The following is a 115,343-nucleotide window of genomic DNA, read 5'->3' as shown; positions in this document are numbered from 1 at the left end:
GTGCCGGATTTTGACAATCCGGCCTTGTGCCGTCTGCTGCTGTACGCGCTATACGCACTCGAGGGCGGCAAACGCGACCCGGAGCTTGTCAAGGCGGCGTTCGAGTGGCGCATTATGGCCGAGAGCGGCTACGCACCGGATTTAACCTCGTGCGGCGTGTGCGGCGAGGTGATCGAGAACCCGCCGGTGTGCTTTTCCGTTCGGGCGGGCACAGCCGCGGACGCAAAGTGCGCGAAGCGTGTCGGCGGTTATACACAGCTTGTGGACAGTACCCTGCGGGCAATGCTTCATGTGCTGACAGCCGAGCCGAACAAGGTCTATGCGTTCGCGCTCAACGGACCCGCCAGAGAGCAGTTCTGCAATATGGCGGAGGAATATGTCAAGTACCACCTCGGACGCGGGTTCGAAAGTCTGCAGTTTTATCAATCGCTGCAGGTGCCTATAAAATAACTGTGTAAAAGAGTGTAGAAGTGATGAGCCTGCACGATCTATCATCAGATATGCAAACCTATCCCGAGAAAGGAGCAGCGGTATGGATCGCAAAGCAGTTTCCATGTGGAAGGTAACCAAAAACCTGATTCTTACAGACGTCTGTGTGATCGCCTTGTTCTGGCTCATACCGAGCGCAAAGATGCTCGTGCTGTCGCTTGGTGTACTGTGCGCCGTCGGATATATGCTGTGGCTGGGACGGTGCTTCCTGAACGACTGCAAGGCCAATCTGCCGAATGAGGACTATCAGCGCATTGCCGCCGAGTTCGGCTTTATCTGGTGCTGGAACCCCGGTCGGAGAGAACAGTGGCAGTACACCGCCGAGGAAAGCGGCGAGACCGGTGCGGCGCTGCTGCGCATCTGGCGCGGGAATATGGTGCTTGTCATCGTGTCGCTGGCGGTCATGGCGGTGCTGGTTTGGATGGGGTAAACGCAGTTATAAGATAATGCACAGCTATATCGCAGGGTGCGACGACCTCGGCGCACCCTGCGAAAGCGAATAAACAACAAGAAGATTTTACGGGAGTTTGAAATGAACAAATTAGGCGAAAAATCCCTTAAAACACTGGAATACTACGAAATACTGGAAAAACTGGCCGGACAGGCGGCATCGCAGGCGGCAAAGGAGAAATGCCGCGCGCTTCGTCCGCTGGACGACCACGAGCAGGCCGAGCTGTGGCTGCAGCAGACCACGGACGCGAAGGACCTGATGGTTCGTCAGGGCAGTCCTGCCTTTGGCGGCATCCGAGAGGTAGGCGCGATCCTGTCCCGCGCGGACCGCGGCGGCACGCTCAACCCGCGCGAGCTGCTGGCTGTGGCAAGTCTGCTGCAGACCGCGCGCCGTGCCCTGCTGTACGATGCTGAGCACGAAACCAAGACCACGCTCACGCCTGTTTTCGGTCTGCTCTCCGGCAACCGCGACCTGGAGGAATCCATCACCACCGCCATCATCTCCGAGGAGGAGATCGCGGACGGTGCATCTCCCGAGCTGTTGAGCATCCGGCGTGAACTGCGCCGCGTGTCCGGCAAGGTGCGCGAAACGCTCAACCGCATGATCTCGGGTGAGCGCTCCAAGTACCTGCAGGAGAATATCATCACCCAGAGAAACGGCCGCTTCGTTGTGCCGGTCAAGGTGGAACACCGCGGCGATGTGCCCGGTCTGGTGCATGATACCTCGTCCACCGGTGCGACCGTGTTCGTCGAGCCGCAGCAGGTCGTGGAAATCAACAACCAGATTAAGGTGCTCGAAGGCCGAGAGGAAAACGAGATCGAACGCATCCTCGCGGAGCTGTCGTCGCGCGTGTCCATGTACAAGGGCGCCATCGAGCAGGACTACGATGCGCTGACCACGCTGGACTTCATCTTTGCGCGTGCCAAGCTGTCGTTCGACATGAACGCCTGTGCGCCTGTGCTTGTTGAGGACGGCAGCCGCTGCAAGCTGCTTCGCGCGCGTCATCCGCTACTGGATAAGGACAAGGCGGTGCCGATCGACATCGCCATCGGCTATGATTACGACACCCTCGTCATCACCGGCCCGAACACCGGCGGCAAGACGGTTTCGCTCAAAACCCTCGGTCTGCTGTCGCTCATGGCGGCCAGCGGCCTGCATATCCCGGCGAACGAGCAGTCGGAAATCGGCCTGTTTGAGCATGTTTACGCCGATATCGGTGACGAGCAGAGCATCGAGCAGAGCCTGTCCACGTTCTCCGCGCACATGAAGACCATCGTGTCTATTATGGACTGCTGCGGGCAGGGCGACCTCGTGCTGTTCGACGAATTGGGTGCGGGTACCGACCCGGTTGAGGGTGCGGCTCTGGCGGTTGCCGTCATCGGCTATGCCCGCCAGATGGGCGCGTGCGTTGCTGCGACCACGCACTACGCCGAGCTGAAAACCTTTGCGCTGACCACGGACGGTGTAGAAAACGCCTCCTGCGAGTTTGACGTCAAATCCCTGCAGCCGACCTACCGCCTGCTGACCGGCATTCCGGGCAAGTCGAATGCGTTCGCGATTGCGGCTCGTCTGGGTCTGCAGCCGACCATCATCGAGCGGGCGAAGGAGCAGGTCTCCACCGAGGATGCCCGCTTCGAGGACGTTCTGGCGGAACTGGAGCGCGAACGCCGCCGTGTCGAGCAGATGAAGGAAGAAGCACAGCGCATGCGCTCCGCTGCTCAGTCCGAGCGCGACAAGATGCGCGCCGAGCGCGATGCTGCCGAGGACCGTGTGGACAAGATGATGGAGAGCGCCCGCGGACAGGCGGACAACATCCTCAAAAACGCCCGCATGACGGCGGAAACCGTGTTTGACGAGCTGGAAACGCTCAAAAAGAAGGCGCAGAAGAAGAACGCCGACCAGAACCTTGCGGCAGCCAAGGCGGCGCTGCGCGGTGTCATCACCCAGACCGAGAACGAACAGCGCCGCGGCATTCAGAAGCGCGTTGTCGAGGCTGATGAGGTTCGTTCGGTGCAGAAGGGCGACCGCGTGCGCCTGCTCAACGTCGGCGGCGTCATTGCGACCGTGCTCGCTCCGGCGGACAGGGACGGCAGTGTGCAGGTGCAGGCCGGCCCGATGAAGATGACGGTCAAGGAGAACGAGCTGCGCCTCGTGGAGGAGAAGAAGAACGCGCCTAAGCCCAAGCCGCAGCCGCGGCGTGACGCTCCGCGCAGAGAACTTAACATCCGCTCGGCGGAAAGCGAGGTTGATGTGCGCGGCATGAGCGCCGAGGAGGCTCTCTTTGAGGTGGACAACTTCCTGTCGCGCGCCATCATGGCCGGACTGCCGTCTGTCACGGTCATCCACGGCAAGGGAACCGGCGTGCTCCGTACGGCTGTGCAGCAGCATCTGCGGAAAAACAAGCGCGTCAAGAGCGTCCGCAGCGGTGTTTACGGCGAAGGAGAGCAGGGCGTAACAATCGTCGAATTGCGTTGAGGAAATCACGCACAGTTTACGCATAGATTTCTTTTAATGAATTATGTGGTATTGCCCTAAAAATACCTGTTTCAGGAATCAAAAACCGGTGAATAGGGCATAATGCCCTATAAATCAGTACGTTTTTTGAAAAATTCATCTAAAAAGCAAAGGGCACATATGGAAATAATCCTTGACGAAAATGCAAAAAAGCGATAGACTATATACAACGGATTTGAAGAAATAGGAGCGATGCAGATATGTATTCAAAAGAGGTACAGGTTACCAATCAGGTAGGCTTATATGCCCGCCCGGCAACTTTTTTCATTCAGAAGGCAAATGAGTTCAAGTCTACCATCCTGGTAGAGAAGGAAGAGCGCCGCGTAAACGCGAAGAGCCTGCTCGGCATTCTGTCCCTGGGTATCACCAAGGGCACTACCATCAACCTGATCGCTGATGGCCCGGATGAGGAAGAGGCTGTTTCCGCACTGGTTGAGCTTATCACATCCAATTTTACTGACTAAGTTATCGCGTCCTGAGGGAAAAGCGCCGGTTGTTTTGATCGGCGCTTTTATTTTTGCAAATGACGATTGAGGGAAGAAGGGCAGTTCGCATGACAAGAGAACAGCTGAAGGAGCGCGTGCGCAAGCTGCCCATGCAGCCCGGCGTTTACATGCACAAGGATAAGACCGGCAAGGTGATTTACGTCGGCAAGGCCAAGCTGCTGAAGAACCGCGTGTCCAACTACTTCCAGCCGCCCGAACGGCTGAACGCCAAGACACGCCAGCTGGTCAGCCATATCGACGACTTCGATATCATCGTCACGGACAGCGAGTTTGAAGCGCTCGTGCTCGAGAACTCGATGATAAAGAAGTACAAGCCGAAGTACAACATTCTGCTCAAGGACGACAAAGGCTATCCCTATGTGCGGCTGGACACTACGCTGCCCTACCCGGATTTCAAAATTGTCTCCAAGCCTGTACATGACGGAGCGCGGTACTTCGGTCCGTACATGGGCCGCGGCGCCGCAAGACGAGCGATTGATACGATTGGTGAAGCACTGCACCTGAAAAGCTGTGCGCGTTCCTTTCCGCGGGACATCGGCAAGGACCGTCCGTGCCTGAATCTGCACCTTGGCCGCTGCTGCGCGCCGTGCACCGGCAAGGTCAGTCCGGAGGAGTATCACGCGCTGATCGAACAGGCGATCTCGCTGTTCGAGGGCGACGCAAAAAAACTCGAGCGTGAGCTGACCGAGAAGATGAACGAAGCCGCCGAGGAACTGCAGTTCGAGCGTGCCGCCGTCCTGCGTGACCGTCTGCGTGCCATCCAGAAGCTGGGCACCAGGCAGCATGTTGTCGCGGGTGCGTTCGCGGAACTGGATGTTATCGCCTTTGTGCAGGGACAGACCCGCGCGTGTGTCTGCGTGCTACATTACAGCGGCGGCACGCTGCAGGATAAGGAATACACGTTCTTCCACGTCACCGAGAGCGACCCTGCCGAAGTGCTTTCCTCGTTCATCAAGCAGTATTATGCACAGCGCAATGCGGTGGCGAAAACCGTTCTGCTCTCGCATGAAATCGAGGAGCAGGACGCCGTCGGCGAATACCTTTCATCCATCGCAGAGCGCAAGGTGGAGCTGGCTGTGCCGCAGCGCGGCGAACGCCGGGTGCTGACCCGCCTCGCGGAGAAAAACGCCTTCGAGGAGATCGAACGCAGAGAGAAGCAGTCCGAGAGACGGCATAAATCGCTTGAGCTGCTGCAGAATGTCACCGGTATGGCGGCACTGCCGCTCCGGCTGGAAGCCTACGACATTTCCAACTTCGCCGGACAGGATACGGTCGGCTCGATGATCGTGTTTGTCGAGGGTCAGCCGAAAAAGAGCGACTACCGCAAGTTTAAGATCGCGTGTGCCGCCAACGGGCAGGACGACTACGCCTCCATGCGTGAAATGCTCACGCGCCGCGTGCAGCGCTATGTGGACGGCGACGAGAAGTTTGCGCCGCTGCCGAACGCGTTCATGATCGACGGCGGTCTGGGTCATGTGCATGTCTGCAAGGAGGTGCTCGATTCGTTCGGGCTGTCGGTTCCGTGCTTCGGCATGGTCAAGGACGACCGCCACCGTACCCGTGCCCTCGTTGCACCGGACGGCCGTGAGTTCGGCATCTCGGCGACTCCGGCGCTGTTTGCGCTCATCGGCCGCATGCAGGAGGAGGTCCACCGGTTCGCCATCGAGTATAACCGCAAGCTGGGCGGCAAAAAGGTGCGCGGCTCCACACTGGATAAAATCCCGGGCGTGGGCGATAAGCGCAGAACCGACCTGCTCAAGCACTTCGGCAGCATTGAGAATATCCGGCAGGCGTCCGAGCAGGAGCTGGCAAGGATTCTGCCGAGAAATGCCGCGCAGAGCGTTTACGAATTTTTTCATCAGGATTCATAAATATTACGAAACCGCATGATGTATCTGGGTTTCCATAGGGCGGGGTGCTCTCATCCCGCCCTACACGATAGAGTGATGTTATTGTTAAAAAATTTCAGCAGGAGGCTACCATGAGAGTTGTATCCGGAACTGCACGCGGCTGCAAGCTGCAGCCGGTGCCCGGCATGAACACCCGCCCGACCACCGATCGGGTAAAAGAAAACGTATTCAATCTGATACAGGATCATGTGCGCGGTGCCGAGGTGCTCGACCTGTTTGCGGGCACCGGTCAGCTTGGCATTGAGGCGCTTTCGCGCGGCGCTGCTCACTGCGATTTTGTCGAGCACAACAAGGCAGCTTACGGCATCGTGAGCAAAAACGTCGAAAGTGCGCGTGTGAAGGATAAGGCGGCGCTCCACCGCACGGAGGCAGCGGAATTTGTTTCCAAAGCAGGCAGGGAACGGTACGACGTGATCTTTCTGGATCCTCCGTACGGCGGCGTGATCTTAGAAAATGCGCTGAAACAGATAGAAACGTTTGACATTCTCTCTGTAAATGGTATAATAATATGCGAAAGTGCAGTAGAGGACAGATTCTCCCACGGCTTCGCAGTCGTGCGGGAACGCCGCTACGGCGCAACCATGATTACCATTCTGCAGCGGCAGAGTGGCGAAACGGAATGAAATAAATGAAAATTGCGATTTATCCGGGCAGCTTTGACCCTGTCACACTGGGACATCTGGATATCATCCGCCGTGCGTCGGTCATGTTTGACCGGCTGATCGTTGCGGTAATGCACAACCAGAACAAAAAACCCGCTTTTACCGCCGAGGAACGTGTGGAATTCTTAAAGCGGACAACAGCTGACCTGCCAAACGTCGAGGTGGAATCCTTCGGCGGCCTGCTGGCGGACTACGCCAAGCAGAAAAACGCATGCGCCATCGTAAAGGGTCTGCGTGCGGTTTCGGATTTTGAATACGAATTCCAAATGGCACTTGCCAACCGCAAGCTCAACCCTGAGCTGGATACCGTGTTTTTGATGACAAGTGCGGAATATATGTACCTCTCTTCCTCGATCGTGAAGGATATTGCGGTACACGGCGGCGGTGTCGCCGATTTTGTTCCCGAGGGGATTATGCAGGACATTGTGCGCCGAATTAGAAAGGGAGAGTAAAAATGGCAACTTTAGAGGAACTCATTAACCGCATGTATGATATGGTGCAGGACGCAAAGGGCATTCCGCTGGCAGGTGAGAAGTGCATCGTAGAGCGCGACCACATGCTGGATATGCTGGACGAGCTGCGTGAGGCTCTGCCGAACGATCTGCAGCAGGCACAGGAAATTGTTGCAAAGCGCAGTGAGATGCTGGCATCCGGCAAGCGCGAGGCTGAGGCGATCCGCCGTCAGGCTGAGGAGGATGCACGTCAGATGGTCTCCGAGACCGAGATCGTCGTAGCGGCACGCCGCAAGGCCAAGGAAGTACAGGGCAACGCCGAGATTCAGGCTCGTGAGCTGCGCCGCGTGGCAAATGAGTACTGCGAGGATACCCTCAAGCGTACCGAGGAGGCAGTGGCTCTCGGTCTGGAGGAGGTCCGCAAGGCACGCCAGCGCTTCAAGAGCATCGCAAAGTAAAACCGAAATGCAGGCAGTCACCTTCGGGTGGCTGCTTTTTCGTGTTCTTTGCGGTACCGGCACAACGGGAATTTGTCGCTTGCGAAGCGAACGGAACTTGCCTGCCCGGCAGGGGCACAAGAGGGATGGACACCTAAGGTTTCCACCCCTCTTGTGAATCACCCCGTTTCCTCTTAGCGTCTGCCTGCCAGAGAACTGAGACTATGGGGGAACGGCAGAGGATTTTTTCTGCCGTAGGGGAGCACAGTGTGCTCCCATGTCGAGACCTGTTTGCAGTGTCAGATACCGTACTGCTACACATATCGGCAACTCTACGCTGGGTGCGGCATGACAGTGCCGAACAATTCGCTTACGCGTTGTTGCGGACGGCACCTGCGAATTTTATTTGATAACAGCCGTCACCTTGTCTGCACTACCCCCTCACCCACTCCTCACCACCAACGCCGAAAAAGAGAACCTCACACCCACTTTGCGCCACCGGGCTGAAAAATGTCCGGCTGAAATTGCACAAAAATACACACTCTGTGGATAAACTTTGGGATAACTCTCCACTTCACAGTAAAATGCAGGAAAACACCGCGCGCGAACACAATCGAACAACTGTTCGTAAAAATTGCGAAAACTATAAAATTTGCAAGAAAAACGCCCGAATTTTTCGTGCAATAATGCAAAAAATATCTTGCAATCTATTCTCCGTACCGCTATAATAAAATCAAGGTGGAGAGATGTGGGGTAAAGTGTCACAAATTCCACCAAAGCGGAAGGGCAGGTGTGAATGAGTGAAGGGCGAATACAAGCATTCCATAGACGCTAAGGGTCGTCTGGCAATGCCGGCCAAGCTGCGCGAGGAGCTCGGCGAGCACTTCACGGTCACCAAGGGCCTCGATGGCTGTCTGTCCGTCTATCCGGAAGCGGAATGGAAGCGTCTGGAGGACAAGATCCGCACGCTCGGCAACGGCGAAAAGGCAAGACGCGTCAAGCGCTACTACTTCGCCAATGCGTTCGATGCACAGCTCGACGCACAGGGCCGCATCCTCATTCCAGCAAACCTGCGTACCTTTGCGGAGCTGCAGAAGGATGTTACCGTGATCGGTCAGCTCGACCACGCGGAAATCTGGAACAGCGACAAGTGGCGCGCTTACAATGACGAGATCGACGCGGAAGTTGTTGCCGCGGACGTAGAAGATATTGATTTTTAACAAAAGGGCAGGGAACTATGGAATTTCATCATGTATCCATTTTGCTTGAGCCTTGCCTTGAGGCTCTGCAGATCAAGCCGGACGGCGTTTATGTGGACGCCACGACCGGCGGCGCCGGTCACTCGCTCCGCATTGCGGAGCGTTTGCATGATACCGGTCGTTTGATTTGCATTGACAGAGATGACGAAGCACTCGAAAACGCGAAGGACCGCCTCAAGGATGTGTGGCAGCGTGTCACACCGGTCAAGAGCGATTTCCGCGATATCGACAAGGTGCTCGAGGGACAGGGACTGGCAGGTGCGGACGGCATTCTGTTCGACCTCGGCGTTTCCTCTCCACAGCTGGATCATGCCGAGCGCGGCTTTTCCTACATGCAGGATGCGCCGCTCGATATGCGCATGGACCGGCAGCAGAAGCTGACCGCGTATGATGTGGTGAACGGCTGGAGCCGCGAGGAGATCCGCCGCATTCTGTTTGAGTACGGCGAGGAGCGCTACGCACCGCTGATCGCAGCGGCGATCGAGCGCGAACGCGCAGACAAGCCGATCCAGACCACGCTGGAGCTTGTCCGTGTGATCAAGGGCGCCATGCCCGCGAAAGCACTGCGCGAAAAGCAGCATCCGGCGAAGCGCAGCTTTCAGGCGATCCGCATTGCGGTAAACGATGAGCTGGGTGCCGTGCGGGAAGCGATGGAAAAAGCCATCGACTGTCTCAATCCGGGCGGCAGACTGGCGGTCATCACCTTCCACAGCCTGGAGGACCGCATCGTCAAGGCGGCTTTTCAGCAGGCGGCACAGGGCTGCACCTGTCCGAAGGACTTTCCGGTATGCATCTGCGGCAAAAAGCCGAAGGTTCGGCTGACGCCGCGCAAGCCGATCCTGCCGGATGAAAGGGAAATTGAGGAGAATCCGCGCGCCCGAAGCGCGAAGCTCCGGGTTTGTGAAAAAATCTAAACCGAAAAAGCAAATTCAAAAGAAAGGAAAGCGCAAGATGGCTTCTGGCAGGAACAACGCGGCAAGAAAATATGAAGATCAGGTTCCTGCGCAGCGTGAGGTACAGCCGAAACGCCATCTGCAGGTAGCGGCAGCACCGGTCAAGAAAAAGAAGCACCGCCGCAAGCCTGCTGTGATGCAGGGCGTGTATCCGTGCATTTTTCTGGTGGCGATCACGGCGGCGTTTATCCTGTTCTGCCAGATGCAGCTGACCCAGCTTACCGCGGAAGCGAGTGAGCAGAGCGACCTGCTCAGCGAGCTGCAGTCGGAGAATGTTTCTCTGACGACCAAGCAGATGAACAGCATGAACATGGATGAGGTAGAGCAGTACGCCACGGACACGCTCGGAATGGTAAAGCTGGACAATTCGCAGATCGAATATGTGGAGCTGACTAATCCGGATCTTGTCACCGTTGCAGACGACAGCATGACGCTGCGCGGTCTGTGGAACGCACTGGCAGCGCGCTTTTCCGCACTTGTGGAATATATCCGATAAGCAGTTGAATACAATGCGTACAGGGGAGTGAGAGGTGGATAACTTCTGACTCCTTACGCTTTTTCAGGAACAATATGGAGGCTGACTAAATGGCAGTTAAGGGACCCAACCATCAAATGCGCACGCGTATCCGCGGGCTGACCGTGCTGTTTGCACTGATCGGTTTCGGGCTGGTAGGCGTGCGGCTGCTGTATATGCAGGTATTCAATCACGATTTCTATGTGCAGCAGGCGACAGCGCTGCAGACGCGCGACACGTTCATCACGCCCAACCGCGGCAAGATCTACGACGCGAACATGCAGGTTCTGGCTGAATCCGCCGCTGTAGAGCGCATTACGGTCGATCCGAAGGCCGTTGTGGACGAGGGCAAGGTCAAGAAGGGCATCACGGCGGAAAGTCAGCAGCAGACGCTTGCGACCATCCTGTCCGAAACGCTGGATGTGGATTACGATACCGTGATGGAGAAGCTCCGGAAGACGAACTCGCAGTACGAAATTATCGCGCAGAAGGTCGATAAGGACGTATCCAAGGAACTGGATGAGAAGCTCGAAGCGGCAGACTGCACCGGCGTCTACTCCGAGCCGGATACCAAGCGGTACTATCAGCACGGCGCCTTCCTGTCTGCGGTTCTGGGATACGTCGGCAGCGACAACAACGGCGCGTACGGCCTGGAATCCGAGTATAACGACGAGCTTTCCGGCACGGCGGGCCGTCTGGTGCGCGTGCAGAACCAGCAGAACAAGGACATTATGCCGGAGACCCAGCAGTATATCCCTGCGACGGACGGCAACTCGTTGGTGCTGACCATCGACAGCGATATCCAGAACTATCTGGAAAAGCACCTCGAGACCGCACTTGCCGACAATCCGGAGGCGCGAGACGGCGTTTCCGGCATCGTCATGGACGTCAAGACCGGTGAGGTGCTGGCAATGGCGAACCTGCCGGACTTTGATCCGAACGATGCCTACAAGCTGACGAGCGACAAGTATATCAACGAACTCAAGGAAAATGTTGCGAAAATCCTCAAGGAAGAGAACGTAAAGGTCGAAATTCCGGATGCATGGTATGAGAAGGGCGGTCTGGACAATCTGCCGGAGGCGATTCATGACAATTCTGATCTGGTGGATGAGCTGGGCAGAGCCCGCGTCAATATCCTGATGAAAACGTGGCGCAATCCGGTTATCGCGGATAACTACGAGCCGGGCTCCACCTTCAAGCTGATGACGGTCTCCACCGCGTATGATCTGGGTGCTACCCATGCCGAGGACACCTACTACTGCGGCGGCTCCCTGCAGGTGGAGAACTGGGAGATCAAGTGTGCAAACACAAGCGGCCACGGCATGCAGACGCTGACCGAAGCCCTGATGAATTCCTGCAACGTAGCGATGATGCAGATTGCCCAGAGCGTCGGCATGGATCGGTTTTACAACTTTTACAAGGCGTTCGGCCTGACCGAGCCGACCGGCATCGACCTGCCGGGTGAGGGCAAGGGTCAGTTCCACAAGCTGGATGTTGCCAGTGACTGGAACGAAGTCGCACTGGCGACCGCATCGTTCGGTCAGCGCTTCACGGTTACGCCGATTCAGATGCTGAACATGGTCTGTGCGATCGTGGACGACGGCAAGCTGAAAAAGCCGTACGTCGTCAAGGAAGTGCTGAGCGGAGACGGCTCGGTCAAGTCCACGAATGAGACCGAGGTGGTCCGTCAGGTCATTTCCGAGGATACCTCCGCTTATATGCGCGGGGCGATGGAGCAGGTTGTCGCAAACGGCACCGGCAAGAACGCGTATGTGCCCGGCTACCGCGTCGGCGGCAAGACTGCGACCTCCGAGATTCAGCCCGAATACGACAGTGACGGCAAGGTGCTCGATACCGAGGACCGCTACACGGCCTCTTTCATCGGCGTAGCACCGATGGACGACCCGCAGATTGCGGTTCTGGTCTCCATCAACGACCTGCCGGAATCCGCAACGCATACCGGCGGTACGATCGCCGCTCCGGTTGTCGGCCGCATCATGGAGGATGTGCTGCCGTATATCGGCATTACGCCGGTCTACGACGACAGCGAGAGTGACCGCCGTGAGCTGACCGTGCCGAGTGTATCCGGCAAGACGCGCGACGATGCGATTTCCACGCTGTCCGACGCAGGCTTTGACTGCATCATCAAGGGCGACGGCGATACCGTCACCGATCAGGTGCCGAGCGCAGGCATGCGCATTGCGGCCAGCGGCAAGGTTATCGTTTACATGGGCGAGGAAAAGCCGACTGAGGCCGTTGAAGTGCCTAATCTGTCCGGCATGTCGCCGGATGAGTGCCGCGATACGCTGGAGGAGTACGGTCTGTACCTCAAGCAGAAGGGTGTTTCGTCCGCGCAGATCACAGGCGATACCACCGCGACCAAGCAGAGTCCGGAGGCCGGTACCAAGGTAAGCCTCGGTGCGGTTGTCACGGTAGAATTTTCCGATACAACGACGGTCAACGACCGATAGGAGGAAATTATGAAATTACAGGAACTTTTGAAGAATGTAGCAGTGAAAAACAGCACTGCCGCGCAGGATGTTGACATCAAGGAAGTGCGTTACGACTCCCGCGCGGTACAGCCGGGCGACCTGTTTGTAGCCATCCGCGGCTACGCGACCGATGGCCACAAGTACATCGCCAAGGCGATGGAGCAGGGCGCGGCAGCCGTTGTCTGCGAGGAGGCGCCGGAGGGCGTTCCCGCAGTCGTTGTGGAGAATTCCCGTATTGCGCTGGCTGAGATCGCGGCAAACCGCTTCGGTCATCCGGCAGAGAGCATGGTCATGCTCGGCGTGACCGGCACCAACGGCAAGACCACCACGACCTACCTCGTCAAGCACATGCTTGAGGACGCAGGTTACAAGGTGGGTCTGATCGGCACCAACCAGAACCTCATCGGTGATGAAGTGATCGAAACCGAGCGCACCACGCCGGAATCCTACGAGCTGCACGCGCTGTTTGCCCGCATGAGAGACGCAGGCTGCACGCATGTGATCATGGAGGTTTCCTCGCACTCTCTGGTGCTTGACCGCGTGCACGGCATTCCGTTTGCGGTAGGCGCGTTCACCAATCTGACGCAGGATCACCTCGATTTCCACAAGACCATGGAGGAGTACCGCAAGGCAAAGGCGCTGCTGTTCTCCATCAGTAAGAAGGGTGTTATCAATCTGGATGACGCTGCGGCGGAGAAGATGCTCGCGGACGCAAAGTGCCCGTGCATGACCTTCTCCTGCGGCAAGCCGGAGGCCGATCTCGAAGCCACTGACCTGCAGCTGCACGCGGACGGCGTGGAGTTTGCCGCGCAGTATCAGGGTGAAAAGGCAGATGTCAAGCTGCCGATTCCGGGTCATTTCTCGGTCGAGAATGCACTGACCGCACTCGGCATCGTGCTGCAGCTCGGCATGCCGCTTGCGGCTGCGGCGAAGTCCATGGCAACCGCAACCGGTGTTAAGGGCCGCGTTGAGGTCGTGCCGACCGATACGGATTACACCGTGCTCATCGACTACGCACATTCACCGGACGGCGTGGAGAACGTGCTCAAGGCCGTTCGCGGCTTTGCCAAGGGCCGTGTTGTTGCTCTGTTCGGCTGCGGCGGAGACCGTGACCGCACCAAGCGCCCGAAGATGGGTAAAATTGCGGCGGATCTCGCGGACTTCTGCGTTGTAACGAGCGATAATCCGCGCACCGAGGAGCCGAAGGCCATCATCGATGATATTCTCGAGGGCATGAAGGATTCGGATACGCCGATGCAGGTCATCGTGGACCGTCCGGAGGCGATCCACTGGGCACTTGCACATGCGCAGAAGGACGATATCATCGTGCTGATGGGCAAGGGACATGAGACCTATCAGGAAGTAAACCATGTGAAGCACCACATGGATGAACGCGAGATCGTAGCGGAATATTTCGCGTGATAGGGGACTTCAAAAGTCCCCTATCTACGGAGAACGGTTCCTAAGGAAACCGTTCTCCGAAACCCGAATGACGCCGCCCAAGGCGGCTGGGTCGGGGAATAAAAACCGAGATACATGCTCCCGGTTTTTATGAAATTGCAGGCAATTTCTAATTGAATACCATGTGCAAGCACATGGTCGTCTGCGGACGGGAACAAAGACACGGTTTTCCGAAAGGAAAACCTGTCTTAATGTAAGCCGCTGCAAGCAGCGGCGAGATTTGATAATTATTGGGGGAAACGGCATGGAACGATTTACATTAGCGCAGGCGGCGGCATGGACACACGGCGAAGCGAAGGGTGAGGCGGCTCTGACGGCGGTCACGACCGATTCGCGGCAGATTCCGCCGGAGGCGCTGTTCCTGCCGATCAAGGGCGAACGGTTTGACGCGCATGACTTCATCGGCAAGGTCATCGAGAACGGCGCCGCCGCCGTGATGAGTCACCGCGAGAATGAGGAGTATCCGGTGCCGGCGCTGTACGTTGAGAACACCTCGCAGGCGCTGCTTGACCTCGCGGGCGGCTACCGCACGATGTGCGGCGGCAAGGTCGTCGGCGTGACCGGATCGGTCGGCAAGACCACCACCAAGGAGCTGCTGTATGCTGTTCTCTCGCAGGGTTTCCGCGCACAGAAGACAGAAGGCAACCTGAATAATGAGATCGGTCTGCCGCTGACGCTCATGCGTATGACGAAAGATACTGAAGTGCTGGTAGCCGAGATGGGCATGAACCATTTCGGTGAGCTTTCCCGCATGACGGCGGCTGCCAGACCGAATCTGGCGGTTATCACCAACATCGGCACCTCACATATCGAGTTCCTCGGCTCGCGTGAGGGCATCTGCAAGGCCAAGCTGGAGATTCTCGAGGGTCTGCAGGAGGGCGGCACGGCTGTTCTCTGCGGCGATGAGCCGCTTCTGTGGGACAAACGCGGCAGCCTCGGCTGCAAGGTGGTAACATATGGCATCGAAAATTCCGACTGCGACCTCATTGCACACTTGCACAGCGACGGTACATTTGATATAGTAAATAACGGTCTTGCTGCGGCGCACCTGCCGGTCGGAGAGAAATTCACCGCGAAGCTGAGTGTTCCGGGCAAGCATAACGTGCTCAATGCACTGGCGGCGGCAGCCGTCGGTCTGCTGCTCGGTGAAACGCCCGCGCTGATCGTGCAGGGACTTGTCAGCTATCAGGCGAGCGGCATGCGCCAGAACATCTATGAGCAGGATGGCTACCAAATCTATGCGGACTGCTACAACGCAAGTCCGGATGCGATGGAGGCTACGCTGTCCGTGCTTGGCGGCATGGCCGGGGACGGCCGCCGGTTTGCGGTTCTCGGCTCGATGCTCGAGCTTGGCGATTACGCCGAGGAAGGTCATCGCCGTGCCGGTCGTGCGGCGGCGCAGTACGCGGACGCCCTGTACGCCTACGGTCCGGATGCAGCGGCCATGGTAGCCGGTGCCAGAGAGAAGGGCATGGAGCATGCCTATGCGTTCGACGATCAGACCGCACTTGTCGCGGCACTGCGCGAGGACGCGAAAAAGGGAGACGCGCTGCTGTTCAAGGGCAGCCGCGGCATGCGCATGGAACGCGCACTTGCAATGTTTTTAGGGGAGGAAGTTGAAGCATGAAACAGGCTGTGCTTGTTTTCGCGGTCGCACTGGTGATTACGCTGGCTATCGGTCCGGCGGTCATCAATTATCTGCGAAAAATGAAATTCGGTCAGAAGATTCTCGAAATCGGACCGAAATGGCACATGAACAAACAGAATATTCCGACAATGGGCGGCTTTATGTTCATTATCGGTATCGCGGCGGCAGTCATTATCGGCAATATCGTGATGGGTGAGATTTCGGTCTCGTCGCTGGCGGTGCTCGGCCTTGCCGTGGCCTACGGTGCGGTCGGTCTGGTCGATGACTACGCCAAGATCAAGAAAAAGGAAAACGCGGGTCTGACCCCGAAGCAGAAGCTGGTGCTCCAGATTCTGGTTGCCGGCGTGTTTGTGCTCGTGCTGTTCCTGGGGTCGAGCGGTCTGCCGCAGCTGTGGATTCCGTTCACAGGCATTTCGTTCAGCTGGCCGTGGCCGCTGTATATCGTGTTCGCGGCCTTCGTTATCGTCGGCGCGGACAACGCCGTCAATCTGACCGACGGCATCGACGGTCTGGCGGCAAGCGTTACGCTTCCGGTTGCCATCTTCTTCGTGTTCGTCGGCTTCCGCCGCGGAGACATGGGCGTTGTGATCTTCTCGGCGGCACTCGCGGGTGCGCTGCTGGGCTTCCTGCGCTATAACTTCAATCCGGCTAAGGTGTTCATGGGCGATACCGGCTCGCTGTTCCTCGGCGGTGCGGTTGCCGGTCTGGCATTTGCGTGTGAAATGCCGCTCATCCTGCTGCTGGTCGGTCTGATCTACATCATCGAAACGCTGTCCGTTATCCTGCAGGTCACCTACTTCAAGGCGACCCACGGCAAGCGCCTGTTCAAGATGGCGCCGATCCACCACCACTTTGAAATGTGCGGCTGGTGCGAGAAGAAAATCGTGCTGGTATTCACCGGCATCACGGTTGTGCTGTGTCTGCTGGCCTACCATGTGGCGCTCGCACCGCTGTTTTAATTCGTAATTCGGAGGTAACCCTATGGCTTCGACAACTGGAAAGACGAATCCGCAGTACCGGCCGGCATCGCGCCGTCCCATGCCGCGGAATGCGCCGAGCGGCAAAACGGCGCGTCCTTCGCGGGAGCCGGTGCCGAAGGAGCGTTACCATACCGGCACCGCAAAGCCGAAGCGCAGACGCATGCGCAGCATGAAGGCGCACATCTGGGATACCGGTGTGTTCTTCTCGGTGCTGCTGCTGCTGATCACCGGTCTGATCGCGCTGTTCTCGGCAAGCTATACCAACGCGATGTTCTACAAGGGCAGCGCGACATACTTTATCATGCGTCAGGGCATTTTCGCCGCGATCGGTCTTGCGGCGATGATCGTTCTTTCCAAGATTCCGTACCGCATGTACGCGGGCATTCACAACATCATCATGTGGATATCGGTCGCGCTGCTGATTCTGGTTGTGATACCGGGCATCGGTACAACGGTTAATAATGCACAACGCTGGCTGTTCGGCTTTCAGCCGTCTGAGATCGCAAAGCTGACCGTCATCATCTGCTTTTCCTACTGGGTGGCGCGTGACCCGAAGAGCGTGCGCAGCGTCAAGACCATGGTGCAGCCGTACGGTCTGCTGCTGGCGCTGTACATCGGTCTGCTGTACCTGGAGCCACATACCTCGGCGATGATCATCATCTGCGGCATCGGCATTATCATCCTGCTGGCAGGCGGCATGCGCCTGTGGTACTTTGCGCCGATTCTGGGACTGGGTGCAGGCGTAGTTGCGGCATTCTATGTTGCGTTTAAGCATGTACGAGACCGTTTTGAGGTCTGGCTCAATCCGTTTTCGGATATGGCGAACAAAGGTCTGCAAGGCTCGATGAGCCAGATCGCCATCGGCTCGGGCGGCCTGCTCGGCCGCGGACTCGGCAACGGCCTGCAGAAGCAGCTATACCTGCCGGAGCCGCATAATGACTTCATCTTCGCCACCTGGTGCGAGGAGATGGGTCTGATCGGCGCTCTGCTGGTCATTCTGCTGTTCGCGTACCTTATTTACCGCGGATTCCGTGTGGCGCGCTATGCACCGGATAAATTCGGCAGTCTTCTGGCGACCGGCATCACCGCCAAGCTGGCTATCCAGACGCTGATGAACCTGTTCGTTGTCACCGGCATCATGCCGGTAACCGGCGCGGCTCTGCCGTTTTTCAGCTATGGCGGCACAGCGTTGCTGCTGCAGCTCGGCGAGATGGGCATCCTGCTCAATATATCGCGGTATATGCGGATTGACGGAAGAAATCAGGATTAAGTTATGGCAATACCGCATAATTTTCGCAAAGCGCCGCGGCAGCGCGACCGGAGCCTGCGCAAGAAGCCGCTGCCTTAATTGTGCGGTGTTGCCTTATGCAAATCGAGGCTGTTTGCAGCATACAAACAGCCTCGATGACTGTGATATTGCTGTCAGGCAGTACCACATGATCCGGTAAACAGGCTTTGCCGGACCATGTGATCCTACCTTGCATTTGAAAAGTAACAAACAGGAGAGGGGAACTCAGTTTTGAAACTGTACATTACGGGAGGCGGCACGGGCGGTCACGTTACACCGGGTCTTGCCATTGCACGCTATTTTGAAAAAAAGCAGCCGCAGACGACGGTGCGTTTTGCCGGTTCGGCACGCGGCATTGAAAATAAGCTGGTCCCGCGTGAGGGATACCCGCTGGACACCATCGAGATCATCGGCATGTCGCGTTCGATGAGCCCGAAGGGCATTCTGCACAATCTGAAGGCGGCAAAGCTGGCTGTCTCGGCGGTCAGCAAGGCGAAGAAGCTGCTGAAACAGGCCAAGCCGGACTGCGTGATCGGCTGCGGCGGCTATGCGTCGTTTGCGGTGGTACGCGCGGCACAGCAGCTCGGCATTCCGACTGTTCTGCTCGAGGTCAACGCGCTGCCCGGCAAGGTAACGCAGATGCTCGCAAAGGACGCGGACCGCGTGCTTGTCTGCTTTGAGCAGGCAAAGGAGCTGCTCGGCGGCGGAGATAAGATCATTCTGACCGGTGCGCCGGTGCGCGGTGAGATTCTGGCGGCAGATCGCGCAAAGGCACGCGAGAAGTTCGGTCTGACCGATGATGACCAACTGGTCGTCTCCTTTTGGGGCTCGATGGGTGCAAAGTACATGAACGAGCACATGGCTGGTGAGCTGGCGCTCGAATGTAAAAACGGCGTGCCCTATCACCATGTTCACGCAACCGGTGCGGCGGCCTGTGAGTGGCTGCCCAGAATGGCGAAGGAGCAGGGCGCCGACTTTGACGAACACCCGAACATCGAAGTGACCGAGTACATCTACGACATGGCCGACCGCATGGCGGCGGCTGACCTGATCGTGTGCCGCGCAGGTGCGGCCACTCTCGGTGAGCTGTGCATGCTCGGCCGTCCGGCACTGCTGGTGCCGTCTCCGTATGTGGCGGAGAACCACCAGGAGAAGAACGCGCGCGCGCTCGAAAAGGAGGGCGGCTGCCGTGTTCTGCTCGAGAAGGATGCCAATTCGCAGGTGCTGTACGACGAGATTCAGAATCTGCTGAGCGACCGCGACCGTCTGCACCGGATGGGGCACGACGCGACAAAGCTGGCGGCGCACGATGCAAGCGAGAAAATCTATCAGGAGATCCTCTGGGCAATCGAAAACCATGGCAAGAAGTAACAAAGAAGGGATGCTGTGATGAGACGCAGAAGGCGAAAAAAGCACACGCCCGACCAGATGGAGCAGCAGCGCCGCGGCAGGAAAATCTTTCGTGTGCTGGGACGCGTGCTGCTGACCGGTATTGTTCTGGCGGCTGCCGTGGTGGCGATGACCGTGTTCTTCAAGGTTAAGACCATTTCGGTGGAAGGCGCCAAGCAGTATGGCTCGGAGGAGCTGATCGCCGGTATGGATGTTCAAAAGGGCGATAATCTCTATCTGTGGAACAAAAACCGCGTATTGTCCGACCTGATGCACAGCTTCCCGTATCTGGAAAGCGCACAGCTGCGCCGCAAGCTGCCGGATGGACTGGTGCTGACTGTCACCGAATGCACAGCGGCGGCTGCCGTGAGGAATGAGGATAACACGTTCACTTATATCAGTGCGGGCGGCAAGGTGCTCGAGAACAACGCCGCGGACGGCGGTCTGCCGATCGTGCTTGGCGTTACGCTGAATGCACAGATGGGGGATTTCCTTGATACCGGCACGGATGCACACGTTGACGCCATGCTGAACGTGCTGGAGAACATGGATGCTGCCGGTCTGCTCGAAAAGATGAGCTTCCTCAATCTGAACGACCTGACCGATGTGCGCATCGGCTATGACAAGCGGTTCGACATCCGCGCAGGCTCACTGGACGATCTGACGTACCGTCTTCGGTTTGCACAGACCGTTATCAGCGATCGCCTTTCGGCATCGGATATCGGGCGGCTGTACTGGGATGCACAGAACCGTCTGCACTTTGTGCCGGAGACGGCGGAGGATGTAGCACGCTCCGGTACCGATCAGGCAGGTGACAATCCGGTGACCTCGCCGGCGTACACCAATCCGGACGGCGAAGTCGGTACGACCGACAATACGAACGGCGATGACTCGACCGATTCGAGCAGCGACAGCTCGGACAGTTCGGATAACTCGGATTATTCCGATGATTCGGATAACTCGGACGATTCGTCCTATGACGAATCCTACGATGACGGCAGCTACGACGATTCCTACGACGAATCGTATTACGATGACAGCTATTATGACGACAGCTACGATGGCGAAGGCTGAGTTTTTTCTGCCTATACTGGCGAAAATAACCGAAAACACAAGGGAAAACGCGAAAAAATACAGCCTTTTTCCGTATCGCCCGCCGGTTTGCGGGAAAGACACGGAAAAGATTAAGTTTTTTTTGAGGAATTCGCTAATTCCTGTTGCAAAATAGAATAAATCGAGGTAAAATTAAAACAATAGGGGCGAAGTGCCCTCAAACGCGGTAATTGATAATCAAAGAACGATTCTTTATCATAAAACGGAGGACAACGACAATGGGTTTTGAGTTTGAACAGGGCTTGGATAACGTAGTAAACATTAAGGTCATCGGTGTCGGCGGCGGCGGCGGCAACGCTGTAAACCGCATGGTCGAGAACGGTGTACAGGGTGTTGAGTTCGTTTCCATCAACACGGATATGCAGGCTCTGAATTATTCGCAGGCCAGCACGAAGATCCAGATCGGCGAGAAGCTGACCAAGGGTCAGGGCGCAGGCGCAAATCCGGAGATCGGCCGCAAGGCTGCTGAGGAGAGCAAGGATCAGATCGCAGCGGCTCTCGCTAACACCAATATGGTATTTATCACCGCCGGCATGGGCGGCGGCACCGGCACCGGTGCAGCTCCGGTTGTTGCACAGATCGCTCGTGAGCTGGGCATCCTGACGGTCGGCGTTGTTACCCGTCCGTTCGCATTCGAGGGCAAGAAGCGTCTCGAACAGGCGCTGAGCGGCATCGAAGAGCTGAACAAGAATGTAGACTCCCTCGTTATCATCCCGAACGAGCGTCTGAAGTATGTATCCGAGCAGAAGATCACCTTCAAGAACGCATTCGAGATCGCTGACGGCGTTCTGCGTCAGGCAGTTAAGAACATTTCCGAGCTGATCACCGTTCCGGGCTTCATCAACCTGGACTTCGCGGACGTTACCTCCGTCATGAAGGACGCAGGCTTCGCTCACATCGGCACCGGCTCTGCTGCAGGCAAGGACAAGGCTGCAGAGGCTGCACGCGAGGCAATTTCCAGCCCGCTGCTCGAGACCTCGATCGACATGGCTCACGGCGTTATCGTTTCCGTTATCGGCTCTGACGATATCGGCCTCGATGAAGTTGAGACCGCAGCTACCATGGTTCAGCAGGCGGCTCATCCGGATGCACACATCATCTTCGGTGCATTCATCGACGAGAACATGGACGACGAGATCCGCGTTGTTGTAATCGCAACCGGTTTCGACAATGTTCCGAACTCCGCAAAGATGAGCATGGACGGCAATAAGGACAAGGCTTCCGGCTCCACCGGCCTGTTCACCGAGGCTGCTACCGCAGCGGCTGACAAGAAGCCGGCTCGCGCAACCGCTTCCAAGCCGTCGTCCGATGTTGGCTCTGACGATGCTGCATTTGATGTTCTGATGCGCATCTTCGATAAGGACAACCGATAATCTAACTGATAGCTATTCAAAACAGCCCGTAACAGGGCTGTTTTGTCAGGTATGGGAAGGTTAATTTTAAGGCAACACCGCACAATTAAAGCAGCGGCGCTTTGCGGAAATTTTGTATTCTGATTTTGTTGCGATTTCTTGCAATACGGCAAGTATTGCTGCGAAACCGCGCCTCATCAGTACGCAAAATTTATTCGCAAATCGCTCTTGTTCAATTATGCGGTATTGCCTTAAATGAAATCCATATTAAAGGAGAGTGATCACCGTGAGTACGGACCCTGGAAGTAGACAGATGAATATTACTCGCGGTGGCATTTTCGAGGAGTGCCGCTGCTGAAAGGCGGTATAATATGGTTGAATTTTTCAAAACGGTGGACGGCCGCATCACAGAAGTGAGCGAGTTCACCGAGGGCTGCTGGGTCAACATGGTGCATCCCAGCTCGGACGAGCTGGAGCAGATCGCGCAGGCGGCTCAGGTTGAGGAAGAGTTTGTTCGCGCGGCGCTCGACCCGGAGGAAAGCTCGCGTGTCGATACCGAGGACGAGCAGCTTCTCATGATCGTCGATATCCCGATGGTGGAGAAAAGTTCGGTCGAGGACGGCGGACAGATGTTCACCACCATTCCTATGGGCATTGTTGTGGCGCAGAATGCGGTCATCACGGTTTGTCTGGAGGACAGCATCATCCTGCGCTCCATCGCGGAAGGCGCGGTAAAGGGCGTGCATACCTCACTCAAGACGCGCTTTGTGTTCCAGATTCTGCTCCGCATCGCGGGCCGGTTCCTGAAAAACCTGCGTATGATCGAGCGCGACTTTACCCGCATCGAGAAGCGTTTGTACGACTCCCTCAAAAATGAGGAGCTGATCCAGCTGCTCGGCCTGAGTAAATCGCTGGTTTACTTCTCCTCGTCCCTCAAGGGCAACGAGGTTACGATGGAAAAGGTGCTGCGCGGCCGCGTGCTCAAGCTGTATGAGGACGACCGCGACATTCTGGAGGACGCGCTGATCGAGGTCCGTCAGGCCATTGAGATGGCGAATATCTATTCCAACATTATGGCGGGCACGATGGATGCTTATGCTTCTGTCGTTTCCAACAATCTGAATATTATCATGAAGGTTTTGACCATCCTGACCATCATCATGACGATTCCGAATATTGTGTTCGGCTTCTTCGGTATGAATATCGGTGAAGGACGGATACCGGGCGACTGGGTCTGGTGGATGCCGCTGGCCATTACGGTGGTCGGCTGCTTCTTTGCATGGTGGATGCTGAAGAAGAAAAATCTGGACTGATACAAGCTGCGCTTCCGAGAAATACTCGGAGGCGTTCTTTTTTGCCTTCTGTACGCATAGAATAAAGCAAAAGCAGGAGGGACAATGCCATGATCGTTTTTGCGGCAAAGGTGTCGGTGAGGAAAATCGTAGTGGGCGTGCTGGCGGTCGGGCTGGTGCTGGTCGGCGCGGCAGCGCTGCTGCCGAAAACGGCAGAGGCGGATACCGCGGTCAGCGCTGAAGGTGCAGCGCTCAGTGCAAAGCTGAAAACCAACGAGGACAGAGTAGCGCTGCTGACCGCATGCGGATGGTCGGTGGAGAGTGAACCGGTCGGCACACAGGAGGTGCAGATACCCGACACCTTCGACGAGGTATATGAGCAGTACAACGCTATCCAGCAGGCGCAGGGACTGGATCTTACGTCGTATCAGGGCAAGCGCGCTATGCTGTACACCTACGCGCTGACCGCCTATCCTACCGGAGAGCAGGGCGTGACCGCCAACCTTTTGGTACGCAGAAACCGCCTGATCGCAGCGGATATCACATCCGCACAGACGGATGGATTTGTGCATGGCCTGCTGGATATGCCGCAGACCTGACAGCGGCGGGCAATGACTTCCGGAAACTGCATAACTGTGCAATTCAACGAAAAAGTTATCATAGGTTTATGGTATCTATTGGTAACTTTCGGGGGATTGCACTTTTTTTGCATTTAGCTATTGTGCAATTTGCGAAAAAGTGTTATCCTTATAAAAGAAATGTATTGGCGGAGGGGACAAAATGCCACAGATGCGATTGGACAAATTGCTGTCCCACCTGAACTGCGGCAGCCGCAAGGAAGTGCAGGCGCTCATTCGTGCGGGACGCGTCTCGGTGGACGGCACTGTGCAAAAGGATCCGGCGTTCAAGGTCGATCCTGACCGGTCGCAGACGGCGGTGGATGGCACCGTGCAGCGCTACCGCGCACAGCGGTACTACATGCTCAACAAGCCGATGGGCGTTATCACGGCAAGCCGCGATGAGCGCCACGATACCGTGCTCGAGCTGTTTCCGGCTGAACTGCGGCGCGGCCTGTTTGCGGTGGGAAGGCTGGACAAGGACACCGAGGGACTGCTGCTCATCACGGACGACGGCGCACTCAGCCATGCGCTGATGAGTCCGAACCGCCATGTCGAAAAGGAGTACGAGGCGGTCGTGGACGGCGTGCTGGCAGCGGATGCAGTCTTGCGTTTTGAACAGGGCATGACCCTGCGGGACGGCACGGGATGCAAGCCGGCGAAGCTGGAAATCCTCGAGACCGAACCGGAGCTGCGTGTGCGTGTGACGCTTAAAGAGGGCAAATATCATCAGGTCAAGCGCATGATCGCGGCAGTCGGCGGCACGGTAACGGCGCTAAAACGCCTGCGGCTGGGTGGTCTCTGGCTGGATAAAACACTCGCGCCCGGCGAATTTCGGGAACTGACACAGGAAGAATTGGAAAAACTTACCTTGAAAACTTAAAAAACTTAAAAAATCTACAAATTTTTTTGAATTTTTTGTACAAAAATGCGCGGACATGTGATATAATGACTTAAAATGTATAGGGAACTTTTGACGTTCTTGTGAAGAATGTCATAGGCAGAATCACCATTAACGGTGAGAACACCATAAAGAGTAAGCGTTTCGGCGAACGGATGCGGAGTAAAGCGCCGGGGCGCGTGAAAAAGACGGGAAAGGTGATGGAAATGGCTTCGAGATTGTTCCAGTCGATTGTTTTGCAGATGAAGGATACGGTGGATCGTACGATCGGCATTGTTGACGCAAGCGGTGCGGTTGTAGCATGTACCGATCTGCCTCGTATCGGTGAAATGCGGGAGGAAGCAATCACTGAGCTGGGCTTCGCCGGCGAGATCGTTCGTTTCGGCGGTTATACTTATCATACAACGGGTGACCGTGCGTCGCGTCTGGAATACGCCGTATTCGTACAGGGCGAGGACGAGCTGGCGCGCAGCATCTGCTCGCTGGTTGCGGTTTCGATCAACAATATCAAGACGCTGTATGACGAAAAGCACGACAAGGCTACCTTCGTAAAGAATATCATTCTGGATAACATCCTGCCGGGCGATATTTATATCAAGTCCCGCGAGCTGCACTTCGGCAACGATGTGCCGCGCGTGGTATTCCTCGTGCGCCAGCAGGCGCCGGCCGATGTTGCCGCGATCGACGTGGTGAACGGCATGTTCCCGGACAAGCAGAAGGATTTCGTGCTGCATATCTCCGAGACGGACATCGTTGTAGTCAAGGAGGTCAAGGCAGGCAGTGAGATCAAGGATCTGATCAAGCTGGCAGACTCTATCGAGGAGACGCTGCTCAGCGAGCTGTCGGTCAAGTGCCTGATCGGCATCGGCTCGGTATCCTCCCAGATGAAGGATATCGCAAAGTCCTTCAAGGAGGCTACGACCGCAATCGAGGTCGGTGCGGTATTTGACACCGAGAAGAACATCATCAGCTTCGAGAATCTGGGCATTGGCCGTCTGATCTATCAGCTGCCGATCACGCTGTGCGAGATGTTCCTGTCCGAGGTATTCCGCAAGGGTTCGATCGACTCGCTCGATCAGGAGACGCTGTTCACGATTCAGAAGTTCTTCGAGAACAACCTGAACGTATCCGAGACCTCGCGTAAGCTGTTCGTACACCGCAATACGCTGGTGTACCGCCTTGAGAAGATCAAAAAGCTGACCGGTCTGGATCTGCGTGAGTTCGATCACGCGATCGTATTTAAGGTAGCGCTTATGGTTCGAAAATACCTTGCAAGCCGCGAAGAAGGTACCAGATAATCGCTGTCTGTTCATAAAATTTACACAGAAAAAATGTAAATTGTGCAATAATGCCACAGTTTGTCGGCTTGCGCATAAACATGATATCTGTTATAATAGACAAAGGTGTATATGTTTGCACCTTTGTCTTTTTTGTTTGCTGGAAGGCGAAAATGCCCAATCCGGGGCATTCGCACGCCTTCTGCGTTGGCACCGAGGAGGATTGCCTGTGATACGAATGAGTGAAGCCACCGTGGTTTACGAAAACGGGACCCGGGCGGTGAACAAGGCGAGTCTGCGTGTAGACGAGGGAGAATTTGTCTTTCTGGTCGGCGCGTCCGGCTCGGGTAAAACCACGATCATCAAGCTGCTGACCGGTGAGGTTCGGCCGAGCGAAGGCCGCGTTATCGTCAACAACTACGATATCGGCAGAATGAAAAAGCGGCAGATTCCGTATCTGCGCCGTACATTGGGCGTTGTCTATCAGGATTTCCGCCTGATCAACACCAAAACCGTTTACGAGAACGTCGCATTTGCCATGCGCGCCATCGGCGCCAAGGGCAAGGCCATCAAGCAGCGCGTGCCGTATGTGCTCGATCTGGTCGGCCTGGCCGACAAGGCGCACGAAAAGCCGATGAATCTTTCCGGCGGTGAGCAGCAGCGTGTCGCAATCGCGCGTGCGCTGGTCAACAACCCGCGCCTCATCATCGCGGACGAGCCGACCGGCAACCTTGATCCTGCGCGTTCGCTGGAGCTGATGACCCTGTTTGAAAAGATCAACGAGCTTGGCACGACCGTGCTGATCGTAACGCACGAAAAGGGTCTGGTAGACGAATTTGAAAAGCGCGTTGTTGTGATCGACAACGGTGAAGTCATCAGTGATCAGACAGGTGGGTATTATCAGATATGAGATCAATCGCTTACTATTGGAAGGAAGGCCTGCGCAACATTTTCAAGCACGGCTTCATGTCCGTGGCGGCCGTGGTGATCATGGTCGTAAGCCTGCTGCTGACGGGCACGGTTACGCTGGTGGCCTACAACATTACGAATAACATTACGAGACTGCAGCAGTCCAACCAGATCGTAGTCTGGATCGACGATTCGCTCACCACGCGTGAGGCGAAAACGCTGCAGACGCAGTTCGAGAAGATCGACAACATTGCGTCGATCGCCTTCGAGGACCGCGATGTCGCACTTGAACAGTACCGCAAGGAGCTGGGCGACGACGCAGACATCCTCGAGGATTACAACGCGGACAACAATCCGCTGCGCAACAGCTATGTGTTTACCCTGAATGATTCTACGCAGGCGGACGCAACGATCAAAGAAATCGAAGCGGTTGACGGGGTTGCAAGCGTACGCGCGGATGAGGATGTTATCCGCAAGCTGATTCAGATTCAGCGCGTGTTCAACATGATCGCGGCGGCGATGATCGTCGGTCTGGCCGTTATCTCGATCTTCATCATCTCCAACACGGTAAAGCTGGCTATGTTTGCCCGCCGTGAGGAGATCTCCATCCAGAAGATGGTCGGCGCGACCAACTGGTTTATCCGCTGGCCGTTTGTCATCGAAGGCATGGTGCTCGGTCTGGTTGCCGGCGGACTGGCCTTCCTCGCGGAATGGGGTCTGTACACCGAGCTGTACAACGTGGCAGGTACGGTTTCTCTGTCCTCGTTCCATCTGCTCTCGTTCGACGTGCTGCGCTGGTGGGTGCTGGGCGTGTACGCAGGTGCAGCCGCACTGTTCGGAATCGGCGGCTCGGTAACGAGTATCCGCAAGTTTATGGATGTATAACGACTGCATAAAGGAGCGAATGTTTCAATATGATGAAAAAGAAAACCGTGCGCCTGATTTCCTGCATTATTGCGGGCATCCTGGTCGCAGCGATGGTGTTCTCGATGATTGCCTCCGGTCTGGTTTATGCCGGTGCGGTGAGCAGTAAGGAACTGAAAAGCAAGCTGTCCGATCTGGAGGATCAAAAGGCATCGGTCAAGGCGGAGCTTGACAGTCTGGCAGGTCAGGTGAACGAGGTCGAAAAGACCCGCGCCGCACTGCAGAAGGAGATCAAGCTCACCAAGGAGGAGATTACGACCGTAACGGCGTACATCGACCGCCTGCAGGACCAGATCGACGTCAAGACGACCGAACTGGATGCTGCGATCAAGGCGCTTGACAGCAAGAAGGAGCGTTTTTCTGAGACTGTCCGCACGACGTATGAGCAGGGCGAGACCAGCTATCTGGAGGTTCTGCTGAACGCGTCCAACTTCTCTGATCTGCTCAGCCGTCTGGAGATCGTTTCCGCGATTATGGACGATAATAAGAAGATCGTAGCAGAGTACACCGCTGCCAAGGAGGATATTCAGCAGAAGCGCGACGACCTGCAGCAGACGCAGGACGAGCAGGTACAGTATCAGGAAAACCTGAAGTACAAGGCTGAGGAGCTGAAATCCAGCGAGGAGCAGCAGAAGGCGCTGCAAAAAAGTCTGGAATCCTACCAGAAGGAGCAGAAGGCGGAGTACGAGCGCATCACCAGCGAGATGGACACCGTAAGTAACCAGATCGCAGAGCAGTCCCGCAAGGAAGCTGCGGCGGCAGCAGCAGCGGCTGCTAAGAAGAAGGGCGGCAGTTCGTCCTCGAGCACGACCACCACGACCAGCAGCGGCGCGACCCGTTACAGCGGCACGTTCACCTGGCCGCTGCCGGGTTACACCAATAATTCGAGTGCCTATGGCTGGCGTGTACATCCAATCTTCGGTACCCGCAAGTTCCACAAGGGCGAGGATATTCCGGCACCGACTGGCACACCGATCGTAGCAGCCGCATCCGGCACGGTTACTACCGCAGGCTGGGTTTCCGGCTACGGCAACTATACGGTCATCAACCACGGCGGCGGTGTTATGACGGCTTACGGTCATCAGTCCGCGATCCATGTTTCGGTTGGTCAGACGGTTTCCGCCGGTCAGACCATCGGTCTGGTAGGCTCTACCGGCAACTCGACCGGTCCGCATCTGCACTTTGAGGTGTATGTAAACGGTTCGACGCAGAACCCGATGAGTTACTTCAACTAACGCAATTACATAAAAGGGGAGAGTGTAACGCTCTCCCTTTTCTCGTGGAGGAGGACAAACCATGAAAAAACTGCGGGAGAGACAGGTCTCTCTGCGGATAGCGCTGACCATGTGTGCTGCGGCAGGCGCGATAACGGCAGTCATCTGCCTGATTTCCACCGGCTGGAACACCAACGAGGTCGGGAAAAAGCTGCGTGAGATCGACCGGTTGGTGTCGGACAAGTACGTTGGTGAACTGGACGCGGACAATGTTGCGGATTATGCTGCGGCAGGCTACATTACCGGTCTGGGAGACAAGTGGTCGTCGTATATTCCGGCGGAAAACTACGAAGCCTACCGCATGAGCGGTGAGGGCAAGGGCTGCGGCATCGGCGTTTCGGTGACGAGCACCGAGACGAGTATTCGCGTTACGCTCGTGTACGATGATTCGCCTGCGGCGAAGGCCGGCATCGAAAAGGGCGATTACATTCTCGGTACGGGAGATCTGACGACCGAAAAGGACGGTTCGAGTGCGGTTATCAGTGCGATTTCCGGCAAAGAGGGGACCAATGTGACCGTCACGGTCAAGAAGGCAGACGGCTCCGCCAAGGAGCTGACCATGCAGCGTGCCGTTGTCACGCAGAAGATGGCATGGGGCAAAATGCTGAATGATAAAATCGGCTACATCCGCATCGAGAATTTCCATGACGGCTGTGCCGATCAGTTCAAGACGGCGCTGCAGTCGCTGACCGACAGCGGCGCACAGTCGCTTGTCATTGACGTGCGCCACAACGGCGGCGGTCGTGTCAAGGAGATGAGCGCGGCACTCGATCCGCTGCTCGACGAGGGCACCATTATGACGCTGCGCATGAAAAACGGCTCGGAGACCGTTTACACCTCGGATGCAGACCGTATTGACCTGCCAATCGCGGTGCTCATTGACGACCAGAGCATTTCGGCGGCAGAATTTTTCGCGGCGGCTCTGCAGGAGTACGACCGCGCAACACTCGTCGGCACGCACACCACCGGCAAGGGACGCGCTCAGCGCACCTACCAGATGAGCGACGGCTCGGCGGTCAATCTGTCTGTCGAAGAATACTTTACGCCCAAGGGCAAAAGCCTTGCAGATGTCGGCATTGCGCCGGATATTGAGGTGAAGCTGACCGATGAGCAGACGCAGAACTTTTTCTTCCTGACGCCGGAAACCGATCCGCAGCTTCAAAAAGCGATGGAAACTGTGGGATAATCGAGCGCTCCGGCAGAAAATCGGACAGAAAATGGTCGAATCGCTTGACATGGCATTGGTGCTTAATTTATAATATAGTGTACTGTACGGCTCGAAAGCCGATGACACTGAGTAAGAAGGGTTTGCAAACATGGCAAAAGAAATTAAACTGACACAGGAAAGTCTGGACGCATATAAGGACGAACTGGAATATCTGAAAACTACCCGTGCGGATGAGGTTGCAGAGCAGCTGAAGGAAGCACGCTCCTTCGGCGACCTGTCCGAGAACGCCGAGTATGATGAAGCCAAGAACGAGCAGGGCAAGCTGTATTCCCGCATTGCCGAGCTTGAGGAGATCATCAAGCACGCAGTCGTTGTAACCGGCGACAGCTACGCTGCAGACGAGGTTTCTCCCGGCTGCCGCTTTATTGTTAAGGATCTTGAGGAGGACGAGGAAGAGGAGTACCACTTCGTCGGCTCTCAGGAGGCCGATCCGATGGACGGTAAGATCTCCGATGAGTCTCCGTTCGGCAAGGCTATGCTGGGCAAGAAGGTCGGCGATGTTGTTGAGGTCGAGGCACCGATCGGCATCGTAAAGTACGAGATCATCAAGATCGAGAAGTAATTCGATTCGTCCTAACGGACGTTAAATGTAAATCTATATGAAAGATGGGGAAGATATGGCAGAACAGCATCAGGCGCAGGATCAGCACGAGCAGACCGCGGAGGAACTGCACGAGCTGAAGCGCATTCGCCGCGAAAAGCTGGCAGAGCTGCAGGCTGCGGGCAAGGACCCGTTCCAGCAGGTGCGCTTTGAGCGCGATCACTATACCACCGATATTCACGAGCATTTTGACGAGCTGGAAGGCAAGACCGTCCGTCTGGCAGGCCGCATGATGTCCAAGCGCATCATGGGCAAGGCTTCCTTCTCGGATATGCGCGATCGCTACGGCCGTCTGCAGCTTTACATCAAGCGCGACAACGTAGGCGAGGACGTATACAAGGGCTACAAGAAGTTCGATATCGGCGATATCATCGGTATCGAGGGCGAGGTATTCCGTACCCAGAAGGGTGAGATTTCGGTTTCCGTAACCGAGCTGACGCTGCTTTCCAAAAACCTTGCACCGCTGCCGGAGAAGTGGCACGGTCTGAAGGATACCGATATGCGTTACCGTCAGCGCTATGTTGACCTGATCGTCAACCCGGAGGTACGCGATACCTTTGAGAAGCGCTCCGCTATCGTGCGCGAGATCCGCAACTTTATGGATTCCCGCGGCTTTATGGAGGTTGAGACCCCGTGTCTGAACACCATTCCGGGCGGTGCTGCGGCTCGTCCGTTCATCACCCATCACAACGCGCTGGATATTGATATGTATCTGCGTATTGCGACCGAGCTGCACCTCAAGCGCCTGATCGTAGGCGGTCTGGAGCGCGTATACGAGATCGGCCGTATTTTCCGCAACGAGGGCATGGACACCAAGCACAATCCGGAGTTCACCACCATCGAGCTGTATCAGGCTTACACCGATTACCACGGCATGATGGATATTACCGAGGACATGGTAATCCATGTCTGCGAAAAGGTTCTGGGCGGCACCAAGGTGATGTACCAGGGCACCGAGATCGACTTCACCAAGGGCTGGAAGCGCATGACCATGGCTGAGGCTGTCAAGGAGTATGCCGGCATCGACTTTATGGCACTCACTCCGGAGGAGGCGCTCGAAGCCGTTAAGGCGAAGGGCCTCGAAATCGAAAAGGGCAAGGAGAGCTGGGGCGACCTGATGAGCCTGTGCTACGACGAGTACGTTGAGGAGAACCTCATGCAGCCGACCTTCATCACCGATTACCCGGTTGAGATTTCTCCGCTGGCAAAGCGCAAGCCGTCCGACCCGCGTCTGACCGAGCGCTTCGAGTGCTTTGTTTACGGCCGCGAGCTGTGCAATGCATTCTCCGAGCTGAACGACCCGATCGACCAGAAGGAGCGCTTCGAGCGTCAGGTTGCTCTGCGCGCCGCAGGCGACGAGGAAGCCGGCATGATGGACGAGGATTTCATCAACGCGCTGGAATACGGTATGCCTCCCACGGGCGGCATGGGCATGGGCATCGACCGTCTGGTTATGTTCCTGACCGATGCTGCATCCATTCGCGACGTTCTGCTGTTCCCGACAATGAAGCCGCTGGACTGATTGCGGGTGCACAAGGCAGAATAACCGTGTGTGCGCGAGATTCTGCAGATAGCTTACACCAAATTACCACAGGCTTGCAGCAAAGGAAGCCTTGGAAATGTACAGATTGAATTTGGGCAATCGACCCGTCGAGAAATCGGCGGGTCTTTTTTTGCCCATCGGAGGTGCGGCGGTGTGTTCTTTTCGCAGCCTTGCAGCTGCACAGCGTTTCGCGCCGGTATCTCATCTCAACTTGTTTTACAGGAATATTCGCCGCAAAAGCGCTCCGAATACGGCGTATAGTCTGTGTTTTCGCCTGTTTTGGCAGAAAAAAGGCGAAATTCCTTGAAATACCGTCCGTGAAGTGCTATGCTATTCTTATATAATGCCGTTTTGCGGCGAGAAATGAGGAAAAAGAAGGGCAGTCTGTCGGGGAGAGGCGGCTGTCACGGGTAAGGAGAATTGGTTGATGAAAACAAAAAAGCGGAAGCGCGGACTGTCCTTCCTGCTCGCGGTACTGGTAACAGCGGCATGTCTGCTGACCGGCTGCGGCACACAAAAGAGCGAAGCGCAGGAGGACGCGGAGACCATTCAAGTCTATCTGTGGAACACCACACTGTATGAAAATTACGCACCTTATATCCAGTCGCAGCTGCCGGATGTGAATATTGAGTTCATTGTCGGCAATAACGATCTGGATTTTTACAAATTTCTGAACGAGAACGGCGGTCTGCCGGACATCATTACCTGCTGCCGCTTCTCGCTGCATGATGCCGCGCCGCTGAAGGACAGTCTGATGAACCTCGCCACGACCAACGAGGCGGGCGCGGTCTACAACACCTACCTCAACAGCTTCAAAAACGAGGACGGCAGCGTAAACTGGCTGCCGGTCTGCGCGGACGCGCACGGCTTTGTGGTCAACCGCAGTCTGTTCGGGAAATACGGTATTCCGCTGCCCACCGATTACGACAGCTTTGTTTCCGCCTGCAAGGCGTTTGCAAAGCACGGTATCCGCGGCTTTGATGCGGACTATACCTACGATTACACCTGCATGGAAACCCTTCAGGGACTTTCGGTTTCCGAGCTTTCCTCGGCGGAAGGCCGCAAATGGCGCGCCGCGTACAGCGACCCGGCCAATACCGAGAAAGTCGGTCTGGACGACGCCGTCTGGCCGACCGCATTCAAGAACCTCGAGAACTTCATCCGCGATACCGGCCTGAACGCCGCTGACCTGACGCTGACCTACGACGACATCATGGACCGGATGCGCAGCGGCGAGCTTGCCATGTTCTTCAGCAGCTCTGCTAACGTTAAAATCCTGCAGGATGAGGGCATCGATACGACTTTCCTGCCGTTCTTCGGTCAGGACGGGCAGCAGTGGCTGATGACTACCCCGTATTTTCAGGTTGCTCTGAACCGCGAGCTGGAACAGGACAGCGCACGCCGCAACAAGGCGATACAGGTGCTCCATGTCATGCTCTCCGAGGAAGCACAGAACCGCATCATCTATGACGGACAGGACATTCTGAGCTACAGCCAGAACGTCAGCCTTCGCCTGACCGATTATCTGGAGGACGTGCGCCCGGTGGTCGAGCAGAACCATATGTACATCCGCATCGCCTCCAACGATTTCTTCTCGGTCTCCAAGGATGTGGTCTCGCGCATGATAGCGGGCGAATACACAGCAGAGCAGGCGTATCAGGCGTTCAACGCGCAGCTGCTTGCGGATGAGCCTGCCGCGGATACGGCTGTGCTGACCTTGGACAAGGGCTATTCAAACGTTTTCCATGCGGACAGCGGCAATGCCTCCTTCTCCGTAATGGCGAACACGCTGCGCGGCGTGTATGACACCGATGTGCTCATTGCTGCGGCGAACAGCTTTACCGGCAGCGTGCTGGCGGCAGACTACACCGAGAATATGGCTGCCTCTATGATCATGCCGAACGATCTGCGCGCGTATCGGCGCACGATGAACGGTGCGGAGCTGACCGAGACCGTCCGCGCCTTTGTCGAGGGCTGCGAGGGCGGCTTTACGCCGTTCAACCGCGGCTCTCTGCCGGTGGTCAGCGGCATCGCCATCGAGGTCAAGGAGGAAAACGGCGGCTTTACGCTGACCGGGATCACGCGGGACGGCAAACCGCTCCGCGAGGACGAGACCGTAACCGTAACCTGTCTGGCGACGGCGGGCAGCATGGCGCCGCTGTTTGCGGACGAGAGCCGTGCCTTCGAGGGCGGCGACACGAGAGTTCGGGACACCTGGAGCGCGTATGTCTCCGAGGGGAATGCCGTACTGGCGGAGCCGGAAAACTATATTACATTGAGGTAAACGGAAATGGCAGATAAAACACGCGGAAGCAAAATAAAATACCGCTTCCTGAAAAAATGGCGCCGCCCGGCCGCCGCACTGTTGGCTCTGGCGGTGCTGCTCGGCGGCATCTGCTATCGGTATTTCTTGTTTATGTCGCAGACGGTCTATCGGGAGAGCACTTCGCATCTGTCGGAGATCCTGCGTAAATCCGACAATATGCTGAACCATCTGGTCAGCCGAAACCAGATGATTCTGCATCTGTGGGGCGGTTTGCTGGAAAACGCCTCGAGCGAAGAACAGATCCGTTCCAGTCTGAACGAGATGCAGAAGGAGACCGGCTGCGCCGCCCTCTACTTCCTCGCCTCGGACGGCAGCTGCATGACGCAGGACGGCGAAAAGAGCAGCCTTGGCTCGCAGACCGATCTGGACACGCAGCTTTTCGCCGGAGAGGACGTCGTTGTGAATGCGGTGCTGCCCGGAAAGCCGCAGATGCTCGTGTTTGCCTGCCCGGAGATGAGCGGCACCTACCGCGGCTTCGCCTATGATGCGATCGCCATCGCCTACTATAATGGTACGGTGCTGAACGCGATCGACAACTCCGCCTTCGAGGGCACGAGCCACAACTATGTTGTCTACCCGGACGGGCGCGTTGTGCTCGACAGCGAGGCTGACGGTGAGAACGGCAGCGAGGAATCGGTCTATAATTTCCTCGCGGAGCTGCGCAGCAGCTCCAATCTGTCCGATAAAGCGTTCGATGCGCTGAGTGACGATTTCGCGCAGGGCAGGAACGGCAGTCTGATGCTGACGCTGCATGGAACCCGGTACTATCTGGTCTACGAGAACACAGGCATCCAGGACTGGATCATGCTCAGCATTGTCCCGGTCAGCGTTGTTAACGCCGGCATGGATACGCTGTGGCGCCGGACGGTCGAGATCGTGGTCGTTATCGCGTGCCTGCTTATGGTGCTGCTTATCGCGCTCATCGTGCACAGGAGCCGTGACGCGCTGCGTCGGAGAGATACCGAGATTCTGTACCGGGATGAGCTGTTCACCCGGCTCTCACGCAACGTGGACGATGTTTTCTTCATGCTGGATGCCGAAACCTCCCGCACGGACTATGTCAGCCCGAACATCGAGCGGCTGCTGGGCGTGCCGCTCGAGCAGGTGCAGCAGGACATCCGTGCACTGCGGGCGCTGCACCCGAAGGACTCTCCCGACCACGATAAGAACTTCCTCGCGGGGATTCAGTGCGGCGAGCAGAGCGAATGGGATGCCGATTATGCCCATCAGCAGACCGGTGAGCGCCGCTGGTTCCACATCGTCGCCATGGGCAGCGAGGTCGCAGGCCGGACCAAGTACATCCTCGTGATGTCCGACCGCACGGCTGACCGGAAGATCAATCAGGCGCTTTCCGAGGCGGTCGCGGCCGCCGAAGCCGCCAGCCGCGCCAAGAGCACCTTCCTGTCCAATATGTCGCACGATATTCGCACACCGATGAATGCGATCATCGGCTTTACCACCCTTGCGGTCAGCAATATCGACAATCAGGAACGGGTGAAGGACTATCTGACCAAAACCCTCTCCTCGAGCCGCCACCTGCTCGCGCTCATCAACGATATTCTGGACATGAGCCGCATCGAGAGCGGCAAGCTTCATCTGGAGGAAACCGAGGTCAACCTCGCCGAGATGCTGCACGATATCAAGACCATCGTCAGCGGACAGATATACGCCAAGCAGCTCGAGCTTTATATGGATGTGCTTGACGTTGCCGACGAGGACGTTTACTGTGACCGGACGCGCATGGGGCAGATCCTGCTCAACCTGCTGTCCAACGCCATCAAGTTCACGCCGGCGGGCGGCACGGTTTCCGTGCGCGTCCGGCAGTTTGCCGGAACTGTGCGCGACTGTGCACAGTACGAGTTCCGCGTCCGCGACAACGGCATCGGCATGAGTCCGGAGTTCGCGCAGAAGATCTTTGAGCCGTTTGAACGCGAGCGTACCTCCACGGTCAGCCGGATACAGGGAACCGGCCTCGGCATGGCCATCACCCGGAATATCGTCGAGATGATGGGCGGCACGATCAAGGTGCAGACCGAGAAGAACCGAGGTACCGAGTTTATCATCTGCCTGCCGCTGCGCGTGCAGACCGGCAGCCGCCGCGAGGAAAAGATTGCGGAGCTTGCCGGCCTCAAGGCGCTGGTGGTGGACGACGATTTCAACACCTGCGACAGCGTGGCAAAGCTGCTGACCCGTGTGGGAATGCGTGCGGAGTGGACGCTCTCCGGCCGGGAGGCCGTGCTGCGTGCGCGGCAGTCCATCGAGTTGGGTGACCCCTGCCGCGCCTATATCATCGACTGGCGGCTGCCGGACATGAACGGCATCGAGGTCACGCGCCAGATTCGCAGCCTGAATGATGACACCCCCATCATCATCCTGACCGCCTACGACTGGTCGGACATCGAAGCGGAGGCGAAGGCGGCAGGCGTGACGGCCTTCTGCTCCAAGCCGATGTTCTTGTCCGACCTGCGCGACACCCTGCTGACAGCCATCGGGCACATGCAGACGGCGGAGGAGCAGGACATCCTGCCCGGGAAAAACGCCGACTTCCGCGGACGGCATATCCTGTTGGTTGAGGATAACGAGCTGAACCGTGAGATCGCAATGACAATCCTGCACGAGTACGGTTTTCTGGTCGATATCGCCGAGAACGGCGCGGTCGCGGTGGAAGAGGTCCGCACCGCGGACCCGGGCCGCTATGATCTGGTGCTGATGGATGTGCAGATGCCGGTCATGGACGGCTACACCGCCACCCAGCGCATTCGTGCGCTGAAGGACTCGGCGCGCGCCGCAGTCCCGATCGTTGCCATGACGGCCAACGTGTTTGAGGAGGAGCGAAAGCAGGCGTTCGACTGCGGCATGAACGGCTTTTTGTCCAAGCCGATCGTGGTTGAGGAGCTGATCGACGCGCTGAAGGGCATTATGCACTGACCGCGCCATGCGGATATATCAAAACCCGGAGTACCGGCCGAAAACGGCTGACGGTACTTCGGGTTTTTCGGATATGCAGAGGAAAATAAATGCCGCTGCGCCGCAATCTTCGCTTTCTTTTTGGGTCGGGAAATAGTATAATTATGGCATGGGAAAAGGAATGAATACATTTTACCGAAGGAGGGGCAGAACATGAAAAAGCGATCAAGAATTGCTCTGCTGACCGCACTTCTCACCATAGTGTTCGCGGCAGGCATTAGCGTTTACAGCAACTACATCGGAATGCAGATTTATCAGGAAAGCTCGAATCATCTGCTCGAAAGCTATGCGCAAATCTCTAAGACCTTCACGCTGTTCGTGCAGCGAAACTGGACCGTGCTGAGCCAGTGGGACAGTCTGATGAAGAATGAGAAGGAGGATGCGGATGTTGACAGCATCTGGTCGGATGCGCAGAGCAACAAGCTGTCGTGGCATTACAGCGACTTCTATCTGTTCAACGAGAGCACGCAGTATCTAACAGCAGATGGGCGAAAGGGCAGCGCCGACAGCATCGACGGCGTTTTTCAGGAGATGTACAGCAAGGGCGAGCCAATCGTCTCCACCTATACGGCAACCTACGGCGTGCCCAAGATCGCGTTTGCGATGCCGATGAGCCGCAATCTGACGCTGGACGGCGTGACCTACACCGGTATCGCGGTCAGCTATGACACGGATATGGTCGATGATCTGGTTGACGGCAGCATGTACGGCGGACAGAGCGACTGCTATGTGGTGCGCTCGAACGGCGACATCGTGCTGAAGCTTGAGCCGCAGACCGAGCTGTGCGCGGGAATGACCAACCTGTACGACCTGTCCAACCACGCTGACTGGAAATATGGCAGCATGGACGATATCAAGGACTGCATTCAGCTTGGCAAGAGCGGAAGCGCGCAGTTCACCTGCGATGGGACGAGAAACTATCTGGTCGCGATGCCGACCGCGTTTCCGGACTGGTCACTCGTTGGCATCATCCAGGCGGATGAGGTGGACGGTGCACTGTATGACGTGCAGAATTCCTCGCTCATCCTGCTCGGCGCACTCTGTTTTTTCACCGTCATCATCGTGGTGCTGGCGCTGGGGATGGAGAGCCGGCTGCGCCTTAAGAACGAGGAAATGGAGCGGCTGAACCTCGAGCGCGAAAAGATGAAAAGCGACCGTTTCCTGCAAAGCATGAGCCGCATCGTCGATCGCTATGCGGTCGTCAATCTGGATACCGGACGCTACCGCTATCATGAGCTGCGGTTCGATCAGCCGATCTATCCGACCTCCGGGCAGTATTCGGAAATGGTCGAAATTATCTCTAAACGCTATGCCGCGCTGACCGATACGGAAAACGCCAAGCTCTCGCGGCTGCTTACGCCGGACTATCTGCGCAGCGTGCTCCGCAAACCGGATGACAATCTCAAAATCGAGTATTGCAGCCGGACGGAGAACGCCTATATGGTGATGACCGTCCTCCCGGTCGAGTGGCACGCGGACGGCACGGTCTCCGTGATCATGCAGGTTGTGCAGGATATCGGGCAGAAGGTCGAGCTGGAAAACATGGCAAACACGGACAGCCTGACCGGCCTGTTCAACGAGCGCTATTTCAGCCGGGTCCTGAACATCTGTGAGGCGAAAAAGCTGCCGTTTGTGCTGTATTACCTCGATCTCGACCGTTTTAAGCCGATAAACGACACCTACGGTCACGCCATGGGAGACCGGCTGCTCAAGGAGATCAGCGCGCGGCTGCTGCGCTGCATCCGCAGCCGGGACTACGCCTTCCGCATCGGCGGCGATGAGTTCGCGCTTATCGTCAGCGCCGATATGGACGAGGAGCAGCGCAGCCGCATGGCCGAGCGCATCCAGACTATGCTCTCTGCGCCCATCGTTATCGAAGGAAAACTGCTTTCTGTCGGCGTCAGATGCGGCTGCGCCTGCTATCCGGAGGACGGTGACGCTTCGCAGGTGCGCATCACGGCGGACAGTCGCATGTACGCGGAAAAGCAGCACCATCACGAAGACGACCGGACGGAGGAACAGTCATGAAACACAAAACCCTGCGGTGCACCGCAGAGACAGCCGCCCTGCTGCTGACCGTGGCAATGCTGGCGTTCCTCATTGCCGGACTGCATCAGCACGAGCCGGACAGGGAGCTTTCCACCCTTGATACCGGCTGGTATCAGCTGACGGACGGCGTGCGGCACGAGGTTGCGCTCCCGGTCACGCTTCCGGCCGCGCCGGAACAGACGCTTACCTTATATAACGACACGCTGACCGACAGCGATGCCGGAAAGCTGCTGTCCGCGCGCGGCGTGGAATACGGCATCGAGATCCGTGCAGGCGAAACGCTGCTCTATCGCTACGAGGACAACGCTTTTCCGAAAAACACGCAGATGAAGGGTCGCCTGTGGGCGGATGCGGAGCTTCCGGACAACATCGGCGGACAGACACTCAGCCTGACCTTTACGCAGCTTTCCGACCGGACCGGCAGGTTTGACGCGCCTCTGCTCGGCTCGGTGCGGAGCATCACCGGTCACCATATCCAGACCTCGCTGTTTTCCCTGGTCATGATGCTCGCCATGGTCATCCTTGCCGTGCTGGCGCTGCTGATCTTCTGCTACATGAGCAGTCGCGGCATCCACGAGCGCCGCTTCCTCGATGTGGCGGTCTTTCTGCTGCTGTGCAGCCTGTGGTGCCTGACCGATTCCGCTCTGTATCAGATTTATGGACGGGACACTGCCGCCGGAAGCGTCGTTTCCTTTTACGCCTTTATGCTGATGTCTATCCCGATGGTGCATTTTGTCCGCAACACGGTAAGCGGCAGACAGCAGCTTGTTCCCGATATATGCATTGCGCTGTTCTGCGCCAACGTGCTCGCACAGGGCGCGGCGTACCGGCTTTTCGGCATCCGGTTTATTGATATGCTGCCGCTGACGCACCTGATTCTGGCGGCAGGTGTTGCAGCGATGCTGATCGTGCTGCTCCGGTCGTACCGCGAGCAGCCCTCGCAGCAGCTTCGGCTGCATATTGCGGCGTTTGCCGCACTGGGTGTGTTCGGCGTGGCCGCGCTCGTCCTGTACGGCCTGCTGCACATCTACTGGTACGATGCGATATTCCAGTTTGGCGTGCTGCTGTTCATCATCCTGATCTTCCGTGAACTGATCGGACAGGCGACCGAGGATATGTGCTTTCACATGGAGCACCGTATCAGCCATCAGATGCAGCGCGAGGACCGTATGACCGGTCTGCCGAATCGCCGTGCATTCGAGGAATACATGGAGCGCATCCGCACCGGCGAGGTCGGATGCCGCGACGCGGTGCTGACCTATATCCGGCTGGAGGGCCTGAACGAGCGCAATGACTGCTTCGGCCTTCAGGCAGGAGATGAGGCGGTCATCGCCGCCGCGCGATGCGTTGCAGACTTTTGCCGCGCGTGCGAGGACGGAGGCGAAAGCGTATCGTGCTTCCGCACCGGCGGAAACGAGTTCGCCCTTATCCGCCCCGAGCCAAGTGCAAATTCGGGGCAGCTGCACCGGCAGTTCAGCGCGATCGTTGCGCGGTACAACCGCACCTGTGTGCCGCGCGCCCGCATCACGATGACCTACGGCTTCAGCCGCCTGTGCGACGAGGACGGAAAATCACGCAGTATCAGCGCATGGAAGGCGGAGGCGGACGCCTATTTGAAGAGAAATGAAACCAGACTGGGAGGGGACACGGAATGACAACCAATCTACATTATCTGATCGCCGGGATGGCGGTGCTGCTGGTTGTTCTGTGGCAGTATTCTCATCAGCGGCAGATGGATGACCGGAACAGCCTCATGTTCCGCCGTCTGCTGACCGTCGTCAGTCTGGACGTTTTCACCGAGCTGGTGAGTACATGCTTCATTCTGTACGCTCCGTACAGTTTCGGCATCGGCCGCATGGTCTCGAACACCGTGTTCTATCTGTTTCAAGCGATTCTGCCGCTCATGCTGCTGTACTATGTCTGTACACTGTGCTCGAGCCGCGTGATCTCCACCGGAACCGTACTGCGCATGGGCATTCCGACTATCGCTCTGATCTTTATCATTCTGACCAACCCCTTCACCGAAAAGCTGTTCTATTTCGACAGCACCGGCTACTGCTACGGTCCGTGGTATCTGCTGCTGTACATCAGCGCCCTGCTGCACATCGCGGCGGTAGCGATTTTTGTCGCGGTGCACCGGGATGCGGTCAGCCGCCGCAATCTGACGGCGCTGCTTACGGTCTTTTTGCTCGCCGCCTTCGGCATCGCCGCGCAGGCCGTCAATCCCGCGGTGCTGACGACCGGCTTCGGCCTTTCGCTCAGCATCCTCGCAATGTATCTGACCATCAACAATCCCTGCGCGTGCATGGACAGCCTGACCGGACTGAATGACAAGCAGTATCTGCTGCGCCGCATGAACGAGTTGACCGACGCGCACAAGGCCTTTCACATTATCACGGTCTACGCCTACCAGCTTGACCACATGAACAAAGTCTCCGGCGTGCAGAGCGGCGACGAATTTCTGCGCCGCGCGGCAGAGCACATGCAGGAGATCGCGGGCAGGAACGTGTTCCGCGTGACAGGCAAGCGGTTTCTACTGCTGACGTTCTCGCTGCGCGAGTACGAAGCCTGCCTGACGAGTCTGCGGCAGGTGTTCCGCACGCAGCCGGATGACGAGCAGGCCGCTCCCTCGCCGGTCATCCTGTGCGGCGTGGTGGGCGCGGAAAAGCTGGGAACGGGCGGCCTTGTGCTGGATTATGCGGAATATCTCGAATCTCTCGCAGCACGCAGCGGCGGGACTGAGGTCATCCAGAACGACCGCAAGAACAGGGACAGCTTTTACTACAACAAGCAGGTCGAGCAGTTCCTGCACCGCGCGATCGACGAGGATCTGTTCGAGGTCTATTATCAGCCGGTCTATTCGCTGCATCAGCAGCGCTTTGTCACCCTTGAGGCGCTCAGCCGCCTGCGGCATCCCACACTCGGCTGGATTTCGCCGGATATTTTTATCCGCCTTGCGGAGAAGAATCACCTTATCAGTCAGATCACCGAGCTTCAGCTGCGGCGCGTCTGCCGTTTTCTACGCGAAAACCCGGCGCTCCGCGCGAGCATTGCGAACGTCAAGATCAATCTTTCGCCGCTCGATCTCATTCACAGCGATGGCGGAAGCCACCTGATCCGCATTCTGGACGAATACGGCCTGCCGTACTCCTGCTTCCAGTTTGAGATTACCGAGACGGTTGCGACCGAGTATTCCGCGAGCCTGACCCGGGTGGCGGAGAGCTTTCAGGCGGCCGGCATCGGCCTGTGCCTGGACGATTTCGGCTCGGGTTACGCCAACCTGAACACGGTCATGCAGCTGCCGTTCTCGGTCATCAAGCTCGACCGTTCGCTGCTGTTCCACATCTGCACGGACAAAAACGCCGCGATCTTCTACCAGAGCATCGTATCCGCCTTCTGCCGTCTCGGCTACCGCATCATTGCGGAGGGCGTAGAGACGCAGGAGGAGATGGAGCTGCTGCGGAGCTGGAACGTGGATATGATTCAGGGCTATTATTTCTCTCGTCCTCTGCCGCCGGGAGACCTGCTGCGGCTGCTGACCGAGGAAGACGTCGAACAGATGTGACCGGGTGCGGCGGACCGCCTCAAAAATCCGTGAAAAAAATTTTTTAGAAGCTGGAACCTTTTTAGACGTGCTTCGTCTAATAGAGAGAAAGAGAGCAGATACTGCTCTCTTAGAAAGAAGGCTTTTTACATGAAAAAAACACTGATGGTATTTGCATGCACGGCTCTGCTGGCTGCATCGCTTTCGGCCTGCGGCAGCAAGCCCGCCGAAAATACGGATACCGGTACAGCATCGTCTGCGGCGGCCTCGTCCTCGAGCAGCGAACAGCAGCAGGAAAATACGCTCACCGGCTCGCTCGATGAGAAGAAGAACGGCATGTTCGTTGTAACGGATGCTGAGGGTGCCGCCTATGAATTTACCTACGATCCCTCCAATACGCCGAAGGGTCTGGACGATGCCGCAGAGGGCGATTCGGTCACTGTGACTTATACGGGCACGGTATCCGAGGTCGATTCGTTTGACGGTACGGTCGTTTCGGTCGAGAAAGCTGAGGCAGCACAAAATTAAAGACGCGGCTTCTTGCGCAGGCTCCGGTCGCGCTGCCGCGGCTCCTTGCGCAGACTCCGTCGCGCTGCCGCTTGGAAAGAACGCAAAAAAAATCCCCTGCCGGGGACAGATTTTCTGTCTCCCCGGCAGGGGATTTCGCTTTTCAGGACTTCTGCTCTGCCTTGTCCAGATACATCAGATAATCCGCCTTGCGGATAGCCTCTGTGATCGGATGCACGCCGCAGATGCCGCCGATGCTGACCGAAAGCTGAACATCTGCAAACTCCGACATGCGGATGCCGCGCACGGCCTGCTGAATCTGCTTTTTCTTGTCGAGGAAGACCTCCTCGGTCATACGCGGAAACAGCAGCAGGAACTCGTCACCGCCGTAACGGATCAGAATATCGGTCTTGCGGATGCAGGAGCGCACCGCGTCCGCAATGTCGCGCAGCGCCGCGTCGCCTGCGGCGTGGCCGTAGCGATCGTTGATAAGCTTGAAGCTGTTCACGTCGATCAGCGCCACGCCCTCCATGCCCTCAAGGTGGGTGCGGTAGGTTTCAAAATAACGGCGCGAATAGACGTTGGTCAGCGGGTCGAGGAACAGCTGCATATCCTCGCCGCGCGTGCGGTCAAGCAGAAAACGTGAGCCGTTTGCGTCGATCCAGCGGCCCTCGTTGAGCCGCGAGACCAGCTCGAGCACGCAGGGCGTGCCGTTGATCGTAATATACTTGGAGATGACGAAATACATCTCATTTCGTGTAAATTCGAGCTTATTGAGCGTAGTATGCTCAGCATACGCCCGTGCAGAGATGCAGTTGGCGCAGCCCACGTCGGTATCCCAGAATGCGGCGCAGCGCTCACCCGTGCGGTGCAGAACGCCGTCCGCATCGAGATCGAGCACGGCGTATTTCGTCGGGTCAACCAGACGGACGACATCAAAGAACGCGCTCAGACGCTGTATATCATTGGTGATCGACGGCTCGTCCGTTGCGCTTTTGTCTGTGCAGCGGAAGGGCGCACAGCTGTCCTGCACTTTCTGCGTGTCGGTCAGACAGCCGATTACGCCGACATAGTGACCGGGGGAGAACGGCGACCAGAGCGTACGCATCCGGATGTTGTGCCAGTGCTGCTCGTGCCCGACCGGCAGGAGCAGGCTGAGCGAAAGCTCATTGTTCTCGGGCGTTGTGGCCTTGAGGGCGGCTCTTAGCCGCGCAATATCGGCCGGCCGCAGCAGTCGGAGACTGTCCGGTTCATGCACGTTCAGTATCGTGCGCTGCTGCTGCCGCGGACGGCTTTGGTCGGCTATTATGACGATATCGGCGGGAACGTCATACTCAAACTGCACATCGCCGCAGCAGGAGACAAAGAAATCCAGCTTTTCCTTGACATAATCCAGCTCGCGCTGGGCGCGGTCGCTGAGCGGTACATCGCTCTTTTGCAGCAGCTCGGCAGACAGGCGCTTTGCGTCGCGGTGGAGCACCTGATCGGCGGCGAGCGTCGGCAGTGCGCTTCGGAGGCGCATGCTGATCTCATGAAGGCAGTCGAGCAGCATCGGGTTGAACGCGCCGCACTCTCCGTTGAGGATCATGGTGATGGCGGTGTCGTGGCTGTACGCCTTTTTGTAGCAGCGGTCACTGGTCAGCGCGTCAAATACGTCCGCCAGTGCGACCACCTGCGCCGAGATCGGGATCTGTTCACCGAGCAGACCATCCGGATAGCCGCCGCCGTCCCAGCGCTCGTGGTGCCAGCGGCAGATCTCGATAGCGACCTTGACCAGCGGCTCGTCGCGGTATTGCGTCAACTCCTCGAGCATGGATGCGCCGACGGCGGGATGGGTGCGGATGATGTTGAATTCCTCGGGCGTCAGTGCGCCCGTCTTGTTCAGAATGCTCTCGGGGATGCTGATCTTGCCGATGTCGTGCAGGGCGGACGCGGTGGTGATGAGGCGGATCTTTTCCTCGGTCAGACCGTATACATCGGTCTTTTCGGTCAGCTTGCGCAGCAGCATTTCGGTCACGGTCTGCACCTGAAGCACATGCTGTGCGCTCTCACTGTTGCGGAACTCGACAATATGACTGAGGATGCCGATCATGACATGGCTGTTCTTCTCGTTCCGATAGATCTGGTCGGAGACCATGTCCATCAGCCGCTTCTGGTTGGCGTAGAGCGTGAGCGTGTTTTTGACGCGGCGCTGCACAATGAAGGAGTCGAACGGACGGCGGATATAGTCGGTAATGCCAAGGCTGTAACAGCGTTCGATAACCGCACGGTCCTCGGCGGCGGAGATCATGATGACTGGCAGCTCCTCGATCCAGCGGAACTGATTCATGCGCTCGAGCACGCCGAAGCCGTCAATTTTCGGCATATTGATATCCAGCAGCAGCAGGTCGATGTGCATATCCTGCTGGATCATGAGGAGGGCCTGCGCGCCGTCCTCTGCCTCTGCGTAGTCATATTCCTCACCGAGAATCGCCTTGAGCATTTCTCGGTTGAGTTCTGAGTCATCAACAATCAGAATTTTCTGTCGGTTCATAGTCGTTCGACCGCAGCCGGGTCGCTCTCCCTCCCTTTGTTTACCGGAATTTGACCGGTTACACAATTATATTATACTACCAATGCGATGCAGAATAAAGGAAAACTTCCGTCAGCGCCAACGGCGGAAATTTCTGTTGTGCAGGAGCGCGGCAGCATGTTATAATAAAAAATAAATTGTGCCGACCTGCGGCACAGACAACGAACAAGAGAGAGGACACCATCATCGGTATGAACAGACACAAACGGGTAAAATGCGCTCTGGCGCTTTTGACCATGCTGACGGCGGGTCTGCTGTCCGGCTGCGCCTCGGAGGCGGCATCCGACAGCACACTTCCGACGATTACCGTCGGCAGCGACACCTATCCGCCTTATGTTTATATGGATAATAACGGCGACATTACCGGTCTGGACGTGGATATTGCGGAGGAGGCATTCCGCCGCATGGGATACCGCGCGGAATTCACCACGATCGACTGGGAACAAAAGACCGAGCTGGTCGATAACGGAGAAATCGACTGCATATGGGGCTGCTTTTCCATGGACGGCCGCGAGAACGATTATCAGTGGGCGGGACCGTATCTGGTGAGCCGTCAGGTCATTGCCGTCGGCGCGCAGAGCGGCATCGAGCAAATGAGCGATCTTGCCGGAAAGACCATCGCGGTGCAGGCTACCGGCAAGCCGGAGGCGATCTTTCTGAGCGGAGGCGAAAACGTCCCGGCCTTCCGAAATGTCATCAGCCTCGCTGACCGCGGGGTGCAGTATGCCATGCTGGACTGCGGCTATGTGGACGCAGTAGCAGGACACGAGGAGGCTATCCGGCAGTATATGAAGGACTACGGCGCGAACTTCCGCATTCTGGATGAACCGCTGCTGACGACCGGCATCGGCGTGGCATTTTCCAGGCACGACACACGCGGTCTTGCGGCGCAGCTGACCGAGGTTGTCGCGCAGATGCGCGAGGACGGCAGCATGGAACAGCTGGTCGGAAAATATCTCGAGGTCCCCGCGCACAGTCTGGAGGTGGAGCAGCTTGAACAATAATTCCCGACGCATTGTCTTACGAAGGACGTTCTGGTGCCTGTGCTTCGCAGCGGGGCTTTTGTTCCTCAGCGCGGTATTCCTGCTGTCCCGGCACGCGGATATGCGGGACTGCGAGCAGCGCATGACCGAACTGATCGACTTTGTAAAGGAGCAGTCCTCCTCCTATGTGCAGTATAACGAGACTGCCGTGGCCAAGGCGCTCGTGCGCGGAACGACCGCCGTTCAGGAGCTGGAGGGCGTGACGCTTGACTGCGGCGAGGATGAGCTGCGGCAGTATGCGGAGCGGCTGGGGCTGACCGGCATTTCGGTGCTGGATGCGAACGGCAGGCTGGTCTGCGAGTACAGCACGGACGGCATCGGCTATACCCGCCTGCAAACCGATTTGGAAGCCGAGCGCGTGCTCGCTGTGATCGGTCATCCGCAGAGCACCTATGTTCGGCGCGTGCAGCTGACCGACGGCTCGTTTGCCGACGTTGCCGTGCGCAGCTGTTCGGACGACCGCGGCGCGGTGCTTGGCTGGCGGCACACCGGGGCGGCGTTCGCAAAGAAATCCGTGCTCTCCGTGCAGAATCTGCTCGACGGCTACGACGCCGAGACCACGGGAACCGTGCTCCTGTCGGACGGCAACCGCGTAACCGCGTCGGACGATCTATCCCTCATCGGTACGGATACCACGGAAAATGATCTGCTCCGCCGCATCCGCTCGAGCGGCCATGCCGATCGGCTAGTCTATGCCGGACGCAGGGGACTGACCCGATACTACGGCATGTACAGCCACGGGCGCAACTTCTACTACTATATATATGTCCCGGGCAGACTGCTCTACACGAAGACGCCGGTCAATTTGGCTGTGTCGTTCCTCGCCTGTGCGATCGTTCTGACGCTGCTTCTGTTTGTGCGCCGAGGCACGGAAAAGAGCTTTCTCCAGCAGCAGAAAACGCTCGAAAAGGAATATCAGACCTCGCTTGAGCAGAAAAACGCCGAGCTTGAACGCGCTATCCGTCAGGAAACGGCGGCAAACCGCGCCAAGCGCGAATTTCTGTTCAATATGTCGCACGACATCCGCACGCCGATGAACGCGATCATCGGCTTCACCTCGCTTGCGGCCACCCATATCGACAACCGCGAGCAGGTGCTCGACTACCTGAAAAAGACCGCAACGGCGAGCCAGCATCTGCTCTCGCTTATTAACGATGTGCTCGATATGAGCCGCATCGAGAGCGGCAAGGTCTCACTCGAGCTGCGCCCGGTGCAGCTGCCCGAGCTTGTGCACGACCTGCGCGATATCATCCAGCCGAGCATCACAGCCAAGCGCATCTCACTTTTCATCGACATGGTCGATGTGGAGGACGAGAATGTGGTTGCCGACCCTATGCGCCTCAATCAGATCATGCTCAATATCCTGTCCAATGCCATCAAGTTCACCCCGGTAGGCGGCATGATCACCCTGCGCATCGTTCAGAAGCAGACCGCGCCGCATGGCAGTGCGGACTATGAATTCCATATCCGTGACACCGGCATCGGCATGAGCTCGGCGTTTCAGGAGCATATCTTCGAGCAGTTTGCGCGCGAGGAGACCTCAACCGTGAGCAAAATTCAGGGAACCGGCCTCGGTATGGCGATCACGAAAAATCTGGTCGATATGATGGGCGGCAATATTTCGGTCGAGAGCGAGCCGGGGAAAGGCTCGAAATTTACAGTTTCCCTGCGCTTTCCTATCAGCGGAGAGCAGGCCGCGCCGCAGCGTATCCCCCAGCTTGAGGGTCTGCGTGCGCTTGTGGCGGATGATGACACCGACACCTGTCTGAATGTCAGCAAAATGCTGCGAATGATCGGCATGCGGTCGGACTGGACGACCTCGGGACATGAGGCTGTCGTCCGTACGCAGGACGCGATCGAGCAGGGCGACGGCTTCTATGTCTTCATTATCGACTGGATGATACCCGATCTGAACGGCCTTGAGGTCGTGCGCCGCATCCGCAAGCTGATCGGCAGCAACACCCCAATCATCATCCTGACCGCCTACGACTGGACGGATATCGAGGTTGAGGCAAAGGCCGCAGGCGTGACCGCGTTCTGCGCCAAGCCGCTGTTCATGTCCGAGCTGCGCCGCGTACTGGCTGAGCCGTTTCTTTCGGCAGAGCCTGCGGAGCAGACGGAGAAAAAGGCGGATTTCGCCGGAAAACGGCTGCTGGTCGTCGAGGATAACGCCCTCAACCGCGAAATCGCGGTGACGATGCTCGAGGAAGGCGGGTTCGAGGTGGACACGGCGGAAAACGGAAAGGTCGCGGTAGACAAGGTGCGCGAGAGTGCGCCCGGGCACTATGATCTGGTGCTGATGGATATTCAGATGCCGATCATGGACGGTTATGCGGCTGCGCGTGCCATCCGCGCTCTGCCGGATGCCGAAAAGGCGGGTCTGCCCATTGTCGCCATGACGGCGAACGCCTTTGACGAGGACAGGCAGAACGCAGAGAAGGCAGGCATGAACGGCCATCTTTCCAAGCCGTTCGATATGCAGCAGCTGCTCACGATGCTCCGGGAGAAGCTGTCGCCGTAACGCTTTCATTTTCATTGCGTTATTCGACAAGGAAGCTGCCGGATCAGATTGAATAGGAAACGCAGGAAGCGTCCGTTAGGGATGCCTTCCTGCGTTTTTCTTTGCACACTGCCGGTACGGCGGATTTTTTTACCTTTTTTTGCCCAGAAAAGGTTTACATTGCTTATTAATTGGCTTATGATAAAATCTGACAAAGGAGGTGGGTCTGTGCACAGAGTACGTCAATGGTGGGTGCATCTGTCCATTGTGAACAAGGCGATCGTGCTGAGCTGCGCATTCGTCATTCCCATTCTGCTGGTGGTGGGACTGTTAATGAACGATTTTTACGATTACCGCGAGAAAAGCAATGATATCCTGTCCGAATATGCACGCTGCACGGACTACATGAACGCCATGGAGCAGGAAAATGCGCTTCTGAGCGAGCTGACGTTTGCGGCGCCCGGGTCCGATACGATCGACAAATATGCGGACGCCGTGCAGGACACCGCCTGTGCGTGGGAGCGGCTGCGCAGCGCAGAGACCGACGGCAACACGCAGAGCGAGGTGCTCAAGCAGGTCATCGACCGCACGATGAAAAGCTATCGAGTCCGTCAGGAGACGTTCATCGCGCAGCTGCATGGCGGCACATTTGACGCGGTGAACTACGAAGCTCTGCGTACACAGGGCAGCTATCTGACGCAATACACCGACCAGCTGACGGCGGCCTTTCTGATGGAGGGACGCGAGGGTTATCTGGTCCTCGGTCAGCGGGGTACCGCGCAGAACATGGTATTTACCATCGTAGCCGCGATCGGCAGCGTGCTGTTTGCAGGCGCGATGCTGTACTACGCACGCAGCCTGCTGCTGCCGGTACAGCAGATGAGCCGCGGTGCACACCGCGTCGCGGATGGCGAATACGACATTGAGGACTTTAACTTTGCACGCTCGGACGAAATCGGTATGCTCGCCGACTCGTTCAACCACCTCAAGCACCAGATTGCGCGGACGATTCACGCACTGGAAAGCGAAGCACAGCTGGAAAAATCCCTGCGTCAGCAGGAGAGCGAGGCAGCACGCCTGCGGCAGCTGATCGAGCAGAGTCGCTTTGCGCAGCTGCAGAGCCAGATCAACCCGCATTTTCTGTTCAACACGCTGCAGAGCGTGGCCAACATGGCCGGAATCGAGCAGGCGACCGTCACCGGCGACATGGTGGTGCGGCTGGCGAACTTCTTCCGCTACACGCTTGACCATGACGACAGCGTGGTAACACTCGACCGCGAGCTTGCGTTGCTGCGCGACTACATTTCCCTGCAGGAGCTGCGGTTCGGTGAACGCATTTCGTTCGAGATGGACTGCGACAGCCGCTGTGCGGCCTGTGAACTGCCGAAATTCACACTGCAGCCGATTGTGGAAAACTCTATCGTACACGGCATGCGCAGCCGCAGTGCGGGCGGCCGCATCCGCATTGTCACTGAGAGCACACCGAATGGCTGCCGCATCCAGATTACGGACAACGGCGGCGGCTTCTCGCGCAGCAAAATGAAACAGAACACCGCCGAGGGACACCGGTCCATCGGCCTGCAGAATATCGCGGGACGCATTGCGCTGTCCGGCGGCAGCTTCCGCATTGTCAGCTGTCCCGGATTGGGCACGACAGCCCGCATCATACTGCCCATGAAAGGGGAAGAGCATATATGTTAAAGGTACTGATCGCGGAGGACGAACCGCTGAGTCTGCAGAATCTGAGCGGACAGATGCGCGATTTGCTTGGCGCGGATGCACTCATCGAGGGAGTTGCGAACGGACGGGAGGCGGTTGAACGCGCCCGTCAAATTCAGCCGCAGCTGGTGCTGATGGATATTGAAATGCCGGTGATGAACGGCCTTGATGCGGCAGCCATCATCCACAAAGCCATGCCGGAAACCCACATTGTATTCCTGACTGCCTTCGACCGCTTCGATTACGCCGTAGGCGCCATGCGGGCCGGCGGAACGGATTATCTGGTCAAGCCGTTTGACAGCGCACAGATTACCGCCTGCCTGCGCAAGCTGAATCTGCTGCCGGAAAGCCGTCCGGCGGTATGCGGGGACAAGCCGGGAAATACGTTCTGCACCCAGTTTTCCGTGTGGCTGGAGCATCATTACATGCAGGATGTGTCGCTTGATCAGGCGGCAGAGGCGATGGGCATGAGTTCGTTCTACTTCTCACGCTTTTTTCGCACCTCGTATAACCAGACCTTCCTTGAATACTTGACCGCCTACCGTATCGACCGTGCGGTTGAGCTGCTGCAGCAGACTGATATTCCGGTACGGGAAATCGCTGTTCGGGTCGGCTATACGGATGCAAACTACTTCACGAAGGTGTTCAAGCGGCATTTGGGCGTAACGCCTACCGAGTACCGCAATCATAACGCAAACTGAACGAGCCGCGCGGCAGAATTTACGGAATTTATACGGAAAATTTACTATATCTTCCAAAATGTTTATGCAAATGTCATAAAATAGAATGTGAAAATTTTCAGTACGCTGTGATTTTACCTGTCTACCGCAAGTATTTACGATGTTGCCGAAACTGGTCACCCTATATAATAGGAGATGGAAAGATGAATAAACGCTTTCGGTGTGTGATCGCTGGATGGCTGCTGCTCATGCTCTGTGCATGTACCGGCGGCACGGACGAGCCGCATATCCGCTATTACCGCCTTGCCAGCGGGCAGAGCGAAAACTACCTCGCCAATCAGGCGTGTCAGCGCTTCTGCGACATGGTGCGCAGGGAAACGGACGGCGCGATACAAATTCTGCCGAGCTTTGATAACGAGCTTGGTACCGATGCATCCGCACTTGAGCAGTGCGTGTACGGCGGCATTGATTTTGTACGCACGCCAATCTCGTCTGCCGCAGCGTATGCACCGAAGCTTGCGGCGCTGCAGCTGCCGTACGAGTACACCTCGGACAAGCACCTGTTCCGGGTGCTGGACGGCGCAGTCGGTCAGCAGGTAATGGCCTCGCTAGAGGACAAGGGCCTTACCGGTTTAAGCTATTTTTATGCCGGTTACCGGTGCTTTTTCACGACAGGAAAGGCGATCACCTCACTCGATGACATGAAGGACCTGCGGCTCGGCACCGAGGATTCCTCGCAGATGAAGCAGGTCATTCCGATGTGGGGCGCCGAGGCGGTGACGCTGCCGCCGGATGAGATCGCGCTCGCGCTCCGCACTGACCGGATTGACGGCGCCGAGAGCACACTGCCTACCTATGTGGACAGTGGCTACTATCAGCTTGCACCGTACTGGACGTACGACCGACATTCCTACAACGCGGATGTGCTGGTCGCGTCCTCGGAAACGTGGGAAACGTTCTCACAGGAGGAGCAGACCATCATTGAGCGATGCGCCGCTGAGGCGGCTTCGTGGCAGCGCGACCACTGGCAGAGCGCAGAGGTTCGAGCAATGCTGCACGCATCCCGCAGCGGCTGCTACATGGCGCTGCTCGATGAGGAGCAGGCCGAAAAGTTCCGTGCAGCGGTGCAGCCGATTTACGAACACCTTTCCGATGCGCAGAAGGAGGTCGTGCAGACCGTACAGGCACTGGCCGACAGCGATTAGCGAGAACTCCTCCTTGTGCATGACCAGTTTGTTCGCAAACGTCCGCAAAACGGCGTTTTCGATAGAGGAAAACGAACAAGGAGGCTAAAAAGATGAAAATCAAAAGATTGATGGCAGGTCTGCTTTGCGGTGCAGTCGGTGCGGCAACCCTTGGTTTGTCCGGCTGCGGCAATGCCGCGGACAGCGGCATGATGGATGCGGCAAACGCCAATGCAGTTGCAGGCGGCAGCAGTGATCTGCCGGTCATCACCTGGAAGATGGGTTCCACCTGGGGGGACGGCAACATTCACTTCACCTGTGACGAGCGCTTCTCCGAGCTGGTCAGCCAGCTGACCGACGGACGCTTCACCATCACCAACTATCCGGAAGGCTCGCTGTGTGCGGCAAATCAGCTGTTTGATTATGTCCAGAACGGCACCATTCAGTGCGGCGGTGACTGGGGCGGCTACTGGAGCGGCAAGGATACCGCTTTTGAGCTGCTCTCTACCACGATGGATAACTTCACCGGCATGGACTACTACATCTGGATCACCCAGGGCGGCGGTCTGCAGTGCTATCAGGATATGTACGGCAAGTACAACATGACGTATTTCCCGATCATGATCAACCACGCAGAGTCCGGTATCCGTTCGACCAAGCCGATCACTTCTATCAAGGACATGCAGAGCATGAAGATCCGCCTCGGCGGCGTTATGGCCGGCCGTGCAGCGGAAAAGCTGGGCATCAACATCACCACCGTTGCGGCAAGCGAGCTTTATGAGTCCCTGCAGCGCGGCGTTATCGACGGCGGCGAGTTCTCCACGCCGTGCTCGGATGATTCGCTGAAATTGCAGGAGGTTGCCAAGTACTGGTGCTCGCCTGCATGGTATCAGTCCGGCGGTGTCAACGGCGTTATGATCAACAAGGATGCATGGAATCAGCTCCCCGAGGAGTACCAGAACGCCATCCAGATGGCGGCTGAGATCTGCACCTCCGAGCAGCTGTCCCGCTACCTGTGGATGGATTTCGATTCCACCAAGAAGATGCTCGAGGAGGATGGCTGCATCGTCACCAAGATGAACCAGGACGACTGGAATACCATCCGTGAGACCTGCCGTCAGGTTTACGAAGAAGAAGCTGCGAAGAATGAAAACTTCAACATGGTATACAGCTCTATGCAGGATTACCGTGAACATGCCGATACCTACCGCGCAATGCTCGGTGACTACGGCTGGGGCTTCAACTACGATGAATCCGAAAAGTGACCGACAGAGTGTTCCGTGCTCTCTTTTGAGAGCACGGAGCCTCAGAAGATGAGGTGTAATATATGAAAGTGATCAAACGCATCTGCGATGTGATCGACCTCGTCAATGACTGGATCGGCAGGATTGCTTCCTTCGCCGTTCTTGGCATTCTCGCGGTCATTGTTACCGAAGTCGTGCTGCGCCGTTTGTTCCACAGTCCGCAGATCTGGACGATGGACGTCATCTGCATGACCTTCGGCTGCTACATTATCATGGTCTGCGCCTACGGCTTCCAGAAGAAGGCCTTTGTTGCGGTCGATGTGCTGTATGCACGGCTCAAACCGCTTGCGCAGAACATTCTGCACCTGATTACCTATCTGGTGTTCTTTGTTCCGTTCGTATTCGTGCTTGTGCCCGAGAGCTTCGGATTTTTCCTTCGCTCGTATACCACGGGTGAGCGCGGCTACTCGGTATGGGCGCCGCCGGCATGGCCGGTCAAGCTGGCGCTGTTCGTCGGCATGACGCTGCTCGCACTGCAGGGCATTTCCGAGATGCTCAAGTGCGTGCACGGCATCGGTGAAGCCGTTTCCGGCACGGATGATACGAAGGGAGGCGACGCTGCATGATGGAAATGCTGACCAATCTTGTCACGCAGTCCGGCGTGGGCGCAACACAGCTCAGCGCGATCCTGCTTGGCGTACTGTTCCTTATCATGATCATCGGTCTTGCGGCCGGTCAGGAGCTTGCGTTCGTCCTCGGCGGCGCCGGTGTTGTTATCGGTTATCTCGCCTGGGGCGGCCCGGGCATCACCATCGCCATGACCAAGGTGTACGACCAGATGCAAAGCTATTCCATGGTCGCGATCCCGATGTTTGTACTGATGGCAAACTTTTTGACACATTCCAAGGTTGCGGATGGGCTGTTCCTCTCTATCCGCTACCTGCTGGGTCCTCTGAAGGGCGGTCTCGGTCTGGCAGTGATCGTGGTTTCCACCGTGTTCGCTGCCACGACCGGTATCGTCGGCGCATCCGTTGTTACCATGGGCATGCTGTCCGTACCGGTGCTGCTGAAGTGCGGCTATAAGCCGTCTCTCGCGTGCGGCATGGTGTGTGCGGGCGGTTCGCTCGGCATCCTGATCCCGCCGTCCATCATGCTGGTTTCGATGGGCTCCTATGCGAATGTATCGGTCGGCAAGATTTTCTTCGCCGCCATCGTTCCGGGTCTTGTCCTGTCGCTGTTCTACATGATCTATGTGTTCGTGATCTGCCACATTCACCCGGATTACGGTCCGGCGATGACCACCGAAGAGCTGGCTGCTATGCCGCTGAGTGAGCGCATTACCGGTTCGCTCGTCAACCTGATCCCGCCGGTCATCCTGATCGTCGGCGTGCTCGGTTCCATCTTCACCGGCTGGGCAACCCCGACCGAGGCGGCAGGCGTAGGCGCACTGTTCTCGCTTATTCTCGCGATCTTCTACAAGCAGTTCAGCTTCAAAATGCTGTACGATTCGCTGATCGACACCGCAAAGACCTCTGCGATGGTATTCATCATCCTGTTCGGCGCGTCTGCCTTCACCGGCATCTTCATGTCGCTCGACGGCGACCAGCTGATTGCAACCTGGATTTCGAGCGTTGGCATCGGCAAATGGGGCGCGTTCGCAATCATGATGGCGATCGTATTCGTTATGGGCATGTTCCTCGACTGGCTGGGTATCGTTATGATCGTATTCCCGATCTTCCTGCCGATTATGGATATGTTCGGCTTCGACCGTCTGTGGATCGTCGCAGTTACAGCTGTTATGCTGCAGACCTGCTTTATGACGCCGCCGTTCGGCTTCGCACTGTTCTACATCAAGGGCATTGTGCCGCCGTCGGTCAAAATACAGGAAATCTACCGCGGCGTTATCCCGTTCATCCTGATTATCATCGCAGTGGTAATTCTGGTAACGGTATTCCCGCAGATTGTATATTTCCTCCCGAATCTGGTAGCATCTTAATCTTTCTCCTGAGCCTTCCGGCAGCCACCTGTGCCGGAAGGCTCATCTGCGTTAAGGAATAGCAGGTTTTGGGCAAAAAATAACTATTGACTGTGCAGGATATGGTGTTATACTGGATGGGTACGCAAAAAAACGTACCATTTGTTACCTGTGTTATTTTACAGTTCAATGCGGTTCCCTCTCACCGTGAAAAGGGACATGTGTAGATGCGTTTGAACTGTGGAATAAATCTCTGTCTGCCGGATTGTTGGAGTATTTGCCGGCGGCAGCCCCCTCCGGGCTCTCTGATCTATTGGAAATCAGAGAGCACTTGCTTATTCTTGCGTGGAAAAATTCCGTAAATCGCTTGACTTATCGAAAAATTTCGGGTATAAGATTATATTGAACAGTCAAAAATTCGATGTTATACTATTATATAATGTATGCCTGTTCAAAGCCTGAACGGTATGGTCAGGCTCGGTTTGTCGAAAAGGTCAATATTCATGCAGCTTCAGCCAATTCGCGCGACAGCGCGTGTAAAATAGCATTTGCTTTGCAAATGCAAAAAAGTCGGGGCAAGTACCTGACTTTTTGACTTCTGGAGGGAGAAAGTTTCTGTATTGGAACTTTCGGACGACTTTGGAACGGCTCACGGTCCGTTCCTGCTTGTCAGCGAAACTGTAGTTTCGCCGACAGCCTAAGCCTGAACGGTGCGTTCAGGCTTTCGGTATATCATACTGCAGCATCGTTAAAGGAGGGGATTTATCGTGCAGACGCAGATTTTTATGGTGCATAAGCGGCATCTGGGACTGCGGGCGCCGACGGTGCTTGCCGTCGGCTTTGCGCTGACGATTCTGGTGGGTGCGCTGGTGCTGATGCTGCCGGTTTCGGCGGCAGACGGACAGATAACGCCGTTTCTCGACGCGCTGTTCACAGCAGCCTCGGCGAGCTGCGTTACCGGACTCGTCACGGTCAGCACGGCGGTGCACTGGTCGGTGTTCGGCAAGTGCGTCATCCTGCTGCTGATTCAGATCGGCGGACTCGGCTTTATGTCCGTCGCGGCTATTGCGTCGTTTGTCCTGCGGCGAACGATCACGCTGCACGAGCGCATGGTGATGAGCGCGGGGCTTAATCTGTCGGACGGCGGCGGCATTGTCCGTCTGACACGGCGCGTGCTGTTCGGCACGTTTATCATCGAAGGAGCGGGAGCAATTCTGCTGTCCTGCCGGTTCGTGCCGCATTACGGTTTCCCGAAGGGAATCACAATGGGCGTGTTCCACGCGGTTTCGGCATTCTGCAACGCAGGCTTTGACCTGATGGGCACACCGGACGATCCGTTTCAGTCGCTCATCGGCTGGGCGGAGGATCCGCTCGTGAACATTACGGTGATGGCGCTTATCGTGCTCGGCGGTCTCGGCTTTTTCGTGTGGAGTGACGTGTGGGACAAGCACAGTTTCCGCCGCCTGCGCCTGCACACGAAAATCGTGCTGACGGCCACGGCAGGACTGCTGCTGTTCGGCTTCGGCTGGACGCTGCTGTTCGAGTGGAGCAATCCGGCAACGCTCGGTGCGTTTGATACTCCGCACAAGCTGCTTGCGGCGGCGTTTGAGTCCGTGACCCTGCGCACGGCAGGCTTCAACACCATCGACCTCGGCGCGCTTACCGGCCCGAGTCAGGCGGTGTCGTGCCTGCTCATGTTCATCGGCGGATCGCCCGGCTCAACAGCAGGCGGCATCAAGACCGTGACGGCGGCCGTGCTCGTGCTCACGGCCATCAGCGCCTTCTGCGGGCGCACAACGGTTTCGGCGTTCGGCCGGACGATTGCGCCGCGCAGCATCATGAACGCCGTAACCCTGCTCATGGCAGGCGGCGTGCTCTGTCTGGTCGGCGCCTGTGCGATCGCCGGAATCGAGGACGCACCGTTTCACCAGTGCCTGTTTGAAGCGGTCTCCGCGTTCGGCACGGTCGGTGTGTCCATGGGTCTGACACCGACGTTGGCGGCGGCTTCGCGCGTCATTCTGATCGTGATGATGTATATGGGCCGTGTCGGTGTGCTGACGCTCGGCGTTGCCGTTTTCATGCGCCGCAGAGAGCCGCCAAGGCTCAAATACCCGGACGCAGATGTGTTTATTGGTTGAGGCAGCATTCCGCAATTACATTTTCGGCATTTTGCGTGATGATGCCTTTATGGTGAAGTAGATTAAGCAGTTATCCAAAGGAGAGACAGATATGAAATCCTTTCTGGTGATCGGCATGGGCCGATTCGGTACCGCCGTTGCGCAGGAGCTGACCGAGCTTGGTCAGGAGGTTTTTGCCATCGACGAGAACGCCGAGAGCGTGCAGCGCATCGCGGATGATGTGACGCAGGTCATGCAGGGCGACGCGCAGGACGAAGCCGTGCTGGGGGCCATCGGCGTGCGCAACTTCGACTGCTGTATTGTTGCGGTAGGTACGGATATGGAGGCGAGCATCCTCATCACAGTCATGCTCAAGGATCTGGGCGCGCAATACATCATTGCCAAAGCGAGAAGCACTGTGCATGCCAAGGTGCTCGAGCGCGTCGGTGCGGACCGTGTTGTCCTGCCGGAGAGCGAAATGGGCTGCAAGCTGGCACAGCGCCTGGCACATACCAACGTGGTGGATTTTATCGGCGTGTCGGACGAATACAGCATTCTGGAGATACACGCGCCGAAAAGCTGGGTCGGCAGATCGCTGGTGCAGCTTGACGTGCGGCAGAAGCATAAAGTGAATGTGCTCGCCGTCCGTCATGGTGAACAGGGTGCACTGGATGCAAGTCCTAAGCCGGATAGGGCCATCGAGCCGGATGATCTTCTGTTTATCATGGGCGAAAATAAATTTGTGAGCAGGGTGGTGGAACTGCATTGATTGAGATACAGAGCCGTCAGAATGCCGCGCTCAAGCATCTTGCGCGGCTGGGACGGGAACGAAAATACCGCCGGAGCACGGGGGAAATGCTGTGCGAGGGCGAAAAAATGCTGGGAGAAGCACTGCGTTCGGGCGCGAAGCTGAAAACCGTGCTTGTGAGAGACGGCTGGGACAGTCCGCTCGTCAAAGAGGCGGAAGAGCAGGGAGCATCGCTCTATTCTGCACCGGATGCGCTGTTCAAACTCGCAAGTGAGGTGGAAACGCCGCAGAACGTCATCTTTTCCTGCGAGCAGCCGCAGTGGACGGCGGACGCGCTGGACGGAGCCGGGCAGGTGCTCCTGCTGGACGGCTTACAGGACCCGGGCAACCTTGGCACGATCTTACGCACCGCCGAAGCGTTCGCGCTCGGCGCCGTTGTGTTGTGCGAGGGCTGCGCCGATCCGTTTTCACCCAAGGTCGTGCGCTCGACGATGGGCGCGGTGTTCCGTCTGCCGTGCGTGACGCTCCCGCTTGCGGAGGCTGCCGAACGGCTGCACCGGAACGGTCTGCCGCTGTACGCCACCGCGCTGCATGAGGACAGCGTGCCGCTTTCTTCGGTTTCGCTTTCCAAAGCCGCCGTTATCATCGGCAGTGAGGGAAAGGGCGTGACCGAGCAGGCGCTCTGTCTGTCCGACAGGCGCGTGATCATTCCCATGAAGGGCCGTGCCGAATCGCTCAATGCGGGCGTTGCCGCGGCCATCGTGATCTACGAAATGACAAAATGAGGAGGCGGGCACTATGCCGTCAAGACTCAGCTATGTTTGGCTTTCGCTCAAGCGCGGACTCGGCTCGCGCACAGCCGCCGAGGTACTCGATGCCTTCGGCTCTCCGGAGGCAGTGTTCGCCGCCGACCGGCAGGCACTGACAGCTGCGCCGTGTGAGCTGCGCAAGACCCATGTCGATCTGCTGTGCGACAAGGATACGTCCGAAGCAGAGCAGGTCATCCGCTCCTGCACGGAAAAGAATATCCAGATCATTACCATCGGTGACAGCGCTTACCCGGACCGCCTGCGGGCGATCCCGGATCCGCCGACCGTGCTGTATGTGCGCGGACGCTGGCCGGATTTCGACAGCGTTCCCGCCGTAGCCGTCGTCGGCACGCGCAAGGCGACACCGTATGGCCTGAAAGTCGCCGATCAGATTGGCACAACGCTTGCCCGAGCGGGCATGATAACCGTCAGCGGCATGGCACTCGGCAATGACGGCGCGGCACACCGCGGTGCGCTGAAGGCGGGCGGTCTGACCGTTGCCGTGCTGGCGGGCGGTCCCGATGTGTGTTATCCGCCGCAGCACCGCAGCCTGATGGGCGATATCCTGCTCATGGGTGCCATCATCAGCGAATATCCGCCCGGCACCGAGCCGCACGGACGCAATTACCACCAGCGCAACCGCATCATCAGCGGCCTGTCGGTCGCGTCCGTTATCGTGGAGGCGAGCGACTGGCGTTCGGGTGCGCTCATTACCGCGCGTCACGCGCTCGATCAGGGACGCGATGTGTACGCCGTGCCCGGTCCGATAGACGCGCCGCAGTCGCAGTCGTGCAATGAGCTGATCGAAAAAGGCGAAGCCGCGCTGCTCAGCAGCCCGGTGACGCTCGTGCGCGCCTACGGCGGCATGATGCCCGAACAGGCGGTACAGCAGGCGTTCCGGCGCCAGACCGGCGAGTATCCGGAACCGGCGGCACGGAGCGCGTGGGAGGACATTCGCAGGCGCGAGCAGCAGGCCGAACAGCGCCGCGCTGCTGCCGCAGAAAAGGCGAAGGCCGAACCCAAACAGCCGTCTGCGGCTGCAAAACCGCTGCCGGACGGCTTAAATGAGGATGAAAAGACCATCGTCACGCTCGTGCGGGACGGTGTGAGCACGCCCGAGGAGCTGATCGACCGCTGCGGTCTTGCAGCGCCGCGGGTGATGAGCCTTGTCACCATGCTGGAAATGGATGGTATCCTGCGCCGGAAAAAGGGCAGACTCATCCTCGGCACCTGGTGATAAGCAGGAGAGAGAAGAAAAGAAATACACGCATTCCGCACCGTAAGGTGCGCATTCAATAGAATTTCCGCAGGAAATTCATAAAAAGGGGGAGCATGTATCACCCTTTTTATACAAGTGCGGAGAAAGGTTTCGACGAAGGAGGAACTTTTCTCCGCATGGGATGTATCCGAACCCGCGGTTCGGTACATCCTCTCGTACGCAAGCGTGGTTGCGTACGAAATAGTTTCTGGAGGTTTTTATGTCTAAGTTAGTCATCGTGGAGTCCCCGGCCAAGGCAAAGACGATCGGAAAATATCTCGGTTCGGACTATGTCGTCAAGGCTTCGATGGGACATCTGCGCGATCTGCCGAAAAAGAAAATGAGCATCGATATCGAGCACGATTTCCAGCCGGAATATGTGCCGATCGAGGGTAAAGATAAAATCATCAAGGAAATCCGCAGCGAAATCCGCAAGAGCGATTTCGTTTACCTCGCAACTGACCCTGACCGCGAGGGAGAGGCGATTTCGTGGCACATCAAGGAGCTGTTCAAGCTCAAGGACAAAAATTCCCGCCGCGTGACCTTTAACGAGATCACCAAGCAGGCGGTCCGCTCGGGCATCGAGAACCCGCGCGATATTGATATTGATCTGGTAAATGCACAGCAGGCACGCCGCATTCTCGACCGAATCGTTGGCTATCAGCTGTCGCCGTTCCTGTGGCGCAAGGTCAAGCGCGGTCTGTCCGCAGGCCGTGTGCAGAGCGTTGCAACCCGTCTGGTCGTGGATCGTGAGAACGAAATCCGCGCATTCGTGCCGGAGGAATACTGGTCGATCGAGGCTCTGCTGCAGACCGCGGACGGCGGTCAGTTCACCGCGCGCTACTACGGCGATGCGAACGGCAAGGCCGAGCTGAAAAACGAAGAGCAGGCGATGCATGTTGTCAACGCCGTTACCGGCAAGCCGTTCACCGTCGGCAATATCAAGCGCGGCAAGAAAAAACGCACCGCCGCACCTCCGTTCATCACCTCGACGCTGCAGCAGGAAGCCAGCCGCAAGCTGAATATGACGCCGCGCCGCACGATGAGCATCGCACAGGAGCTGTACGAAGGTATTGAACTCGGTGAATACGGTCTGACCGGTCTTATCACCTATATGCGTACCGACTCGCTCCGTCTGGCGGACGAGGCCACCGCTGCCGCTGCGGGCTTCATTCGCGGCCGCTACGGCGAGGAATATTATCCGGGCAAGCCGCGTGTGTTCAAGACAAAAGGCAACGCGCAGGACGCGCACGAAGCTATTCGTCCGTCCAACGTGCAGCTGCTGCCCGAGGAGATCCGCAAGTACCTGACGCCAGATCAGTTCAAGCTGTACCGCCTGATCTGGTCGCGTTTTGTGGCCTGCCAGATGGCAGACGCCATTCTCGATACGGTTTCCGCCGATATCGTCTGCGAGGGTCAGGTGTTCCGCGCATCCGGTCATACGGTCGCGTTTCCGGGCTTTACTGCGGTTTACGAGGAAGGCACGGACGACGAGAAAAAGCAGGATTCCGCAGGAAAGCCGCTGCCGCGCTTCGATCAGGGCGACAAGCTGACCGCCGAGAAGATCGAGCCATCCCAGCACTTTACGCAGCCGCCCGCACGCTACACCGAGGCCTCGCTCATCCGCGCGATGGAGGAACGCGGCATCGGCCGTCCGTCCACCTACGCGCCGACGATTTCCACCATCATTGACCGCGATTACGTCACCAAGGAGAACAAGGCGCTCCGTCCGACACCGCTCGGCGAGGGCGTTACCGGCTTGCTGGTAGACGAGTTCAAGTCGGTTGCCGATTACGAGTTCACCGCCAACATGGAGCATGAGCTGGACGAGGTCGAGGCGGGCAAGCTGAATTATATCCAGCTGCTGCACAACTTCTATGACGGCTTTGAGGCCGCGCTCAAGCAGGCGGAGATCGACCTCGAGGGCAAGCGCATCAAGATTCAGGACGAGGTGACCGACGTTATCTGCGAGAAATGCGGACGCAACATGGTCATCAAGTCCGGCCGGTTCGGCAAATTCCTTGCGTGCCCGGGTTTCCCGGAGTGCACCAACACCAAGCCCATCACCGAGGACACCGGCGCTGCGTGCCCGGTCTGCGGTGCAAAGGTCGTCAAGAAAAAGTCCGCACGCGGCTATGTGTACTACTCGTGCGACACCTATCCGACCTGCCAGTTTATGACGTGGGACAAGCCGCTCAAGACCAAGTGCCCGAACTGCGATTCCTCGCTGTTCCGCCACACCGACCGCGATTCCAAGGAGGTCACGGACGTTTGTCTGCGTGAGGGCTGCGGCTACAAGGAGCTGGTCAAGGAGGGTCTGTCGCCCGAGGAGACCGAAAAGCGCCGCAAGATGCGCGAAGCGCGTGCCGCCAAGGCTGCGGAACGTGCTGCCGCAAAGGAAGCCGACGAGAAGAACGGCGAGACCGAGGAAAAGGTCAAGAAGGTAACGAAAAAGGCGGCTGTCAAGAAATCCACCGCGAAGAAAACCCTGCCGTGGATGACCAAGACCACCAATAAATTCAAAAAGCTGAAGGACGAGGCTGTACAGGAGCTGACTGCCAAGCAGCAGGAGCAGTACGCCAAGGCTCTGGCAAAGTATGAAGCAGAAAAGGCGGCCGAGAAGGCGAAAAAAGCCGCTGAGAAGAAAGCAGCAGCGAAAAAGCCTGCCGCAAAGAAAAAGACCACGGCAAAGGAGAGCGCCGAATGAGTGAAATGGTAACAGTAGTCGGCGCAGGACTGGCCGGCTGTGAGGCTGCATGGCAGCTGGCACAGCGCGGTATCTCCGTGCGCCTGTGTGAGATGAAGCCGGTGCAGCACACGCCTGCGCACCACTCGGACGATTTTGCCGAGCTGGTGTGCTCCAACTCGCTGCGCTCGGATGAGCTGGCGAACGCCGCCGGACTGCTCAAGGAGGAGCTGCGCCGTCTGGACAGCCTTATCCTCTCCTGTGCGGATGCACATCGCGTTGAGGCGGGCGGCGCACTGGCGGTTGACCGCGAAGCCTTCGCGGCAGCCGTCACCGAGAAGATCAAAAACCACCCGAACATCGAGGTGGTTTACGGTGAAGTGACCGAGATTCCGGAAGGCCGCGTTGTAGTTGCCTCCGGTCCGCTGACGTCGGATACGCTGTTTGACGCCATCCACACCAAGGTCGGCGGTGATTTCCTGCACTTTTACGATGCGGCCGCGCCGATCGTCACGGCTGAGAGCATCGACATGGATTCCGCCTACGAGGCTTCCCGCTACGGCAAGGGCACCGCGGATTACATCAACTGCCCGTTCTCCCGCGAGGAGTATGAGACCTTCTGGAATGCGCTGACCACCGCCGAGGAAGCACCGGTGCACGGCTTCGAGGACTCCAAGGTGTTCGAGGGCTGCATGCCCATCGAGGTCAACGCACGCCGCGGCTTTGATACGCTGCGGTTCGGTATCCTCAAGCCGATCGGCCTGCCGGACCCGAAAACCGGCAAGGATCCGTATGCGGTCCTGCAACTGCGCCGCGACAACGCAAACGGCACGCTGTACAATCTGGTCGGCTGCCAGACTCACCTCAAGTTCGGTGAGCAGAAGCGCGTGTTCTCCATGATTCCGGCGCTGGAAAACGCTGAGTTCGTGCGCTATGGTGTCATGCACCGCAACACATTCCTGGATTCTCCGCGCCTGCTGGACGCAACTTACGCGCTCAAAGCCGACCCGCGCATCCGCTTTGCGGGCCAGATGACCGGCGTAGAAGGCTATGTGGAGTCCACCGCCTCCGGCTGGGTGGCGGGCGTGGCAACCGCGGTGGATGTGCTCGGCAAACCGATGCCGACACTCGACCGCCTGACCGCCACCGGTGCACTGGCGACCTATATTTCCGACCACACGGTTGCGAAATTCCAGCCGATGAACGTAAACTTCGGCATTATCGAGCCGCTCGGCTATAAAATCAAGGGCAAGCGGGAGAAGAACACCAAAATCTCCGAGCGGGCGCTCGAGCAGATCGAAAAACTGAAGGGAGAGCTTTAATATGAGGATCATCGTTGATGCGATGGGCGGCGATAACGCGCCCGAATCCGCTGTATGGGGCGGTGCGCTGGCTGCGAAGGAATACGGCGAGGAAGTTCTGCTGGTCGGCAAGCCGGAGGTCGTAGCGAATGTCCTCAAGGAGAAGGGACTTTCCGATGTCAAGGGCATTACCATCATGCCCGCAAACGATCTGGTCGATATGCATGACGATCCCGCAACGGTACTCCGCCGCAAGCCGGATTCGTCCATGGCTGTGGCGTTCAAACTGCTCAAGGCAGGGGAGGGCGATGCGCTCGTTTCCGCGGGCAACACCGGCGCACTGCTCACCGGCGCGACGCTGTACGGCGGCCGCATCAAGGGCATCCGACGCGGTGCGCTGGCACCGGTTATGCCGTGCGCGAACGGTCAGGTCATGCTGTGCGATGCGGGTGCAAACACCGAATGCACAGCCGAAATGCTGCTGCAGTTTGCGTTCCTCGCTTCGCTGTACGCGGAGAAGATCAACGGCGTCGTCAAGCCGCGTGTCGGTCTTGTCAACAACGGCACGGAGGATACCAAGGGCGATCCGCTCCGCAAGGAGGCTTATGCGCTGCTGAAAAAGGCGGGCGATGAGGGCCGTCTGAATTTTGTCGGCAACGTAGAGGGCAGCATGGTGCCGCTCGGTGCGTGTGATGTTGCTGTCTGCGACGGCTTTACCGGCAATGTGCAGCTCAAGACCATCGAGGGTGTGGCAAAGTTCATGTCGAAGGAGATCAAGGGCGTGTTTATGGCGTCTGTCGGCACCAAGCTCGGCTACCTGCTGTGCAAAAAGGGGATGGACGACTTCCGCGAGGTGTTCAATCAGGACAAGATCGGCGGCGCGCCGTTCCTCGGCATTGCAAAGCCGGTCATCAAGGCGCACGGCTCGTCCAACGAAATTGCGGTGATGAATGCGGTCCGTCAGGCCATCGCGTACACCAAATCCGGCATGATCGATGCGGTAAAGGAAAACATTCAGTACATGACGGTTTCCGAGTGATCCACAGGAAGAAGGAACAAAAATGCTGAAAATTGACTATAAATTCAAGGATGAAAGCCTGCTCCAGCTGGCGATGACGCATTCGTCCTACGCGAATGAGCACCACGGCACGCATTTGCAGTGCAACGAGCGCTTGGAGTTTCTGGGCGATTCCGTGCTGGGCTTTGTCACGGCGGGTTACCTGTTCACACACTATCCCGATCTGCCGGAGGGTGATTTGACCAAGCTGCGCGCGGCAGTCGTCTGCGAGGGCGCACTGGATGAGATCGCGCACGAGATCGGTATCCCCGAAGCCATCCGTCTGGGTCACGGTGAGGAGATGGGCGGCGGACGCAAGCGTGCGTCCATTCTCGCTGACGCAACAGAGGCTCTGCTCGGCGCTATCTTTATGGACGGCGGCATCGAGCCTGCCCGTGCGTTCGTGCTGCGGTTTATCCCGCATAAGGTCGAGGTTGCGCTGGCAGGCGGCGCGTTCAAGGACTACAAGACCATGCTGCAGGAGATCGTACAGAAGAACAAGCAGGAAACGCTGGAATACCGTCTGGCAGGGCAGTCCGGCCCGGACCACGACAAGCGGTTCACCATGGAGCTGCTGCTCAACTCCAATGTGTTCGCGCAGGGCATCGGCAAGAGCAAAAAGGAAGCTGAGCAGATGGCGGCGAAGAAGGCTTTGGAAAATATGGGATGCTGACGCTTATCGCCAAACCGCAATAGAGATAAACGGCAAAGAGGTCGAGAAATCGACCTCTTTTGAGGCTGTCGAAAAACTAACGTTTTCCGAGCAGCCTCTCGATCGAAACCACGCTTTCGATCGAATTCCGAAGAAAAAACGCGCCTTGCAGGCACATTTTTTCTTCCCTTGTATAAATTCCGAGATACATGCTCTCGGAATTTATGAATTTGCTCCGCAAATTCTATTTTATGCGTGCTGCCGCACGAAGCAAAAGAGTCGAAATGCAGCTTTTTCGACAGACTGCAAAGAGGTCGAGAAATCGACCTCTTTTTTCTGCGTGACGCAGTTAGTCGTTGAAAAGATACTGCCGCAGTGGTAAAATAAAACTATCTATAATAAAGAGGTGGCATATGGTTCTCAAAAGCCTGATTTTACAGGGCTTCAAGTCGTTCCCGGATCGCACCGAGATCAAATTTCTCGGCGGTATTACGGCGATCGTCGGTCCGAACGGCTCGGGAAAATCGAATATTTCGGATGCCATCCGGTGGGTTCTGGGGGAGCAGTCCTCGCGGTCTCTGCGCGGCGCGAAGATGGAGGACGTGATCTTCGGCGGCACAGCCAAGCGCGGTCCGGTCGGCTTTGCTGAGGTTTCGCTCATTCTGGACAATTCGGCGCATGTGTTTCGCTCGGAATTTACCGAAATTATGGTCACGCGCCGGTACTACCGCTCGGGTGAGAGCGAGTATTTCCTCAACAAAAAGCACTGTCGCCTCAAGGACGTGCACGAGCTGTTTATGGATACCGGTCTGGGACGCGACGGCTATTCCAGCATCGGACAGGGCCGCATTGACGAGATTCTGTCCTTCAAGAGCGAGGACCGGCGCGAAATCTTCGAGGAAGCCGCAGGCATCACCAAGTTCCGCTACCGTAAGGAGGAAGCCGAGCGCAGACTGTCAGCCACCGAGGAAAATCTGGTGCGTATCCGCGACCTGTACGGCGAACTGGAAAACCGGCTCGGGCCGCTCGAACAGCAGGCTGACAAGGCGAAAAGGTTTCTGCACCTGCGGGATGAGCTGCGCGTGCTTGAGGTCTCGCTGTGGCTGCTGTCGCTCGAGCAGCTCAAGAATGACACTGCCAAGCTGAATAATGACCGGACAATCTGCGAAAAGCAGCTTGCGGATGCAAAACAGCAGCAGGGAACGCTGTATGCGCAGTCCGAGCAGCTGGCCGAGTCACTGCGTGAAATTGACAGGGAAACCGAACGTCTGCGGAATGAGCAGCGCGAAGCCGAGCAGTTTGCCGCCGAGCAGATCAGCCGTGAGGCGGTTATTCAGACGAACATCCGCAACTGCGAGGAGAATATCGAGCGCACGCGGCAGGAGAGCGCGTACCGCGCTGAGCAGGTGCAGAGCATGGATGCGCAGCTTGCCGAACGGCGCGAGCGTATTTCTGCGCTGAATGAGCAGGAGAAGGCACAGTCGGCTGAACTGGATGCACTCCGAAAACAGTCTGCCGAGCAGGAGCAGCAGCGCACACAGGCCGAGCAGGCACTTGGGCAGGCTGAGCAGGCGCAGCGCAGGCAGGAGCGCACGCTGCACGCGCTCGAACTCGACCGAACAGCCGCCGAGAGCGGTCTGGCGGGTATGAACGACCGCAAAATGACACTGGATTCCGAAATCGCGGCAGCGGCACAGCAGCTGGATACCGAAAAGCAGGCGCAGGACAATCTCGAGCGGGAACTGACCGCGTGCGAGCAAACGCTTGCCGAAACGGCAAAGCAGGCGCAGACGGCAGCCGCTCAGGCGGAGACCTGCCGCCGAAAGGCCGAGCAGGCGCAGAACGACCTGCGAGCAGCGCAGTCCTCGCTGAGCGAAATGCAGAGCCGTGTAAAAATGCTGACCGACATGCAGCATGAGTACGAGGGCTTCTCACGGTCGGTGAAAGCCGTCATGCGGCAGGTCGAAAAGGGTGCGATGAACGGCGTGCACGGCCCGGTTTCCGCGCTCATCACGACTGAAAAGCGGTTCGTGACGGCAATCGACACTGCACTCGGTGCGTCAGCGTCCTCCATCGTGGTGGACAGCACGAGCGTGGGCAAGCAGTGCATTTCGTACCTCAAGCGCACGGACGGCGGTCGCGCGACCTTCCTGCCGCTGGATACCATTCGGGCAAACAGCCTGCGGGAGACCGGTCTGGAACGGCAGAACGGCTGCTTCGGCACCGCGGATGCTCTCGTTAGATTTAATGAAAAATATAAGAATATTGTGTGCAATCTGCTGGCGCGCACGGTCATTTCGGAGAATATGGACACCGCGCTGACACTGGCAAAGGCGTACGGACACCGGTTTCGCATTGTCACCTTAGACGGACAAATCCTGCAGGCAGGCGGTGCCATGACAGGCGGCTCGGCCTCCCGCGGCACCGGCGCACTGGCGCGGGCGGAACGCCTGCACGCCGCCGAGGAGCGCGTGCGCGCACTCGAGCAGGAGCGCAAAACGCTGGCACAGACCGAGCAGGATGCAAGGCAGGAACTGGAATTGCTTGCCGGGCAGACGCAGGCCATCGAAACCGACCGCCGCCGCGCGGAGCAGGAGAGAGCCGGACTTGCTGCTTCGGTAAAACAGCATAAATTCCTGTTGGAAAGCCTGCAGAAACGGTATGACAGCCTGATTTCTGAACAGACTAACTTCACAGCGACACAGCAGAAGTATGAACAGACACTTGCCGCCTGCACGGAGCGCCGGTCTGCCGCAGAGCAGGCGCTTGCAGCTGCCGAGCAGGTCTGCACCGAGCACCGTACGGCAGTGAATGCCGCCGCGGAACAGCTGGCGCAGACGGCTTCGCGCATCACAGCCGCGCAGACCGCGCTCGTGGAGACGCGCACGGCGCAGGACAGCGAAGCACGCGCACTCGCGGAACTTGAGCGGCTCAAGGCCGACCTCGACGCGGGCGTGTCCGGTGCGGAGCAGACGATTGCAGGCTTTGCGGCGGAAATCGCACGCCTGACCGATGAACTCACCCAAGTCCGCGCAGCCAAGCACGGACGCGACACGACCGCCCGGCTGCTCAGCGAACAGCTTGCGCGGCAGACCGGCAGGCGCGAACAGACCGAGGGCGAACGGGTCCGTCTGGAAAAGGCGGCACAGAGCCGCAACGAGGAAATCCTTGAACTCGAACGCGAGACCGCCCGACTGGAAAACCGCGCCGGACAGCTGAAAACCGAGGAAACACAGATTCTGGATAAAATGTGGGAAAGCTACGAGCTGACACCCACACCGGCGGCAGAGATTGCCAAACCGATTGAAAACCTCGGTGAAACGCGCGGCCGTGTGCAGGAACTGCGCCTGAAAATGCGGGCGCTCGGCAACGTCAATCTGGATGCGGTGGACGAATTTCAGCGCGTGCAGGAGCGGTACAGCTTTCTGCGGGAGCAGAAGGACGACCTCGAGACCGCGCAGACCGATCTGCGCAAGGTCATCGACCAGCTGACCGTCAGCATGAAGGAGATTTTCGCGTCCGAGTTCGCCAAGCTGAATGTGTACTTCCGCGATACCTTCCGCGAGATTTTCGGCGGCGGACACGCCGAACTGCAGCTTGCCGATACCTCGGATATTCTGAACTGCGGTATCGACATCCGCGTGTCTCCACCGGGCAAGGCGGTTAAAACGATTACGCTGCTTTCGGGCGGTGAAAAGGCGTTTGTCGCTATTGCGCTGTACTTTGCGATTCTCAAGCTGCGGCCTACGCCGTTCTGCGTGCTCGATGAGATCGAAGCCGCGCTCGATGATGTAAACGTGCAGCGGTTTGCAAAATACATTCGCCGCCTGACAGATTCGACACAATTTATTGTAATTACCCACAGACGTGGTACAATGGAAGAAGCAGATATGCTCTACGGCGTGACCATGCAGGAGCAGGGCGTTTCCAAAATGCTGATGCTCAATCTGGCTGAGGCAGAAAAACGGCTCAAAAATACCATTAAGTAATGGAAAATGGAGAATTGCGGCAATGGATATGCGAAGCGCAAAATATCCGTATCGGCTGGATGTGGAAAGGCGATTGCCGGACGGCTCTCTTACGACAGACGGCTATGCGGCGCGGCATCCGGTTGAGTTTCGGCACTGGGGACACGCCCGCGGCTATGTTCTCTGGGGTGAGCGGATTGACCGCACGGACTGGGAAAACTGGCGTATCAACTACTATGGGAAATAATAACTAAATACGGATTCCTGATTTGCAAGATAAAAACATAAGGAGATAAGCATGGGATTTTTTGATAAAATTAAGCAGGGCTTCAAGAAAACCTCGGATGCGGTGAACCACTCGCTGGACAGCGTGTTCGCGGCATTTGTCAAGGTGGATGATGATCTGCTCGAGGAACTGGAAGAAGCACTCATCCTGTCGGACGTCGGTGCATCCACGGCGGCGAAGATCGTCGCTGAGGTCGAAAAGCGCGCCAAGCTGCGTAAGACCACCACGGCGGACGAGCTGCGCGACCTGCTCCGCGAGGTGCTGACCGACAATATGCTCGACAACCAGCCGCTGAATACGGACGGCAAGCCGGCGGTCATTCTGGTAATCGGCGTCAACGGTGTCGGCAAGACGACCTCGATCGGCAAGCTGGCGGCCCGCTATGTCAATGAGGGCAAAAAGGTTATGCTGTCGGCGGCGGATACTTTCCGCGCAGCGGCGGCGGACCAGCTCGAGATATGGGCTAAACGTGCCGGTGCGGACATCGTTCGCCACGGCGAGGGCGCAGACCCGGCGGCTGTTGTGTTCGACTCCATCTCGGCGGCCAAGGCACGCGGCAGCGATATCATCATCGTGGATACGGCAGGCCGTCTGCACAACAAGGCCAACCTGATGAACGAACTGGCGAAGATCGACCGCGTTATCTCCCGTGAGCTGCCGGATGCGTCGCGCGAAACGCTGCTCGTACTGGATGCGACCACCGGTCAGAATGCGGTTCATCAGGCTGAGGAGTTCAACAAGGCTGCCGAGCTGACCGGCATCATTCTCACCAAGCTGGACGGCACCGCAAAGGGCGGCATTGTGATCGCCATTTCGGCAGGACTCGGCGTGCCGGTCAAGCTGGTCGGCGTTGGCGAGGGCATTGACGATCTGATCGACTTTGACCGTGCGGCATTCCTGGAGGCTATCCTGCCGCCGGTTCATGAAAACACAGAAAACGACGAGGAACAGATCGAGGAGGACGAAAATGCAGAGACCTGACGGAAGAACCAAGGGCGCAATGCGTCCGGTGAAGATTACCACTGATTATACGATGTACGCGGAAGGCTCGGTGCTGGTCGAGATGGGCAACACCAAGGTCATCTGCACTGCGTCGGTCGAGGAAAAGGTACCGCCGTTCCTCGAGGGCAAGGGCCTCGGCTGGGTAACCGCCGAGTATGCGATGCTCCCGCGTGCGACCAACACCCGCAAAAAACGCGATATCAAGTCGCTCAAGCTGGACGGTCGCTCGAGCGAGATCCAGCGTCTGATCGGCCGTGCGCTGCGTGCGGTCGTTGACCGCGAAGCACTCGGCGAGCGCCAGATCACGATTGACTGCGATGTTATTCAGGCGGACGGCGGCACGCGCTGCGCGTCCATCACCGGCGGATTTGTTGCACTGTGGCTTGCATGCAAAAAGCTGCTGGCCGATGGGGTGATCGAGAAAATGCCGCTCACCGCACAGGTCGCAGCCGTTTCGGTCGGCATTTTTGAGGACGAAGCCGTACTCGACCTCAACTACGCCGAGGACAGCCACGCCATCGTGGACTGCAACGTGGTTATGACGAGCAAGGGTGAGTTCATTGAGGTGCAGGGCACCGGCGAGGGCCGTCCGTTTACGGATACCGAGCTGCGCAAGCTGCTCGGACTCGGCAAGCGCGGCTGCCTGACGCTGTGCCGCAAGCAGGCCAAGGTAATGGGGGAAAGTCTGTAATGCAGTTTGTACTTGCTTCCCATAACAAGAAAAAGCTGGCAGAGCTGTCCGCTATCGTGAGCAGCCTCGGCATCGAAATCATTCCGCTGCCGGAGGGTGCGCCCGAACCCGAGGAAAACGGCAAAACCTTCGAGGAAAACGCCATGATCAAGGCAAAATCCGCCGCAGAATTCACCGGTCTGCCTGCTCTCGCAGACGACAGCGGCCTGTGCGTGGATGCGCTGGACGGCGCTCCCGGTATCTACTCCGCGCGCTACTGCGAGGGTACGGACGAGGACCGAAACGCCTTTTTGCTGAAAAATATGCAGGATAAGGAAAACCGCGCCTGCCGTTTCGTGTGCGCAATCGCGTGTGTGCTCGCGGACGGCGAAACGCTCACCGTGCGCGGTGAATGTGAAGGGGAACTGCTCCGCGAGAACCACGGTGCAGGCGGCTTCGGCTATGACCCGCTGTTCTATGTCGAGAAATACGGCTGTACCTTCGGCGAACTGTCCGCAGAGGTCAAGAATACAATCTCTCATCGGGCAAATGCTTTGAATAAGCTGAAAGAAGCCTTAAAGGATAAAATATAAGCGAAGCCGTAGGGCGGGGGCGCCCTCACCCCGCCGTTCGTAACGGTGTGCAGATGATATACGCGGTAGGCTGAGGGCAGCCCGCCCTACGAAAAAAATATAACGAAATTACAGGAGTTTACATTTATGCTTAACACAAAACAACGCGCACAGCTTCGTGCAATGGCAAACCCGCTGGCGGTCACGCTGATCATCGGCAAGGAAGGTGTAACTGATGCGGTAGAACGCGAGCTGGACGCGCTGCTCGAATCCCACGAGCTAGTCAAGGGCAAGGTGCTCGAGAGTGCGATGCTGACGCCGCGCACGGTATCCGAGGCGCTCTGCGAGGCCACCGGCGCGGACGCTGTACAGTGCATCGGCTCCAAGTTTGTGCTGTACCGCCAGTCCAGCGATGAGGACAAGCGCAAGATCGTTCTGGTAAAATGAGGACGGGAATTCTCGGCGGCACATTCAATCCGCCGCATCTGGGACATCTGCACGCGGCAGAACTCGCGCACCGTGCGCTGAACTTAGATCGGGTGCTGTTCATTCCGACCAATATTCCGCCGCACAAGGTACTGCCGGAGAACACCGCGTCCGCAGAGGACCGGTGCGAGATGGTGCGCCGCCTGACGGCAGAAAAAACGTGGGCGATGCTTGACACGATAGAGATCGACCGCGGCGGCGCAAGCTACACGGTGGACACGCTCCGCGCGCTTCATGCACGCGGCGAGACCGACCTGCACTTGATCGTTGGCACGGATATGCTGCTCTCGTTCGATAAAATCTGGCGTGCGCCGGACGAGATCGCGCGGCTGGCTTCGCTTGCTGTCTGCGCCCGCGAAAACGAGGACTGGGACGCGCTGCGTGAAAAGGCGGCGGCGCTCAAGGACTCGCTCGGTGCAACCGTAGAGCTGGTGCAGGGCGACAGCCTGACCATTTCCTCAACCGAGCTGCGGCAGGGCGGTGCACTGCGATGCTATACACCGGAGTCGGTCGCGGATTACATCGAAGAAAAGCATTTGTACGGCTATTAAGCCTGTAAAATACAGGTTTGACAGATAAATACAGCAGCTTGTTCAAAATCAGTAGTTTAGGAACAGCCTGCGGCTCGTTCCTCCTTGTCGGCAAAGCTGCAGTTTTGCGGCAAGAAATACAGAGAAAGGCGGGAAAAGTTATGTTATGTAATGAAGAAATGCGTAAAAGTATCCTTTCCAGACTGCAGGGCTACCGCTATGAGCACTCGCTCGGCGTGGAGCGTGCGGCGATCATGCTGGCAGAAAAGTACGGCGAGGACCCGGAAAAAGCGGGTACTGCAGGCATTCTGCATGACATAACAAAATATCTTTCTCCGCAAGAACAGTTGAATTTATGCGAGAAATACGGTATAATACCCTGTACCGTCGAAAAAAGCGAGCCGAAAATGCTGCACGGAAAGACGGCGGCAGCCATCGCGCGGGCCGAATACCACATGCCCGAGGATATCTGCGATGCCATCGCCTGCCACACCACCGGCAAGAACCATATGACGCTGCTTGACAAGATCTTGTATCTGGCGGATTACATCGAAGAAACTCGTGATTTTCCCGGCGTGGACAAGGCGCGTGAGCTGGCGCAGATCGACATCGACAGTGCCCTGCTCTACTGCTATGACCAGACGCTGACCGAGCTGGTCGCACGCGGAAAACTCATTCACAGCGATACCATTGCCGCTTATAATGATATGATCCGGCAGGGTGTCAGCTGGCGGGACAAGTAAAATGGAGGCAGGAATCGTTTGAAACTATTCGGAGGAAGCGGCGGCAGGAAAAACCGCAACGGAGACAGCACTCCGGCACAGGCTCCCGCTCAGCAGGCAGCGCCCAAGCCGGAAGGGAACCACCAGCCGATCTCGGCGCCTAAGCCGGGCGGCAAAAAGGGAAAGGCTCCGAAGGAGAAAAAAAAGCTGACACCCAGACAGAAGGGCAAGCGCATTGCCATCGTTATGGCGGTTGTGCTGGTGCTGTTCGCGTGCGCAGCTGCTGCTGCGGTGTGGTTCGTCCGTTCGCCGCAGGCGACGATCAAGGACAAGGAAAACGGCGATAAGGTCGATGTGAGCAGCCTGCTCAACTCGGGCACCCGTATTGACGATGTGTTTACGTTCGTGGTCGGCGCAGTTGATGAGGACGAAACACGAACAGACGCTTTGATGGTCGCAACCATGGATACCAAGGATAAGACCATCAACGTCATGAACATCCCGCGCGACACCATGTGCAACAACACGGCAACCGGCGCGAGCAAGAAGATCAACGCGGCCTACGGCATGGATACCGGCGGCAAGGGCGGCAACATCGAGCAGACGAGCAAGGAAATCGAGCGTCTGATGGGCTTCCGGCCGGATAAATACGTTATCGTCAATTTTGACGGCATTGCAGCCATCGTGGATGCGATCGGCGGCGTGGATTATGACGTGCCGTTCGATATGAAGTACGATGATCCGTCGCAGAATCTGCACATCGACCTGAAAAAAGGCCAGCAGCATCTGGACGGCAAGCAGACTGTCGGCTTTCTGCGCTGGAGACACAACAACGATTACACCGTACAGTACACCAACGGCGATGAAGGCCGTGTAGAGAATCAGCAGAAGTTCCTCAAGTCGCTGGCAGGTCAGGTGCTGCAGATCAAGAACGTGACCAAGATCCGCTCGATCGCAGAGGCCGTGTTCAAGAACGTCAAGACCGACTTCAGTGCCGGCGAGCTGCTGTGGATGGGCATGCAGGCCATGCAGATCGACAACAGCAGCATTCAGTTCTTTACACTGCCCGGCTACGGCAAGATGAGCACGGCGGGCACCTCGGTGCAGTATTCGTTCTTCTTCCCGTATTACGACCAGACGTTGGAGCTGGTAAACAAGTATTTCAACCCCTACGAGGAGCCGATCTCCAAGCTGGACATTGTCGGCGGACCGGATACCACTACTTACTCGGGCGGCTATGTAAGCTCGGGCGAGGAAGATAATGTATGGGGTGACACCTCCGGCTCGTACGATTACAGCGAGGATTATTACGAAGAACCGGATTACAGCTACGATGAGCCATCCTACGACAACAGCGGCTCGGGCGGCGATTATTCGGATAACAATGACTACTCGGGCGGCGACAGCGGCGGAGACTCTTCCGGCGGCGACAACGGCAGCGGCTCCGGTGAGGAGAGCGGCGGCGACTACTCCGGCGGCGATTACACCGGCGGCGGAGAGGACAGCGGTGCTTCCTCCGGCGGGGACGACGGCGGAACGTACGATCCCGAGGCATAATAAAGGCAATATACCATAATCGGCAGAAAGGCAAACCCTTTTCTGCCGCACAAAAGGAGTTTATACTTTGACTGCAAAAGAAACTGTAAAGGCGATCTGCGAAGCGCTGATCGAGAAAAAGGCTCAGGGCATTGAGGTGCTGCATGTTGAGCGCCTGACCGAGCTGACCGAGTATTTCGTCATCTGCTCTGCGTCCTCCACTACGCAGGTTAAGGCACTGGCGGACAATGTAGAGTGGCACCTGAAGTATGACCATGACGAGATGCCGCACCACACCGAGGGCTATGAATCCGCACAGTGGATGCTGCTGGACTACGGCTGCGCTGTACTGCATGTATTCATGCCGGAGGCACGCAAGTTCTACAATCTGGAGAACCTGTGGAAGGACGGAACGCCGGTAACGCTTGAAGAGCTGGGTATCGAGGACAAGTAAAATACTGACATGCGGCGGCCCCGGAAACGTGTCCGCCGCGTTGTCGCGCTCAAAATCAAAAACTCACTTTAGGGGGAGAATCCGTTGAAGTACGATCATAAACAAGTAGAAAAGAAATGGCAGGACATCTGGGACGAGAAGCAGTGCTTCCATGCCGAGAATGACTCGGACAAGGAGAAGTTCTACGCGCTCGTAGAGTTCCCGTATCCGTCTGGTCAGGGTCTGCATGTAGGCCATCCGCGCTCCTACACCGCACTGGATATCGTTGCGCGCAAAAAGCGCATGCAGGGCTACAACGTGCTGTATCCGATGGGCTGGGACGCATTCGGTCTGCCGACTGAGAACTTTGCCATCAAGAACCATGTTCATCCGGCAGAGGTCACCAAGAAGAACATCGCACGCTTCAAGAGCCAGCTCAAGAGCCTTGGTCTGTCGTTCGACTGGTCGCGTGAGATCAATACCACCGACCCGAGCTACTACAAGTGGACCCAGTGGATCTTCCTGCAGCTGTTCAAGAAGGGCCTGGCCTACAAGAAGGAAATGAGCGTAAACTGGTGTACCTCCTGCAAGTGCGTTCTGGCGAACGAGGAGGTTGTTAACGGCGTTTGTGAGCGCTGCGGCAGTGAGGTCGTTCACAAGACCAAGAGCCAGTGGATGCTCGCCATCACCAAGTATGCACAGCGCCTGATCGATGATCTGGACGATGTGGACTACATCGAGCGCGTCAAGATCCAGCAGAAGAACTGGATCGGCCGTTCCACCGGCGCAGAGGTCGATTTCAAGACCACTGAGGGCGATACGCTGACCGTTTACACCACTCGTCCGGACACCCTGTTCGGCGCGACCTACATGGTAATCTCCCCGGAGCACCCGATGATCGAGCAGTGGGCAGACAAGCTGAACAACATCGAGGACATTCGCGCGTACCGCGAGGAGGCTGCCCGCAAGTCCGACTTCGAGCGCACCGAGCTGAACAAGGACAAGACCGGCGTTAAGCTGGACGGCGTTGCCGCAATCAATCCGGTAAACGGCAAGCAGATCCCGATTTTCGTTTCCGACTATGTTCTGATGGGCTACGGCACCGGTGCCATCATGGCTGTCCCGGCGCACGATGACCGCGACTGGGAGTTTGCTAAGAAGTTCGGCTGTGAGATCATCGAGGTCGTTTCCGGCGGTGAGGATGTCCAGAAGGCAGCCTTTACCGCAAAGGATGAGACCGGTATTCTGGTCAACTCGGATTTCCTCAACGGCAAGACTGTCAAGGACGCTATCCCGGCTATGATCGAGTGGCTGGGCGAGAAGGGCATCGGTCATGCCAAGGTGCAGTACAAGCTGCGTGACTGGGTATTCTCCCGTCAGCGTTACTGGGGCGAGCCGATTCCGATCGTCAAGTGCGACAAGTGCGGCTATGTGGCTCTGCCGGAGGATCAGCTGCCGCTTGAGCTGCCGAACGTAACCAGCTACGAGCCGACCGATAACGGCGAGTCTCCGCTGGCGCACATGACTGACTGGGTAAACACCACCTGTCCGTGCTGCGGCGGTCCGGCAAAGCGCGAGACCGATACCATGCCGCAGTGGGCCGGTTCCTCCTGGTACTTCCTGCGCTATATGGACCCGCACAACGACAAGGCGCTTGCCTCGCCGGAAGCACTGAAATACTGGTCTCCGGTTGACTGGTACAACGGCGGCATGGAGCACACCACGCTGCATCTGCTGTACAGCCGTTTCTGGCATAAGTTCCTGTATGACATCGGCGTAGTGCCGACCAAGGAGCCGTATGCAAAGCGCACCAGCCACGGCATGATCCTCGGCGAGAACGGCGAGAAGATGTCCAAGAGCCGCGGCAACGTCGTCAACCCGGACGAAATCGTTGACACCTACGGCGCAGATACCATGCGTCTGTACGAGATGTTCATCGGCGACTTTGAGAAGGCTGCTCCGTGGAGCCCGAAGTCCATCAAGGGCTGCCGCCGCTTCCTCGAGCGTGTATGGGCGCTGGCTGACAAGGTGCAGGACGGCGACACCTACTCCGAGCAGCACGAGGTTCTTATGAACCGTACCATCAAGAAGGTCGGTGAGGATGCAGACAACCTCAAGGCCAACACCGCTATCGCAGCGCTGATGACCATGCTCAACGAGTTTTACGACAAGGGCGTAAACAAGGCTGAGTACAAGACCTTCTTGGCGCTGCTCAATCCGTTTGCACCGCATATCACCGAGGAGCTGTGGCAGCAGCTCGGCGAAACCGGTCTGCTCTCCGTAGCACCGTGGCCGACCTACGACGAGGCCAAGACCGTCGAGAGCACGGTAGAGCTGGCGGTACAGGTAAACGGCAAGCTGAAGTGCACCATTAAGCTGGCAGTCGATGCGGACAAGCAGACTGCGATCGATACCGCAATGGCAGAGGAAAAGGTACAGCACGCCATCGAGGGCAAGCAGATCGTAAAGCAGATCGTTGTTCCGGGCAAGATCGTAAACCTTGTCGTAAAGTAAGAAGGAATGCCGGATTTCCGCGTCAAAAAGAAAAAATCGAAAACTACGGGAAAAAGTAGTTGACATTGACGCGGAAATTCGATATAATATCCTTACGGTTTTGTGTATGGATGTATACAAACTGTGCTAAGCGATCCCCATGAGGGGAACGTGCGGAGGGAGGGAAAACTGTGTCGGAGATCCGCATCAAGGAAAATGAGTCTATTGACAGCGCACTGCGTCGCTTCAAGCGTTCGTGTGCCAAGGCGGGTACGCTTTCCGAGCTCCGCAAGCGTGAGCATTATGAAAGCCCGAGCGTAAAGCGCCGCAAGAAGTCTGAGGCTGCACGCGCAAAGAAGAAGAAGTTCCGCTAAAATAGAATTTCCAGAGAGCAGATGGTTAAACGTCTGCTCTTTTCTTTTTTCTGCACCGACCCAGCGGGGCGTACGAACCCGCTGGCGCAGTTTGTGTACCCCGATTAGCTGGTGCAAATTAGCAAATCAGAATTTCCGGCATTACCGCCGATAACCCTGCATACACCTGTATAATGGAGGACAAAATAATGAACATAACCGTATATCTGGGTGCAAACGAGGGCCGCGAGCCTGCCCTTAAAACCGCCGTGCGCGAGCTTGGCACATGGATTGGCGAGCACGGCCATACACTGGTCTACGGCGGCTCACGGGTCGGTTTGATGGGCGCGGTCGCGGAGAGCGCACTGGCTGCAGGCGGTAAGGTCATCGGCGTAGAGCCGCGCTTTTTTATCGAGCAGGAGCTGCAGCTGGACGGTCTGACCGAGCTGATCGTCACCGAGGATATGACCGATCGCAAAACCAAAATGATCGAGCTTGGAGACGCGTTCATCGCCTTTCCGGGCGGTACGGGCACGCTCGAGGAGATTGCCGAGGTGATGAGCAAGCTGGCGCTGAACCATCTGGATGCACCGTGCATTTTTTATAATCTCAACGGCTATTACGACCATATGAAGGCACTGCTCGACCACATGATCGAGATGGAGCTGTCCACCAAAGAACGGCAGAAGAAAATCTATTTTGCGAACACCTTGGAAGAGGTTACAGCACTTTTGAATTGAGAATGAACGTATCGGGTTTGCAGTCGCGTCATTTTCAATTTAGAAACGGTATGTTTACGGTTTCTTCAAACTTTCTACATACTTTAGACATGGGATTCCTGTATCCTGTAATCACAGCAAGGGAACAGCAAGCTGAGTGATAAAAACACTTGCCATCCCTTTTGAAATAGATACTTCATAGGGAATCTTTTTCTCCGACTGTGTGAGCAGTCAATCCTTCAAAAATCTGTCTGGCCCTGTGGGACGGAATACCGCGCAGGCTCCCGGACAGTCCAAAAACAAGAGGTGCAAGACACCCATTAGGCAATACCACACAATTTCCGCAAAGTACCGCGGCAGCGCGACCGGAGTCTGCGTAAGAAGCCGCTGCTTTAATTGCGCGGTGTTGCCCCATACAACGCGCTTTCAGCAGGAACTGAGAGCGCGCATTTTTGCGTTCGGGCAAAATGGGGGGCAAGGCAGTGATTTGTCTGGTTTTAGCATTTCTATGGATTGCGAAAACAGAACAATTGTTCTGTTTTGTTGACATAAACAATGATATGGTGTAAAATTGATATAAATGACTATTTCATATCTGAACAGATATAATAAAGTAAGTAAAACTTCGGAAATTGGGAGTTAAAGTATATATGAGCAAAGCAAAGCCGTCATACGGCAACGAAAGCATCTCCTCACTGAAGGGTGCGGACCGTGTGCGCAAGCGCCCGGGCGTTATCTTCGGCTCGGACGGACTGGAGGGCTGCGAGCACGCGGTCTTTGAGATTCTGTCCAACTCGATCGACGAGGCACGAGAGGGACACGGCACCGAGATCATCACCACACGCTATGCGGACGGCTCGATCGAAGTCGCTGACCATGGCCGCGGTATCCCGATCGAATGGAACGAAAACGAGCAGCGCTACAACTGGGAGCTGGTCTTCTGCGAGCTGTACGCAGGCGGCAAGTACAAGAACGACACCGGCGAAAACTATGAGTTTTCACTTGGTCTCAACGGTCTCGGTACCTGCGCGACGCAGTATTCCTCGGAGTACATGGACGTCACCGTTATCCGTGACGGCTTCGAGTACGGCCTGCACTTTGAAAAGGGCGAAAACAAGACCGGCACCAAGGAAGGCTACACCAAAAAGCCGACGAACGCGCGCAAAACCGGCACGACCATCCGCTGGAAGCCCGATCTGGAGGTATTCACGGATATCAACATCCCTGTGGATTATTATCTGGATACGCTCAAGCGGCAGGCGGTTGTCAACAGCCACATCAAGTTTGTGCTGAAAAATCAGGTGGGCAGCAGGTACGAGACCACCGAATTCCTCTATCAGAACGGCATTGTGGACTATGTGACCGAGCTAGCAGGCGAAAATCCGCTGACCTCGGTGCAGTTCCTCGAGGGCGAACGACGCGGACGCGACCGCGCCGACAAGGCCGAGTACAAGGTGAAGCTGTCGTGCGCGTTCTGCTTCTCCTCGGCGGTGTCGCAGATCGAGTACTACCACAACTCCTCGTGGCTGGAGCACGGCGGTGCACCGGACAAGGCCGTTCGCTCGGCGTTCGTGTCCGCCATCGATGCGTATCTCAAGCAGAACAACAAGTACAACAAGAGCGAGAGCAAGGTCACTTATCAGGATATTTTCGACAGCCTCGTGCTTGTCACCAACTGCTTCTCCACCCAGACCTCCTACGAGAACCAGACCAAGAAGGCCATCACCAACAAGTTCATCCAGGAGGCCATGACTGAGTTCCTCAAGGAAGGACTCGAGATCTACTTTATCGAGAACAAGGCCGAGGCGGACAAGATCGCAGAGCAGATCCTGATCAACAAGCGCAGCCGCGAACAGGCGGAAAAGGCGCGTCTGAATATCAAAAAGAAGCTGTCCGGCAATATTGACCTCGCTAACCGTGTGCAGAAGTTCGTGGACTGCCGCACCAAGGATGCGTCCCGCCGTGAGCTGTATATCGTCGAGGGTGATTCCGCACTCGGTTCGGTAAAGCAGGGCCGCGACAGTGAATTTCAGGCTATCATGCCGGTGCGTGGCAAAATCCTCAACTGCCTCAAGGCGGATTACGATAAAATCTTTAAGAATGATATCATCACCGACCTCCTCAAAGTCCTCGGCTGCGGTGTCGAGGTGCGCGGCAAGGCGGCAAAGGACCTTTCTGCGTTCGACCTCGAAAGCCTGCGCTGGCACCGCATCATCATCTGCACGGATGCCGATGTGGACGGCTTCCAGATCCGTACGCTCATTCTGACTATGCTGTACCGTCTGGTGCCGACGCTCATCGAACAGGGCTACGTTTATATTGCGGAGTCGCCGCTGTATGAGATCACCTACCGCGACAAGAGCTATTTTGCGTTCGATGAGAGCGAAAAAGCGGCCATCCTCAAAAAGCTGGAGGGCAAAAAGATTCTTATCCAGCGCTCCAAGGGTCTCGGCGAGAACCAGCCCGAAATGATGTGGGAGACCACCATGAACCCCGAAAACCGCCGCCTGATCCGCATTACGCCGGATGAAGCGGCTGCCACGAGCGAAATGTTCGACCTGCTGCTCGGCGACAACCTCGCCGGACGCAAGGAGTATATTGCCGAGAACGGCGCGGATTATCTCGAGCTGGCGGATATTTCGTAAGATATGCGAGGAATGCGCAATGTCTATTGAATTATTGACGGATAATCACCGTGAAAGTGTATTAAATGCTTTGGGTGAAAGTCAGCAAAGAATCTATATTGTTACACCATTTATCAAAAAGCAACCAGCACATAGGTTAGCACAGATTATTCAAAAGAATAAGGTAGACTGTGTACTGATTTCACGGTTTAATTATGAAAATTTTGCGACCGGTGTAAGTGATATTGACGCTTTGATTGAACTGCATCAAGCGGGTGCAAAAGTCTTGGCACTGAAAAATCTGCATACAAAACTCTATTTAATAGACAATCGTATAGTGATACTGGGTTCTGCCAATTTTACGAATGGCGGTTTGCAGGGCAACCATGAATTGTCTCTTATTGCGACTGATGAATCACAGTTGTTTCAAAAATGCGATGAATATTTTGCAGATATGCGCGCGGCGATAGAAGCTGACCACAAAGGCATAGTTACGGGAGAATGGCTTCATACCGTAAAAAAGAAAGTGCAGCAGCTTTGCAAGGATAAGAAAAAGAATGCTTCAACGGTAGATAAAACTGGAGATTTAGGTGTGGAGCTGTCGCATAAAGCGACTGTGGAAGAAAATGATACTGTACAGGATTTTTTGCAGTTGAAGCCGAAGAAAAAAACGCAGAATCGCTGCTGGCTAAAGTTTTCGGCAAGTTCTGCACAGAGAAAGCCGTATAAACCGAATCAAATACAGCCATATGCATTTGATTATAATAAAGCGGGGCAATGTGCAACTTATTTCTCGGAGAAGCATAAGCCGCGGAAAATACAAGAAGGCGATAAAATCTTTTTGGCATTGCATTCGTGGGATAAGAATGGAAAAGCCTGCCCGATTATTGTAGCGCAAGCGTTTTGCCATGAATTTAAGGAAGAAAACAAATTAGATGAAGATTGCCAATGGCCGTATTTTATTGAGTTGTATAATGAACAAGCCCTTCCGGAAGTAAGCAAGACCATTCAATATGGCGTACCGCTGTATGAGGTGGTGGAAGCATTAGGTACAGATATGTATGCTTCTTCGCAGGGAACGAATAAGCCGTTGGAAACGCTTCTGCACAGTCATCGGCAACAGGCATATTTGGAATTAACAGATAAAGCGAGAGAATACTTAGAATCGAAATTCAGAGAATAAGTTCCTGAGATGAACGGGAGAGCATAATGGCAAAAAAGAAAACCGACGAACCAAAAGTATATAAAGAACACCCTTCGGTCGATCAGCGCATCACGGACACGCTGCGCGAGAACTACATGCCGTACGCGATGAGCGTTATCGTGTCCCGCGCGATCCCGGAGATTGACGGCTTCAAGCCGTCCCACCGCAAGCTGCTGTACACCATGTACAAGATGGGCCTGCTGAACGGCAACCGCACCAAATCCGCGAACATCGTGGGTCAGACCATGAAGCTGAACCCGCATGGCGATGCGGCTATCTACGAGACTATGGTGCGCCTGACACGTGGCAACGAGGCGCTTCTCATGCCGTTTGTGGACAGCAAGGGCAACTTCGGTAAGGTATACTCGCGCGATATGGCATACGCCGCGCCGCGTTATACCGAGGCCAAGCTGGATGCGTTCTGTGCCGAGCTGTTCCGCGATATCGACACCGACGCGGTGGATTTTGTGGATAACTATGACGGCGAGATGAAGGAGCCGACGCTGCTGCCGACGACCTACCCGAACATCCTCGTGTCCGCGAATACCGGCATTGCGGTCGGCATGGCATCCAATTTCTGCGGCTTTAACCTCGCGGAAGTCTGCCGCACGACCATCGAGCTTATCAAAAACCCCGAGCACGATATCCTTTCCACGCTGCCTGCGCCGGATTTTACCACCGGCGGCGAGCTCATTTACGATGAAGCGGAAATGCGTGCCATCTACCGCACCGGACGCGGCTCGTTCAAGGTGCGCGCAAAATGGGCGTACAACAAGAAGGATAACCTGATCGAGATCACGGAGATTCCGTACACGACCACCATCGAGGCCATCATCGACAAGATCGCCGAGCTGGTCAAGAACGGCAAGGTGCGCGAGATTGCCGATGTGCGCGACGAGACCGACCTTGCCGGTCTGAAGATCGCCATCGACCTCAAGCGCGGCACCGACCCGGAAAAGCTGATGGCCAAGCTGATGAAGATGACCACCCTGCAGGACAGCTTCTCCTGCAACTTCAACGTGCTGATTGCAGGCATGCCGCGCGTGCTCGGCGTAGCCGAACTGCTCGATGAGTGGACAGCGTGGCGCACCGAATGCGTTCGCCGCCGCGTGTTCTTCGACCTCAACAAGAAGAAGGACAAGCTGCATCTGCTGCTCGGTCTGCGCAAAATCCTGCTCGATATCGACAAGGCGATTAAAATCATCCGCGAGACCGAAGAGGACGCAAATGTTATCCCGAACCTGATGGAAGGCTTCGGCATCGACAAAATCCAGGCCGAATTTATTGCGGATATCCGTCTGCGCAACATCAACAAGGAGTATATCCTGAAGCGCACGCAGGAGACTGAAGCACTCGAAAACGAGATTAAAAAGCTGGAGGAAATCGTCAAGTCCAAGGCGAAGATCCGCAATATCATCATCAAAGAGCTGGAGCAGATCATCAAGAAGTACCCGTCCGAGCGCCGCACGCGCATCATCACCGCGGATAACGTGCAGCAGTTCGACGAGGAGGATCACATCGAGGATTATCCGGTGCTGCTGTTCCTCACCCGCGAGGGCTACTTCAAGAAGATTACGCCGCAGTCGTGGCGCATGTCGCAGGACCATAAGCTCAAAGAGGGCGATGAGGTGTTCTGGACTGCCGAGGCGACCAACAAGAACGAAATTATCTTCTTCACCAATATGCAGCAGGCGTACAAGGCGCACCTGTACGATTTTGAGGACAGCAAGGCGTCTGTGCTCGGTGATTACCTTGCGTCTAAGCTCGAGATGGACGAGGGCGAAATGCCGGTTTACGCGGTTCTGCCGGGAGATTACAAGGGCAGTATGGTCGTTGTGTTCAAAAACGGCAAGGCAGCCCGGTTTTCGATGGAATCCTTCGAGACCAAGACCAACCGACGCCGCCTGACCGGCGCGTACTCGGATAAGGCGCCGGCTGTGGCGTTCTTCCACCCAATCGAGGAGGAGAGCGAGGTCACTATGTTCTCGACTGCCAACCGTGCGCTCACGTTCCGCGCGAGCATGCTCGATGTCAAGGCAACCCGTTCCACGCAGGGCGTGCAGACCATGGTGCTGCGCGGCAAGCATACCATTACGCGGGCGTGCCGCACCGAGGACGCCGCGCTCAGCGATAATGCGCGCTACCGCTGCCGCAGTATTCCGTCCATCGGCGCATTGCTTACCGATGAGGATCTGCCGGATAAGCAGCTCAAATTGCTTTAATGCGAAACGCAGAGGGTTTCCTCTGCGTTTTTTCTTTGCACCGGCTGAGCGGGGTGCGCGAACTGCGTCAGCGTGTTCGTCCCTAACGGGCGGGAAGTTTTTCGCTGAACCTCAGCGGGGAGTGCGCCTACCCGGCGGGGGCACAAGAGGGTAGACACCTGCGGTTTCCACCCTCTTGTGAATCACCCCTTTCCCTTAGAGGGTCTGGCGCAGATTGCCTACATGTGACCGCTGCGAAAAGGGGAACGGCAGAGGATTTTTTCTATCGTAGGGGAGCACAGTGTGCTCCCGTGTCGAGACATATTCGCAGTGTCAGATAGTGTTCTGCTACACATACGGGCTACTTTGCACAGAGCGCGGCATGACAGTGCCGCGCAACTCGTCAGCGCGTTATTATAGACAGCACCTGCGAGGATAAATTATACCAAACGTCTAAATTCGCAGGTGCCGTGCGTTACAACGTGCTAAAGACTTGCGCGACACTGTTATGTCGCGCCTGCGCAGAGTAAACCGCCTGTGTAGCAGTACGCTGTCTGTGAACTGCGAAAAGGCGGAGAAAGACACGCTGCGGTAACCCGACTGCCGTACCCCTGTTTCGGAGCGGTCACATGTTGGTAATCTGCGCCAGATTAGGAAGTAAGGGAAAGGTAGGAGTTCAAAGAGGAAGGAAAACCGCAGGTTGTCCTTCCTTTTTGCCCCCGCCGCGGGGCGCGGCACGCTCCCGCCGTCCGCAGGCGGCGAATCCTCCCGCTGAGGTTCAGCGGAAAACTCCCCGCCCGTTAGGGGCGAACCCGCTAACGCAGTTCGTGTGCCCCGCTCAGCCGGTGCAGAAAAGGTGCCGCCCCGTCAGGGCGAACACGCTGACGCAGTTCGCGCACCCCGCTCAGTCGGTGCTGAAAAAACTGCCGCCCGGACAGGGTGAACCGCCTGCGCGGTTCAGGTGCCCCAATCGCCCGGTGCAGCGAAAAAGAGTGCCGCACACGGACATCTGTCCACCCGTGAAAACCAAATATTTTTACGCTTTACACTATAAAAGCGATGTGCTATAATACAGGGTATAAGAGCGAAAAAACGAATGTAGGGAGGGATAGACCATGAATCGAAAGTTGAAGGACGAGGATATGGACATTCTGTTTCGCGGTATTCTCAAGCTGCAGACGGTCGAGGATTGCTACGACTTTTTTGAAGATCTGTGCACGATCGCCGAGCTGCGTGCCATGGTGCAGCGCTTTCAGGTGGCGCGCATGCTGGATGAGGGCCGCATTTACAGTGACATCGTACAGGAGACCGGCGCGTCCACCGCGACGATCAGCCGCGTGAACAAGTGCCTTGTGTATGGCTCGGACGGCTACCGCAAGATGCTCGACCGGCTCAAGGAGGACGAAACAGCAGAGGAGAGCCATGAATAGTTACGAAACCCTGTCGGAATACTATGACCGCTTCACGGATGACGTGGGCTACGAGGAATGGGCAGACTTTTTCGAGCGCCTGTTTGAGCGGGAAGGCGTAAAGCCGTCGCTGGTGCTCGATCTGGCGTGCGGAACCGGAAGTCTGACGCGCATTCTGGCGCAGCGCGGCTATGATATGATCGGCGCGGACGCATCGCCGGAAATGCTCATGCAGGCGCTGCAGAACACGCTGGACTGCGAGCCGCGTCCACTGCTGCTCAATCAGCGCATGGAAGAACTGGACCTGTACGGCGCGGTAGACGCGTGCCTGTGCTGTCTGGACAGCGTAAACTACGTCACTGAGCCGGAAGCACTGCAGACTGCCTTTGAGCGCGTACACACGTTCCTCAATCCGGACGGCCTGTTCGTATTCGACATCAACACACCGGAAAAATTCGCCCGCATTGATGGCGAAAGCTATGTCCGCGAGGACGACGGCGTATTCTGCGTATGGCAGGCGGCGGTCGAGGACGGCCTGTGCGCCTACCAGTTCGATATTTTCGAGCAGGAGGACGATGTGTGGCACCGTGCGCAGGAAACGCACGAGGAGCGCATATACGAGCCTGCACAGCTGACCGCCATGCTGGAGCAGGCCGGTTTTACCGAGATCAAAACCTATGGCGACCAGTCCTTTGCGCCCGTACAGGGCGGCGAGGACCGCATTTACTTTACAGCACGAAAGAGAGATTAACTTATGAGCGATACGTTACTTCGCGCGATCGCCCGTGATGCGGGCATCCAGATTTGTGCAGCCAGCACGACCGAGCTGGTCGAGCGCGCACACGAAATCCACAGCACCACGCCGCTGGCTACCGCAGCCCTCGGACGAACGCTGACCGCAACTGCCATCATGGGCAGCCAGCTCAAGGTAGAGGACGGCTCCGTGACCGTGCAGATCAAGGGCAACGGCCCGCTCGGCGCGATCGTCTGCGTCGGTGATTCGGACGGCTATGTGCGCGGCTATCTGCAGGACCCGGCTGTCGATCTGCCGCTGCGTGCGGACGGCAAGCTGAATGTAGGCGGCGGTGTCGGCCGCGGCTATCTGATGGTGATTAAGGACATTGGCCTGAAGGACCCGATCACGGGCACGGTTGCGCTCGTCAACGGCGAGATTGCCGAGGACCTGACCCGCTATTTCGCGGAGAGCGAGCAGATTCCGTCTGCGTGCGCGCTCGGTGTGCTCGTGGATACCGACTGCTCGGTCAAGTGCGCCGGCGGCTGGCTCGTGCAGCTGATGCCGGGCGTGAAGGATTCCGACATTGACAAGCTGGAGGCCAATCTGGCAAAGCTGGAGAGCATGACTGCTATGCTCGATAAGGGCATGAGCCTCGAGGACATCATCCGCGCGGTGCTCGATGGCTTTGAGGTAGATTTTCTGCAGACCAGTGAAATCGGCTACCGCTGTGCGTGCAGCCGTGAAAAGGTAGAGCGCGCCCTGATCAGCATGGGAAAAACCGAACTTTGCAAGATGGCGGAAGAACAGGAAAATAGTGAGGTAACCTGCCAGTTTTGTGATAAAATCTATCGTTTCAGCCGCGCAGAGTTGCAGGAGCTTTTAACACACGCAACGGAATAAAAAGAAAATAAAAAAACTTTGAAAAAAGTGTTGACATTTGGGCACAGGTTCTGTATAATAAACATCGTCGCTGAGAGATACAAACGAAAACGAAACAGCGACGACGGCCTGGCCCGGTAGCTCAGTTGGTTAGAGCGCTAGCCTGTCACGCTAGAGGCCGTGGGTTCAAGTCCCATCCGGGTCGCCATTCTTCAATCGGAAACGATTGAAGAAATATGCCTCTGTAGCTCAGTCGGTAGAGCAGGGGACTGAAAATCCCCGTGTCGGTGGTTCGATTCCGCCCGGAGGCACCATTTATTCAAATGAGTGTCTGGACACTCATTTGAATAAATCTTACCTTTCGGTTAAGGAATCGAAAGGCGGCTCTTGGAAACAATCCGGTGGATTGTTTCAACCGCCGTGGCTTTTGCCGCAGCAAAAGCGATTCCGCCCGTGAGCGTTCAATTCGCAGCGTCCGGTAACTAATCGGCACTGACAAAATCGCGTTAGCGCGAAAAACTAAATATGCGGCTGTAGCTCATCTGGTAGAGCGCCACCTTGCCAAGGTGGAGGTAGCGAGTTCGAGCCTCGTCAGCCGCTCCACATGGTACCATAGCCAAGCGGTAAGGCGTGGGACTGCAACTCCCTGATCCCCAGTTCGATTCTGGGTGGTACCTCCAAAAGACTGATGTGAAAACATCAGTCTTTTTGTTTTGCACACAATCACACGAATTTGCACAAATGCAGGTAAAGGTTGACAAATACAGCAGACTGTGTTATATTCCACCTATGGATGCACTACGGCGTCCATGCAATAAAAGGAGGAATTTAATATGACACTCAGAAAGCGACTGATCGCGCTGAGCATGGCGGCAGCCTGCGCAGCAACAGCTTTTGCCGGTGCAGCATTCACCGACCAGAGCAGCATCAAGGTGGACAGCAAGGTCATCGACACCCTGACCGAGAAGAACGTCATCAAGGGCTTTGAGGACGGCTCGTTTCAGCCGGACAAGGCGGTAACCCGTGCCCAGATGGCCAAGATGATGTTCGTACTGCGTACCGGTTCGGATGATGCGTCTTACTACGCAAAGGATATGACCGATACGTTTGCGGATACGGCCGGTACCTGGTCGAACGGCTATGTTAAGTATTGTCAGGCTTATGGTATCGTTTCCGGCAAGTCGAGCACGGTTTTTGCACCGAATGCGTCTGTAACGACGGCTGAAGCCGCAAAAATGCTGCTGGTATACAGCGGTCACGATGTACAGAAGGATGGTCTGACCGGTGCACAGTGGAAGGAAAATACCTTGAAGCTGGCAGATGCAGAAGGTCTTTTGACTTGTGTAACTACAAAGCCGGATGATGCACTCCCGCGTCAGTATGCCGCGCAGATGATTTACAACGCAATCAGCAAGTAAGCACGCAGCAAAGAAAAAGTCCCTCACCCGAGGGACTTTTTTTCATCTTCATAAAATCTAAAGAAATTCCCTGCGGAAAACAACAGAAACCTGTGGTAAGATAGAAGTAACGAAAGGGGGAAGGGAAATGGAAAAGCTGACTGTTCTGGTGGTGGACGACGACCGCGAAATCGTGGAAAGCATTGCGATATTCCTGCAGGCGGACGGCTATCTGGTACGCAAGGCGTACAACGGTCTGGAGGCGCTCGACATCGTCATGACCGAGAACGTACACCTTATCATCCTTGACATTATGATGCCCGAGCTGGACGGCATCAAAACCTTATTAAAGGTAAGGGAAAGCAAAAACCTGCCGATCATCCTGCTGTCGGCCAAGAGCGAGGACGCGGATAAAATCCTCGGACTGACCGCGGGTGCGGATGATTACATTACAAAGCCGTTCAACCCGTCCGAACTGGTCGCGCGCGTGAAAAGCCAGCTGCGCCGCTATACCCAGCTGGGCGCGATGCAGATAAAGGAAACGCAGATCGTCATCCGCGGACTGGTGCTCGACACCGAGAGCAAAAGCGTGACGGTAGACGGCGAAGCCGTTCGTCTCACACCGCTCGAATACAAAATACTTGAGCTGCTGTGCCGTCACCCGGGAAGGGTGTTCTCCACCGAGGAGATTTACCGACAGGTGTGGAATGACGATATTGTCAGTGACAACGCCATTGCCGTCCATGTGCGGCACATCCGCGAAAAGATAGAGATCAACCCGAAGGAGCCGCGCTACCTCAAGGTGGTGTGGGGCGTCGGCTACAAGATCGAAAGGAGCAAGTGAGTATGAATATCAAGGGGATCTTACGCAGTACGGTAGTAAAGCTTATCGCGTTTGCAGGCATTGTGGGGTGCTTTGCAGGTGCACTGTTTCTCGCTGAGAACACGATAACAGATTTTGCCGCGAACGGCCTTGACCAAATGGTCTATCGCTTTGAGGGTGATTTTGCCGACTCGTCCTATATGCATCAGCAGCTCGGCATAATGTGTGCTGAAATGGCGAATGCGTTTGAGGATGGCATGGACGCAGCGGAATTCAGCAGGCAGCATACGGATTTTGCGGGAAACTATTTTGGCAGAATGGGCGATAAAACGGTCGGCGATGACACGCTGACCGAAGCCGCGGCAAAAAATTCTGCGTTTTACATGATCACACGGCCGGGTGGCAATGTGCAGTCCAACGTGGGAATGTACTACGGCTATCCGCTTGCGGTTTACGATGAGGAAACGGACAGTTACGGCTACTACACCGAGGAGGATGCGGCAGAGGAAGGCTGGAAGTTCAATAAGTTCAATCCGTACCCGTCTAACACCCTGCTGCTGGTGCGCTTCACGGACGCACAGGCTGCTCCCATCAAGGCTGAGTGGGAAATGCAGAAAACGCAGATTACCGGCGTGCTCCATCGGGCGATTGTGCTGACGTGCATTGCACTGGTGCTGTTCGTGTATCTGCTGTTCGTCACCGGCCGCAAGCCGGAGGATGAGGACGTGCACCTTGTCACCATCGACCGTCTGCCGGTGGAAGTGAACGTGCTGTGCTTCTGGGCGGTGCTCGGCACGGCGGGCGGACTGAATCTGGCACTGATGGGTGAATTGCTGAACGGCACAAACGATATGTCGATATTGCTCGTACCGTCCATCCTGTTTTTCGTCGCGGCGTTTGCGTTCGCACTTGAACTTACGCTGTCGCTCGTGCGTGTGATCAAGAACCGCAGCTTCGTCAAGCAGTGCTGGTCGATTCGATTCATCCTCTGGTGCTGGAGAACCTTTATTAAGGTATGCAAGTGCATCCGGCAAAGTTTCAGAAAACTGCGCCGCATGCTGTTCCGCGACTACAAAACGCGCAACGTTGTGCTGCTCTTTACGGCGTATTCGGTTGTTCTCGCGTTCCTTGCGGCGGTGTTCGGCGGAGTGGGCGGCTCGTTTTTTGCCTTCGTGCTCGGCGCGGTCTGGTTTCTCGCGGCAGGTTACTTTCTCATCAAACGCATCACCGGCTTTGAGCGTATCGTGGACGCGCTGCGCCGGCTGCGTGCGGGTGATCTCAGCTTCAAGCTGACCGACATGCCGGAGGGCGTGTTCGCTGAAATGGCCGAGGATATTAACTCGCTCGGTGACGGTATGCAGGCGGCGCTGCAGAACGAGGTCCGCGCCGAGCGCATGAAAAGCGAGCTCATCACCAACGTCAGCCACGATTTGAAAACGCCGCTGACCAGCATCCTCAACTACTCCGATCTGCTCGGTAAAATGGATTTAACGCCGGAGGAAGCCAACGATTACGCCCGCATTATCTATCAAAAGGGTCTGCGGCTCAAGAATCTGACGAGCGACCTGTTCGATATCTCCAAGGTGCAGTCGGGCGCAGAGCAGATCATCAGCGAACGGCTGGATGCGTGCACGCTCGCCCGGCAGGCGCTCGCAGAGCAGGACAAGGCCGTGCAGGAGAGCGGCTTGACCGTCAAAGCCGCCATTCCCGAGCGGGAGCTGCCCATTTGGGCGGACGGGCGCAAGCTGTCCCGCGTGCTGGAGAATCTCATCGGCAACTGCGTGAAATATGCGCTCAAGGGTACGCGCGTGTTCCTCTCTGTTGCAGAGGAGAACGGTCAGGCCATTATTGAACTCAAAAACACCGCCAACTACGAGATGGACTTTGCCGCCGATGAGATCACCGAACGGTTTGTCCGCGGTGACGCGGCGCGCTCGACCGAGGGCAGCGGTCTGGGTCTCGCCATCGCAAAAAGCTATACCGAAGCCTGCGGCGGCACATTCGATGTTTCGGTGGACGGCGATCAGTTTAAGGTGCGTATCGGCTTTCCGGTGTATGGCACGACGGCAAAGTAAATTTTTGCGGAAATGGAAATCTTATCTTGTAATTTGGATTGCAACCGCTATAATAGGAGTTGGATAAGAACCCGCGTGAGCGGCAGGGGCAGCACCACAGCTTCAATCATGCGGTATTGCCCGGGACAAGAAAGGCGGAAAGAATTATGATTACGACTGCAAGTGAACATCAGGTAGATAAGGTAGAGCAGATGGCTGGCGGCAAGGGACACGTTATCATCGAGCGTCTGCTCGGTGCGAAGGAGCTGGACGGCAAGTGCGGCCTGTATGCAAAGGTAACCATCGAGCCGAACTGCACGCTCGGCTTCCACGAGCACCGCGGCGAGACCGAGACGTACTACATCCTGAGCGGTGAAGGCTCGTATAACGACGGTGAGAAGTCCTATCCGGTCAAGGCCGGCGACGTGACCTTCTGTCCGGACGGCACCGGTCATGCGCTGGATAATACCGGCGATACCGACCTCGTGTTCATGGCACTGATTATTATGAAGTAAGCGCAGAGACGGAAAGAACCCGAAGCCTTGGCTTCGGGTTCTTTTTGTTTGTAATTGAGAATGGAGAATGAACGCAGTTTCTTTCTGGTTTATGCAGGGTGTATCGCGGGGGAGCATAGTGTTCTCCCGCAGCACGACCGAACGCGCCCGGTTAACGGTGTTTTGGGCGCCCTGCGGTTAGGTGTTTGCAAATGAATTGACAAATGGCGGGGCGCTCCGGAGTGGTCTCTTGCATTTTGGGCAATTCACCCTCTGAGGGCACTCAACCCTACGGAGTATATAGAACGGGTGCCGTTTTCACGAGGTTTACCATTATATTCATCATTTATTTTCTGTTTTCAATTCTCCGTTTGCAACACGGAAAATAAAATTTCAGACAAAAACAAAACAGGCTCGGATAAAACCGAGCCTGCTTTGCTGTGATCGGGAGGTGTGATCCGATCACAAAGAAGAAAAGAGTAAAAAAGAAAGGAAAAAGAGAGATAGTCAATTAGTAAAGCTGCGTTTTGCAGCATTTGTGCTGTTTTTAAGCACTTTCTTTGAACAATTACAGTATAGCGTGATTTTCGTCGAAATGCAAGAAAAAATGTTCGGCAGTTTGTATGAAAATACTATAAAATTTTTCGGCGGGAATTGTGCTTTGCGTTGAGCGTGTGAAAAACCGCCGTCTCTCAAACCGCTTCGTTTGTGAAAAATCGCGTCTGGTGGAAATCTATCCCTTGACATATTGCTCATATTGTATATAATGAGTATATACAATAAAAGAGGGAGGGACGGCATGGACATCATAGTATCCAACATGGACAGCACGCCGATCTACGAGCAGATCACACGTCAGATCAAGGCGAAAATCCTCGGCGGAGAGCTGCAGCCGGGGGAGGCGCTGCCGTCTATGCGCCTGCTGGCGAAGAAGCTGCGCATCAGCGTTATCACGACCAAGCGTGCGTATGAGGAGCTTGAGCGCGAGGGCCTTATCACCAGCCAGACCGGACGCGGCAGCTTTGTTGCACCGGTCAGCAGCGAACGTCTGCGGGAAGCGCAGCTTCGCACGGTGGAAGACCACCTGACGGACGCGGTGCAGGCGGCAAGACTGGCCGGACTGTCTGCGGACGAGTTCGCAGAGCTGGCACGGACACTGTTTGAGGAGGAAGGATTATGAGAGAGAATGCACTGGAGCTGTACGACGTCTGCAAGAAATACGGCGGCTTTGCGCTCCGCAATGTGGGATTTACCCTGCCGAGAGGCACGGTAATGGGTTTAATAGGAGAAAACGGCGCCGGAAAGACAACGACCATCAAGGCGGTGCTCGACCTCATCCGGCCGGACAGCGGCGAGATTGCCGTGCTGGGGGAACATGGCTCGAATCCGTCCGTCCGTGAGAAGATCGGCGTGGTGCTCGAGGACGGCGGTTTCCCGAGCGCGATGAGCGCCGCACAGGTGAGCACGCTGCTCGGCAGAGCGTACAAAAACTGGAACGCGGAGCAGTTTGCGTCGTACATCGAAAAATTCGGCATTGACCGAGAGAAGGCCATCAGGGACTACTCCAAGGGCATGAAAACCAAGCTGAATATCGCGGCAGCGCTGTCGCATGACGCGGAGCTGCTGCTGCTTGACGAGCCGACGAGCGGTCTTGACCCGGTCGTGCGGGATGAGGTGCTCAATCTGCTGTACGACTTCATGCAGGACGAAAATCACGCGATTTTGTTGTCCAGTCATATCACGAGCGATTTGGACAAAATCGCGGACGAGATCACTTTCATCCACAAGGGCGAGGTGCTGCTGAGCGAGCCGCGCGACGAGCTGCTCGACACCTGCGGTATACTGCGCTGCACCGCCGATCAGCTGAACGCCCTTGACCCGTCTGCCGTGCGGGCAAAGCGCGTGGGCACGTTCGGCTGTGAAGCCTTGGTAAGACGTGACGGCGTACCGGAGAACTGGTCGGTTGAGCCGGTCAACATCGAACAGATCATGCTGTTCCTGACGAGAGGGGAGGACGCAAGATGAAAGCAATGTTGTATGCGGACTGGATGAATCTGCGCCGGTCGATGAAGGCAATTTTGATAGTGGTGGCTGTCATTGCGGTGGCTTCACTGACGTGGGAAAACAATGCGTCGTTCGTGTCGTTTATTCTGGTGATGCTGTCGCTGATGGTGCCCGCAACGCTGATGAGCAGTGACCGAGCCTACGGCTGGGATAAGCTCAGTCTGTCGCTGCCCATCTCCCGAAAAGACGTGGTGAGCAGTAAATTTGTGCTCTGTCTGCTGGTGAATCTGGTAACTTTCCTGCTGGGAACCGCGTACATTGCGAGTATGGATATTTTTTACGGCAATGCAATGGCAGAGAATATGCTCGGTCTGCTGGCGTGCGAAGCGGTTGGTCTGGCACTGACCGGCATTGACATGGCGCTCATCCTGCGGTTTGGTCCGGATCGCGGACGGTATTTCCTCATTGGCGTGGTGTGGGTGCCGATCATCCTGCTGACCGTCGTCAAAAAGCATCCGGCGTTCAATAAACTTGTGCAGGCTCTCGGCGGCATGGACAGCTGGTCGGTCGGACAGCTTACGGCGTTCTTCGGCGGACTGGTGATTGTCGGTGCCATCGTGTACGCGGTATGCTGGCGCATCGGTGTGGGCATTTACCGAAAAAGAGAGCTGTAAATGCATAAAATACCTCTCGCTCCATATAAATAGGAACGGGAGGGACGGAGAATGAAGATTTTCAGCTTTACACTGCCTCTGGCGGTCGGTGGACTTGCGGCCTGGCTGACGATGGGGAGTATGTCGCAGTATGCGGCGCTGGTGCAGCCGCCGTTTGCACCGCCGGCATGGATATTCCCCATTGCGTGGACGATTCTCTATGTGCTCATGGGCTGGGCGAGCCTGCGCGTGCGGCAGTCCGGTTCGCCGGAGCGAAGCAACGCGCTTGCGCTGTATTACACGCAGCTTGCAGTGAATTTCGTGTGGCCGCTGCTGTTTTTTCGCGTTGGACTGTACGGAACGGCGTTCTGGTGGCTGATTCTGCTGCTGGCACTCGTGCTCGTCACCGCAAGGGCGTTTTACCGAATTGACAAGCAGGCGGGATGGCTGCTCGTGCCATACCTGGTCTGGCTGGTGTACGCGGCTTATCTCAATGCCGGAGTCTGGTTCCTGAATAAATGAAAAAGGGAGCAAATCGTGTGATTTGCTCCCTCTACGAGGCTGTCGTGGAACTACAGTTCCGCCGACAAGCAGGAACGGACCGTAGGCCGTTCCAAAGTCGTCCGAAAGTTCCCATGCGGAAACTTTCTCCCTCTTAGGGTATAAAAATCGAGATACATGCTCCCGGTTTTTATGAATTTGCATGGCAAATTCTATTGAATATGCACTGACGTGCGAGCTGCTAAGATTATACGTTTGGAAAAAATAAAAGGGAGCAAATCGTGTGATTTGCTCCCTTTACGTTACTCATATCTCAGTTTTACGTTTTCTGCATTGCACAGATCAACGTACTCCTTCGGCGGTTCGCAGTCGGTGATGAACGCGGTCAGGTCCTTGAGGTGGCAGAACGTGACAATCGCTTCCTTGCCGATCTTGGACGAATCGACCATGCCGTAGATGTTATCCGCGCGGTGAACAACGGCACGCTTGATCTCGGCTTCGAGGAAGGTGGTGTTGGTCATGCCTGCAGTCAGCGACACGCCGGTCGCGCCCATGAACGCCTTGTTGATACGCATGGTGGACAGCGCTTCGATCGCGGACAGGCCGACAAACGAATCCGTAGTCGGGCTGTAAATGCCGCCGAGCGAGATAATATTAAGGTTATCGTACTTGGAGGCCTCGCTCAGCGCGCCGAGCGAGTGGGTGATGATCGTAATTCGCTTCTTTGCCACAAGAAACCGCAGCAGACACAGGGTGGTCGTGCCGGAGTCGATAAAAATGGTATCGCCATCCGCGACCTCCTCGGCGGCCAGACGGCCGATGAGAGACTTGTCGATCTGGTTGAGACCCGAACGGATGGGCGTCGGCACGGCACCCGAGGGAACCGTAGCGGTCACGCCGCCGTATACCTTGGTGATGTGGCCGCGCTGCTCAAGCTCGTTCAGGTCGCGGCGGATGGTATTCTTGGACACGCCAAAAACCTCGCACAGCTCGTCAATGCTGACGGTCTCGCGCGAGATGACATATTGCTCTATCGAATTGAGACGGCTGACTTTCATATTCACAGCTCCCACATAATAATATCCGCCCAGTAGTATCCGAATGTATCCACAATGTTTTCTTTAGTTTATCAAATTTGTAACCAAATGTCCACCGCTCCAAAGAATGAGAATATGGCGTGAATTTGGCGGAAAAGGTCGAAAATACATGAAAACTCTCGGTAAAGAACGATAGAAAGTGAGTAAAATCCGTAAAACCGCCTTTTGAAAATAATTTCTGGCAGTGAGCGGGGAGAGGAGCGGTAACCCGTCTGCGGGGAGAGGGATACGCAGACAAACAGCAGAAACAGGGCGGGATACCCCTTTTGAAAATATATTTTTACCGTTTTGCAAGAGGTTTACCAACAAAATAAATACATATAACCAGCAGATAACCAACAAATTACCTAATTTTACTCGAAATAAATTAGATATTTTCCATAAGGCGTTTGAATGAAATTGGAATTTTGCGAACAAATGCAGGAATTTCGGTTGAAATTTTGGCGGTTTGGTGATACACTTGTATTCGTAAAACAGTGGCATTGTGCCGCTGTACGCTGGAACCTGTTCCGCGGAGAGAAAATTATATTTTGAATTAGGCAGGTGTATGCAATGCAGAAAGCAGAAAAGATGCAGGAGCTTCGTGTATTTGCTCAGGAAATCCGTGTGGAGACCCTGAAGACCGTCGGTTCGCTTGGCTTCGGCCACGTTCCGGGTGCAATGTCCGTTATTGATGCGCTGGCAGTTCTGTACGGCGAAGTAATGAAGGTTGATCCGAAGAACCCGCATTGGGAAGATCGTGACTGGTGCGTGCTGTCCAAGGGCCACGCTGGTCCGGCTATGTACGCTACCCTCGGTCTGAAGGGTTTCTACCCGATCGAGGACGCTTATACCCTCAATCAGCCGCACACCAATTTCCCGTCCCATACCGACCGCACCAAGACCCCCGGTGTTGACCTGACGACCGGTTCTCTCGGTCAGGGCATGTCCACCGCTACCGGTGCTGCTCTGGGCAACAAGCTCGACGGCCGCGACAGCCATGTATTCGTATTCGTTGGCGACGGCGAGTGCGATGAGGGCCAGGTTTGGGAGGCTGCTCAGTTCGCAGCTCACTACAAGCTGGACAACCTCGTTTGCTTCGTAGACGACAACAAGTACCAGCTCGACGGTGCGGTTGACAAGGTTATGAGCCACGGCAAGGGCATCGGTGCTAAGTTCGCAGCATTTGGCTGGAACGTGATCGAGCTGCAGGACGGCAATGACGTAGAGCAGATCTACGACGCTGTTCAGCTCGCTTACGACACCAAGGGCGTACCGACTTGCATCGTCCTGAACACCGTTAAGGGCCTGGGCGCCACCTTTGCTGAAGGCACTGGCGCGCACTCCTCTCAGCCGACTAAGGAGCAGTGGGATGAAGCCATTGCTGCTGCTGAGAAGAAGCTCGCTGAGATCAAGGCACAGTAAGGGAGGGTATTGAACATGAGCTTTACTTTGATTGGCAAGCACGAGAAGGATTCTCGTAACAACCGTGACGGTTTTGTTACCGCTATGCTGGACCTGATGGAGAAGGACAGCAAGGTTATGCACGTTGACTGCGACCTCGAGAACTGCATCAATACCGGCAAGCTGGCTAAGGCTTTCCCGGAGCAGACCGTAAACGCAGGTATCGCAGAGGCTAACGCTATGGGCGTTGCTGCAGGTCTGGTTGCTACCGGCCGCACCGTATTCATGCACTCCTTCGGCTGCTTCGCTTCCCGCCGTGCATTTGACCAGGCATTCATGTCCGCAGCTTACGCTAAGCTGCCGGTACACGTTATCGGTTCCGACCCCGGCGTATGCGCTGCATACAACGGCGGTACCCACATGCCGTTCGAGGACTGCGCTCTGTACATGTCCGTACCGGAAGCAGTTGTCATCGACCCGGTTGACTACGCTCAGATCAACTGCCTGACCAAGAAGCTGGCAGCATCCGGCAAGTTCTCCTACATGCGCATGATCCGCAAGGGCTTCACCACCGTTTACGGCGATGGCTCTGACTTCGAGATCGGCAAGGGCGTTACCCTGAAGGAAGGCAAGGACGTAGCTATCATCGCTTCCGGCATCATGGTAGACGAGGCACTGAAGGCTCAGGAGCAGCTGGCTGCTGAGGGTATCTCTGCCAAGGTTATCGATATGTTCACCTGGAAGCCGCTCGACGAGCAGCTCATCCTCGATTCCGCTGCTGAGTGCGGCGCTATCGTAACCGCTGAGAACCATCAGGTAAAGGTTGGTCTGGGTTCTGCTGTTGCTAACGTTGTTATCAAGAACAACCCGGTTCCGATGGAGATGGTAGGCGTTGAGGATCGCTTCGGCCAGGTAGGCGCTGAGTCCTTCCTGCGCGAGGAGTACGGTCTGACCGCTGCTCACATCGTAGAGGCTGCTAAGAAGGCTATCGCTCGCAAGAACGGCTAAGTTTTCCCGCAGATACGCGAAGTAAAATTGCATCGAAAAGCGTTCCGACGTATGTCGGAACGCTTTTTTGTCGTTACATTGCACAGAAGCAAACGCAGATTTTGCATGGTCTGGAAATAGACAATATCACCCAAATCTGCTACACTGTAAGCACAACAGTAAAAGGAGGAGGTGTACCGCATGAAAAAACGGTACGCGGCAGGACTGGCACTGGCTCTTGTGGGGATTTTGAGCGGGTGCGGACAAACGGCGGCAGACAACACAATCAGCCTTACACCGGTGGAGGAAACGACCGCAGACCAGAGTGGCAGACTGATTGAGTATAATTTTTCCGGCCACAGGAGCGAAGCCGAGGGCGTATTGTTTGGCTGTTATATATGGGATGGCAGCACATGGCAGAAAGATGAGGATGCCACGTTTGGGTTGCGTTGTTCGGCGACACTGGGCAGCGGCAAGGGCACGATCAAATTCGAGCGTGACGGCGATGCGGCGAATGCGAACTATAAGATTGGAATGGATTCGCCACAGCTTGGCGGATATGCACAGGTTATGGATTCGCCCGAGAGAAACAGTCTGCCGATGGAGGGATTGACGGCAACTGTTGCTGCATGGGAGGAACCTGTCAATGACTTGGCAGTCGACACGGAAATTCCGTTGCTCGTGCGTGTGTTCCGCACGGACGGTACGATCATTCCGGTATCTATTGATGCGTTTTTGGAACCGGAAAACAGCAAAGCCGTACAGAAAAGCGTGTATGCGGAAGCGTACACTGTAATTTTCTGCTATGAAATGTAAATGCTGAAACGGAGGTGTACCACATGAAAAAACGATACGCAGCAGGACTGGCACTGGCTCTTGTGGGGATTTTGAGCGGGTGCGGGAAGGCAGAGACACAGCCGGCGGATAATACGATTTCCATCACGCCGGTGGAGCGGAAAACCGATGGACCGCAGATGGATATGGCGGTGAAGTACGATTTTGCCGGCAATCATGCGGATGTAAACGGAATGGAGTTCCGGCGTTACATCTGGGACGGCAGCGCATGGGAGAACGAGGGCGGGACGTTTACCGTTAATTTGGATAAAGTCGAAGAAAACGAGGGAACGATTCGATTTCAGCCGGAGAGTGATGTACTCAATGCGGAATATATCGTTATCATTGATGCGCAGACACCGGAATCGGGAAATTCTATACAGTTTGCGGAATCTCCTGCGCTGAGCGGTCTGCCGACGGAGTGGCTGACCTCGGCGGTGGCCATGCAGGAGGAAAAGATTGACGATCTGGCGGTCGATGTGGAGATTCCACTGCTTGTACGCACATTCCGTACAGACGGAACACAGATTCTGGTGGCGATTGACGCGTTCGCTGACCCGGAAAACAGTTCGGCGGTCAAATACAGCAGCTATGCGGAGGCATATACCGTAAAATTTGTAAAGAACGATAATCTGTAAACGCGAAATGCCCTGACCTCTCGTCAGGGCATTTTTTCTCTTTACGCCAACCGCGAATTTCACTATAATAGAGGGAGCGGAAAGGGGAGAGAACCATGTCCCAAACAGACAGCCCACTGGGCACGGCGCCGGTAGGAAAGCTGGTCTTGCAGCTGGCGATACCGGCCATGCTGGCACAGTTTGTCAATATTCTATACAGCGTGGTCGATCGCATGTATGTCGGCCACATCGCGGGCGCGGGCGATGCGGCGCTGGCCGGTGTCGGCGTGTGCGCGCCTGTGGTGACCATGATAACCGCCATCGGTGCGCTCATCGGCTTCGGCGGCGGACCGCTGATGAGCATCCGCATGGGGCGGCGCGACATGGACGGTGCCCGTCAGATCATCACGAACAGCTTTTATCTTTTGCTGGCGCTGAGCGTGCTGGCGACCGTGCCGCTGCTTATTTTCAAGAGGCAGATCCTGTTCGCGTTCGGCTGCAGCGAGGTCCTGTGGGATTACGCGCAGGCGTATTTTACGACCTACGTTTCCGGCACTGTGTTCGCATTGCTGAGCTACGGACTCAATCAAATTACAATGAGTCAGGGATTTTCCGGTACCGCAATGCGGTCGGTTATGCTCGGAGCGGCCGTAAATATCGCACTTGACCCGGTGTTCATTTTTGCGCTGCACATGGGTGTGCGCGGAGCCGCTCTTGCAACCGTGCTGTCGCAGGCGTGCTCGACGGTGTACATTCTGCGGTTTCTGTTCAGCGACAGAGCCGCTGTCCGCATTACCCGTCAGCCGGTCAATTTTGGCTGGATGCGCCGTATCGTGCAGGTCGGCTTGTCGCCCGCGCTCATCATCGCGCTCGATAACGTGCTGCTCATCTCCATCAATGTCATGCTGCGCAAATACGGCGGCGCAGACAGCGATATGCTCATCGCATGTGCTGCCATCATGCAGAGCTTCATGCTCGTCATCACCATGCCGCTCGGCGGAATGACGGCGGGCACGCAGTCCATTCTCGGCTATAACTACGGCGCGTGCGACGAAAAACGCGTCATGAAGGCGTTCCGGTGCATTGTGCTGCTGTGCCTCGTGTTCTGCGGCATCATGTTCCTGCTCGCGCAGACGGTCTCGGGCGCTTTTGTCAAAATCTTCACCAAAGACCCGGCGTATATTGACATGGCGGCGTATATGATCCGCACCTACTCGCTCGGCGTGCTCGGACTGACCATCCAGTACCCGTTTGTGGACGGCATGACCGGCATGGGCCTTGTCAAATGGGGACTGACGTTTTCCATGCTCCGCAAGGGTATTTTCCTCATCAGCGTGTTCGTCCTGCCGCCGATTTTCGGGGCAACAGCCGTTATGTTTTCTGAGCCGCTGTCCGATGTCGTGTCGGCGGTGTTCTCCGGCTGCGCGGCCATGTTCCTCTTGCCGAAGCTGGTGGCGAAACAATGCTGCAAGTAGAGTGAAGAGTGAAGAGCATGAGAAGTTTAACCTTCTTCATGTTGTTACATTACACATAAAATCTAAATCGTAGGGTGCGACGACTCGGCGCACCGTCTGTAACCCGTCTGCACAGACCTAACCGTAGGGGCGAACATTGTTCGCCCGAGAACCGTTTGATTTTACGTTGTGTGGGAGCACAATGTGCTCCCCTACGGGGGTAACATGTACTAATCGTTAGATGCGGTGCGCCGAGGTCGTACCCCAGGGCACCTTCTTTTGCCCTTTGGGCAATTCACCTTGTCGCACCCTGCGGTGTACCTTTATGATAATATGAAAAACGGAGAAACACGATGAATCATTACGTTCATTCTCCGTCTTTCATCCTCCATTCTCAATTACTTCCCGCTCTTTGTACAAACTACCCCTTTACGAACGCATTTCTACTCTGTATAATAAGGTAAGATAGAAAACTCTTTCCGTCGAACGGAACAAGAACGATAACGGAGGAACAGAACATGGACGTTAAGGAACGCGCACTGCAGGCACACGAAAAATGGGGCGGCAAGATTGAGGTCGTAGCCCGCTGTGAGGTAAACAGCAAGGACGATCTGTCGATCGCGTACACGCCGGGTGTTGCCGAGCCGTGCCTCAAGATCAAGGACGATCCGTCTCTCAGCTACACCTATACGCGCCGCCACAATCTGGTTGCGGTCATCACGGACGGCACCGCGGTGCTCGGTCTGGGCGATATTGGTCCGATTGCCGGCATGCCGGTTATGGAGGGCAAGTGTGCGCTGTTCAAGGCGTTCGCTGACGTGGACGCGTTCCCGCTCTGTGTGGCTTCCAAGGATGTGGACGAGATCGTCCGCACCATTCAGCTGATCTCCGGCTCGTTCGGCGGCATCAACCTCGAGGACATCGCGGCTCCGCGCTGCTTTGAGATCGAGCGCCGACTCAAGGAGGTCTGCGACATTCCGGTATTCCACGATGACCAGCATGGCACGGCTGTCTGCTGCGGTGCAGCTCTGCTCAACGCCTGCCGCCTGACCGGCCGCAAGGTGGATGAGATCAAGATGGTTGTCAACGGCTGCGGCGCGGCTGCTATCGCCGTTACCAAGTTCCTGATGTTCCTCGGCGTCAAGCACATCACGATGGTTGAGCGCTTCGGCATCGTCTGCGAGGGCGATGAGCGTCTGAATCCGGCACAGCAGGAGATGGCCAAGGTCACCAACCGCGAGCACATGACAGGAACGCTGGCCGATGCTGTCAAGGGTGCGGACGTATTCTTCGGCATGTCCGCGCCGCAGGTGCTCACAGCCGAGATGGTCTCCACCATGGCAAAGGACCCGATGGTATTCGCTATGGCAAATCCGGTGCCCGAAATCTGGCCGGAGGACGCAAAAAAGGGCGGCGCTGCCGTTGTCGGCACCGGCCGTTCGGACTATCCGAACCAGATCAACAACGTGCTTGCGTTCCCGGGTATTTTCCGTGGCGCACTTGATGTTCGCGCAAGCGACATCAACGAGGAGATGAAGCTGGCAGCGGCTAAGGCGATCGCGGCCTGCGTTTCCGATGAGGAGCTGAACGCGGAGTATATCATGCCGATGGCGTTTGACAAAAAGGTCATCCGTTCGGTAGCAGATGCCGTTGCACAGGCTGCCCGCGATTCCGGTGTGGCCCGTATCTGAGCGCAGCAGACGAAAAGTTACAGATAAGACAAAATCAACCGCGCGGGAACAATCTCGCGCGGTTTTTGCGCAAAAGTGCGTGCACGCACACGCACAAGTTCGCGGAATGACAAAAACAGCGGATTGCACAACTCGGCTTTGTGAAAAAATGCGTTTGACATTTACAGTGCATAAGGGTACAATAAGAATAACAAAAATGCGTTTGTTCTGCGCAGACGCAGAGAGAAGATTATGGAGGGAATAACTATGTTAGATCCGAAGAAAGTAAGACTGGGTATCTGCCCGATCGGCTGGTCCAATGATGATATGTGGGATCTCGGCGACGAGAACACCTTCCAGCAGTGCATCTCTGAGATGAAGCTCGCTGGTTTCGACGGCTGCGAAGTAGGCCATAAGTATCCGGAGGACAAGACCGTCCTCAAGCACATGCTGGACGCCCGCAACCTGACCATCGCTTCCAAGTGGTTCTCCTCTTTCCTGGTTGACAAGCCGTACGAAGAAGTAGAGGCTGAGTTCATCAAGGAGCTGGATTACCTGTCCTACGTTGGCGCTACCGCTATCAACGTATCCGAGCAGTCCGGTTCTATTCAGGGTCAGCTCGATACGCCGGTTCTGGACGACAAGAAGCGCGTTCTGACCGACGAGGAGTGGGATCGCTTCACCACCGGCCTGAACAAGCTGGGCAAGCTGTCCATGGAGAAGTACGGCATCCGCACCTGCTTCCATCATCACATGGGCACCGTATGCCAGACCGTTGAGGAGACTACCCGCCTGATGGAGAACACCGACCCGAAGTATGTATTCCTGTGCTTCGATACCGGTCACTTCACCTTCGCTGGCGAGGATCCGGTAAAGATGCTCGAGAAGTTCGCTGACCGTGTTGGTCACGTTCATCTGAAGAACATGCGTATGCCGCTGGTTGAGAAGGCTCGCGCTGAGCACTGGTCCTTCCTGGATGCAGTTCGCGCAGGCGCTTTCACCGTACCGGGCGATCCGGACGGCTGCGTAGAGTTCGACGCTGTATTCGATCTGCTTGACAAGGCTGGCTACACCGGCTGGATCATGGTAGAGGCAGAGCAGGATCCGGCTAAGGCTAATCCGTTCGAGTACGCTAAGATGGGCCGTGAGTACATCACTGCACACACCGGTCTGGGCGGCGAGGTTGTTCTGAAGAAGTAATTCTTCGCATATCGCGCAATAAAACACGAAACCGAGGGCATTTGCCCTCGGTTTTTTGCGTTCCCCAAAGGATATATGTCGTTAAGAACCGTTTGCACCGACCGGAAGCCTCCCCTGAAAGGAGAGGGGAACCGCCGAACGGCGGTGGAGGGGTTTGCCGTACCCACGGCAGAGGATTTCGCACGCTGCGGCGTGCGGGAATGTTGCCGCTGCGCGCGGCGGGCGCACAAGAGGGTAGACAACCTGCGGTTTTCCACCCTCTTGTGAATCACCCCTTTTCCCGCAAGGGCTTGGGTGCAGATGGTAGACTGCGTAAGCATGAAAAAGGGGAACGGCAGTCGGGTTACCGTTCCGTAGGGGCAGACCAATGTGTCTGCCCATTTCTTTACCTATACGCAATGTCAGATACCTTTCTGCTACACATACGGTTTAGTCTACGCAGGCGCGGCATACCCGTGACGCGCAACATTTTTACCTGTGCAGATTATCCAAATCCTGCGATTGCAGCCGGTTTGTGCCGGAAAACGAGTTGCGCGGCACTGTTATGCCGCGCGTAGCGACAATCCCCGCCGCAGTCTACGGCGCAACTCTTCGCCCGGAAGCGGTGAACCGCCTGCGCGGTTCGGATGCCCCGAAAAACCGGTGCCGAAACCCCTCAGTCGCAGCAAGCTGCGCCAGCTCCCCTTTCAGGGGAGCCTGCAACCGTCCGGAGGGCGCAAACCGCTTCGCCTTTTATTCATTTGCCGCTATATAAATCGTTGCAAATTCTCCGAAAATAGGGTAGAATAGTAAACAGGAATAGAATAAGGAGTGTGGAGCATGGAAGCACAGAAATATAAGCGCGTACTGATTAAGATCAGCGGCGAAGCCCTTGCGGGCGATAAGCATTTCGGCCTGAACTTTGATGTCATCGGTCCGGTATGCGATGTGATTAAAAAATGCAACGAAGAAGGCTGCGAGATCGGCATTGTTGTCGGCGGCGGCAACTTCTGGCGCGGCGTAAAGGACGGCGGCGGCAAGATGGAGCGCACCCGCGCGGACCACATGGGCATGCTGGCAACCACCATCAACGCACTGGCTCTGCAGGATGCACTGGAGCAGCGCGGCGTGGACGTTCGCGTACAGACCGCTATCGAGATGAACAAGATCGCTGAGCCGTACATCCGTTCCCGCGCGACCCGTCACCTCGAAAAGGGCCGTGTCGTTATCTTCGGCTGCGGCACCGGCTGCCCGTTCTTCTCGACCGACACCGCAGCGGTTCTGCGTGCGGCAGAGATCGGCGCGGATGTTATCCTGCTGGCAAAGAACGTAGACGGCGTGTACGATTCCGACCCGGCTGTCAACCCGGATGCCAAGAAGTACGACCACCTGAGCTACATGGACGTGCTCAATCAGGGCCTCGGCGTTATGGACTCCACCGCGACCTCGCTGTCCATGGATAACCATATCCCGATTCTGGTATTCGCGCTTTCCGACCCCGAAAATATTCACCGCGCTGTTAACGGCGAAAAGATCGGCACGATCGTTGAGGAGGTAAAATAATGAAGGAACAGATCAAGTCCCACGAGGCAAAAATGCAGAAAACGCTGGACGTGCTCTCCAAGGAGCTGGCAGCAGTCCGCGCAGGCCGCGCAAACCCGGCGGTTCTCGATAAGATCACCGTTGAGTATTACGGTGCACCGACCCCGCTGAATCAGGTTGCGGCAATCTCTACTCCCGACCCGCGCACGCTGGCCATCCAGCCGTGGGACGGCTCGGTGCTCAAGGCCATCGAGAAGGCGATCCAGGTCTCCGACCTCGGCATCAACCCGCAGAACGACGGCAAGCAGATCCGTCTGAACTTCCCGCCGCTGACCGAGGAGCGCCGCAAGGAGCTTATCAAGGGCGTTTCCAAGACTGGTGAGGAGGCAAAGGTTGCGCTCCGCAACATCCGCCGCGATGCACTGGACAAGTTCAAGGCAGCGCAGAAGAAGAGCGAGATCACCGAGGACGAGCTGCACGACGGCGAGGACAAGATGCAGAAGCTGACCGATAAGTACGTCAAGGAAATCGACGCTATGGTCGCTAAGAAGTCTAAGGAGCTTGCGGAAGTATAACTTCCGCTGCGCTTATAGGGGGCTTCACAAGCCCCCTATATACGAAGTGCGGTTCCGGGGAAACCGCACTTCGATACCCGAATGACGCGCCCCACGGGCGCTGGGTCGGGGGACAAAAAGACCCGGCAAAGCTGGGCCTTTTTGTGCGGCACAGAGTGCCGCGATTGGATGCCGCCGCAGAGCGGCGGTCGCCTGCGGGCGAGCCAATGGCTCGGATTCCTGAATGAAATCCTGCCATGTGGGTACGATTTGCAAGCAAATCGGGATTTTATGCGCTGCAAGCAGCGTGTGCAAGAGTTTATTGGGGGCGGCGGATTCGTCGCCCTTTTGCATGAAATTGGCAGGAAAATCTGCCGCAAGAGGGATAAACAGGGAGGAAACAGGTTGGGTCTGTTCACACGAAAAAAGAAGGAAAACGCGCCCGAAAACCGTCCGGTGCCGCGTCATATTGCGGTCATCATGGACGGCAACGGCCGCTGGGCCAAGAAACGCGGTCTGCCGCGCAAGGCCGGTCACAAGGTCGGCGCGGAGACGTTCCGCACCATTGCCACCTACTGCAAGGACATCGGCGTGCAGTATTTCACGGTCTATGCATTCTCTACCGAAAACTGGAAGCGTCCGCAGGATGAAGTCGATGCGCTGATGAACCTGTTCCGCTCCTATCTGAAGGAAGCGGCGGAAACCATGTTCGAGCGCGGCGTTGCCGTGCGCGTGTTAGGCGATCTGACCGTTCTGCCGGAGGATATCCGCGCGCAGATCGCGGAGGTGGACGCGATTGCCGATCGGCTGGGACCGGACGCGGCAACAGCTTCGCTGTGCATCAATTACGGCGGCCGTGACGAGATCAAAAACGCCGTCCGTGCCATCGCGGAGCGGGTGAAGAACGGCGAGCTGGCACCTGAGGATATCACCGAGGATACCATCACCGCCAACCTGTACACCGCGCATATGCCCGATCCCGACCTCATCATCCGTCCTTCGGGCGAGATCCGCACGTCCAACTTCCTGCTGTGGCAGTCCGCCTACTCGGAGTACTACTTCACCGATGTGCTGTGGCCGGACTTCAAAACCACCGATCTGGATGCGGCAATCGACAATTTTAACAACAGAAACCGTCGTTTCGGCGGCGTATAATATCCAATTAGGGTGATAAACGTATGAAAGCAAGAGTATTGTTTGGCGTGTTCGGCTTTGCCTTTGTGCTGCTGGCGCTGTATGTGTTCCCGCCGATCGTGCTGGAGCTTGTCGTGGCGGCGCTGTGCGTGTTCGCCACCTATGAGGTGCTCGGCTCGACAAAACTGGTGCGCAACCACTTGGAACTGCTGCTCGCAATGGCCGTCTCGCTGGGACTGGCTGTCGGTCATTTCAGCATCCTGCCGCTGCGGCTCGAGAGCGTGATGCAGGGACTGGTGCTGGTGCTGCTGTTCGGTTCGTTTGCGATTGAGCTGAAATATCATGACGTCATGAAGGCTTCGCAGGTCTCGTGGGCATTTTTCGGCGGACTTGTCGTGCCGTATCTGCTGCTCAGCCTGCTGCGCATTTTCCAGATGCACTACCACCACGGTTCGTTCATCGTGCTGCTGCCGCTGCTCGCGGCCTGGGGCGCGGACACCTGCGCTCTGTTCTCGGGCATGCTGTTCGGCAAGCATAAGCTGGCGCCGGTCGTCAGCCCGAAAAAGACGGTAGAGGGCGCCGTCGGCGGCGTGGTCGGCGGTGCCGTCCTCGTGCTGATCGCGGCTGTGATTATGAACCGGACGCTTGACCTTGAAATGCCGCTCTGGTCGGCGGTCGTGCTCGGTGCAGTCGGCGCGGTGCTCGGAGAGATCGGCGACCTGTCGTTCTCGGTCATCAAGCGCCAGACCGGCATTAAGGATTATGGACATATTTTTCCGGGCCACGGAGGAGTGCTTGACCGCTTCGACAGTGTGCTGTTCGTGGCGCCGTTCGCGGAATTGCTCTTTAGAGTCATTTGGTAATTGAAAATTGAGAATGGAGAATGGGGAATTGTGGTATCGCGCTTTGCACGGCACCATAATTTTCAATTTTCCATTTTCAATTTTCCATTTTCAATTATCCATTATCCCAAATCGTTTAACAGGAGAAAAATAATGAAGAAGATTGCGATTTTAGGTTCAACGGGTTCGATCGGCACGCAAACGGTCGATATTCTGCCTTCGATCGACGCCGAAGTCGTCGCATTGACGACCAACCGGCGCATAAACTTATTGGAGGAGCAGGCGCGTGCCCTGCATCCGAAAATGGTCTGCGCGATGGACGAAAACGCAGCCAAGGAGCTGAAAATCAAGCTGGCGGACACGGATATTGAGGTTCTGACCGGTATGGACGGTCTGATCGCCTGTGCCGCCGAGAGCGGCGCGGACATCGTGGTGACGGCGGTTGTCGGCATGGTCGGCCTGCTGCCGACGATGGCGGCCATCAAGGCGGGCAAGGATATCGCGCTGGCGAACAAGGAGACGCTCGTGTGCGCGGGTGGTCTGGTGATGAGCGCTGCAAAGCAGTACGGCGTGCGCATCCTGCCGGTGGATTCCGAGCATTCGGCGATCTTCCAGTGCGTGCAGGCGGCAAACGGCAACCCGATCGACAAAATCCTGCTGACAGCCTCCGGCGGTCCGTTCTTCGGTAAAAAAATCGAGGAAATGCGCGGCATGACGCGCGAGCAGGCACTTGCACACCCGAACTGGAGCATGGGGGCAAAGATCACGATCGACTCTGCGACCATGATGAACAAGGGTCTGGAGCTGATCGAAGCCATGTGGTTGTATGATCTGCCGCCGGAGGACATCGAAATTGTCGTCCACCGCGAGAGCATTGTGCACTCGGCGGTGGAGTTTGCGGACGGAGCGGTAATCGCGCAGCTCGGTCTGCCGGATATGCGCCTGCCGATTCAGCTGGCGCTGACGTGGCCGCAGCGTGTGCCGTGCAAGGTGCCGCGCATGTCGCTCGCGGAGGTCGCAAAGCTAACGTTCTACGCACCCGACTATGAGGCGTTTCCGGCGCTGAACCTCGCCAAGCACGCCGCCTCCCTCAAGGGCGACCGCGGCGCTGTGCTCAACGGTGCAAATGAGGCCGCAGTCGGTCTGTTTTTGAACGGTAAGATCGGTTTTACCGACATCGCAGAGCGCGTTGCATACGCACTCGATACCATTCCGTACAAGAAGGACATCACGCTGGACGACGTTCTGGCGGCGGACAAAGCCGCGCGCGAGATCGTACTCGGCTGACCGAAAGGAGCTATGCTTTGCTGCAAATCATTCTGGCAATCCTCGCCTTCGGCGTGCTGGTCATCGTGCATGAGTTCGGACATTTCATCACCGCCAAGCGCGGCGGTGTGCAGGTCAACGAATTCTGGATCGGCATGGGCCCGACCCTCCTCAAGCACGAGTATAAAGGCACGCTGTACTGCCTGAAGCTGCTGCCGTTCGGCGGCGCGTGCGTCATGGAGGGCGAGGACGGTGAAAGTGAAAATGAGCACGCCTTCGGCAAGGCGAAGCTGCCGCGCCGCATGCTCATCGTGTGCGCGGGCGCGCTGATGAATTTCCTCGTGGGATTCCTCATCGTGCTGGCGGTCATGCGTCCGAACGGACCGAACGGCGGCTATATCGTCTCCACCATCAGCGAGGTCAATCCGGCGAGCACCGCCGCCGCAGACGGCGGTCTGGAGGCAGGCGACGAGATTCTGAAAATCGACGGCTACCACATCCTCGTGCGGACGGATTTCGATACCGCGCTTGCGCGCACCGGCTCGACCACGCATGAAATTACCGTGCGCCGCAACGGTGAAAAGGTGACGCTGCCATCCGTCAAGCTGGAGGCGACAGTCACCGATGCGAACGGCAACAAGCGCATCGGCATCACCTTTGCGGAGCTGCCCGACAGCCTTGGCATGCACCTCAGCATGAGCGTGCGCACCGCCGTCAACTACGCGCGGCTCGTCTGGTCGAGCGTGGGCATGCTCGTCAGCGGACAGGTCGGCGTGGATCAGCTTTCCGGTCCGGTCGGCGTGGCTGAGGTCATGGCGGATACCGCCAAGTACAGCATGATTTCGTTCTTCCAGCTTGTGGCATTTATCTCGATCAACCTCGGCGTGATGAACCTGCTGCCGCTGCCCGCCCTGGACGGCGGTCGGCTCGTGTTCCTCATCATCGAGGGCATTCGCCGCAAGCCTGTGCCGCCCAAGTACGAGGGCTATGTGCACGCGGCAGGACTCATGCTGCTGCTTATGCTGATGGTGTATGTGACCGGGCAGGACGTACTGCGCATTTTTATGCGCAGTAATTGAGAATTGAGAATGGAAAATGGAAAATGAATGTGCGGCGTAAAGCGCGATACCACAATTCTCCATTCTCCATTTTCCATTTGTGAGAGGTTAGAGCTATGAAAATAACAAAGCAAATCAAGATAAGGGACGTATTGGTTGGCGGCGGCGCTCCCATTGCGGTGCAGTCCATGACTAACACGGACACGCGCGACGCGCAGGCTACTCTGGCGCAGATTCGCGCACTGGCGGACGCGGGCTGCGACATTGTTCGCTGTGCCGTGCCGGATATGCAGGCGGCGGAGGCGCTGCGCGAAATCTGCGCCGGCTCGCCGCTGCCGGTGGTTGCGGACATTCATTTTGACTACCGTCTCGCGCTGGCGGCGATCGAGTCCGGCGTGGACAAGATTCGCCTGAATCCGGGCAACATCGGCGGCGCGGACCGCGTACAGGCAGTTGTGAAGGCGGCAAAGGAACGCCATCTGCCAATCCGCATCGGCGTAAACTCCGGCTCGGTGGAGAAGCACATTCTGGAGAAATTCGGCGGCCCGACACCCGAGGCAATGGTGGAAAGTGCGCTGTACCATGTCGGTCTGCTGAACGACTGCGATTTTGACGACATCTGCATTTCCATCAAGTCGTCCTCGGTGCCGAACACCATGCAGGCGTACCTGCTGGCGAGTGAAAAGACCGACTATCCGCTGCATCTCGGCGTGACCGAGGCGGGCACTGAGTACATGGGCACGATCAAGTCGGCGGCCGGCATCGGCGGTCTGCTGGCGCTCGGCGTGGGCGACACCATTCGTGTGAGCCTGACCGATGATCCGGTCAAGGAGGTCTACGCGGCAAAGGCGATTCTCAAGGCTGTCGGCAGAGCGGAAGAGGGCATCAACGTGGTTTCCTGCCCGACCTGCGGCCGCACGCGCATCAACCTCATCGACATTGCAAAAGAGGTCGAGCAGCGCTGCCAGAGCATTCGCGGCAAGAAGCTGAAGGTAGCTGTTATGGGCTGCGTGGTAAACGGTCCGGGCGAAGCGCGTGAAGCCGATCTTGGCATTGCGGGCGGCGACGGCGTCGGCCTGATCTTCCGCCGCGGCGAGATCATCAAAAAGGTGCCGCAGGAGCAGCTTGTGGATGCACTGATGGACGAAATCGCACATTATGAAGGAGAATAATCGTGGCTGGAAAGCTGATTGATATTTTTCAAAACTGCAAATGTGTAAATGAGGAGAAGCACCTTGCCGCAGGCGAGGTGCGTTCTCTGGCATTTGGGGATAATAACACGGTGATGGTGGTTGAGCTTGGACTGCACGAGGTTGTCAGCCGCAAGGTGATTGCCAAGGCGGAAAAGCAGATCGCGGACACCTACGGTCTTGACCGCGTGATGATCGAGCCGCGCTACAACATGCCGGGTGAGTTGTCGAACGCGTACATCAAGTCGCTGTATGACGACATGGCGTACCGCATGCCGTCGGCCAAGGGTCTGCTCGACCACACCAAGTGGGAATTTGCGGACGGTGCGCTCCAGATCCCGATGGACGAGGTGAGCGAAAAGCATTTCGCAAACGCACTGCGGCATCTGGAGGCGCGTATTCAGCGGGAGCTG

At 56.7% G+C, this 115,343-nt stretch carries 96 protein-coding genes and 4 tRNA genes (2 of these 100 cut by a window edge); 98 read left to right on the top strand and 2 right to left on the bottom strand.

The features are described 5' to 3' along the window. From recO to PGY33_RS00615, 36 genes are all read left to right on the top strand, one after another. On the top strand, nucleotides 1-450 hold the 3' portion of the coding sequence (gene recO, locus PGY33_RS00790; RefSeq protein ID WP_118479170.1) for a DNA repair protein RecO. Its footprint begins 306 nt before the window's first position; 450 of the gene's 756 nt are visible here — the last part of the coding sequence; the start codon falls outside the window, past its left edge; its stop codon occupies nucleotides 448-450. A gap of 82 nt (nucleotides 451-532) precedes the next feature. Further along, nucleotides 533-919, top strand: coding sequence for a hypothetical protein (locus PGY33_RS00785; protein WP_118479172.1), 387 nt, complete (start codon nucleotides 533-535; stop codon nucleotides 917-919). 102 nt (nucleotides 920-1,021) lie between these two features. After that, nucleotides 1,022-3,415: an endonuclease MutS2 gene (locus tag PGY33_RS00780; protein ID WP_118479174.1), complete on the top strand. Its 2,394-nt coding sequence runs from the start codon at nucleotides 1,022-1,024 to the stop codon at nucleotides 3,413-3,415. A gap of 239 nt (nucleotides 3,416-3,654) precedes the next feature. After that, on the top strand, nucleotides 3,655-3,918 hold the full coding sequence (locus PGY33_RS00775) for an HPr family phosphocarrier protein (protein ID WP_107632189.1): 264 nt from the start codon (nucleotides 3,655-3,657) through the stop codon (nucleotides 3,916-3,918). Between the two features lie 89 nt (nucleotides 3,919-4,007). Further along, nucleotides 4,008-5,831, top strand: a complete 1,824-nt coding sequence (gene uvrC / locus PGY33_RS00770; RefSeq protein WP_118479176.1) for an excinuclease ABC subunit UvrC — start codon at nucleotides 4,008-4,010, stop codon at nucleotides 5,829-5,831. A gap of 110 nt (nucleotides 5,832-5,941) precedes the next feature. Further along, nucleotides 5,942-6,493, top strand: a complete 552-nt coding sequence (gene rsmD, locus PGY33_RS00765) for a 16S rRNA (guanine(966)-N(2))-methyltransferase RsmD (RefSeq protein WP_118285618.1) — start codon at nucleotides 5,942-5,944, stop codon at nucleotides 6,491-6,493. Nucleotides 6,494-6,498: 5 nt separating this feature from the next. Further along, the gene (coaD, locus tag PGY33_RS00760; protein WP_118285617.1) at nucleotides 6,499-6,984 is read left to right on the top strand and encodes a pantetheine-phosphate adenylyltransferase; all 486 of its coding nucleotides are present in this window, start codon (nucleotides 6,499-6,501) and stop codon (nucleotides 6,982-6,984) included. A 2-nt stretch (nucleotides 6,985-6,986) separates the two neighbouring features. Next, nucleotides 6,987-7,442, top strand: a complete 456-nt coding sequence (locus PGY33_RS00755) for a hypothetical protein (protein ID WP_110436330.1) — start codon at nucleotides 6,987-6,989, stop codon at nucleotides 7,440-7,442. Nucleotides 7,443-8,221: 779 nt separating this feature from the next. Further along, nucleotides 8,222-8,641 (top strand): division/cell wall cluster transcriptional repressor MraZ, encoded by a 420-nt coding sequence (mraZ, locus tag PGY33_RS00750; RefSeq protein ID WP_227600590.1) that lies wholly within the window; start codon nucleotides 8,222-8,224, stop codon nucleotides 8,639-8,641. A gap of 17 nt (nucleotides 8,642-8,658) precedes the next feature. Beyond that, nucleotides 8,659-9,594 (top strand): 16S rRNA (cytosine(1402)-N(4))-methyltransferase RsmH, encoded by a 936-nt coding sequence (gene rsmH, locus PGY33_RS00745; RefSeq protein WP_118360325.1) that lies wholly within the window; start codon nucleotides 8,659-8,661, stop codon nucleotides 9,592-9,594. 37 nt (nucleotides 9,595-9,631) lie between these two features. Continuing rightward, entirely contained in the window at nucleotides 9,632-10,129 is a 498-nt protein-coding gene (locus PGY33_RS00740) for a hypothetical protein (protein WP_118753400.1), read from the top strand. 89 nt (nucleotides 10,130-10,218) lie between these two features. Beyond that, nucleotides 10,219-12,618 carry a penicillin-binding transpeptidase domain-containing protein gene (locus PGY33_RS00735; protein WP_118479180.1) on the top strand — a complete coding sequence of 800 codons (2,400 nt, stop codon included), beginning with the start codon at nucleotides 10,219-10,221 and terminating at the stop codon, nucleotides 12,616-12,618. 9 nt (nucleotides 12,619-12,627) lie between these two features. Beyond that, entirely contained in the window at nucleotides 12,628-14,061 is a 1,434-nt protein-coding gene (locus PGY33_RS00730) for a UDP-N-acetylmuramoyl-L-alanyl-D-glutamate--2,6-diaminopimelate ligase (protein ID WP_270476935.1), read from the top strand. A 283-nt stretch (nucleotides 14,062-14,344) separates the two neighbouring features. Further along, complete coding sequence (locus PGY33_RS00725; RefSeq protein WP_270476933.1) at nucleotides 14,345-15,727, top strand: UDP-N-acetylmuramoyl-tripeptide--D-alanyl-D-alanine ligase; 1,383 nt, start codon at nucleotides 14,345-14,347, stop codon at nucleotides 15,725-15,727. Beyond that, entirely contained in the window at nucleotides 15,724-16,707 is a 984-nt protein-coding gene (gene mraY / locus PGY33_RS00720) for a phospho-N-acetylmuramoyl-pentapeptide-transferase (RefSeq protein WP_118479186.1), read from the top strand. Before PGY33_RS00725 ends, mraY begins: the two co-directional genes overlap by 4 nt. 22 nt (nucleotides 16,708-16,729) lie before the next feature. Further along, complete coding sequence (locus tag PGY33_RS00715; protein ID WP_118479188.1) at nucleotides 16,730-17,998, top strand: FtsW/RodA/SpoVE family cell cycle protein; 1,269 nt, start codon at nucleotides 16,730-16,732, stop codon at nucleotides 17,996-17,998. A gap of 249 nt (nucleotides 17,999-18,247) precedes the next feature. Continuing rightward, nucleotides 18,248-19,387: an undecaprenyldiphospho-muramoylpentapeptide beta-N-acetylglucosaminyltransferase gene (murG, locus tag PGY33_RS00710; protein ID WP_118479190.1), complete on the top strand. Its 1,140-nt coding sequence runs from the start codon at nucleotides 18,248-18,250 to the stop codon at nucleotides 19,385-19,387. A gap of 18 nt (nucleotides 19,388-19,405) precedes the next feature. Further along, nucleotides 19,406-20,479 carry a cell division protein FtsQ/DivIB gene (locus PGY33_RS00705; RefSeq protein WP_118479192.1) on the top strand — a complete coding sequence of 358 codons (1,074 nt, stop codon included), beginning with the start codon at nucleotides 19,406-19,408 and terminating at the stop codon, nucleotides 20,477-20,479. A 257-nt stretch (nucleotides 20,480-20,736) separates the two neighbouring features. Then, complete coding sequence (gene ftsZ / locus PGY33_RS00700; RefSeq protein WP_118360333.1) at nucleotides 20,737-21,891, top strand: cell division protein FtsZ; 1,155 nt, start codon at nucleotides 20,737-20,739, stop codon at nucleotides 21,889-21,891. A gap of 350 nt (nucleotides 21,892-22,241) precedes the next feature. Next, complete coding sequence (locus PGY33_RS00695; RefSeq protein ID WP_116704996.1) at nucleotides 22,242-23,183, top strand: magnesium transporter CorA family protein; 942 nt, start codon at nucleotides 22,242-22,244, stop codon at nucleotides 23,181-23,183. Nucleotides 23,184-23,272: 89 nt separating this feature from the next. Further along, nucleotides 23,273-23,761, top strand: a complete 489-nt coding sequence (locus tag PGY33_RS00690; RefSeq protein WP_270476927.1) for a DUF4830 domain-containing protein — start codon at nucleotides 23,273-23,275, stop codon at nucleotides 23,759-23,761. 181 nt (nucleotides 23,762-23,942) lie between these two features. Then, nucleotides 23,943-24,662, top strand: coding sequence for a pseudouridine synthase (locus tag PGY33_RS00685; protein ID WP_270476925.1), 720 nt, complete (start codon nucleotides 23,943-23,945; stop codon nucleotides 24,660-24,662). A 224-nt stretch (nucleotides 24,663-24,886) separates the two neighbouring features. Then, the gene (locus tag PGY33_RS00680) at nucleotides 24,887-25,978 is read left to right on the top strand and encodes a PucR family transcriptional regulator (protein ID WP_110437201.1); all 1,092 of its coding nucleotides are present in this window, start codon (nucleotides 24,887-24,889) and stop codon (nucleotides 25,976-25,978) included. Between the two features lie 208 nt (nucleotides 25,979-26,186). Continuing rightward, nucleotides 26,187-26,867 carry a cell division ATP-binding protein FtsE gene (gene ftsE, locus PGY33_RS00675; protein WP_110436343.1) on the top strand — a complete coding sequence of 227 codons (681 nt, stop codon included), beginning with the start codon at nucleotides 26,187-26,189 and terminating at the stop codon, nucleotides 26,865-26,867. After that, nucleotides 26,864-27,751 carry a permease-like cell division protein FtsX gene (gene ftsX / locus PGY33_RS00670; RefSeq protein WP_118360337.1) on the top strand — a complete coding sequence of 296 codons (888 nt, stop codon included), beginning with the start codon at nucleotides 26,864-26,866 and terminating at the stop codon, nucleotides 27,749-27,751. Before ftsE ends, ftsX begins: the two co-directional genes overlap by 4 nt. Before the next feature lie 29 nt (nucleotides 27,752-27,780). Next, nucleotides 27,781-29,025: a murein hydrolase activator EnvC family protein gene (locus PGY33_RS00665; RefSeq protein WP_270476922.1), complete on the top strand. Its 1,245-nt coding sequence runs from the start codon at nucleotides 27,781-27,783 to the stop codon at nucleotides 29,023-29,025. A 61-nt stretch (nucleotides 29,026-29,086) separates the two neighbouring features. Continuing rightward, nucleotides 29,087-30,250: a S41 family peptidase gene (locus tag PGY33_RS00660; RefSeq protein ID WP_270476920.1), complete on the top strand. Its 1,164-nt coding sequence runs from the start codon at nucleotides 29,087-29,089 to the stop codon at nucleotides 30,248-30,250. A gap of 130 nt (nucleotides 30,251-30,380) precedes the next feature. Beyond that, nucleotides 30,381-30,854, top strand: a complete 474-nt coding sequence (gene greA, locus PGY33_RS00655; RefSeq protein ID WP_117489347.1) for a transcription elongation factor GreA — start codon at nucleotides 30,381-30,383, stop codon at nucleotides 30,852-30,854. 55 nt (nucleotides 30,855-30,909) lie between these two features. Beyond that, a complete protein-coding gene (gene lysS, locus PGY33_RS00650; RefSeq protein ID WP_118753399.1) occupies nucleotides 30,910-32,415 on the top strand; it encodes a lysine--tRNA ligase in 1,506 nt (501 codons plus the stop codon). A 97-nt stretch (nucleotides 32,416-32,512) separates the two neighbouring features. Then, on the top strand, nucleotides 32,513-32,743 hold the full coding sequence (locus PGY33_RS00645; RefSeq protein ID WP_270476918.1) for a hypothetical protein: 231 nt from the start codon (nucleotides 32,513-32,515) through the stop codon (nucleotides 32,741-32,743). Nucleotides 32,744-32,863: 120 nt separating this feature from the next. Continuing rightward, nucleotides 32,864-34,720 carry an ABC transporter substrate-binding protein gene (locus PGY33_RS00640; RefSeq protein ID WP_270476916.1) on the top strand — a complete coding sequence of 619 codons (1,857 nt, stop codon included), beginning with the start codon at nucleotides 32,864-32,866 and terminating at the stop codon, nucleotides 34,718-34,720. Nucleotides 34,721-34,726: 6 nt separating this feature from the next. Continuing rightward, a complete protein-coding gene (locus tag PGY33_RS00635; protein ID WP_270476914.1) occupies nucleotides 34,727-37,690 on the top strand; it encodes a hybrid sensor histidine kinase/response regulator in 2,964 nt (987 codons plus the stop codon). Nucleotides 37,691-37,882: 192 nt separating this feature from the next. Beyond that, nucleotides 37,883-39,757, top strand: coding sequence for a sensor domain-containing diguanylate cyclase (locus tag PGY33_RS00630; protein ID WP_118480345.1), 1,875 nt, complete (start codon nucleotides 37,883-37,885; stop codon nucleotides 39,755-39,757). Then, complete coding sequence (locus PGY33_RS00625; RefSeq protein WP_118480347.1) at nucleotides 39,754-41,433, top strand: sensor domain-containing diguanylate cyclase; 1,680 nt, start codon at nucleotides 39,754-39,756, stop codon at nucleotides 41,431-41,433. The genes PGY33_RS00630 and PGY33_RS00625 overlap by 4 nt, the downstream gene beginning before the upstream one ends. Next, complete coding sequence (locus tag PGY33_RS00620) at nucleotides 41,430-43,343, top strand: EAL domain-containing protein (protein ID WP_118480349.1); 1,914 nt, start codon at nucleotides 41,430-41,432, stop codon at nucleotides 43,341-43,343. Before PGY33_RS00625 ends, PGY33_RS00620 begins: the two co-directional genes overlap by 4 nt. A 129-nt stretch (nucleotides 43,344-43,472) precedes the next feature. Continuing rightward, nucleotides 43,473-43,850, top strand: coding sequence for a hypothetical protein (locus tag PGY33_RS00615; RefSeq protein ID WP_118480351.1), 378 nt, complete (start codon nucleotides 43,473-43,475; stop codon nucleotides 43,848-43,850). A gap of 142 nt (nucleotides 43,851-43,992) precedes the next feature. Here PGY33_RS00615 and PGY33_RS00610 read toward each other — a convergent pair whose 3' ends face one another. Further along, complete coding sequence (locus PGY33_RS00610; protein WP_118480353.1) at nucleotides 43,993-46,362, bottom strand: HD domain-containing phosphohydrolase; 2,370 nt, start codon at nucleotides 46,360-46,362, stop codon at nucleotides 43,993-43,995. A 230-nt stretch (nucleotides 46,363-46,592) separates the two neighbouring features. Here PGY33_RS00610 and PGY33_RS00605 point away from each other — a divergent pair, with 230 nt between their 5' ends. The 47 genes from PGY33_RS00605 to PGY33_RS00375 all read left to right on the top strand — a co-directional run bounded on the left by PGY33_RS00605 (nucleotide 46,593) and on the right by PGY33_RS00375 (nucleotide 98,144). Next, nucleotides 46,593-47,405, top strand: coding sequence for a substrate-binding periplasmic protein (locus PGY33_RS00605; RefSeq protein ID WP_117489432.1), 813 nt, complete (start codon nucleotides 46,593-46,595; stop codon nucleotides 47,403-47,405). Further along, a complete protein-coding gene (locus tag PGY33_RS00600) occupies nucleotides 47,395-49,965 on the top strand; it encodes a hybrid sensor histidine kinase/response regulator (RefSeq protein WP_270476910.1) in 2,571 nt (856 codons plus the stop codon). The genes PGY33_RS00605 and PGY33_RS00600 overlap by 11 nt, the downstream gene beginning before the upstream one ends. A 207-nt stretch (nucleotides 49,966-50,172) precedes the next feature. Further along, the gene (locus PGY33_RS00595) at nucleotides 50,173-51,645 is read left to right on the top strand and encodes a sensor histidine kinase (RefSeq protein ID WP_158578136.1); all 1,473 of its coding nucleotides are present in this window, start codon (nucleotides 50,173-50,175) and stop codon (nucleotides 51,643-51,645) included. Next, nucleotides 51,639-52,364 carry a response regulator transcription factor gene (locus PGY33_RS00590; protein WP_118480357.1) on the top strand — a complete coding sequence of 242 codons (726 nt, stop codon included), beginning with the start codon at nucleotides 51,639-51,641 and terminating at the stop codon, nucleotides 52,362-52,364. Before PGY33_RS00595 ends, PGY33_RS00590 begins: the two co-directional genes overlap by 7 nt. A gap of 182 nt (nucleotides 52,365-52,546) precedes the next feature. Continuing rightward, nucleotides 52,547-53,548 carry a TRAP transporter substrate-binding protein DctP gene (gene dctP, locus PGY33_RS00585; protein ID WP_270476908.1) on the top strand — a complete coding sequence of 334 codons (1,002 nt, stop codon included), beginning with the start codon at nucleotides 52,547-52,549 and terminating at the stop codon, nucleotides 53,546-53,548. Between the two features lie 92 nt (nucleotides 53,549-53,640). Further along, complete coding sequence (locus PGY33_RS00580) at nucleotides 53,641-54,792, top strand: TRAP transporter substrate-binding protein (protein ID WP_270476907.1); 1,152 nt, start codon at nucleotides 53,641-53,643, stop codon at nucleotides 54,790-54,792. 62 nt (nucleotides 54,793-54,854) lie between these two features. Next, nucleotides 54,855-55,397 (top strand): TRAP transporter small permease subunit, encoded by a 543-nt coding sequence (locus PGY33_RS00575; RefSeq protein ID WP_161274227.1) that lies wholly within the window; start codon nucleotides 54,855-54,857, stop codon nucleotides 55,395-55,397. Next, nucleotides 55,394-56,767 (top strand): TRAP transporter large permease, encoded by a 1,374-nt coding sequence (locus tag PGY33_RS00570; RefSeq protein ID WP_270476905.1) that lies wholly within the window; start codon nucleotides 55,394-55,396, stop codon nucleotides 56,765-56,767. The genes PGY33_RS00575 and PGY33_RS00570 overlap by 4 nt, the downstream gene beginning before the upstream one ends. A gap of 746 nt (nucleotides 56,768-57,513) precedes the next feature. Further along, a complete protein-coding gene (locus PGY33_RS00565) occupies nucleotides 57,514-58,884 on the top strand; it encodes a TrkH family potassium uptake protein (RefSeq protein WP_270476903.1) in 1,371 nt (456 codons plus the stop codon). A gap of 91 nt (nucleotides 58,885-58,975) precedes the next feature. Beyond that, the gene (locus PGY33_RS00560; protein WP_118480361.1) at nucleotides 58,976-59,632 is read left to right on the top strand and encodes a potassium channel family protein; all 657 of its coding nucleotides are present in this window, start codon (nucleotides 58,976-58,978) and stop codon (nucleotides 59,630-59,632) included. Beyond that, the gene (locus tag PGY33_RS00555) at nucleotides 59,629-60,396 is read left to right on the top strand and encodes a TrmH family RNA methyltransferase (protein WP_118480363.1); all 768 of its coding nucleotides are present in this window, start codon (nucleotides 59,629-59,631) and stop codon (nucleotides 60,394-60,396) included. Before PGY33_RS00560 ends, PGY33_RS00555 begins: the two co-directional genes overlap by 4 nt. A gap of 13 nt (nucleotides 60,397-60,409) precedes the next feature. Continuing rightward, nucleotides 60,410-61,657 (top strand): DNA-processing protein DprA, encoded by a 1,248-nt coding sequence (gene dprA, locus PGY33_RS00550; RefSeq protein ID WP_270476900.1) that lies wholly within the window; start codon nucleotides 60,410-60,412, stop codon nucleotides 61,655-61,657. 241 nt (nucleotides 61,658-61,898) lie between these two features. Beyond that, nucleotides 61,899-64,385: a type I DNA topoisomerase gene (topA, locus tag PGY33_RS00545; RefSeq protein WP_270476899.1), complete on the top strand. Its 2,487-nt coding sequence runs from the start codon at nucleotides 61,899-61,901 to the stop codon at nucleotides 64,383-64,385. Further along, a complete protein-coding gene (gene trmFO, locus PGY33_RS00540; RefSeq protein ID WP_270476897.1) occupies nucleotides 64,382-65,686 on the top strand; it encodes a methylenetetrahydrofolate--tRNA-(uracil(54)-C(5))-methyltransferase (FADH(2)-oxidizing) TrmFO in 1,305 nt (434 codons plus the stop codon). Before topA ends, trmFO begins: the two co-directional genes overlap by 4 nt. Before the next feature lies 1 nt (nucleotide 65,687). Continuing rightward, the gene (gene plsX, locus PGY33_RS00535) at nucleotides 65,688-66,704 is read left to right on the top strand and encodes a phosphate acyltransferase PlsX (protein WP_117489291.1); all 1,017 of its coding nucleotides are present in this window, start codon (nucleotides 65,688-65,690) and stop codon (nucleotides 66,702-66,704) included. A 22-nt stretch (nucleotides 66,705-66,726) separates the two neighbouring features. Continuing rightward, nucleotides 66,727-67,395, top strand: coding sequence for a ribonuclease III (gene rnc, locus PGY33_RS00530; RefSeq protein ID WP_119189992.1), 669 nt, complete (start codon nucleotides 66,727-66,729; stop codon nucleotides 67,393-67,395). Between the two features lie 392 nt (nucleotides 67,396-67,787). Further along, complete coding sequence (smc, locus tag PGY33_RS00525; protein ID WP_270476892.1) at nucleotides 67,788-71,363, top strand: chromosome segregation protein SMC; 3,576 nt, start codon at nucleotides 67,788-67,790, stop codon at nucleotides 71,361-71,363. Between the two features lie 22 nt (nucleotides 71,364-71,385). Then, the gene (locus PGY33_RS00520) at nucleotides 71,386-71,589 is read left to right on the top strand and encodes a hypothetical protein (protein ID WP_117492604.1); all 204 of its coding nucleotides are present in this window, start codon (nucleotides 71,386-71,388) and stop codon (nucleotides 71,587-71,589) included. Nucleotides 71,590-71,640: 51 nt separating this feature from the next. Next, complete coding sequence (ftsY, locus tag PGY33_RS00515; RefSeq protein WP_270476890.1) at nucleotides 71,641-72,609, top strand: signal recognition particle-docking protein FtsY; 969 nt, start codon at nucleotides 71,641-71,643, stop codon at nucleotides 72,607-72,609. Further along, nucleotides 72,596-73,321 carry a ribonuclease PH gene (rph, locus tag PGY33_RS00510; protein ID WP_117492600.1) on the top strand — a complete coding sequence of 242 codons (726 nt, stop codon included), beginning with the start codon at nucleotides 72,596-72,598 and terminating at the stop codon, nucleotides 73,319-73,321. Before ftsY ends, rph begins: the two co-directional genes overlap by 14 nt. Further along, the gene (rdgB, locus tag PGY33_RS00505; RefSeq protein WP_270476889.1) at nucleotides 73,321-73,893 is read left to right on the top strand and encodes an RdgB/HAM1 family non-canonical purine NTP pyrophosphatase; all 573 of its coding nucleotides are present in this window, start codon (nucleotides 73,321-73,323) and stop codon (nucleotides 73,891-73,893) included. Before rph ends, rdgB begins: the two co-directional genes overlap by 1 nt. A gap of 126 nt (nucleotides 73,894-74,019) precedes the next feature. Beyond that, nucleotides 74,020-74,319 carry a YhbY family RNA-binding protein gene (locus PGY33_RS00500; protein ID WP_110436450.1) on the top strand — a complete coding sequence of 100 codons (300 nt, stop codon included), beginning with the start codon at nucleotides 74,020-74,022 and terminating at the stop codon, nucleotides 74,317-74,319. Beyond that, nucleotides 74,316-74,909 (top strand): nicotinate (nicotinamide) nucleotide adenylyltransferase, encoded by a 594-nt coding sequence (gene nadD, locus PGY33_RS00495; RefSeq protein ID WP_118285376.1) that lies wholly within the window; start codon nucleotides 74,316-74,318, stop codon nucleotides 74,907-74,909. The genes PGY33_RS00500 and nadD overlap by 4 nt, the downstream gene beginning before the upstream one ends. A gap of 140 nt (nucleotides 74,910-75,049) precedes the next feature. Then, complete coding sequence (gene yqeK / locus PGY33_RS00490; RefSeq protein WP_118360399.1) at nucleotides 75,050-75,631, top strand: bis(5'-nucleosyl)-tetraphosphatase (symmetrical) YqeK; 582 nt, start codon at nucleotides 75,050-75,052, stop codon at nucleotides 75,629-75,631. Nucleotides 75,632-75,649: 18 nt separating this feature from the next. Then, nucleotides 75,650-77,167 (top strand): LCP family protein, encoded by a 1,518-nt coding sequence (locus PGY33_RS00485; protein ID WP_270476885.1) that lies wholly within the window; start codon nucleotides 75,650-75,652, stop codon nucleotides 77,165-77,167. A gap of 67 nt (nucleotides 77,168-77,234) precedes the next feature. Next, on the top strand, nucleotides 77,235-77,600 hold the full coding sequence (rsfS, locus tag PGY33_RS00480; RefSeq protein WP_110436454.1) for a ribosome silencing factor: 366 nt from the start codon (nucleotides 77,235-77,237) through the stop codon (nucleotides 77,598-77,600). 84 nt (nucleotides 77,601-77,684) lie between these two features. Beyond that, complete coding sequence (gene leuS, locus PGY33_RS00475) at nucleotides 77,685-80,093, top strand: leucine--tRNA ligase (protein WP_270476882.1); 2,409 nt, start codon at nucleotides 77,685-77,687, stop codon at nucleotides 80,091-80,093. A gap of 170 nt (nucleotides 80,094-80,263) precedes the next feature. Continuing rightward, nucleotides 80,264-80,446 (top strand): 30S ribosomal protein S21, encoded by a 183-nt coding sequence (gene rpsU, locus PGY33_RS00470; RefSeq protein WP_031472056.1) that lies wholly within the window; start codon nucleotides 80,264-80,266, stop codon nucleotides 80,444-80,446. A 188-nt stretch (nucleotides 80,447-80,634) separates the two neighbouring features. Further along, complete coding sequence (locus PGY33_RS00465; protein ID WP_270476878.1) at nucleotides 80,635-81,165, top strand: TIGR00730 family Rossman fold protein; 531 nt, start codon at nucleotides 80,635-80,637, stop codon at nucleotides 81,163-81,165. A 629-nt stretch (nucleotides 81,166-81,794) separates the two neighbouring features. Then, nucleotides 81,795-83,789 (top strand): DNA gyrase/topoisomerase IV subunit B, encoded by a 1,995-nt coding sequence (locus PGY33_RS00460; protein ID WP_270476877.1) that lies wholly within the window; start codon nucleotides 81,795-81,797, stop codon nucleotides 83,787-83,789. A gap of 19 nt (nucleotides 83,790-83,808) precedes the next feature. Continuing rightward, nucleotides 83,809-84,951, top strand: a complete 1,143-nt coding sequence (locus tag PGY33_RS00455) for a phospholipase D family protein (RefSeq protein ID WP_158557316.1) — start codon at nucleotides 83,809-83,811, stop codon at nucleotides 84,949-84,951. 26 nt (nucleotides 84,952-84,977) lie between these two features. Then, nucleotides 84,978-87,194: a DNA gyrase/topoisomerase IV subunit A gene (locus PGY33_RS00450; protein ID WP_270476875.1), complete on the top strand. Its 2,217-nt coding sequence runs from the start codon at nucleotides 84,978-84,980 to the stop codon at nucleotides 87,192-87,194. Nucleotides 87,195-88,288: 1,094 nt separating this feature from the next. Then, entirely contained in the window at nucleotides 88,289-88,603 is a 315-nt protein-coding gene (locus PGY33_RS00445; protein ID WP_110436460.1) for a YerC/YecD family TrpR-related protein, read from the top strand. Continuing rightward, nucleotides 88,596-89,333: a class I SAM-dependent DNA methyltransferase gene (locus tag PGY33_RS00440; protein ID WP_118360405.1), complete on the top strand. Its 738-nt coding sequence runs from the start codon at nucleotides 88,596-88,598 to the stop codon at nucleotides 89,331-89,333. The genes PGY33_RS00445 and PGY33_RS00440 overlap by 8 nt, the downstream gene beginning before the upstream one ends. A gap of 3 nt (nucleotides 89,334-89,336) precedes the next feature. Next, nucleotides 89,337-90,218, top strand: coding sequence for an Hsp33 family molecular chaperone HslO (hslO, locus tag PGY33_RS00435; RefSeq protein ID WP_270476873.1), 882 nt, complete (start codon nucleotides 89,337-89,339; stop codon nucleotides 90,216-90,218). Between the two features lie 110 nt (nucleotides 90,219-90,328). Then, nucleotides 90,329-90,405 (top strand) — tRNA-Asp (locus PGY33_RS00430). Between the two features lie 30 nt (nucleotides 90,406-90,435). Further along, nucleotides 90,436-90,511, top strand: a tRNA-Phe gene (locus tag PGY33_RS00425). Nucleotides 90,512-90,724: 213 nt separating this feature from the next. After that, nucleotides 90,725-90,800, top strand: a tRNA-Gly gene (locus PGY33_RS00420). Nucleotides 90,801-90,803: 3 nt separating this feature from the next. Beyond that, nucleotides 90,804-90,877, top strand: a tRNA-Cys gene (locus PGY33_RS00415). Nucleotides 90,878-91,030: 153 nt separating this feature from the next. After that, nucleotides 91,031-91,615: an S-layer homology domain-containing protein gene (locus PGY33_RS00410; protein WP_270476872.1), complete on the top strand. Its 585-nt coding sequence runs from the start codon at nucleotides 91,031-91,033 to the stop codon at nucleotides 91,613-91,615. 136 nt (nucleotides 91,616-91,751) lie between these two features. Continuing rightward, nucleotides 91,752-92,438, top strand: coding sequence for a response regulator transcription factor (locus PGY33_RS00405; protein WP_442865556.1), 687 nt, complete (start codon nucleotides 91,752-91,754; stop codon nucleotides 92,436-92,438). Nucleotides 92,439-92,440: 2 nt separating this feature from the next. Continuing rightward, a complete protein-coding gene (locus PGY33_RS00400; protein WP_270476869.1) occupies nucleotides 92,441-94,492 on the top strand; it encodes a HAMP domain-containing sensor histidine kinase in 2,052 nt (683 codons plus the stop codon). A 146-nt stretch (nucleotides 94,493-94,638) separates the two neighbouring features. Next, nucleotides 94,639-94,986, top strand: a complete 348-nt coding sequence (locus PGY33_RS00395; protein ID WP_118480404.1) for a cupin domain-containing protein — start codon at nucleotides 94,639-94,641, stop codon at nucleotides 94,984-94,986. Nucleotides 94,987-95,764: 778 nt separating this feature from the next. Continuing rightward, nucleotides 95,765-96,145, top strand: a complete 381-nt coding sequence (locus PGY33_RS00390; RefSeq protein WP_270476867.1) for a GntR family transcriptional regulator — start codon at nucleotides 95,765-95,767, stop codon at nucleotides 96,143-96,145. After that, nucleotides 96,142-96,990, top strand: coding sequence for an ABC transporter ATP-binding protein (locus PGY33_RS00385; protein WP_270476866.1), 849 nt, complete (start codon nucleotides 96,142-96,144; stop codon nucleotides 96,988-96,990). The genes PGY33_RS00390 and PGY33_RS00385 overlap by 4 nt, the downstream gene beginning before the upstream one ends. Beyond that, a complete protein-coding gene (locus tag PGY33_RS00380; RefSeq protein ID WP_270476865.1) occupies nucleotides 96,987-97,643 on the top strand; it encodes an ABC-2 transporter permease in 657 nt (218 codons plus the stop codon). Before PGY33_RS00385 ends, PGY33_RS00380 begins: the two co-directional genes overlap by 4 nt. 51 nt (nucleotides 97,644-97,694) lie before the next feature. Continuing rightward, the gene (locus PGY33_RS00375) at nucleotides 97,695-98,144 is read left to right on the top strand and encodes a TspO/MBR family protein (RefSeq protein WP_270476863.1); all 450 of its coding nucleotides are present in this window, start codon (nucleotides 97,695-97,697) and stop codon (nucleotides 98,142-98,144) included. A 281-nt stretch (nucleotides 98,145-98,425) separates the two neighbouring features. Here the strand turns inward: PGY33_RS00375 and PGY33_RS00370 are convergent, their stop codons facing one another. Beyond that, entirely contained in the window at nucleotides 98,426-99,181 is a 756-nt protein-coding gene (locus tag PGY33_RS00370; protein WP_117491063.1) for a DeoR/GlpR family DNA-binding transcription regulator, read from the bottom strand. Between the two features lie 591 nt (nucleotides 99,182-99,772). Between PGY33_RS00370 and PGY33_RS00365 the strand changes: the two genes are divergently transcribed. From PGY33_RS00365 to PGY33_RS00295, 15 genes are all read left to right on the top strand, one after another. Beyond that, nucleotides 99,773-100,624 carry a transketolase gene (locus tag PGY33_RS00365; RefSeq protein ID WP_117491065.1) on the top strand — a complete coding sequence of 284 codons (852 nt, stop codon included), beginning with the start codon at nucleotides 99,773-99,775 and terminating at the stop codon, nucleotides 100,622-100,624. 15 nt (nucleotides 100,625-100,639) lie between these two features. Next, complete coding sequence (locus PGY33_RS00360; protein ID WP_118480412.1) at nucleotides 100,640-101,611, top strand: transketolase family protein; 972 nt, start codon at nucleotides 100,640-100,642, stop codon at nucleotides 101,609-101,611. A gap of 180 nt (nucleotides 101,612-101,791) precedes the next feature. Continuing rightward, nucleotides 101,792-102,406 (top strand): hypothetical protein, encoded by a 615-nt coding sequence (locus tag PGY33_RS00355; protein WP_118480414.1) that lies wholly within the window; start codon nucleotides 101,792-101,794, stop codon nucleotides 102,404-102,406. Nucleotides 102,407-102,429: 23 nt separating this feature from the next. After that, nucleotides 102,430-103,062, top strand: coding sequence for a hypothetical protein (locus tag PGY33_RS00350; protein ID WP_118480416.1), 633 nt, complete (start codon nucleotides 102,430-102,432; stop codon nucleotides 103,060-103,062). Between the two features lie 95 nt (nucleotides 103,063-103,157). Beyond that, nucleotides 103,158-104,516: an MATE family efflux transporter gene (locus PGY33_RS00345; protein WP_118480418.1), complete on the top strand. Its 1,359-nt coding sequence runs from the start codon at nucleotides 103,158-103,160 to the stop codon at nucleotides 104,514-104,516. Nucleotides 104,517-105,013: 497 nt separating this feature from the next. Further along, entirely contained in the window at nucleotides 105,014-106,186 is a 1,173-nt protein-coding gene (locus PGY33_RS00340) for an NAD(P)-dependent malic enzyme (protein ID WP_116704966.1), read from the top strand. A gap of 246 nt (nucleotides 106,187-106,432) precedes the next feature. Continuing rightward, complete coding sequence (gene iolE / locus PGY33_RS00335; protein ID WP_110436478.1) at nucleotides 106,433-107,365, top strand: myo-inosose-2 dehydratase; 933 nt, start codon at nucleotides 106,433-106,435, stop codon at nucleotides 107,363-107,365. Nucleotides 107,366-108,184: 819 nt separating this feature from the next. Further along, a complete protein-coding gene (gene pyrH / locus PGY33_RS00330; protein ID WP_110436479.1) occupies nucleotides 108,185-108,907 on the top strand; it encodes a UMP kinase in 723 nt (240 codons plus the stop codon). Further along, nucleotides 108,907-109,461: a ribosome recycling factor gene (gene frr / locus PGY33_RS00325; RefSeq protein ID WP_118285359.1), complete on the top strand. Its 555-nt coding sequence runs from the start codon at nucleotides 108,907-108,909 to the stop codon at nucleotides 109,459-109,461. The genes pyrH and frr overlap by 1 nt, the downstream gene beginning before the upstream one ends. A 384-nt stretch (nucleotides 109,462-109,845) precedes the next feature. Continuing rightward, nucleotides 109,846-110,595 (top strand): isoprenyl transferase, encoded by a 750-nt coding sequence (locus PGY33_RS00320; protein WP_270476861.1) that lies wholly within the window; start codon nucleotides 109,846-109,848, stop codon nucleotides 110,593-110,595. 23 nt (nucleotides 110,596-110,618) lie between these two features. Further along, nucleotides 110,619-111,437, top strand: a complete 819-nt coding sequence (locus PGY33_RS00315) for a phosphatidate cytidylyltransferase (protein WP_117491075.1) — start codon at nucleotides 110,619-110,621, stop codon at nucleotides 111,435-111,437. A 129-nt stretch (nucleotides 111,438-111,566) separates the two neighbouring features. Next, nucleotides 111,567-112,703 (top strand): 1-deoxy-D-xylulose-5-phosphate reductoisomerase, encoded by a 1,137-nt coding sequence (locus PGY33_RS00310; protein WP_418986412.1) that lies wholly within the window; start codon nucleotides 111,567-111,569, stop codon nucleotides 112,701-112,703. Between the two features lie 17 nt (nucleotides 112,704-112,720). Then, entirely contained in the window at nucleotides 112,721-113,761 is a 1,041-nt protein-coding gene (rseP, locus tag PGY33_RS00305) for an RIP metalloprotease RseP (protein WP_270476859.1), read from the top strand. A 95-nt stretch (nucleotides 113,762-113,856) separates the two neighbouring features. Then, entirely contained in the window at nucleotides 113,857-114,912 is a 1,056-nt protein-coding gene (ispG, locus tag PGY33_RS00300) for a flavodoxin-dependent (E)-4-hydroxy-3-methylbut-2-enyl-diphosphate synthase (protein ID WP_270476858.1), read from the top strand. Between the two features lie 2 nt (nucleotides 114,913-114,914). Continuing rightward, a protein-coding gene (locus tag PGY33_RS00295) for a PolC-type DNA polymerase III (RefSeq protein ID WP_270476857.1) crosses the window boundary here: on the top strand, nucleotides 114,915-115,343 show its 5' portion. Its footprint extends 3,945 nt past the window's final position; the window shows 429 of its 4,374 coding nt (coding positions 1-429); the start codon lies at nucleotides 114,915-114,917; the stop codon falls past the right edge of the window.

Origin of the sequence: Butyricicoccus sp. AF18-9LB (assembly GCF_027684505.1) — a bacterium.
Taxonomy (GTDB): Bacteria; Bacillota; Clostridia; order Oscillospirales; family Butyricicoccaceae; genus Agathobaculum; species Agathobaculum butyriciproducens.
Note: the sequence above shows the minus strand (reverse complement) of the source record. Positions and strands in the feature narration are given on the sequence as shown.

What these genes read in the sequence shown, in the direction of transcription:
- PGY33_RS00665 (WP_270476922.1), top strand. Translation starts at nt 27,781, where the DNA reads ATGATGAAAAAGAAAACCGTGCGCCTGATTTCCTGCATTATTGCGGGC.
- PGY33_RS00350 (WP_118480416.1), top strand. Translation starts at nt 102,430, where the DNA reads ATGAAAAAACGATACGCAGCAGGACTGGCACTGGCTCTTGTGGGGATT.
- rdgB (WP_270476889.1), top strand. Translation starts at nt 73,321, where the DNA reads ATGCAGTTTGTACTTGCTTCCCATAACAAGAAAAAGCTGGCAGAGCTG.
- PGY33_RS00410 (WP_270476872.1), top strand. Translation starts at nt 91,031, where the DNA reads ATGACACTCAGAAAGCGACTGATCGCGCTGAGCATGGCGGCAGCCTGC.
- hslO (WP_270476873.1), top strand. Translation starts at nt 89,337, where the DNA reads ATGAGCGATACGTTACTTCGCGCGATCGCCCGTGATGCGGGCATCCAG.
- PGY33_RS00685 (WP_270476925.1), top strand. Translation starts at nt 23,943, where the DNA reads ATGCCACAGATGCGATTGGACAAATTGCTGTCCCACCTGAACTGCGGC.
- PGY33_RS00465 (WP_270476878.1), top strand. Translation starts at nt 80,635, where the DNA reads ATGAACATAACCGTATATCTGGGTGCAAACGAGGGCCGCGAGCCTGCC.
- PGY33_RS00520 (WP_117492604.1), top strand. Translation starts at nt 71,386, where the DNA reads ATGGATATGCGAAGCGCAAAATATCCGTATCGGCTGGATGTGGAAAGG.
- PGY33_RS00735 (WP_118479180.1), top strand. Translation starts at nt 10,219, where the DNA reads ATGGCAGTTAAGGGACCCAACCATCAAATGCGCACGCGTATCCGCGGG.
- coaD (WP_118285617.1), top strand. Translation starts at nt 6,499, where the DNA reads ATGAAAATTGCGATTTATCCGGGCAGCTTTGACCCTGTCACACTGGGA.
- PGY33_RS00340 (WP_116704966.1), top strand. Translation starts at nt 105,014, where the DNA reads ATGGACGTTAAGGAACGCGCACTGCAGGCACACGAAAAATGGGGCGGC.
- PGY33_RS00500 (WP_110436450.1), top strand. Translation starts at nt 74,020, where the DNA reads ATGCTTAACACAAAACAACGCGCACAGCTTCGTGCAATGGCAAACCCG.
- PGY33_RS00315 (WP_117491075.1), top strand. Translation starts at nt 110,619, where the DNA reads ATGAAAGCAAGAGTATTGTTTGGCGTGTTCGGCTTTGCCTTTGTGCTG.
- uvrC (WP_118479176.1), top strand. Translation starts at nt 4,008, where the DNA reads ATGACAAGAGAACAGCTGAAGGAGCGCGTGCGCAAGCTGCCCATGCAG.
- PGY33_RS00680 (WP_110437201.1), top strand. Translation starts at nt 24,887, where the DNA reads ATGGCTTCGAGATTGTTCCAGTCGATTGTTTTGCAGATGAAGGATACG.
- PGY33_RS00395 (WP_118480404.1), top strand. Translation starts at nt 94,639, where the DNA reads ATGATTACGACTGCAAGTGAACATCAGGTAGATAAGGTAGAGCAGATG.
- PGY33_RS00625 (WP_118480347.1), top strand. Translation starts at nt 39,754, where the DNA reads ATGAAACACAAAACCCTGCGGTGCACCGCAGAGACAGCCGCCCTGCTG.
- PGY33_RS00390 (WP_270476867.1), top strand. Translation starts at nt 95,765, where the DNA reads ATGGACATCATAGTATCCAACATGGACAGCACGCCGATCTACGAGCAG.
- PGY33_RS00695 (WP_116704996.1), top strand. Translation starts at nt 22,242, where the DNA reads ATGGTTGAATTTTTCAAAACGGTGGACGGCCGCATCACAGAAGTGAGC.
- PGY33_RS00570 (WP_270476905.1), top strand. Translation starts at nt 55,394, where the DNA reads ATGATGGAAATGCTGACCAATCTTGTCACGCAGTCCGGCGTGGGCGCA.
- PGY33_RS00610 (WP_118480353.1), bottom strand. Translation starts at nt 46,362, where the DNA reads ATGAACCGACAGAAAATTCTGATTGTTGATGACTCAGAACTCAACCGA.
- ispG (WP_270476858.1), top strand. Translation starts at nt 113,857, where the DNA reads ATGAAAATAACAAAGCAAATCAAGATAAGGGACGTATTGGTTGGCGGC.
- nadD (WP_118285376.1), top strand. Translation starts at nt 74,316, where the DNA reads ATGAGGACGGGAATTCTCGGCGGCACATTCAATCCGCCGCATCTGGGA.
- PGY33_RS00440 (WP_118360405.1), top strand. Translation starts at nt 88,596, where the DNA reads ATGAATAGTTACGAAACCCTGTCGGAATACTATGACCGCTTCACGGAT.
- ftsY (WP_270476890.1), top strand. Translation starts at nt 71,641, where the DNA reads ATGGGATTTTTTGATAAAATTAAGCAGGGCTTCAAGAAAACCTCGGAT.
- PGY33_RS00400 (WP_270476869.1), top strand. Translation starts at nt 92,441, where the DNA reads ATGAATATCAAGGGGATCTTACGCAGTACGGTAGTAAAGCTTATCGCG.
- iolE (WP_110436478.1), top strand. Translation starts at nt 106,433, where the DNA reads ATGTTAGATCCGAAGAAAGTAAGACTGGGTATCTGCCCGATCGGCTGG.
- PGY33_RS00615 (WP_118480351.1), top strand. Translation starts at nt 43,473, where the DNA reads ATGAAAAAAACACTGATGGTATTTGCATGCACGGCTCTGCTGGCTGCA.
- PGY33_RS00690 (WP_270476927.1), top strand. Translation starts at nt 23,273, where the DNA reads ATGATCGTTTTTGCGGCAAAGGTGTCGGTGAGGAAAATCGTAGTGGGC.
- PGY33_RS00635 (WP_270476914.1), top strand. Translation starts at nt 34,727, where the DNA reads ATGGCAGATAAAACACGCGGAAGCAAAATAAAATACCGCTTCCTGAAA.
- PGY33_RS00755 (WP_110436330.1), top strand. Translation starts at nt 6,987, where the DNA reads ATGGCAACTTTAGAGGAACTCATTAACCGCATGTATGATATGGTGCAG.
- pyrH (WP_110436479.1), top strand. Translation starts at nt 108,185, where the DNA reads ATGGAAGCACAGAAATATAAGCGCGTACTGATTAAGATCAGCGGCGAA.
- plsX (WP_117489291.1), top strand. Translation starts at nt 65,688, where the DNA reads ATGAGGATCATCGTTGATGCGATGGGCGGCGATAACGCGCCCGAATCC.
- PGY33_RS00785 (WP_118479172.1), top strand. Translation starts at nt 533, where the DNA reads ATGGATCGCAAAGCAGTTTCCATGTGGAAGGTAACCAAAAACCTGATT.
- PGY33_RS00575 (WP_161274227.1), top strand. Translation starts at nt 54,855, where the DNA reads ATGAAAGTGATCAAACGCATCTGCGATGTGATCGACCTCGTCAATGAC.
- PGY33_RS00455 (WP_158557316.1), top strand. Translation starts at nt 83,809, where the DNA reads ATGTCTATTGAATTATTGACGGATAATCACCGTGAAAGTGTATTAAAT.
- PGY33_RS00660 (WP_270476920.1), top strand. Translation starts at nt 29,087, where the DNA reads ATGAAAAAACTGCGGGAGAGACAGGTCTCTCTGCGGATAGCGCTGACC.
- PGY33_RS00705 (WP_118479192.1), top strand. Translation starts at nt 19,406, where the DNA reads ATGAGACGCAGAAGGCGAAAAAAGCACACGCCCGACCAGATGGAGCAG.
- PGY33_RS00630 (WP_118480345.1), top strand. Translation starts at nt 37,883, where the DNA reads ATGAAAAAGCGATCAAGAATTGCTCTGCTGACCGCACTTCTCACCATA.
- PGY33_RS00605 (WP_117489432.1), top strand. Translation starts at nt 46,593, where the DNA reads ATGAACAGACACAAACGGGTAAAATGCGCTCTGGCGCTTTTGACCATG.
- smc (WP_270476892.1), top strand. Translation starts at nt 67,788, where the DNA reads ATGGTTCTCAAAAGCCTGATTTTACAGGGCTTCAAGTCGTTCCCGGAT.
- PGY33_RS00365 (WP_117491065.1), top strand. Translation starts at nt 99,773, where the DNA reads ATGCAGAAAGCAGAAAAGATGCAGGAGCTTCGTGTATTTGCTCAGGAA.
- topA (WP_270476899.1), top strand. Translation starts at nt 61,899, where the DNA reads ATGTCTAAGTTAGTCATCGTGGAGTCCCCGGCCAAGGCAAAGACGATC.
- PGY33_RS00375 (WP_270476863.1), top strand. Translation starts at nt 97,695, where the DNA reads ATGAAGATTTTCAGCTTTACACTGCCTCTGGCGGTCGGTGGACTTGCG.
- frr (WP_118285359.1), top strand. Translation starts at nt 108,907, where the DNA reads ATGAAGGAACAGATCAAGTCCCACGAGGCAAAAATGCAGAAAACGCTG.
- PGY33_RS00645 (WP_270476918.1), top strand. Translation starts at nt 32,513, where the DNA reads ATGTACAGATTGAATTTGGGCAATCGACCCGTCGAGAAATCGGCGGGT.
- PGY33_RS00580 (WP_270476907.1), top strand. Translation starts at nt 53,641, where the DNA reads ATGAAAATCAAAAGATTGATGGCAGGTCTGCTTTGCGGTGCAGTCGGT.
- PGY33_RS00445 (WP_110436460.1), top strand. Translation starts at nt 88,289, where the DNA reads ATGAATCGAAAGTTGAAGGACGAGGATATGGACATTCTGTTTCGCGGT.
- ftsZ (WP_118360333.1), top strand. Translation starts at nt 20,737, where the DNA reads ATGGGTTTTGAGTTTGAACAGGGCTTGGATAACGTAGTAAACATTAAG.
- mraY (WP_118479186.1), top strand. Translation starts at nt 15,724, where the DNA reads ATGAAACAGGCTGTGCTTGTTTTCGCGGTCGCACTGGTGATTACGCTG.
- rsmD (WP_118285618.1), top strand. Translation starts at nt 5,942, where the DNA reads ATGAGAGTTGTATCCGGAACTGCACGCGGCTGCAAGCTGCAGCCGGTG.
- ftsX (WP_118360337.1), top strand. Translation starts at nt 26,864, where the DNA reads ATGAGATCAATCGCTTACTATTGGAAGGAAGGCCTGCGCAACATTTTC.
- greA (WP_117489347.1), top strand. Translation starts at nt 30,381, where the DNA reads ATGGCAAAAGAAATTAAACTGACACAGGAAAGTCTGGACGCATATAAG.
- PGY33_RS00385 (WP_270476866.1), top strand. Translation starts at nt 96,142, where the DNA reads ATGAGAGAGAATGCACTGGAGCTGTACGACGTCTGCAAGAAATACGGC.
- PGY33_RS00590 (WP_118480357.1), top strand. Translation starts at nt 51,639, where the DNA reads ATGTTAAAGGTACTGATCGCGGAGGACGAACCGCTGAGTCTGCAGAAT.
- rph (WP_117492600.1), top strand. Translation starts at nt 72,596, where the DNA reads ATGCAGAGACCTGACGGAAGAACCAAGGGCGCAATGCGTCCGGTGAAG.
- PGY33_RS00775 (WP_107632189.1), top strand. Translation starts at nt 3,655, where the DNA reads ATGTATTCAAAAGAGGTACAGGTTACCAATCAGGTAGGCTTATATGCC.
- PGY33_RS00355 (WP_118480414.1), top strand. Translation starts at nt 101,792, where the DNA reads ATGAAAAAACGGTACGCGGCAGGACTGGCACTGGCTCTTGTGGGGATT.
- PGY33_RS00360 (WP_118480412.1), top strand. Translation starts at nt 100,640, where the DNA reads ATGAGCTTTACTTTGATTGGCAAGCACGAGAAGGATTCTCGTAACAAC.
- trmFO (WP_270476897.1), top strand. Translation starts at nt 64,382, where the DNA reads ATGAGTGAAATGGTAACAGTAGTCGGCGCAGGACTGGCCGGCTGTGAG.
- PGY33_RS00380 (WP_270476865.1), top strand. Translation starts at nt 96,987, where the DNA reads ATGAAAGCAATGTTGTATGCGGACTGGATGAATCTGCGCCGGTCGATG.
- rnc (WP_119189992.1), top strand. Translation starts at nt 66,727, where the DNA reads ATGCTGAAAATTGACTATAAATTCAAGGATGAAAGCCTGCTCCAGCTG.
- PGY33_RS00640 (WP_270476916.1), top strand. Translation starts at nt 32,864, where the DNA reads ATGAAAACAAAAAAGCGGAAGCGCGGACTGTCCTTCCTGCTCGCGGTA.
- PGY33_RS00715 (WP_118479188.1), top strand. Translation starts at nt 16,730, where the DNA reads ATGGCTTCGACAACTGGAAAGACGAATCCGCAGTACCGGCCGGCATCG.
- PGY33_RS00345 (WP_118480418.1), top strand. Translation starts at nt 103,158, where the DNA reads ATGTCCCAAACAGACAGCCCACTGGGCACGGCGCCGGTAGGAAAGCTG.
- PGY33_RS00450 (WP_270476875.1), top strand. Translation starts at nt 84,978, where the DNA reads ATGGCAAAAAAGAAAACCGACGAACCAAAAGTATATAAAGAACACCCT.
- PGY33_RS00740 (WP_118753400.1), top strand. Translation starts at nt 9,632, where the DNA reads ATGGCTTCTGGCAGGAACAACGCGGCAAGAAAATATGAAGATCAGGTT.
- rsmH (WP_118360325.1), top strand. Translation starts at nt 8,659, where the DNA reads ATGGAATTTCATCATGTATCCATTTTGCTTGAGCCTTGCCTTGAGGCT.
- dctP (WP_270476908.1), top strand. Translation starts at nt 52,547, where the DNA reads ATGAATAAACGCTTTCGGTGTGTGATCGCTGGATGGCTGCTGCTCATG.
- lysS (WP_118753399.1), top strand. Translation starts at nt 30,910, where the DNA reads ATGGCAGAACAGCATCAGGCGCAGGATCAGCACGAGCAGACCGCGGAG.
- PGY33_RS00460 (WP_270476877.1), top strand. Translation starts at nt 81,795, where the DNA reads ATGAGCAAAGCAAAGCCGTCATACGGCAACGAAAGCATCTCCTCACTG.
- yqeK (WP_118360399.1), top strand. Translation starts at nt 75,050, where the DNA reads ATGTTATGTAATGAAGAAATGCGTAAAAGTATCCTTTCCAGACTGCAG.
- PGY33_RS00780 (WP_118479174.1), top strand. Translation starts at nt 1,022, where the DNA reads ATGAACAAATTAGGCGAAAAATCCCTTAAAACACTGGAATACTACGAA.
- PGY33_RS00620 (WP_118480349.1), top strand. Translation starts at nt 41,430, where the DNA reads ATGACAACCAATCTACATTATCTGATCGCCGGGATGGCGGTGCTGCTG.
- PGY33_RS00730 (WP_270476935.1), top strand. Translation starts at nt 12,628, where the DNA reads ATGAAATTACAGGAACTTTTGAAGAATGTAGCAGTGAAAAACAGCACT.
- PGY33_RS00560 (WP_118480361.1), top strand. Translation starts at nt 58,976, where the DNA reads ATGAAATCCTTTCTGGTGATCGGCATGGGCCGATTCGGTACCGCCGTT.
- PGY33_RS00725 (WP_270476933.1), top strand. Translation starts at nt 14,345, where the DNA reads ATGGAACGATTTACATTAGCGCAGGCGGCGGCATGGACACACGGCGAA.
- dprA (WP_270476900.1), top strand. Translation starts at nt 60,410, where the DNA reads ATGCCGTCAAGACTCAGCTATGTTTGGCTTTCGCTCAAGCGCGGACTC.
- PGY33_RS00370 (WP_117491063.1), bottom strand. Translation starts at nt 99,181, where the DNA reads ATGAAAGTCAGCCGTCTCAATTCGATAGAGCAATATGTCATCTCGCGC.